99 protein-coding genes (2 of these 99 cut by a window edge) are annotated in these 115,343 nt (G+C 68.5%); 50 read left to right on the plus strand and 49 right to left on the minus strand.

Annotated elements, in window-relative coordinates; genetic code table 11:
• Positions 1-564, plus strand: the 3' portion of a protein-coding gene (locus KHC27_RS13005; RefSeq protein ID WP_213339803.1) for a LysR family transcriptional regulator. 357 nt of this gene lie to the left of the window's left edge; 564 of the gene's 921 nt are visible here — the last part of the coding sequence; the start codon falls outside the window, past its left edge; its stop codon occupies positions 562-564.
• Between the two features lie 60 nt (positions 565-624).
• Here the strand turns inward: KHC27_RS13005 and KHC27_RS13010 are convergent, their stop codons facing one another.
• The 4 genes from KHC27_RS13010 to KHC27_RS13025 form a co-directional block, all read right to left on the minus strand.
• Entirely contained in the window at positions 625-1,560 is a 936-nt protein-coding gene (locus KHC27_RS13010) for a putative B6 ABC transporter permease subunit 1 (protein ID WP_213339804.1), read from the minus strand.
• Positions 1,561-1,571: 11 nt separating this feature from the next.
• Positions 1,572-2,717 carry a putative B6 ABC transporter permease subunit 2 gene (locus KHC27_RS13015; RefSeq protein WP_213339805.1) on the minus strand — a complete coding sequence of 382 codons (1,146 nt, stop codon included), beginning with the start codon at positions 2,715-2,717 and terminating at the stop codon, positions 1,572-1,574.
• Entirely contained in the window at positions 2,714-4,294 is a 1,581-nt protein-coding gene (locus KHC27_RS13020; protein WP_213339806.1) for a putative B6 ABC transporter ATP-binding protein, read from the minus strand. Before KHC27_RS13020 ends, KHC27_RS13015 begins: the two co-directional genes overlap by 4 nt.
• A 100-nt stretch (positions 4,295-4,394) precedes the next feature.
• Positions 4,395-5,423: a putative B6 ABC transporter substrate-binding protein gene (locus KHC27_RS13025; RefSeq protein WP_213339807.1), complete on the minus strand. Its 1,029-nt coding sequence runs from the start codon at positions 5,421-5,423 to the stop codon at positions 4,395-4,397.
• Between the two features lie 91 nt (positions 5,424-5,514).
• Between KHC27_RS13025 and KHC27_RS13030 the strand changes: the two genes are divergently transcribed.
• Entirely contained in the window at positions 5,515-5,979 is a 465-nt protein-coding gene (locus KHC27_RS13030; RefSeq protein WP_213339808.1) for a hypothetical protein, read from the plus strand.
• Positions 5,980-6,139: 160 nt separating this feature from the next.
• On the opposite strand, the gene pcaC is transcribed toward KHC27_RS13030, so the two are convergent.
• The 3 genes from pcaC to KHC27_RS13045 form a co-directional block, all read right to left on the minus strand.
• Positions 6,140-6,538, minus strand: coding sequence for a 4-carboxymuconolactone decarboxylase (gene pcaC / locus KHC27_RS13035; protein WP_213339809.1), 399 nt, complete (start codon positions 6,536-6,538; stop codon positions 6,140-6,142).
• 54 nt (positions 6,539-6,592) lie between these two features.
• Complete coding sequence (locus tag KHC27_RS13040) at positions 6,593-7,363, minus strand: alpha/beta fold hydrolase (RefSeq protein ID WP_213339810.1); 771 nt, start codon at positions 7,361-7,363, stop codon at positions 6,593-6,595.
• A 155-nt stretch (positions 7,364-7,518) separates the two neighbouring features.
• Positions 7,519-8,829: an NtaA/DmoA family FMN-dependent monooxygenase gene (locus KHC27_RS13045; protein WP_246519912.1), complete on the minus strand. Its 1,311-nt coding sequence runs from the start codon at positions 8,827-8,829 to the stop codon at positions 7,519-7,521.
• 377 nt (positions 8,830-9,206) lie between these two features.
• Between KHC27_RS13045 and KHC27_RS13050 the strand changes: the two genes are divergently transcribed.
• Positions 9,207-10,334: an aminomethyltransferase family protein gene (locus KHC27_RS13050; RefSeq protein WP_213339811.1), complete on the plus strand. Its 1,128-nt coding sequence runs from the start codon at positions 9,207-9,209 to the stop codon at positions 10,332-10,334.
• A 96-nt stretch (positions 10,335-10,430) separates the two neighbouring features.
• Here the strand turns inward: KHC27_RS13050 and KHC27_RS13055 are convergent, their stop codons facing one another.
• Together KHC27_RS13055 and KHC27_RS13060 are read right to left on the minus strand one after the other, a co-directional pair.
• On the minus strand, positions 10,431-12,692 hold the full coding sequence (locus tag KHC27_RS13055) for a DUF1989 domain-containing protein (protein WP_213339812.1): 2,262 nt from the start codon (positions 12,690-12,692) through the stop codon (positions 10,431-10,433).
• Between the two features lie 30 nt (positions 12,693-12,722).
• A complete protein-coding gene (locus KHC27_RS13060) occupies positions 12,723-14,081 on the minus strand; it encodes a flavin-containing monooxygenase (RefSeq protein ID WP_213339813.1) in 1,359 nt (452 codons plus the stop codon).
• Positions 14,082-14,381: 300 nt separating this feature from the next.
• Here KHC27_RS13060 and KHC27_RS13065 point away from each other — a divergent pair, with 300 nt between their 5' ends.
• From KHC27_RS13065 to KHC27_RS13095, 7 genes are all read left to right on the plus strand, one after another.
• Positions 14,382-14,984 (plus strand): dimethylamine monooxygenase subunit DmmA family protein, encoded by a 603-nt coding sequence (locus KHC27_RS13065; RefSeq protein ID WP_213339814.1) that lies wholly within the window; start codon positions 14,382-14,384, stop codon positions 14,982-14,984.
• Entirely contained in the window at positions 14,981-15,931 is a 951-nt protein-coding gene (locus KHC27_RS13070; protein ID WP_213339815.1) for a PDR/VanB family oxidoreductase, read from the plus strand. Before KHC27_RS13065 ends, KHC27_RS13070 begins: the two co-directional genes overlap by 4 nt.
• Positions 15,932-15,947: 16 nt before the next feature.
• The gene (locus tag KHC27_RS13075; protein WP_213339816.1) at positions 15,948-17,015 is read left to right on the plus strand and encodes a heme-dependent oxidative N-demethylase family protein; all 1,068 of its coding nucleotides are present in this window, start codon (positions 15,948-15,950) and stop codon (positions 17,013-17,015) included.
• A gap of 125 nt (positions 17,016-17,140) precedes the next feature.
• The gene (locus KHC27_RS13080) at positions 17,141-17,743 is read left to right on the plus strand and encodes a helix-turn-helix domain-containing protein (protein WP_246519913.1); all 603 of its coding nucleotides are present in this window, start codon (positions 17,141-17,143) and stop codon (positions 17,741-17,743) included.
• A gap of 135 nt (positions 17,744-17,878) precedes the next feature.
• The gene (locus tag KHC27_RS13085; RefSeq protein ID WP_425514879.1) at positions 17,879-18,814 is read left to right on the plus strand and encodes an ABC transporter substrate-binding protein; all 936 of its coding nucleotides are present in this window, start codon (positions 17,879-17,881) and stop codon (positions 18,812-18,814) included.
• A gap of 105 nt (positions 18,815-18,919) precedes the next feature.
• Complete coding sequence (locus KHC27_RS13090; protein WP_213339946.1) at positions 18,920-19,999, plus strand: quaternary amine ABC transporter ATP-binding protein; 1,080 nt, start codon at positions 18,920-18,922, stop codon at positions 19,997-19,999.
• The gene (locus KHC27_RS13095) at positions 19,996-21,984 is read left to right on the plus strand and encodes an ABC transporter permease (protein ID WP_213339819.1); all 1,989 of its coding nucleotides are present in this window, start codon (positions 19,996-19,998) and stop codon (positions 21,982-21,984) included. Before KHC27_RS13090 ends, KHC27_RS13095 begins: the two co-directional genes overlap by 4 nt.
• A 55-nt stretch (positions 21,985-22,039) precedes the next feature.
• Here KHC27_RS13095 and KHC27_RS13100 read toward each other — a convergent pair whose 3' ends face one another.
• On the minus strand, positions 22,040-22,840 hold the full coding sequence (locus KHC27_RS13100) for an inositol monophosphatase family protein (protein ID WP_213339820.1): 801 nt from the start codon (positions 22,838-22,840) through the stop codon (positions 22,040-22,042).
• Positions 22,841-23,165: 325 nt separating this feature from the next.
• Here KHC27_RS13100 and KHC27_RS13105 point away from each other — a divergent pair, with 325 nt between their 5' ends.
• From KHC27_RS13105 to mazG, 18 genes are all read left to right on the plus strand, one after another.
• Positions 23,166-24,515 carry an ABC transporter substrate-binding protein gene (locus KHC27_RS13105; RefSeq protein ID WP_213339821.1) on the plus strand — a complete coding sequence of 450 codons (1,350 nt, stop codon included), beginning with the start codon at positions 23,166-23,168 and terminating at the stop codon, positions 24,513-24,515.
• 119 nt (positions 24,516-24,634) lie between these two features.
• The gene (locus tag KHC27_RS13110; protein WP_213339822.1) at positions 24,635-25,189 is read left to right on the plus strand and encodes an SIS domain-containing protein; all 555 of its coding nucleotides are present in this window, start codon (positions 24,635-24,637) and stop codon (positions 25,187-25,189) included.
• Positions 25,190-25,283: 94 nt separating this feature from the next.
• The gene (locus tag KHC27_RS13115) at positions 25,284-26,186 is read left to right on the plus strand and encodes a carbohydrate ABC transporter permease (protein ID WP_213339823.1); all 903 of its coding nucleotides are present in this window, start codon (positions 25,284-25,286) and stop codon (positions 26,184-26,186) included.
• Positions 26,186-27,001, plus strand: coding sequence for a carbohydrate ABC transporter permease (locus KHC27_RS13120; RefSeq protein ID WP_213339824.1), 816 nt, complete (start codon positions 26,186-26,188; stop codon positions 26,999-27,001). The genes KHC27_RS13115 and KHC27_RS13120 overlap by 1 nt, the downstream gene beginning before the upstream one ends.
• The gene (locus KHC27_RS13125; RefSeq protein ID WP_213339825.1) at positions 26,998-27,909 is read left to right on the plus strand and encodes a sugar phosphate isomerase/epimerase family protein; all 912 of its coding nucleotides are present in this window, start codon (positions 26,998-27,000) and stop codon (positions 27,907-27,909) included. Before KHC27_RS13120 ends, KHC27_RS13125 begins: the two co-directional genes overlap by 4 nt.
• 9 nt (positions 27,910-27,918) lie before the next feature.
• A complete protein-coding gene (locus KHC27_RS13130) occupies positions 27,919-28,893 on the plus strand; it encodes a sugar-binding transcriptional regulator (protein ID WP_213339826.1) in 975 nt (324 codons plus the stop codon).
• A 66-nt stretch (positions 28,894-28,959) separates the two neighbouring features.
• Positions 28,960-30,042, plus strand: coding sequence for an ABC transporter ATP-binding protein (locus tag KHC27_RS13135; protein ID WP_213339827.1), 1,083 nt, complete (start codon positions 28,960-28,962; stop codon positions 30,040-30,042).
• A 36-nt stretch (positions 30,043-30,078) separates the two neighbouring features.
• Positions 30,079-31,119 (plus strand): NAD(P)-dependent alcohol dehydrogenase, encoded by a 1,041-nt coding sequence (locus KHC27_RS13140; RefSeq protein ID WP_213339828.1) that lies wholly within the window; start codon positions 30,079-30,081, stop codon positions 31,117-31,119.
• Positions 31,120-31,248: 129 nt separating this feature from the next.
• Complete coding sequence (locus KHC27_RS13145) at positions 31,249-31,977, plus strand: SDR family oxidoreductase (protein WP_213339829.1); 729 nt, start codon at positions 31,249-31,251, stop codon at positions 31,975-31,977.
• A gap of 1 nt (position 31,978) precedes the next feature.
• Complete coding sequence (locus tag KHC27_RS13150) at positions 31,979-33,583, plus strand: FGGY-family carbohydrate kinase (RefSeq protein WP_213339830.1); 1,605 nt, start codon at positions 31,979-31,981, stop codon at positions 33,581-33,583.
• A 280-nt stretch (positions 33,584-33,863) separates the two neighbouring features.
• Positions 33,864-35,165 (plus strand): septal ring lytic transglycosylase RlpA family protein, encoded by a 1,302-nt coding sequence (locus KHC27_RS22125; RefSeq protein WP_213339831.1) that lies wholly within the window; start codon positions 33,864-33,866, stop codon positions 35,163-35,165.
• An 18-nt stretch (positions 35,166-35,183) separates the two neighbouring features.
• Positions 35,184-36,491 (plus strand): D-alanyl-D-alanine carboxypeptidase family protein, encoded by a 1,308-nt coding sequence (locus KHC27_RS13160; protein WP_246519914.1) that lies wholly within the window; start codon positions 35,184-35,186, stop codon positions 36,489-36,491.
• Complete coding sequence (gene tmk, locus KHC27_RS13165; RefSeq protein ID WP_246519915.1) at positions 36,488-37,198, plus strand: dTMP kinase; 711 nt, start codon at positions 36,488-36,490, stop codon at positions 37,196-37,198. The genes KHC27_RS13160 and tmk overlap by 4 nt, the downstream gene beginning before the upstream one ends.
• Positions 37,195-38,232 carry a DNA polymerase III subunit delta' gene (locus KHC27_RS13170; protein ID WP_213339832.1) on the plus strand — a complete coding sequence of 346 codons (1,038 nt, stop codon included), beginning with the start codon at positions 37,195-37,197 and terminating at the stop codon, positions 38,230-38,232. Before tmk ends, KHC27_RS13170 begins: the two co-directional genes overlap by 4 nt.
• A 43-nt stretch (positions 38,233-38,275) precedes the next feature.
• Positions 38,276-39,823 (plus strand): methionine--tRNA ligase, encoded by a 1,548-nt coding sequence (metG, locus tag KHC27_RS13175; RefSeq protein ID WP_213339833.1) that lies wholly within the window; start codon positions 38,276-38,278, stop codon positions 39,821-39,823.
• A 23-nt stretch (positions 39,824-39,846) separates the two neighbouring features.
• The gene (locus KHC27_RS13180; RefSeq protein WP_213339949.1) at positions 39,847-40,620 is read left to right on the plus strand and encodes a TatD family hydrolase; all 774 of its coding nucleotides are present in this window, start codon (positions 39,847-39,849) and stop codon (positions 40,618-40,620) included.
• 11 nt (positions 40,621-40,631) lie between these two features.
• Entirely contained in the window at positions 40,632-41,429 is a 798-nt protein-coding gene (locus KHC27_RS13185) for an MBL fold metallo-hydrolase (RefSeq protein ID WP_213339834.1), read from the plus strand.
• A 125-nt stretch (positions 41,430-41,554) separates the two neighbouring features.
• Positions 41,555-42,376 (plus strand): nucleoside triphosphate pyrophosphohydrolase, encoded by an 822-nt coding sequence (gene mazG / locus KHC27_RS13190; protein WP_213339835.1) that lies wholly within the window; start codon positions 41,555-41,557, stop codon positions 42,374-42,376.
• A 77-nt stretch (positions 42,377-42,453) separates the two neighbouring features.
• Here mazG and hflX read toward each other — a convergent pair whose 3' ends face one another.
• The 8 genes from hflX to KHC27_RS13230 all read right to left on the minus strand — a co-directional run bounded on the left by hflX (position 42,454) and on the right by KHC27_RS13230 (position 51,960).
• Positions 42,454-43,794: a GTPase HflX gene (gene hflX / locus KHC27_RS13195; RefSeq protein ID WP_213339836.1), complete on the minus strand. Its 1,341-nt coding sequence runs from the start codon at positions 43,792-43,794 to the stop codon at positions 42,454-42,456.
• A 67-nt stretch (positions 43,795-43,861) separates the two neighbouring features.
• Positions 43,862-44,116 (minus strand): RNA chaperone Hfq, encoded by a 255-nt coding sequence (gene hfq, locus KHC27_RS13200; RefSeq protein ID WP_213339950.1) that lies wholly within the window; start codon positions 44,114-44,116, stop codon positions 43,862-43,864.
• Positions 44,117-44,277: 161 nt separating this feature from the next.
• The gene (locus tag KHC27_RS13205; RefSeq protein ID WP_213339837.1) at positions 44,278-45,138 is read right to left on the minus strand and encodes a D-amino-acid transaminase; all 861 of its coding nucleotides are present in this window, start codon (positions 45,136-45,138) and stop codon (positions 44,278-44,280) included.
• A gap of 29 nt (positions 45,139-45,167) precedes the next feature.
• Entirely contained in the window at positions 45,168-46,619 is a 1,452-nt protein-coding gene (locus KHC27_RS13210) for a potassium transporter TrkG (RefSeq protein ID WP_213339838.1), read from the minus strand.
• 6 nt (positions 46,620-46,625) lie between these two features.
• Complete coding sequence (gene trkA, locus KHC27_RS13215) at positions 46,626-48,002, minus strand: Trk system potassium transporter TrkA (RefSeq protein ID WP_213339839.1); 1,377 nt, start codon at positions 48,000-48,002, stop codon at positions 46,626-46,628.
• A gap of 178 nt (positions 48,003-48,180) precedes the next feature.
• On the minus strand, positions 48,181-50,427 hold the full coding sequence (locus tag KHC27_RS13220; RefSeq protein WP_213339840.1) for a xanthine dehydrogenase family protein molybdopterin-binding subunit: 2,247 nt from the start codon (positions 50,425-50,427) through the stop codon (positions 48,181-48,183).
• A 10-nt stretch (positions 50,428-50,437) separates the two neighbouring features.
• Entirely contained in the window at positions 50,438-50,884 is a 447-nt protein-coding gene (locus KHC27_RS13225; protein WP_213339841.1) for a (2Fe-2S)-binding protein, read from the minus strand.
• Between the two features lie 122 nt (positions 50,885-51,006).
• Positions 51,007-51,960 carry a GlxA family transcriptional regulator gene (locus KHC27_RS13230; RefSeq protein ID WP_213339842.1) on the minus strand — a complete coding sequence of 318 codons (954 nt, stop codon included), beginning with the start codon at positions 51,958-51,960 and terminating at the stop codon, positions 51,007-51,009.
• 187 nt (positions 51,961-52,147) lie between these two features.
• Here KHC27_RS13230 and bla point away from each other — a divergent pair, with 187 nt between their 5' ends.
• A complete protein-coding gene (gene bla, locus KHC27_RS13235) occupies positions 52,148-53,026 on the plus strand; it encodes a class A beta-lactamase (RefSeq protein ID WP_213339843.1) in 879 nt (292 codons plus the stop codon).
• An 8-nt stretch (positions 53,027-53,034) separates the two neighbouring features.
• Here bla and ntrX read toward each other — a convergent pair whose 3' ends face one another.
• From ntrX to dusB, 5 genes are all read right to left on the minus strand, one after another.
• Positions 53,035-54,402, minus strand: coding sequence for a nitrogen assimilation response regulator NtrX (gene ntrX / locus KHC27_RS13240; protein WP_213339844.1), 1,368 nt, complete (start codon positions 54,400-54,402; stop codon positions 53,035-53,037).
• A gap of 13 nt (positions 54,403-54,415) precedes the next feature.
• On the minus strand, positions 54,416-56,695 hold the full coding sequence (locus tag KHC27_RS13245) for a sensor histidine kinase NtrY-like (RefSeq protein ID WP_213339845.1): 2,280 nt from the start codon (positions 56,693-56,695) through the stop codon (positions 54,416-54,418).
• Between the two features lie 189 nt (positions 56,696-56,884).
• The gene (gene ntrC, locus KHC27_RS13250) at positions 56,885-58,330 is read right to left on the minus strand and encodes a nitrogen regulation protein NR(I) (protein WP_213339846.1); all 1,446 of its coding nucleotides are present in this window, start codon (positions 58,328-58,330) and stop codon (positions 56,885-56,887) included.
• An 8-nt stretch (positions 58,331-58,338) separates the two neighbouring features.
• Positions 58,339-59,466 (minus strand): two-component system sensor histidine kinase NtrB, encoded by a 1,128-nt coding sequence (locus KHC27_RS13255; RefSeq protein ID WP_213339847.1) that lies wholly within the window; start codon positions 59,464-59,466, stop codon positions 58,339-58,341.
• Positions 59,463-60,416 (minus strand): tRNA dihydrouridine synthase DusB, encoded by a 954-nt coding sequence (dusB, locus tag KHC27_RS13260; RefSeq protein WP_246519924.1) that lies wholly within the window; start codon positions 60,414-60,416, stop codon positions 59,463-59,465. Before dusB ends, KHC27_RS13255 begins: the two co-directional genes overlap by 4 nt.
• Positions 60,417-60,721: 305 nt before the next feature.
• On the opposite strand from dusB, the gene KHC27_RS13265 reads away from it, so the two are divergent.
• Together KHC27_RS13265 and KHC27_RS13270 are read left to right on the plus strand one after the other, a co-directional pair.
• Positions 60,722-61,894 (plus strand): bifunctional 2-C-methyl-D-erythritol 4-phosphate cytidylyltransferase/2-C-methyl-D-erythritol 2,4-cyclodiphosphate synthase, encoded by a 1,173-nt coding sequence (locus KHC27_RS13265; protein WP_213339952.1) that lies wholly within the window; start codon positions 60,722-60,724, stop codon positions 61,892-61,894.
• Between the two features lie 30 nt (positions 61,895-61,924).
• On the plus strand, positions 61,925-62,413 hold the full coding sequence (locus tag KHC27_RS13270) for a CinA family protein (protein ID WP_213339848.1): 489 nt from the start codon (positions 61,925-61,927) through the stop codon (positions 62,411-62,413).
• Positions 62,414-62,443: 30 nt separating this feature from the next.
• On the opposite strand, the gene KHC27_RS13275 is transcribed toward KHC27_RS13270, so the two are convergent.
• The 10 genes from KHC27_RS13275 to eno form a co-directional block, all read right to left on the minus strand.
• Positions 62,444-62,914, minus strand: coding sequence for a type II toxin-antitoxin system RatA family toxin (locus KHC27_RS13275; protein ID WP_213339849.1), 471 nt, complete (start codon positions 62,912-62,914; stop codon positions 62,444-62,446).
• A 4-nt stretch (positions 62,915-62,918) separates the two neighbouring features.
• Positions 62,919-63,905 carry a lipoyl synthase gene (gene lipA, locus KHC27_RS13280; RefSeq protein WP_213339850.1) on the minus strand — a complete coding sequence of 329 codons (987 nt, stop codon included), beginning with the start codon at positions 63,903-63,905 and terminating at the stop codon, positions 62,919-62,921.
• A 121-nt stretch (positions 63,906-64,026) separates the two neighbouring features.
• Positions 64,027-64,305, minus strand: a complete 279-nt coding sequence (locus KHC27_RS13285) for a GlsB/YeaQ/YmgE family stress response membrane protein (RefSeq protein ID WP_213339851.1) — start codon at positions 64,303-64,305, stop codon at positions 64,027-64,029.
• 30 nt (positions 64,306-64,335) lie between these two features.
• On the minus strand, positions 64,336-65,757 hold the full coding sequence (gene lpdA / locus KHC27_RS13290; protein ID WP_213339852.1) for a dihydrolipoyl dehydrogenase: 1,422 nt from the start codon (positions 65,755-65,757) through the stop codon (positions 64,336-64,338).
• Positions 65,758-65,862: 105 nt separating this feature from the next.
• Positions 65,863-67,251 carry a pyruvate dehydrogenase complex dihydrolipoamide acetyltransferase gene (locus tag KHC27_RS13295; RefSeq protein WP_213339853.1) on the minus strand — a complete coding sequence of 463 codons (1,389 nt, stop codon included), beginning with the start codon at positions 67,249-67,251 and terminating at the stop codon, positions 65,863-65,865.
• 13 nt (positions 67,252-67,264) lie between these two features.
• Positions 67,265-68,686: a pyruvate dehydrogenase complex E1 component subunit beta gene (locus KHC27_RS13300; RefSeq protein WP_213339854.1), complete on the minus strand. Its 1,422-nt coding sequence runs from the start codon at positions 68,684-68,686 to the stop codon at positions 67,265-67,267.
• 25 nt (positions 68,687-68,711) lie between these two features.
• On the minus strand, positions 68,712-69,020 hold the full coding sequence (locus KHC27_RS13305; RefSeq protein ID WP_213339855.1) for a hypothetical protein: 309 nt from the start codon (positions 69,018-69,020) through the stop codon (positions 68,712-68,714).
• A gap of 20 nt (positions 69,021-69,040) precedes the next feature.
• Entirely contained in the window at positions 69,041-70,111 is a 1,071-nt protein-coding gene (gene pdhA / locus KHC27_RS13310; RefSeq protein ID WP_213339856.1) for a pyruvate dehydrogenase (acetyl-transferring) E1 component subunit alpha, read from the minus strand.
• 212 nt (positions 70,112-70,323) lie between these two features.
• Positions 70,324-70,659, minus strand: a complete 336-nt coding sequence (locus KHC27_RS13315; protein WP_213339857.1) for an FtsB family cell division protein — start codon at positions 70,657-70,659, stop codon at positions 70,324-70,326.
• 281 nt (positions 70,660-70,940) lie between these two features.
• Complete coding sequence (eno, locus tag KHC27_RS13320) at positions 70,941-72,224, minus strand: phosphopyruvate hydratase (RefSeq protein ID WP_213339858.1); 1,284 nt, start codon at positions 72,222-72,224, stop codon at positions 70,941-70,943.
• A gap of 110 nt (positions 72,225-72,334) precedes the next feature.
• On the opposite strand from eno, the gene queF reads away from it, so the two are divergent.
• Both queF and KHC27_RS13330 read left to right on the plus strand, forming a co-directional pair.
• A complete protein-coding gene (gene queF / locus KHC27_RS13325) occupies positions 72,335-72,796 on the plus strand; it encodes a preQ(1) synthase (RefSeq protein WP_213339859.1) in 462 nt (153 codons plus the stop codon).
• A 305-nt stretch (positions 72,797-73,101) separates the two neighbouring features.
• Positions 73,102-74,133, plus strand: coding sequence for a glycosyltransferase family 2 protein (locus KHC27_RS13330; protein ID WP_213339860.1), 1,032 nt, complete (start codon positions 73,102-73,104; stop codon positions 74,131-74,133).
• A gap of 9 nt (positions 74,134-74,142) precedes the next feature.
• On the opposite strand, the gene glmS is transcribed toward KHC27_RS13330, so the two are convergent.
• Both glmS and glmU read right to left on the minus strand, forming a co-directional pair.
• Complete coding sequence (glmS, locus tag KHC27_RS13335) at positions 74,143-75,969, minus strand: glutamine--fructose-6-phosphate transaminase (isomerizing) (RefSeq protein ID WP_213339861.1); 1,827 nt, start codon at positions 75,967-75,969, stop codon at positions 74,143-74,145.
• Between the two features lie 102 nt (positions 75,970-76,071).
• Positions 76,072-77,430, minus strand: a complete 1,359-nt coding sequence (gene glmU, locus KHC27_RS13340) for a bifunctional UDP-N-acetylglucosamine diphosphorylase/glucosamine-1-phosphate N-acetyltransferase GlmU (RefSeq protein WP_213339862.1) — start codon at positions 77,428-77,430, stop codon at positions 76,072-76,074.
• A 238-nt stretch (positions 77,431-77,668) separates the two neighbouring features.
• On the opposite strand from glmU, the gene KHC27_RS13345 reads away from it, so the two are divergent.
• Both KHC27_RS13345 and KHC27_RS13350 read left to right on the plus strand, forming a co-directional pair.
• On the plus strand, positions 77,669-78,673 hold the full coding sequence (locus KHC27_RS13345; RefSeq protein ID WP_213339863.1) for a DMT family transporter: 1,005 nt from the start codon (positions 77,669-77,671) through the stop codon (positions 78,671-78,673).
• 55 nt (positions 78,674-78,728) lie between these two features.
• The gene (locus tag KHC27_RS13350; RefSeq protein WP_213339864.1) at positions 78,729-79,109 is read left to right on the plus strand and encodes a hypothetical protein; all 381 of its coding nucleotides are present in this window, start codon (positions 78,729-78,731) and stop codon (positions 79,107-79,109) included.
• Here the strand turns inward: KHC27_RS13350 and KHC27_RS13355 are convergent.
• A complete protein-coding gene (locus tag KHC27_RS13355; protein WP_213339865.1) occupies positions 79,069-80,682 on the minus strand; it encodes a glycoside hydrolase family 17 protein in 1,614 nt (537 codons plus the stop codon). The two genes, KHC27_RS13350 and KHC27_RS13355, sit on opposite strands and share 41 nt — an antisense overlap.
• 202 nt (positions 80,683-80,884) lie before the next feature.
• Between KHC27_RS13355 and KHC27_RS13360 the strand changes: the two genes are divergently transcribed.
• Both KHC27_RS13360 and KHC27_RS13365 read left to right on the plus strand, forming a co-directional pair.
• Complete coding sequence (locus tag KHC27_RS13360; RefSeq protein ID WP_213339866.1) at positions 80,885-81,367, plus strand: hypothetical protein; 483 nt, start codon at positions 80,885-80,887, stop codon at positions 81,365-81,367.
• A 210-nt stretch (positions 81,368-81,577) separates the two neighbouring features.
• Positions 81,578-84,205 carry a glycosyltransferase gene (locus KHC27_RS13365; protein WP_213339867.1) on the plus strand — a complete coding sequence of 876 codons (2,628 nt, stop codon included), beginning with the start codon at positions 81,578-81,580 and terminating at the stop codon, positions 84,203-84,205.
• Between the two features lie 96 nt (positions 84,206-84,301).
• On the opposite strand, the gene KHC27_RS13370 is transcribed toward KHC27_RS13365, so the two are convergent.
• From KHC27_RS13370 to secG, 3 genes are all read right to left on the minus strand, one after another.
• Positions 84,302-85,177: a VOC family protein gene (locus KHC27_RS13370; RefSeq protein ID WP_213339868.1), complete on the minus strand. Its 876-nt coding sequence runs from the start codon at positions 85,175-85,177 to the stop codon at positions 84,302-84,304.
• A gap of 252 nt (positions 85,178-85,429) precedes the next feature.
• Positions 85,430-87,058, minus strand: coding sequence for a CTP synthase (locus KHC27_RS13375; RefSeq protein WP_213339869.1), 1,629 nt, complete (start codon positions 87,056-87,058; stop codon positions 85,430-85,432).
• Between the two features lie 107 nt (positions 87,059-87,165).
• Positions 87,166-87,549: a preprotein translocase subunit SecG gene (gene secG / locus KHC27_RS13380; protein ID WP_213339870.1), complete on the minus strand. Its 384-nt coding sequence runs from the start codon at positions 87,547-87,549 to the stop codon at positions 87,166-87,168.
• A 188-nt stretch (positions 87,550-87,737) separates the two neighbouring features.
• Here secG and KHC27_RS13385 point away from each other — a divergent pair, with 188 nt between their 5' ends.
• A complete protein-coding gene (locus KHC27_RS13385) occupies positions 87,738-88,010 on the plus strand; it encodes a hypothetical protein (protein ID WP_246519916.1) in 273 nt (90 codons plus the stop codon).
• Between the two features lie 35 nt (positions 88,011-88,045).
• Here KHC27_RS13385 and tpiA read toward each other — a convergent pair whose 3' ends face one another.
• The gene (gene tpiA, locus KHC27_RS13390) at positions 88,046-88,801 is read right to left on the minus strand and encodes a triose-phosphate isomerase (RefSeq protein WP_213339871.1); all 756 of its coding nucleotides are present in this window, start codon (positions 88,799-88,801) and stop codon (positions 88,046-88,048) included.
• A gap of 164 nt (positions 88,802-88,965) precedes the next feature.
• Between tpiA and KHC27_RS13395 the strand changes: the two genes are divergently transcribed.
• The 9 genes from KHC27_RS13395 (at position 88,966) to KHC27_RS13435 (ending at position 98,261) form a co-directional block, all read left to right on the plus strand.
• Complete coding sequence (locus KHC27_RS13395; protein ID WP_213339872.1) at positions 88,966-90,858, plus strand: peptidylprolyl isomerase; 1,893 nt, start codon at positions 88,966-88,968, stop codon at positions 90,856-90,858.
• Between the two features lie 8 nt (positions 90,859-90,866).
• Positions 90,867-92,402: an anthranilate synthase component I gene (trpE, locus tag KHC27_RS13400; protein ID WP_213339873.1), complete on the plus strand. Its 1,536-nt coding sequence runs from the start codon at positions 90,867-90,869 to the stop codon at positions 92,400-92,402.
• Between the two features lie 179 nt (positions 92,403-92,581).
• Complete coding sequence (locus tag KHC27_RS13405) at positions 92,582-93,190, plus strand: anthranilate synthase component II (protein WP_213339874.1); 609 nt, start codon at positions 92,582-92,584, stop codon at positions 93,188-93,190.
• An 18-nt stretch (positions 93,191-93,208) separates the two neighbouring features.
• Entirely contained in the window at positions 93,209-94,222 is a 1,014-nt protein-coding gene (trpD, locus tag KHC27_RS13410; RefSeq protein WP_213339875.1) for an anthranilate phosphoribosyltransferase, read from the plus strand.
• A 49-nt stretch (positions 94,223-94,271) separates the two neighbouring features.
• Positions 94,272-95,090 carry an indole-3-glycerol phosphate synthase TrpC gene (gene trpC, locus KHC27_RS13415; RefSeq protein ID WP_213339876.1) on the plus strand — a complete coding sequence of 273 codons (819 nt, stop codon included), beginning with the start codon at positions 94,272-94,274 and terminating at the stop codon, positions 95,088-95,090.
• A 5-nt stretch (positions 95,091-95,095) separates the two neighbouring features.
• A complete protein-coding gene (gene moaC, locus KHC27_RS13420) occupies positions 95,096-95,623 on the plus strand; it encodes a cyclic pyranopterin monophosphate synthase MoaC (protein ID WP_213339877.1) in 528 nt (175 codons plus the stop codon).
• Between the two features lie 158 nt (positions 95,624-95,781).
• Positions 95,782-96,993, plus strand: a complete 1,212-nt coding sequence (locus tag KHC27_RS13425; RefSeq protein ID WP_213339878.1) for a molybdopterin molybdotransferase MoeA — start codon at positions 95,782-95,784, stop codon at positions 96,991-96,993.
• 54 nt (positions 96,994-97,047) lie between these two features.
• Entirely contained in the window at positions 97,048-97,428 is a 381-nt protein-coding gene (gene hpxZ, locus KHC27_RS13430; protein ID WP_213339879.1) for an oxalurate catabolism protein HpxZ, read from the plus strand.
• 134 nt (positions 97,429-97,562) lie between these two features.
• Positions 97,563-98,261 (plus strand): GntR family transcriptional regulator, encoded by a 699-nt coding sequence (locus KHC27_RS13435; protein ID WP_213339880.1) that lies wholly within the window; start codon positions 97,563-97,565, stop codon positions 98,259-98,261.
• 57 nt (positions 98,262-98,318) lie between these two features.
• On the opposite strand, the gene atzF is transcribed toward KHC27_RS13435, so the two are convergent.
• Positions 98,319-100,136 (minus strand): allophanate hydrolase, encoded by a 1,818-nt coding sequence (atzF, locus tag KHC27_RS13440; protein WP_343210906.1) that lies wholly within the window; start codon positions 100,134-100,136, stop codon positions 98,319-98,321.
• A gap of 221 nt (positions 100,137-100,357) precedes the next feature.
• Between atzF and lexA the strand changes: the two genes are divergently transcribed.
• A complete protein-coding gene (lexA, locus tag KHC27_RS13445) occupies positions 100,358-101,047 on the plus strand; it encodes a transcriptional repressor LexA (protein WP_213339882.1) in 690 nt (229 codons plus the stop codon).
• On the opposite strand, the gene KHC27_RS13450 is transcribed toward lexA, so the two are convergent.
• Complete coding sequence (locus tag KHC27_RS13450) at positions 101,041-104,043, minus strand: ComEC/Rec2 family competence protein (protein WP_343210907.1); 3,003 nt, start codon at positions 104,041-104,043, stop codon at positions 101,041-101,043. The genes lexA and KHC27_RS13450 overlap by 7 nt on opposite strands.
• 140 nt (positions 104,044-104,183) lie before the next feature.
• Between KHC27_RS13450 and gltX the strand changes: the two genes are divergently transcribed.
• The gene (gltX, locus tag KHC27_RS13455; protein ID WP_213339883.1) at positions 104,184-105,620 is read left to right on the plus strand and encodes a glutamate--tRNA ligase; all 1,437 of its coding nucleotides are present in this window, start codon (positions 104,184-104,186) and stop codon (positions 105,618-105,620) included.
• A 324-nt stretch (positions 105,621-105,944) separates the two neighbouring features.
• On the plus strand, positions 105,945-107,255 hold the full coding sequence (gene gltA, locus KHC27_RS13460; protein WP_213339884.1) for a citrate synthase: 1,311 nt from the start codon (positions 105,945-105,947) through the stop codon (positions 107,253-107,255).
• Positions 107,256-107,378: 123 nt separating this feature from the next.
• Here gltA and lpxB read toward each other — a convergent pair whose 3' ends face one another.
• The 7 genes from lpxB to rseP all read right to left on the minus strand — a co-directional run.
• On the minus strand, positions 107,379-108,587 hold the full coding sequence (lpxB, locus tag KHC27_RS13465; protein WP_213339885.1) for a lipid-A-disaccharide synthase: 1,209 nt from the start codon (positions 108,585-108,587) through the stop codon (positions 107,379-107,381).
• Positions 108,584-109,480 (minus strand): LpxI family protein, encoded by an 897-nt coding sequence (locus KHC27_RS13470; RefSeq protein WP_213339886.1) that lies wholly within the window; start codon positions 109,478-109,480, stop codon positions 108,584-108,586. The genes lpxB and KHC27_RS13470 overlap by 4 nt, the downstream gene beginning before the upstream one ends.
• Complete coding sequence (gene lpxA / locus KHC27_RS13475) at positions 109,455-110,285, minus strand: acyl-ACP--UDP-N-acetylglucosamine O-acyltransferase (RefSeq protein ID WP_213339887.1); 831 nt, start codon at positions 110,283-110,285, stop codon at positions 109,455-109,457. The genes KHC27_RS13470 and lpxA overlap by 26 nt, the downstream gene beginning before the upstream one ends.
• 6 nt (positions 110,286-110,291) lie before the next feature.
• Positions 110,292-110,753 (minus strand): 3-hydroxyacyl-ACP dehydratase FabZ, encoded by a 462-nt coding sequence (gene fabZ, locus KHC27_RS13480; protein WP_213339888.1) that lies wholly within the window; start codon positions 110,751-110,753, stop codon positions 110,292-110,294.
• Positions 110,753-111,832 carry a UDP-3-O-(3-hydroxymyristoyl)glucosamine N-acyltransferase gene (lpxD, locus tag KHC27_RS13485; RefSeq protein WP_213339889.1) on the minus strand — a complete coding sequence of 360 codons (1,080 nt, stop codon included), beginning with the start codon at positions 111,830-111,832 and terminating at the stop codon, positions 110,753-110,755. The genes fabZ and lpxD overlap by 1 nt, the downstream gene beginning before the upstream one ends.
• 83 nt (positions 111,833-111,915) lie before the next feature.
• Positions 111,916-114,312, minus strand: coding sequence for an outer membrane protein assembly factor BamA (gene bamA, locus KHC27_RS13490; protein WP_213339890.1), 2,397 nt, complete (start codon positions 114,310-114,312; stop codon positions 111,916-111,918).
• A gap of 215 nt (positions 114,313-114,527) precedes the next feature.
• On the minus strand, positions 114,528-115,343 hold the 3' portion of the coding sequence (gene rseP / locus KHC27_RS13495; RefSeq protein ID WP_213339891.1) for an RIP metalloprotease RseP. Its footprint extends 333 nt past the window's final position; the window shows 816 of its 1,149 coding nt (coding positions 334-1,149); its start codon lies beyond the right edge, outside the window; its stop codon occupies positions 114,528-114,530.

Here is a 115,343-nt window from a genome sequence, read left to right on the forward strand (position 1 = left end):
TTTCGCGCCCTTCACCCCGGGGTGAAGGTTGATCTGAGACTGGACGACCGGTTCATCGACATCATTGGCGACGGCGTGGACATGGCCGTGCGGATCGGGGACCTCGCGGACTCGCAGCTTCTGTCGCGTCGGCTCGCGCCGCATCGCCTGGGCTGCTTCGGCGCACCGTCCTACCTCGCGGCACGAGGCGCGCCCTCGCATCCGGACGAGCTGGTGGGGCACGACACCGTCACCCTCCGCTATCGGAGTTCCGGGCAGCTGCTGCGCTGGCCGCTGCGTGTCGGCGATCGCGAGATCGAGATCGTGCCGCCCTCCGGCATTGTCGTGGACGCCAGCGAGGCGCTGCTGGCCGTGCTGGTGGCGGGCGGCGGCATCGGCCTCAGCGCGGACTTCGTCGCTGCCCCTTATGTGGCGCGCGGCGAACTGGTGCCGGTACTGCCCGACCATGTGGTCGAGCGGCACAACATCACCGCGGTCTGGCCCGAAAGCCGCCGGGCCAACCCGGCGCTGCGCGCCTTCCTCGCCTGCCTGACGGAGAGGCTGCCCGCCTGGCGCGCCACGTGACGCGCCGCCGCAGCCGTCGCTGCGGGAGGATAGGGGAGGGGCGGGCGGCGTGCCGGGCGCTCACCGTCCTCCTCGGACATAATGCACACCGAGCGCCGGCGGCAGGCTCGCCTTGCGGCCCAACAGAACCAGAACCGCGAGGACTGCCACGAAAGGCAGCATCTGGACGACGTCCGTCGGGATGCTGACCCCGGCGACCTGCAGCGCCGTGGCGGCGGAGAGACAGGCCCCGAACAGCAGAGCACCCCAAAGCACGCCGAACGGCCGCCCGCGCGCCTGCATGGCGAGCACGATGCCGATAAATCCCGCGCCGTTGGTCATGAACGGCACGAAAATGCCGGCACCGACTTCCGCCATGAAGGCTCCGCCCACGCCGGCGAGGCATCCCGTCGCCAATACCGCAAGGCTGCGAAGGCGCACGACGTCGACGCCGGCCGCGTCCAGCGCCTCGGGCTTGTCACCCGCAGCCTGCAGCGCGAGGCCGAGATGGGTGGAACGGAACACGTAGGCAGTGAGAAACACCGCGAGGATCGCGAGATAGACGATAGGCGGGCGGTCGAACAGTGCCGGCCCGATCACCGGTATCGCGGAAAGGCCGGGAATCGCCAGCGTCGCCACGGCCGGGAGGCGAGGGTAGCTTTGCGCGAACTGGAAATGGTGGAGAAGCGCGGTCGTCCCCTCCGCCCCGAGCGTCAGGGCCATGCCGATGACGATCTGGCTGAGTCCCAGGCGGATGCAAAGCACCGCCATGGGCGTCGCCACCGCCATGCCGCCCAATGCCCCGCCGAGATAGCCCAGCCAGATTGAACCGGTGTGGTAGGCCACGAGGAAGCCCCCATAGGCTCCGGCCAGCATCATTCCCTCGATGCCGATGTTCAGAACCCCCGCCTTTTCCGAGATTTGCTCGCCGAGCCCCGCCAGCAGCAGCGGGAGCCCGGCGGTGAGTGCGCCAAGGACCAGCGCGGTGAAAAAGGGCTCCGTGAAAAGCGTGGACATCGGTTCCCCTGTCACCGGCGCGCCGTGCGATGGCGCTTGTCGAGATATTCGGCAATGCCGAGCATCACGAGCAGGATTGCCACCACCACGAGGGTGAAGAAGTTCGGCACGCCGGTGCGCCGCGCCGCGCTCTCGCCCCCGATCGACAGCACCGAGAACAGGAAGACGAAGCCGATCGCGGCAAAGCCGTTGAATCGTGCCAGAAACACCAGCGGGATGACGGTGAGGCTGTAGGCCGGATTCCAGTCCGCCCGCACATTGCCCTGCACACCAAGGATCTCTACCGCCCCCGCCAGCCCTGTCAGGGCCGCGGAGATGGCGAAGGCCGCGACCGTGAGCATCGGCACCGGCAGTCCGGCATGGATCGCCGCGCGGGGATTGGCGCCTACGACGCGCAGCTTCAACCCGAAGGCGGTGCGGGTCATGACCAGATGCACCACGATGATGGCCCCGAGGCCCAGCAGCAGGCCGCTCGACACGGTGGTGCCAAACAGGCGCGGCAGCCTGTCCGCCACGGCAAGGGTGCGGGTCTGCGGCACGGTGGTGGCAGGGTCGTGAAAGGCCAGCTTCACAAGGACATTGGCGAGGGAAATGCCGAGAAACGAGGTCATCAGCGTGGTAATGACCTCGTTGATGCCCTGATAGGCCTTGAGCAGTGCCGGCAGCATCGACCACGCCGCCCCGACCGCGGCACCGGCCAGCAGCCCGGCCAGCAGGACCAGCGCGATCGGCAGATGGGGTGTCAGCAGTGGCGCGAGGGCCGCGACGGCCACGGCACTCAGCAAAAATTGGCCGTCACCGCCCAGGTTCCACAGGCCGGCGCGGAACGCGACGATCAGGCCGGCCGCGATCAGCAGAAGGGTGCCCATGCGGGTGAAGGTTGCCTGCAAACCATAGGCGTTGATCAGGCCGCGCTCGAGGACGAAGCCGTAATAGGCGATCGGGTCGACGCCAAGCGCGAGCAGCAGCAGGCCCGACAGCAGGAGCGCGCCCATGACGGGACCGAGCGTCATCAGCGCCAGGCGGGTCCACGCTCGCCCCGTTCCGCGCCGCCCCGGCGGGTTCCCGGCCGCCTGGTCCTCCGAGGCCGGGGTCGTTGTGGGACCCGAAGGAGGCTCGTGGCGCCTTTCATGGTCCGGCCTGCGGATGTCGGTCATGCCGCAACACCGCTCATCAGCGCGCCCAGCCGTGACCGCGCTGCTTCGTCATTGGCGACCATCCCGACGATGCGGCCACGCGACATCACGGCGATGCGGTCGGAGAGTTCCAGCAGCTCATCGAGGTCTGTCGAGAGGAGGATGACCGCACGTCCCTGATTTGCCGTCTCCCGGACGTGCTGCCGGGCGGCGCGCGCGCTTTGGAGGTCGAGGCCATTGGTGGGTTTGGCGAAGATCACCGCCCGCGCCGCCCCGGAGAGCTCGCGCGCCAGCAGCGCCTTCTGGACGTTGCCGCCGGACAGGGTGTCGATAGGCGCCGAGATGCCGGGGGTGCGCACATCGTACGCCTCGACCAGCCGCCGGGCATGGGCGGCGATGGCCTCGGGCCGCTCGAGCCCGCCCTGCCAGAAAGGCGGCTCGCCCACATCCTTCAGCAGGAGGTTGAGGGAGAGAGGGAAGCTGCCGATCGTGCCTTCGCCGAGCCGGTCGTCGGTTACGTAGCGCAGGCCCTGCCGCCGCCGTCCGCCAACATCGAGCCGTTCCAGCGAGGTGCCGCCGAGGGTGATCCGCCCCGCCGCGAGACGCCGCTGACCGGCCACCGCCTCGGCGAACTGCTTCTGGCCGTTCCCGTCCATGCCGGCGATGCCGACGATCTCGCCCGGCGCCACCGCCAGATCGATCCCGGCCAATGGCACCACGGGATCGTCGACGGCGAGCCCTTCGATCACCAGCAGCGGCGGCGGCGCCATCCGGTCGCGGCGCGGCGCGGCGGTGGGCGCAGTGAGGTCATCGGAGCCGAACATCAGCCGGACGATCTCGGTCGTCGCCGCGGCCGGCCCGAGCGAGGCGAGGCGATCCGGCGCGATCTCGCCGACCTTGCGGCCCAGCCTCAGCACCGTGATGCGATGGCCGATGGCGAGTGCCTCGTCCAGCTTGTGCGTGATGAACACGACGGCGATGCCGCGCTTCGCCAGGCGCCCCACCAGCTCGCCGAGCTTGCCGGCACCCTGGGGGGTCAGCATGGCGGTCGCTTCGTCGAGAAGGATCACCCGGCTGCCGCGCAGGAGCGCGCGGACAATCTCGACCTGCTGCCGCTCGCCCAGCGAGAGGGCCCCGACCTTTGCGGCGGGATCGATGGTTATGCCGATCTCGGCGCCGACCAACGCCATGCGACGCGCCAGCCCGGCGCGGTCCGGCCGCGCCCACCAGGCTCCGCCGAGCGCCATGTTGTCGACGACGCTCAGCGACGGCACCAGCATGGAGTGCTGGAAGACGGTGCCGATACCAAGATCGAGCGCCCGGGCGGGCGTGTCGATCCGCACGGCCCGCCCATCGACACGTATGCTCCCCGCATCGGGCTGGTGAAGCCCGGACAACAGGGCGACCAGCGTCGACTTTCCCGCGCCGTTCTCACCCAGCAGAACATGCACCTCGCCGGGCCACAGATCGAACGTCACCCGGTCCAGGGCCAGGGCGCCGGGGAATCTTCTGGTGACGCTGTCGAGCGAGATGACCGGCCGCGGCTCGGAAAGCGGGCTCGCCGGAGGCGGCGGGGAGGCGGCGCGTGGCTGGTTCATGGCGGAGGCTGTCGTGCGATCCCGTCCGGCGGGGCGTCGCCGCGGGTTGGAAGCCTTGCAGCGACGCGGCAGGGCGATGAAGGTTGCAGGTCGGAGCGGTTCAGGGAGCCGCCGGAAGCTGCGTCACCAGCTTGTGCACGGTATCGGCGTCGTAATGCGCCGTGACCTTGATCCTGCCGTCGACGATGTCCTTTTTCAGCGCTTCGATCTGCGCCCACACCTCGTCGGGAATATGCGCGGTCTTCAGCAGCGCGACCGACCCGTCGGCGAGATTGATGTCGTAGTTGCGGCTGCCATAGGTGCCGGCCCTGACGTCGGCGATCATCGCCGAATAGACCGGCGTGAGGTTCCACACCACCGAGGAGAGCAGGTTGCCCCTGTCGATCGCCGTCTTGTCGCCGATCACGTCGATGAAATAGACCTTGCCGCCATTGGTCGCCTTGGCGGTCTCGACCGCCTGCAGCATGCCGAAGCTGGAACCGTTGCCCTGCCCGAAAATGATGTCCGCGCCGGCCGCGATCAGCGCTTCGGTCACCCGCTTGCCGCCCGCGGCATCGGAATAGGCCGCCGGCCCGATGACGGCATAGCGCACGGTGATGCCGGGCTTCTCGGCCCTGGCGCCCTCGGCGAAGGCGGAGGACTGGGCATTCCACGATGGCGGCTCACCCGAGACGACGATCCCCACCGTCCCCGTCGTGCTCATCTTGGCGGCGAGGCGGCCGGCGAGATAGGCGCCCTCATGCCCGCTGGCCGTGTAATCCGCGACGGCACCGGGCTTGCGCGCCGAGGGCATGTCGACGATCGCGACGGGCACCTTCATTTCGGCGCCGATTTCCGGTGCGGCGGTATTGTAGCCGCTGGCGTGTGCGATCAGAAGGCCGGCGCCGTCCTGCGCCAGTTCGCGCAGCGTGGGCCGGACGTCGCCATAGCCCAGATTGTCCGCGATCAGGACTTCGACGCCGGCGGCGGCACCGGCGGCCTTCGCCGCAGCGACGCCCTGCTGGTTCCAGCCATAGTCTGTGCCGGGCTCGGGGGTCAGGATGGCGATGGACTTCAGCTCGGCCGCCTGCGCGAACGAAACCATCCCCAGAACGGCCAGCGCCACACCCCAACGCACGATGTTCCTCATGGAATCCTCTTTATGGTCCCGATCGATTTTCTTATTCGTCCGTCCGGCATCCGGGCCGGGGGCAGGGGCGGCTTATCTGTAGAGGCATGACGTGCCGAAAGTCTTTTATCTGGCCGTGCTGGCATTGTGTACATGGGCGACGGTCAACGCCGCCGTCCGGGCCGACACCCGTGACGCGGTGACGGCGGAGCCCGACCTCGAAGGCCTTGCCGCCGTTCCATTCCGGGTACGGAACGAGACCGGCCGGCCGCTGGTCTGCTCCGCCGTCCTCGCCCACTGGTACTCCGCGCCCATCGGCACCGTGCCGCCGGGGGAACAGCTCGAGGCCCGGCTGTGGTCGAAGCCGGCAAGCGGCGAAGTGTTTCTGCTCAACGTTCGAGACGACCGCATGCCGATCCAGAGTTTGTGGTGCGGTTATCAGGGCGCCGACATAACGACCCGCAGCCTCGTGGTGCTGGACCGCCGCGCCGGCCAGGTGGAGCCGCCCGTGAACATGATCTGCCGGTCGGATGGCGAGACCCATGCGCTGGACTGCCGCCGCAGTACGGCGGAATGACCGGCCGGGGTTTGGTGCCACGCTCTGCATGCCGCCTCTCCCCGCCATATCGGCCGCGCTCGCGTGATCACACGTTCAGAACCCTCTCCTGCGGTCAAGCAGCCGGCGCGACGTCCGTTTGGCCTAGCGGCAGGAGCCCGACTTCCGCCGGCCCTCCCGATCACGCTCCGGTGGACGCCGCCTTCGCGTCCTCCTCGGCAAACACCTCTCGGGCGATGCGGAAACTGTCCAGCGACGCGGGTACGCCGCAATAGATCGCCACCTGAAGAAGGGCCTCCCGGATTTCATCGCGGGTCAGCCCGTTGTTGAGGGCGCCGCGCACGTGGAGCTTCAGTTCGTGAGGCCGGTTCAACGCCGCGATCATCCCGAGATTGAGGAGGGAGCGGTCGCGCCGCGCCAGCCCCTCGCGGCCCCACACCTCGCCCCAGCAGTATTTCGTCACCAGTTCCTGAAGCGGTCGGGAGAAATCGTCGGCTTCGGCCAGCGACTTGTCGACATAGGCGCTGCCGACAACGGCGCGGCGGATGGACAATCCCTTCTCGAAGAGGTCGTCGGTCATGGATGGGGTCTCCGGCGGGTTGAAGGGTAAGGGCGCCGCGCGAGCGCAGCCGGTTCATCGGCTGCGCAGAAAGGGATCGACCGCGGCGTGAAAGCCATCCGGCCGGTCGAGATTGGCGAGATGGCGAGCACCCTCGATCTCGACGTAGTCGGCGCCCGGAATCAATGCCGCGATCTCCTGCGACAACCGCGGCGGGGTGCGGTTGTCGCGCGTGCCGACCACCACCCGGGTGGGCACTCTCACGGCGCGGTAGAGCTCGGTCACATTGGCGGTGAAAACCGACTGTGCCGCCTCGACATAGGCCGCCGGCGCCATGCCGGCGAGACTGGCGACCAGCTCCTCCACATGGGTCGGGTCATCCTCCACCAGCGTGTCGGCGGCGTAGGCGCGGGCATAGGTTTCCATGGAACCGGCGGCAAGGGTGCTGGCAATGCCGGCGGCACGCGCAGCCCCCGCCTCGCCCTGATTGGCGAAGCTGTCGGCGATGACGAGGCGCTCGACCAGCGCCGGCGCGAGATCGACGAGGTGGGCGGCGATCGGCCCGCCCATGGAGATCGCCACCACGCGAGCGGGGGTCCCGCCGAACGCCGTCAGCACCGCAGCCAGATCGGCCGCGACATTCCTCACGGTGAAGCCGCCGCGCCGGGTGGAGCGGCCATGGCCGCGGGCGTCCACCGCGATCACATCGAAATCGGGCGACCAGCGGCAGATCTGCTCGCGCCACAGCCAGGCGGCCGTGCCCAGGCTGTGGATCAGCAGGAGCGGGGGGCCGCTCCCGGCACGCTCATAGAACAGGCTTTCGCTATTGAGGTCGATCAGGGGCACGGTTGCGTCTCCAAAAGCGGCGGCAGGCGGGGGGCGCCCGGGTCCGGCACTGTCATACGACAGGACTGGACCCGGCGGGATGAGGCCATGAGGTGGGACGAACCGTCCCGCTCTCGCCGGCCCCAGACCCCTCCACATCCCGCGCAGGCTCTCCTTCAGAAGGCGAGGAGATTGTCGCGCAGATGCACGTGCTCATAGGCCTTGCGCATCAGGCCGCGGCGCTGCAGCGCGGGCACGAGGCCGTCGGTGATGGTCGCGATCGAGCGGCGGCTGACGTCCGGCAGCACGATGAGGAAGCCGTCGCCGCCGACCTCCTCCATGATCTCGCCCATCTGCGCCGCCGCGCTTTCCGGCGTGCCGACGACATCGACGCAATAGCCCGAGCCATAATGGGCGACGATCGCCTCCCGCAGGGTGCGCTGGCCGGCGCGCACGAGGAAGGCCTGAAGCGTCGACTGCGTGCCGTTGGTGGTGAGTTCGCCCACGGGCGCGTCGAGGTCGAAGACGGAGAAGTCGATGTTGGTGGCCCAACCCAGCCGCGCCAGCCGCGCGTCGATGTTCGCCGCCGTCTGGTTCTTGCGCTCGTCGGCAAACCAGCGGGCCTGTTCGGCCGTCTCGGCGACGATGGGCGACAGAAGGAACAGCAGCTTGCAGCTGTCGGGATCGCGCCCCATCGCCGCCATCTGCGCCCGGACCTCTTCGCGATAGCGCTTCATCGCCGGAATGCCGGTCGGGGCGGCGACGATGGTGTCGGCGTGGGTGGCGGCAAAGGCCCGGCCGGTTGAGGAGCCGCCGGCCTGGGCGATGATCGGCCGGCCCTGAGGGCAGGGGCCGGAATTCAGCGGCCCGCGCGAGCTGTAGTATCGCCCGGCCACGTCGATGGTGTGCACCTTGGACGGGTCGATCAGCACGCCGTTCTCGACATCGTCGAGGATGGCGCCGGGCTCCCAGGAATCCCACAGCTTCTTGACGATGTTGGCGTATTCCTCGGCCATGACGTAGCGCTCGTCATGGTCGGCCATTCCCTCGAGTCCGAAGTTCTGGGCCGCCAGATCGTTGAAGCCCGTCACCAGGTTCCAGCCGGCACGGCCGCCCGAAATCTGGTCGAGCGAGCCGATGATGCGGGCGGTGAGATAGGGATGGTAGGCAAAGGTGGAGAGCGTCGGGACGATGCCGACCCGCCGGGTGGCCGCGGCGAGGAGGGTCGCCACCACGGAGGGTTCCTGCCGCGGCACGCAGATGCCGTTCTTCAGGAACATGTTGCGGGAGGCCTGCCAGTTCTCGCCGATGAAGATGGAATCCTCAATCAGAAGATAATCGAAGCACGCCCGCTCGATGGCCCGGGCAAGGTCTACGAAGAGATCGGCGGTCATCCACTCGCGGCCGATGTTTCCCGTCCAGGGCTCGCCCCAGGCCTGCGCGCTCGACCCCTGAAGAAACCAGGACATATGGAACGGCGACGCCATCGTGCTCTCCCTGAACCCAGCCGAGGGACGCGCCTGCACGCCGAACCCTGGCACAACCTTTCCGCTAGCGCGTTCTGGATCGAACGCATACAGAGCAACGCTTAGCCCCGCTCTGCACGGCGAAAATGCAAGCAAAATACATGCCGATGCGGGAGCGGCAGCTTTGTCGCCGGCGCGCCGAAAGCCGCAGGTACTTCATGGAAGGGAAAGTTGGTTTCTCTTCAAGAAATTTCGTTGACACGAGTTCGGGCGGATGCAAGCATTTGACGCATCATTCGACGTCTGCGGCCGATTATGACCCGCCCGTGAGACGTTACGTCCAGTGATATTCCACCCTTTGTTCGCCGCGCTCCTCGTAAAACGAAGGTTCAGCCGACATGAACGCCGCAGTCACGCGCAATTCCATTCTCAACGAACGACATGTCCAGCTCGGCACCAAGTTCGAATCTTCCTGGAACGGCATGCCCCTGCCGCAATTCTACGCAACTGACCCATATGACGAGGTTGCGGCGGTGCGCACGCGGGCCGGGCTTATCGACGTCTCCTCGCTGAACCTCGTCAATGTCCGCGGCCCCGAGGCGTTGGCCCTGCTGAACGAGGTGCTCACCTCGGATGTCGAGAAGCTGAAGCCGGGCCAGTCTGCCATCAGCAACATCGTCGATGACGAGGGATCGCTGATCGACGACGTGCTTGTCTACCGCAATGCGGCTCACGATTTCCGCCTCTCGCATGGCTCGGGCAAGCTGGAGGACGTGCTTGCCGAATTCGCCGCCGGCCGCGACGTGGTCGTCGAGGACGACACCGACACCCACGTGCTCTCCCTGCAGGGGCCGGCCGCACTCGCCATTCTCAGCCCCCACGCCTCCATCGACCTCGGCTCCCTCCGCTATTTCGAACATGCCCCGGCGCTGCTGTTCGGTCGTCCGGTGACGCTGGCGCGGGGCGGCTATTCCGCCGAGCGTGGCTACGAGGTGTTCTGCACCGCGGCTGACGCTGTGTTCCTGTGGGACTCCATCCTTGAGGTTGGCCAGCCCTTCGGAGCCATGGCGGTGTCGTGGCAGAGTCTCGACATCGTTCGGGTCGAGGGCGGCCTCCTGTTCTTCCCCTTCGACATGCCGAAAGGCGACGAGACGCCGTGGGAAGTCGGCGCCGAGTGGACCGTGGACCTCGACAAGCCGGCCTTCCGGGGCAAGGACGCGCTGGTCCGCCGCAAGGAGGAGGTGCGCGTCGTCCAGCGCGGCATGGAGATCGATCACCACGAGCAGATCGAACCCGGCGCGCGGCTGTTCAAGGAAGGCAAGGACGTCGGCTCGCTCAACTCCTCGATCTATAGCCGCCATCTCATGCGCTCGATCGCCCTGGTTCACGTGCTTCCCGAACTCGGCGCCTTCGGCACCGAATTCGAGGTGGTGGGGCCGCAGGGCCGGTTCATTGGTCGGCTGGTGAAGACCCCGTTCTACGACCCGCTGCGCCTGCGCACCCATCCGCTCGAAGAGCGCGGCTGACCGCCGCGCCGGAGGGCAGGGGCCCTGTGACGAAAAGGCCGGAGCGCAAGCCCCGGCCTTTTCGCATTCGGGTCTAGGGGTAGGACGGGCGGGGCCTCAGGCCCGCACCCGGCTCTTGGTCGGGTCGTAATGCGGGAAAGCGGCGATGCTGGCCGCGATCCGTTTGGCGTGTCCGTCAAGCTTGCCGATCTCGACCGTGGCGCCCATGGCCGCCGTGCTGACGTCCAGTCGCGCCAGCGCCACGATCCCGCCGAGCGAGGGGGAGCGGGTGGCGCTGGTGACGACGCCGATCTGCGCCCGGCCGCTGTAGATCGGGTCGCCGTGATGGACCGGCTCGTTACCCTCCACCACCAGCCCCACCAGCTTGCGCGCGGGATGGGCGCGGCGGCGGGTGAGAGCCTCCCGACCGACAAAATCGTCCTGCTTGCTCTCCGGCACGGTGAAGCCGATCCCGGCCTCGAAAGGATCAGTCTGGTCGCAAAATTCGTAGCCGGCAAAGGCGAGGCCGGCCTCGATCCGCACCATGTCGAGCGCCAGCAGCCCGAGGGGCTGCAGCCCGTGCGCAGCGCCCGCGACAAACACGGCGTCCCACAGCTCGACGGCCCGGTCCGGATGACACCAGATCTCATAGCCGAGCTCGCCGGTATAGCCGGTGCGCGACACCATCACCGGAATGCCCGCAATCCGCCCTATGGTGAAGCGGAACCACTTCAGTTCGTCGGCGCTGGGTTGATGGGCCGGGGTGACGAGCACCTCGCGCAGGATGTCGCGCGACTTCGGACCCTGAAGCGCCAGATTGTGAAGCTGATCGGTGGAGGACTTCACGAAGGCGTGGAGGCCGTGCTCCGCCGCCAGCTGGCGCAGCCAGACGCCACAATAGTCGTCGCCGCAGACGAGGCGGAAATTGTTCTCGCCCAGCCGGAACACCGTGCCGTCGTCGAGCATGCCGCCATGGGGGTAGCACAGCGCGGTGTAGACCACCTGCCCAACGCTGAGCTTGCGGATGTCGCGCGTGACGGCGAGCTGCACCAGCTTTTCCGCATCCGGCCCCAGCACCTCGAACTTGCGGAGCGCGGACAGGTCCATCACCACCGCGCGCTCGCGGCAGGCCCAGTATTCCTCGATAGGCCCGGCGGCGGAGAAGCATTCCGGCAGCCAGAAGCCGCGATAATCCACGAAGCTGCGGGTGAGCGCCGAGGTGCGGGCGTGGAACCCGGTTTCCCGCGTCAGCCGCGGGGCGGAATCGGGCGTCATGCGGTGGGCGATCCCTCTGGAAAACTGGTTGGCGCCGTCATAGACGCGGACATGGATGTCGGTGGGATGCCAGGCGTTCGAGGCATCGATGTCGTCGGCACACGAGGAGGAGGCGCAGAGCAGGTCGGTCAGCGCCCGCAGCAGGACATAATCGCCGGGGCGCGACCACGGCTCGTCCATGCCGATGCGGTCGCCCGGTGAAACGAAGGTGTTGTAGAAGAAATTCACCGCCGGCCAGCCCATCCGCGGCGCGATGCCATGGGGAGCGAGCGCCCGGTTGAAATTGTCCGAGCAGTTGTCGTGCCCGGGATAACCCATGTCCTCGTAGAACTTGGCGGTACAGGCGAGCATGAAGGTGTCGTGACGGCCGACCGTGTCACGGATCACCTCGACCAGCGCGGTCTGGTCCTCGTCAAAATATTTCGAGTGCAGGCCGGGTCCGGGATTGGCGGACCCCATCAGCGTCCGGGTGGTGGTGGGGTCCAGCCCCTTCTCGCGGCCGGCCCGGAGCTTGGCGGCGTCGAAGGCGAGGAAATCCGAGCATTGCTGCCCGTCCACGTCGATGATCTGGATGTAGTCGCCGGCCTTGACCTCATAGGCCGCCGCTGTCGCGGCGCGAATGCGCAGATCGAGCTTGGGCGGCGCCAAAGGTGCCGGCACGGTCCCGCTGGAAGGCAGCGCCGGCACGATCTCGACGATCAGGTCCGTCGGGGCATCCTGCGAGCCGGGGTCCATGGGGCCGCCCGGCGCCGTCAGCACGCAGCGCAGATGGTCCGGCGCGGTGAAGGAGACGCTGGCGCCAGGGCCGCCTTCCGTGCCGAAGAGGCTCACGGCCTCCGCTTCCCCGCCCAGGAAGGCGGACGCCGCAGGAGGCAGCGGCGCCGTGGCGGGCAGGGCGCCCGGCACCAGCCCGTCCGCGGCGGCCGAGAGGCCCACGACAAACAGGGCGCCGGGCTGGCCGCCTTCGGGGTCGACCACATGGGCGGTGTCGCCCGGCCGCATCTCGAAGCCGACCCAGCCGCCGCCCGGCGCGACATGGCGCAGCCGTGCCGGGTGCAGCCGTCTTGCGGCCGTGGAAGCGACGGTGCCGAGCTGGACGTTCATGGCGCTTGTCCCCGTAGTGCCCGTAGCCGCCTATTCGGCGGCCACCGCCGGCGGATTGATGAAGGCGTCGAAGGAATCGTCGAGCGCTTCCAGCCACTTCGTGTGGTGAGGCGGCGCCTGGTTGCCGGTCATGATCGAGGTATAGGAATTGTCGCGATACCCCATGATGTCGCGCTCCTTGTCGTGCTCCCACACCTTAAACAGGGCGGCCACGGCGTCGAGATCGAACATGGGGTAGTCGGTCGCCGGGATCAGTTCCTTCATGTAGTCGGTCTGGAAGTCGATGGCGTCGAACGCCGTCTCGATGGCGCCCTCCTTCTCCAGCCAGCGCGCGATGTCGGCGGCGATGGCCTCGTCCGACGGAAGCGCGATGCGGCCGAGGATGATGTCGCGGACGTACCAGGCCTGCGCATCGAACATGTTGAAGGTGTAATACTGGTCCTGCATGCCGAGATAGAACAGCTTGTGGTTCTTTTCCCACATCACGCCCTTGTAGAGATCGGGCGGGTTCATCCGGTTGGCGCTCTTCAGGCGCATGTGGTCCGGCAGGAACGGGTAATGGTGGAGATAGCCGGTGCACAGGATGACGGCATCCACTTCCGTCGCCGTGCCGTCGACGAAATGGGCGACGCGCCCGTCCAGTTTCTCCAGAAGGGGCTTCTCGGTGAAGCAGCTCGGCCACTTGAAGTTGGAGCGGCGGGTACGGTAGCTGAAGGTGATCGACTTGGCGCCATACTTGTAGCACTGGCTGGCGATATCCTCGGCCGAATAGGACGAGCCGACGATCAGAAGGTCCTTGCCGACGAACTCGTCGGCAGCGCGGAAGTCATGGGCATGCATGACCCGGCCCGGGAACATCTCGATGCCTGGGAAATAAGGTACGTTCGGCGTCGAGAAGTGACCGGTGGCCACCACCACATAGTCGAACACTTCGGAATAAAGCTGGTCCTTGACCAGGTCCTTTACCGTGACGGTGAAAGTGCCGGTTTCCTCGGAATACTCCACCCAGCGGACCGGCGAATTGAAGCGAACGCTCGGTTTCAGACCGGCCTTTTCGACGCGCCCCATGATGTAGTCGTGCAGCACGGCGCGCGGGGGATAGGACGGGATCGGCCGGCCGAAATGCTCCTCGAAGGTGTAGTCGGAGAACTCGAGGCACTCCTTCGGTCCGTTGGACCAGAGATAGCGGTACATGGAGCCGTGGACCGGCTCGCCATACTGGTCGAGACCGGTCCGCCATGTATAGTTCCAGATGCCGCCCCAGTCAGACTGCTTCTCGAAGCAGACGAATTCCGGGACCTCGGCCCCTTTCTTCTGAGCCGACTGGAAGGCTCGCAGCATGGCCATGCCCGACGGGCCAGCCCCGATGATGGCGACGCGGATGCTCATGTGAGTGGTCCCGTGTTCCCAATGGAAAGATGGCCGGCTTACCCCCGATCCTATGAGGAGCGATTGTCCGGTCTTGGGGAAAGCCTCGACGATATTTCTTAATTGTCAAGTTAGTTTCCCGATGAGAACTCGCTCGCTTGGGATGCCGGCTTTGGCGGCGCGCACAAATAATGGGCAGGGCGGCCTCTTGACGGCTTAAGTTTCCTGCTGGACACTTCAATTTATCAAGAAGAAAGTCGCCGCCGCCGGGCCCCTTCGCCCGGCCCACGCTTCCTGCAAAGCATCTGCACGGACTTTGCCATGCTGGTCTCGGACATCAAGAGCCGACCTGTCTATGAGCGTCTGCGCCTCGACCGTGCCGCCCGGCGGCATCTCGTCATTGCCGACATGTCCCGGCCGCTGGACGAGGTGATCGACGGCTTGGGGACGGCGACGGCTCCCATCGACCATTGGGTGGTTGCCGCCACCAGCGCCGTCGACGCACGGCCGGCTGTCGAGCGTGCCGACAGCGGCAGCCGTGTCGAGAAGCGGGCCTTCCGGGCGTCGGCACACCTGCTTGACCGGCTGTCCCATCGTCTGGCGCGCGAGACCATCGGCTTGCGGCTCTATGCGGTGGGGGAGGAGGGCTTCATCTGGAACGTGGCGCGCCTCGCCCGCGAGGCCGGGATGGAGGCCGCGGAGTGCCAGACCGCCCATGCCGGGTCGCTGCGGCGCGACGTCTTCTGCGTTCACTGCAAGACGATCACGCCCGGTGTGACCACCAGCATCGCCGCCTGCTCAGGCTGCGGCGCCCATCTCGTTGTACGCGATCATTTTTCCCGAACCCACGCCGCGTTCATGGGCGTGCAGGCCGATGCCGAGGCGCCGGGCGAATACGCGCCGGCGGAGGAGATTTTCCCATGACCGGCTCCGCTCTCGCCCTGCGGGTCGTCGCGGCGGTGCCGCTGTCGCCGACCCTCAAGGCCTTCACCTTCGAGGCGGCCGACGGCGGGCTGGTGCCGCCGTCCGGCCCCGGCGCGCATGTCCGGCTGTTCCTGCGGCGGGGCGCCTGGTCCCGGAAGAATGCCTATTCGCTGGTCTCCAACCCGGAGGATCGCAGCCACCTTTCCGTCATCGTCCGGCGTGTCGCGCAGTCGAAAGGCGGCTCCGCCTTCCTGCACGAAGAGGTGTCGGAAGGCGACGTCATCGAGGCCGGACTGCCGGCCAACCTCTTTCCCGTGGTGCGTACCGCCCGGCGCCACCTCATGGTGAGCGGCGGCATCGGGCTCACGCCTTTCCTCGCCTATATCGCCGCCTTCGAAGCCGAAGGCACGCCGTGGGAGCTGCACCATTTCTGCCGGGCCGACGAGCGCGGCGCGTTCGCGGCGCTTCTCGCCCGCTACCCCGCGTCGCGCGTGCACATTCATTGCGATGCCGATCTTGCCGGTCTCGCGCAGGCGTTGGCGTGCCAGCCGCTCGGCACGCATTTCTATACCTGCGGCCCCGCCTTGCTGATGGAAGCGGCGAAGGATCTGGCCCTGGCGACGGGATGGCCCCCGGTGCGGCTCCATGCCGAATCCTTCGGGGCGGCGGCAGAGGGTGGCGAGGCGTTCGTCGCGGTTCTGCAGCGCTCGGGCATCGAGGTGATGGTTGGACCGGAGACGAGCCTGCTCGACGCGATCGAAGCCGCCGGTGTGGAGGCTCCGTGCCTGTGCCGTGGCGGGGCTTGCGGGCAGTGCGTGACCTCCGTTCAGGACGGCATTCCCGAGCATCGCGATCACTTCCTCGACGCCGAGGAGCGCGCGTCCAACCGCCTCATCATGACCTGCGTGTCGCGCGCGCAGACCCCTCGCCTCGTACTCGACCTCTGACCGGACGGAGCCTGCCGTGACCATCCAGTTCAAGCCGGAAGAGACGTTCCGCGACGATTTCAGCTACGCCAATTCCGACGCGGCGGTGCTGCGCTTTCCGTTTCCCTTCCCGGAAGACACCTACATGTACTCGGTGAACATCGAGCCGCATGTGCCTGGCGGGCCGAGCCCGGCCTATGACAATCCGTTCGACGTCGACGAGCACTACGTCGCCGAATGCGCCGAGCGCGCCCGGGTGCTGGAGCAGGACCCCAGCCGCTGCAAGATACTGCCCCACATGATGGCGGCGCAGTGGGACACGCTCGAGCTGATCATGGAGAGCTTTGCGACGTCCTACCCCGAGCTGTTCAGCCTGACCCGCGAGGGCACACGATGGACATGGGAGAACCGTCCGCTCGGCATTCGCGACAGCTTCACCTTCGGCGACGCCTCCACCCTGCCGCTGCCGCCTTTCGAATACATCACCCGGCAGGCCCAAGGCGACTTCACCCTGCAGGACCAGCGCGAGGACAACCTCTTCATCGATGGCGGCATGGTCACGACCCAGGCCGACTGGTCACTCGACTTCGATGTCGGCATGACCTTCCACCAGTGGCACGGCCCCGTGCCGCTGGCCCACCAGAAGGGCGTGTTCGACCGTGCGCTGAAATTCCTGCTGCGCCTGCAGTTCGGCCAGCCGGTCCGGCGGCTGAACTGGACGATGACGATCAACCCCCGTCTGGACACCAGCCCGGAGAATTATCCGCAATGGGGGCCTGACCGCACCACGGTGACGGCAGAAAATGTCGGGCGGAAAGTACATTTGCGGGTCGAACTGCAGAGTCTGTTCCGTCTGCCCCGCTCGAATGCCATTCTTTTCGGCATACGTTGCTACCTCTGCAGTATCGAGGACCTTGCCCGGGTCGAGATCTGGGGCAAGCGGCTCCACCGCGTGCTGCGCGACCTGCACCCGGACATCGCCGACTACAAGGGCTTGACCCGCTATCGCGAGCTCGCCGTTGCCTACCTCTCCGCCTTCGACGATGGTGCGGCACTGCCCACGGGCACGGCGCCCCGCCAGTCCATCCTTCCGGCGAAGGGCTGAGGACCCGCATGCGCCTGCCTCTGCGCACCCTGAACCGTCCGGCGGCCGTCGCCGACGCCGGAGAGCGGTCGGATCGTTCGCCCGCGCCCGAACCGGCCCGCGCTTCGCCCGGCGCGGACGATCCGATGTCGACCGGCTCGAATGCGCCCCGTATCGCCAGCCCGACCATCGAACAGGCGATCGGCGCCCAGATTCGGCAGCACCGCAAGAAACTCGACATCACCAGCGCCGAGCTGGCGGCGACCGCGAAGATTTCGCCCGGCATGGTCTCCAAGATCGAGAACGGCCAGATTTCCTCGTCGCTGGCGACGTTGACGGCGCTCGCCTCGGCGTTGAACGTGCCGATCTCCTCGCTCTTCGCCGGCTATGACGACCGGCGCGACTGCTCCTTCGTCAAGGCGGGGCAGGGGGTCGTCATCGAGCGCCGGGGCACCAAATCCGGCCATCTCTACGAATTGCTGGGACATTCGCTCAATGCGGATGTCGCCATCGAGCCGTTCCTCATCACGCTCGCCGCCGACGCGGTGCCCTACTCGGCGTTCTGTCATGCCGGAGTCGAGCTGATCTACATGCTGACCGGTTCGGTCGGCTATCGCCACGCCGACAAGGTCTACCATCTCGAGCCTGGCGATACGCTGTTCTTCGATGCCTCGGCCCAGCACGGGCCGGAGGAACTGATCAGCGTGCCCATGACCTACCTGTCGATCATCGCCTACCCCCGGGACTGACGACTCCCGTCGCCTCCGGATGATCGGCAGACCGTTGCCTTGGCCTATAATTTGCCTGTGAAGAAAGAGATGTTCCTCAAAGGACACTCACCCGCGACGCGTGCCTCCAGAGAACCATCCGAGGGAAACGACATGATGCGCGTTCAACATTTCATCAAAACTCTTGCCGTGTGCGGCATGCTCGGCGCACTGCCGATAGCCGGCGCACAGGCCCAGGAATCCAAGGAGCCGATCATCATCGCGCTCCACGACTGGACCGGGCAGCACATCACCTCGCACATCGCGGGCGAGTTGCTGAAGCAGAAGGGCTACAAGGTCGAGTACGTCACGATCGATTACCTCACCGGCCTTACCGCCATGGAGAATGGCGACGTCACCTTCATGTCGGAGCTGTGGGCCACCACGGCGGGCGACGCGATGAAGGCCTCGGACGCCACCGGCAAGACCGAGAATCTCGGCCCGCTCGGCCCTGCCGCCAAGGAGGAGTGGTGGTATCCGCTCTATATGAAGGAGAAGTGCCCGGGCCTGCCGGACTGGCACGCGCTGCTGAAGTGCGGCGAGGCCTTCTCCGCGCCCGAGACCGCGCCCAAGGGCCGCTATCTCGGTATGGAAGCGACCTGGGGCGGGCATGACCCCGAGCGTATCGAGGCGCTGGGTCTGCCGTTCGTCGCGGTCGACGCCGGGACGGAGTCGGCGATGTTCGCCGAACTGAAGTCCGCCTATGAGCGCAAGGCGCCAATCATGCTGTGGGTCTATTCCCCGCACTGGGTGCCCTCGGTCTTCCAGGGCGAATGGGTCCAGTTCCCGGAATATGAGCCGGCCTGCTACACCGATCCCAAGTGGGGTGTGAACCCCGACAAGGCCTATGACTGCGGCAAGCCGCACGGCGAAATCTTCAAGTACACCTCGGCCGATACCAAGAAAAAGTGGCCGGCCGCTTATGAGGTGCTGAAGAAGTTCAAGGTCGACGGCGGTGAACTGAACCTGATGGTGAAGGACGTCGACGTGGACGGCAAGAACCTCGACGAGGTCGTCGCGACCTATGTCGAGAAGCACAAGGGCGAGTACTGAGCCCCTAACGCCGATCGGCGCAACCGCGCCGGACCGATGCCGCCGCCCTCGGGCGGCGGCATCCCTCCCCAAGGCAACGAGAGATGAAGGGGCCGCCGCATGGCCATGGCTTCGCTTGCGCCCGTATCGCCGACCGTTCCGCCCGCGAAGGTGCGTGCCGCCAGCGACGCGCCGCCGGCCCTGATCTGCCGCAACCTCTGGAAGGTGTACGGCGCCAATGCCGACGCCTTCCTCCGGGAGAACCCGGAGCCGACGCCGGCCGACATCCATGCCGCCGGGCTGTTCGCCGCGGTACGCGATGCGACGCTGGAAATCCGGCAGGGCGAGATCTTCATCATCATGGGCCTCTCCGGCTCCGGGAAGTCGACGCTGGTGCGCTGTCTTTCCCGGCTGGTGGAGCCGACCGCCGGCTCGGTGTTCTATGAGCACCAGAACCTGCTTCGCATGACACCCGGCGAGCTGATCCAGCTGCGCCGCCACAAGATGGGCATGGTGTTCCAGAACTTCGCGCTGCTGCCGCACCGCACCGTGCTCGGCAATGTCGCCTTTCCTCTGGAGGTGCAGGGCCTGCCCAAGGAGGAGAGGGAGGCGCGCGCCCGCAAGGTGATCGAGCTTGTCGGCCTTGGCGAGCGGGCGGGGCATTACCCGCGCGAGCTTTCCGGCGGCCAGCAGCAGCGGGTCGGCATCGCCCGCTCGCTGGCGGTCGAACCGGCGCTCTGGTTCCTCGACGAGCCGTTCTCCGCGCTGGACCCGCTCATCCGCCACGAGATGCAGAACGAGTTCCTGCGTCTTCAGCGCATGCTCTCCAAGACCATTGTCTTCATCACCCATGATTTCGACGAGGCGATCCGTCTTGGCGACCGCATCGCGATCATGAAGGACGGCGTCATCATCCAGGTCGGCACCGCGGAGGAACTGGTGCTCACCCCGGCGTCGGACTACGTGTCGGCCTTCACCGGCCATGTCTCCCGCGCCAAGGTGCTGTCGGCGGGCGGGGTCTGCGTTCCGGCCGTGCCCGGCGAGGCCCTCGGCCCGGTCGTCGCCGCCCGCGCCCTGGTGGCCGAGGTGGCGGAAGCCGTGCTCGGATCGGAGCTGCCCGCCGCGGTGGTGGATGCCGAAGGCACCCTCGTCGGCAAGCTCGACAGGGCGACGGTCATCGCCAATCTGGTCGGGGGCGGCCAGTGAGCGAGATCGCGTTGCAGCAAAGCCGGCCGGGCCTGCGCGTGCCGGCCGGCTGGATCGTGACCGGGCTGGTGGCGCTGGCCATTCTGGTGCCCTATGCCGCTCCGGAGACCTTCGGCTGGGCCAAGACCTACCCGGCCCGGTGGATCGTGCCGATCAGCGACTGGCTGAAGGCATTTCTCTACTGGCTGGCCCGCGACCTTTCCTTCGGGCTGTTCACTTTCAAGGATATGACGCGCTTCGTCTCCGGCCTGTTCGGCTATGCGCTGGACGTGCCGAAGGCGCTGTTTTCCTCCGGCATCACCTTCGGCGACGAACCCGGCGCCTTTCACATTCCCCGGCTCTCCTGGGCCGGCATCATCGCCGCCGTGACGATCTGGAGCTACATGCTGGGCGGGCTGCGCCTTGCGGTGCTCGGCTTTGTCGGCTTCGGCTACATCCTCGTCTTTGGCCAGTGGGACAGCGCGATGGTCACGCTGTCCCAGGTGATCCTTGCCGTGCTGACCGGCGTGGGCGGGGGCATCGCGCTCGGCATCCTCGCCTTTCGCCTGCCGCGCCTCGAAGGCGCGGTGGTGGCGGCGCTCGATTTCATGCAGACCATCCCCACCTTCGCCTATCTGGTGCCGCTGGTCTTCCTCGTTGGCGTCGGCCCGGTCTCCGGCATGCTGGCCACGATTCTCTACGCCATGCCGCCAATGGTCCGCGTCACCATGATGGCGCTGAAGCGGGTGCCGCCGGAACTGGACGAGCTCGCACGCATGACGGGCTGCATCCCCCGTCAGACGCTGTGGAAGGTGCTCATCCCCTCGGCGCGCGACGATCTTCTGGTGGGCGTCAACCAGGTGATCATGCTGACCCTCAACATGATCATCATCGCCGCCATGATCGGCGCCGGCGGCCTCGGCTTCGACGTGCTGAACGCCCTGCGCCAGGCCAATGGCCTCGGCAAGGGCCTCGAGGCGGGACTTGCCGTGGTCGCGCTGGCCATTGTGCTCGACCGGATGAGCCGTGCCATGGTCGAGCTGCGGCCGGTCCATGGCGCCGAGGCCCGCCGACGGCGGTATCTGGTGGGCGCCGGCTTCGCGCTGCTGATCGGCTTCACCCTGCTGTCCTTCGCCATCCCCGCGCTGGAACAACTGCCTGCCGAGTTGCGCATTTCCACGGGCAACATGTGGTCGGACGTGGTGAGCTGGGTCAACATCCACCTCTTCTCCACCGCCGACGCACTGCGGACCTTCCTGCTGATCTACATCCTCGTTCCGATGAAGACCTTCATGGTCGGCTTTCCCTGGGTCGGGCTGCTCGCGCTGGTGTGGGGCGGCGCCTGGTCGCTGGGCGGCTGGCGCTTCGCCACCGGCATGACCGCGCTGATGGCGTTCATTCCGGTGGCGGGGCTTTGGGAGCGCGGCATGACCACGGTCTATCTGTGCTCGATCTCCGTTGTCATCGCCACGCTGATCGGCCTGCCGCTCGGCTTCCTCGGCAGCCGTTCCGAGCGCATGCACAACGCGCTCGGCGCGATGTGCGACACGCTCCAGACCCTGCCATCCTTCGTCTATCTCCTGCCCGTGGTGATGCTGTTCCGCATCGGCGACGTCTCGGCGCTGGTCGCCATCGTGCTCTATGCCATGGTCCCGGCGATCCGTTACACCGACCACGGCCTGAGACGCGTGCCGCCGAGCCTGCAGGAGGCCGGAACGATGGCGGGCTGCACCGGCACGCAGAGGCTCGCCAAGGTCGAATTGCCCTACGCGATGCCGGAAATCATGCTTGGCGTGAACCAGGTGATCATGATGGCGCTGTCGATGCTGGTGGTCTCGTCCTTCGTCGGCACCAACGATCTCGGCAAGCAGATTCAGGTGGCCATCTCCCAGGCGGACCCCGGCAAGGGCCTGTCAGCCGGACTTGCGATCGCCTTTCTCGGCATTCTCGCGGACCGGATGATCGGCCGCTGGGTCGCCGCACGGCGCACGCGCATGGGGCTTTGACGAAAGGGGCAGGGGTGTCGCCGCCCTTCCGAGGGCGGCCGGCACAAACTCGGTCTTAGGTGCTGGCGGCGCTCAGCCGCCGCAGATCGGCGTGAACCCGTGCGTTCCCGGCCCAGATTGCGCCGGGGCGGGCAAGGTCACCGTCAAAGGTCACCTCGCCTCCCGCCTCCCGAATCAGGACGATTCCGGCCCAGCAGTCCCAGCAACACAGCATGGGGTCGTAGTAGCCCGCCAGCCGGTTGGAGGCGACATAGGCGAGCATCAGTGCCCCTGAGCCGACGCGGAACAGCACGCCACCCTCCCGGTACAGCGCTTCGACGAAGGCGCCGACCTCCCGCGCTCCGGCCTTCTGAGTCGCGCCAAAGCCGACGGTTGTGGAATCGATACCCCAGTCCTGATTTACGGCGAGGGCGCGGCCGTTCAGCGAGGCGCCGCCACCGTGGCGGGCGCTGTAGAGTTCCCGCAGGACCGGCGCGTAAATCGCTCCGACGACCGGCTCCCCCCGATAGGCGAGGCCGATCGAGACCGTCCAGTTCGGCTGCCCGACGAGAAACGGCATCGTGCCGTCGATCGGATCGACCACCCAGTCGAAACCCGAGCGCCCCTGCACCGTCGCGTCCTCCTCCCCGACGATTCCGTCGTCAGGGAAGGCACGGAGAATCTGCCGGCGCAGCCACGCCTCCACCGTCCGGTCCGCCTCGCTGACCAGGTCCTGCGACGAGGATTTCAGCTCGGTGGTGAGGGAATCACGGCGGAGGAAGAAGGAGCGGGCCTTGTTGCCCGCCGATTTCGCCAGCTTTTCCGCGAAGGCCTGACGCTCGCCCAGCGCATTCGCATCGGCTGACTCTGTGGCCATCGGCCTTTCCTCCCTCACAACGTTCACACAAAGAAACCACATGTTTGACGGGCATGCTATTGCATATTCGGAATTACAAATGTATCGCTTTCTCCCGTGACGCGACGGACGCGTTCTCCAACTCATTGATCGGGCTTCCTTTTGGAAGTTCGCCGACGCCTTGGGTTTGCCCTGCGGCGAAGGTGCGCTGCTGCCACGGCGGGGAGCGCGGTCGGTCTGTAGGTGCGGTCCAACCGCCAATTGCGAGAAGACGGCCAGCTGAGCCGTCCAGATGACGGCCTCGCCCGAGCACAGGGGCGCTGCGCCATTCCCAAGGAGGAATGAAATGAAGCGTGCATTGAGAATCTGCGCCAGCGTCGCCGCCATCGCGGTCGCGACCGCGGCCATGCCCGTGGCGGCCTTCGCGGATTGGCTGGAGACCGCCGCCAAGCCGCTTAAGGGCACCGAGATCAGTGGCATCTTCCTTGATCGCCCCGGCTACCGCGCGATCATCAAGCTGCTGCCCGAGTTCGAGAAAAAGACCGGGATCAAGGTCAATTACGAGATCGTTCCCTATGAGAACGCCCGTGAGAAGGAAGTGCTGAACTTCACCTCGCGCGGCGACCTCACCATGGCGCTGGTCGATCTGGTGTGGATCGGCGAGTTCGCCGAGAACGGCTGGCTGGTTCCCGTCGACGAACTCGCCAAGGACAAGGCCGTCACCGACCCGAACCTGAAGCTCGACGGGTTCTTCCCGCTGCTGCTCAAGGCGTTCGGCTCGTGGGGCGGCACCACCTACGGACTGCCTTTCGACAACTATTCCGGCCTGCTGTTCTATAATTCCTGCAAGCTGAAGGAAGCCGGCTTCGACAAGCCGCCTGCGACCTGGGCCGAGCTGAAGGACGTCTACGGACCCAAGCTCACCGACGCTTCCAAGAACCAGTTCGCCTATGCCCTCCAGTCCCGCCGTGGCGAGACCCAGTCGGCCGACAGCTTCATGCGCTTCCTGTGGCCGTTCGGTGGCTCCCTGCTCAACAAGGACTTCAAGTCCAACCTGATGAGCGAGGGCAGCCAGACGGGCCTGAACTTCCGTCAGGATCTCATGAAGTACATGCCGCCCGGCGATGTCAGCTTCGACCACGCCGAGGCCGTCAACGCCCTGGCGCAGGGCCAGGTGGCGATGATCACCGAGTGGTCTGCCTTCTACGGCACCCTTGCCGATCCCGCGACCTCCAAGCTCGGCGACTGCCTTGCCGTGGCGCCGGAACCGGCCGGTCCGGCCGGCCGCCTGCCGGCGCTCGGCGGCTTCTCGCTCGCCGTCGCCTCGCAGGCCTCGCCCGAGCAGCAGAAGGCCACCTGGCTCTTCATCCAGTGGGCGACGTCGGAAGAGATCGCGAAGTCCTATGTCGAGGCCGGCGGCGTCTCCGGCCGCATGGCGGTGTATAACGACCCGGCGATCCGCGCGAAGTACAAGTTCGTCGAGCCGATGGTCGCCTCCTGGCAGGCCGGCGTGCCGGAATATCGTCCGCGCTTCCCGGCGTGGCCGGCCATTTCCGAGATCGTCGCCGAATGGGGCTCCAAGATGATGCTCGGCGAAGTCTCCGTCGAGGCCGGCTCCAAGGAGATCGGCACCCGCATGGAGCAGATCCTCGGCAAGGAAGGCTATTACGACGGCAAGAAGAAGCTCCTCCAGTGAGTTGATGCCGGCTCTCCCGCATCTCGGTGCGGAGGGGCCGGCTTCCGGCGGGCGCCGGATCTCCCACGCGCCGGCGCCCGCCCCCGTTTCTCTCGTTCCGCTTATCCGGGTCCACCGACATGTCCCTTCTCTTCGGCCAGGCTCTGGACGAGATTCGGCGCTGCCTCGATCAGGTTGATGCCGCCCAGTTCGCGGGTGCGGTCGAGGCCATAGCCTCGGCACGTCGCATCGCGCTTTATGGCGTCGGCCGCGAAGGGCTCCAGATCAAGGGGCTGGCGATGCGGCTGTACCATCTCGGCCTGCAGGCCGCCGTGGTCGGCGACATGACCACGCCGCCGGTGGGCGAGGGTGACCTTCTCGTCGTTTCCGCCGGGCCGGGCGATTTCTCCACCGTCTCCGCCCTCATGGGCGAGGCGCGGCGGGCCGGGGCGCGCACGTTGCTGGTGACCGCGGAGCCCACGGGCGCCGCCGCACGGCTGGCCGACAGCGTCCTCGTGGTTCCCGCGCAGACCATGGCACGCGACCAGGGCGATGCCGCGACCTCGGTGCTGCCGATGGGCTCGCTCTATGAAGGGGCGCTTTATGTCCTGTTCGAGGTGCTGATCCTGGCGCTGCGCGACAGGCTGGCGGTCACGCCGGCCGCGATGCGCGCCAACCACACCAATCTCGAATAGCCGGCGGCGCCATGACGCGCCGTACCGCCGCAGCCCGCGGGGATCGGCGGTACCCAAGCCGCCTTCCCACGTTTCAACGCCAGGACGCATGCCCATGAGCGCATCCCCCGCGAAACCCAATCGAGGCTACGGCCGCTGGACGCCGGCGTGGTTCCTGGCACCTGCCGTCCTGACGCTTTTCCTGATCGGCATCTATCCCACGCTTTTCGCGCTCGTCACGTCCTTCCGGCGCTACAACATCACGCGTCCCCGCGACGGCTTTCCCTTCGTCGGCCTCGAGAACTATGTGACGGTGCTGACCGACAGCACCTTCTGGTCGTCGCTTTTCCTGACCGCCCAGTTCTATCTCAGCGTCCTGCCGATCCAGATCGTCCTCGGCCTCGCCATCGCGCTGCTGCTGCACAAGCCGGGCATGGGCATGCTCAAGTCGCTGGCGCGGGTCACGCTGGTCGTGCCGCTCGCGACCACCTATGCCGTGGTCGGGCTCATCGGCCGCCTGATCTTCAACCGCGAGTTCGGTGTCGCCAACCAGTTCCTCGACCTCATGGGCATTGCCCCGATCGACTGGCTCGGCACGCCCGCCGGAGCCTTCGCCGCCATCGTCATCATGGATGTGTGGCAGTGGACGCCGTTCTGCGCCCTCATTTTCCTCGCCGGGCTGTCGATGGTGCCGGGTGAGATCGAGGAAGCCGCGCGGCTGGAAACGTCCTCGAAGCTGGCCCTGCTGCGCTACGTCCAGCTCCCCTACCTCATGCCGGGGCTCACCTCGATCATGATCCTGCGTTCGGCCGACGTGCTGAAGCTGTTCGACATGGTGTTCGTGATGACCCGGGGCGGGCCCGGCTCGGCGACGGACCTCATCTCGATCTACATCCAGCGTGTCGGCTTCCGCATCTTCGACCTCGGCACCGCCTCGGCGCAGGCGCTGCTGCTGCTCGTCATCACCATCATCATCAGCCGGCTCTACATCCGCCTGCTCTACCGGGAGGTCCACTGATGCGCGTCTCCGGCAAGCTGTTCCACGCCCTCGGCCTCGCCGTGGTGGTCGTCTTCACGCTGTTCCCGTTCTTCTGGATGGTCGCGGCGAGCTTCAAGACGCAGGCGGATATCCTCGCCACGCCGCCAGTGTGGTTCTTCACCCCGACCTTGCAGAACTATCAGGAAATCTTCGCGGATTCGAAGGTCATCGGCGCCATCGGCAATTCGCTGCTGATCGCGACGGCGACGACCGCACTGGCGGTGCTGCTCGGTGCCCCGGCAGCCTTCGCGCTGGCGCGCTATGAGTTCCGCGGCAAGTCCGACCTCTGGTTCTGGTTCATCTCCAACCGGATGACGAGCCCGATCGTGCTGGCGCTGCCGGTCTATCTGCTGGCGATGCAGGCGAACCTGCTCGACACCCATATCGTGCTGATCCTGATCTACCTCACCTTCAACCTGCCCATTGTGGTGTGGATCTGCACCGATCAGTTCAAGTCCATTCCCGCTGACCTCGAGCAGGCCGCCCGGCTGGACGGCGCCGACCAGTTCACCATCTTCCGCAAGATCTACCTGCCGCTCGCCGCGCCGGGTATCGCTGTGTCCGCGATCTTCTCCTTCATCTTTTCCTGGAACGAACTGCTCTATGCCCTTGTCCTGACGCGGCGAGCCGCGCAGACCGCCCCGGTCGTCGCCACCAGCTTCATGTCGGGCTATGAGCTGCCCTGGGGCAAGATCATGGCTGCGGGCACCGTCATCGTTCTGCCGGTCACGATCTTCGCGCTGCTGGTCTCCCGGCATATGGTGCGCGGCCTGACGATGGGGGCGACGAAATGAGCGCGCCCGTCGCCATTCCGCTCGGCATCAATCTCGGCTTCTGCACGAAACGCTGGGTGACGCCCGAGCTCTGGGCACCGCTGGTCCGCGAGCGGCTGGGGCTCGATCTCGTCCAGTTCTCGCTGGACCTCGTCGATCCGATGTGGCCGGATGCCGTCGTGGAGCGCCACGCCGCTGTCATCCGCCGGCAGGCGGCTGCCCACGGCATCGCCATTCACAGCGCCTTCATCGGGCTGGCGCATTACACCTTTAACCAGCTTCTGCATCCCGATCCCGCCGTGCGTGACTATGCCGAGAACTGGCTGGTCCGGGCCTATCGCTTTGCCGCCGCGGCGGGCATCACCCGCGTCGGCGGTCCGCTGGGCGCCGTGGCGGCGCGCGCCGACGGGTCGGAGGCCGATGCGCTTGACGAAGCCGACTATGAGGAGCTGGTCGGCCGGATGTTGCGGCTGGCGGAGCAGGCGAGGGGGCTCGGGCTGAGCGAGCTCTATGTCGAGCCTACGCCGCTTCGGCGGGAATGGCCGTGGACGATCCCGCAGGCCCGGCGGATGATGGCGGACCTCGGCGGCAGCGCGGTGCCGTGGCGGCTGTGCGTCGACTGGGGCCACGGTACCTTCCGGCCGCTCTACCCGGAGCCGGAAGCGGAGATGGAACGCTGGCTGGTCGAGCTGGCGGACGTGATCACCGCCGTCCACATCCAGCAGACCGACTTCGCCCTCGACCGGCACTGGGACTTCACGGTTCCCGGCGCGGTCGATCCCGTCGCGGCGGCGGCCCTTCTGCGCCGCAGCGGTGTGGCACCCTCGCCGGTCTTTCTTGAAGTGTTTTATCCCTTCGAACACGACAGTGCGTCGATCCTGAAGGCGCTGGAGGATTCCATGAATACCCTCCGGCGGGCCTTCGGTTAGGGGAACAGCATGAACATGGCCGGACGCGATACGGGCAGGCTGTCGTCACCTCAGGAAATCGAGGCGGCGCAGACGCGCGCACGGGTTGCGTGGCTGTATTTCGTCGGCGGCCTCACCCAGCAGGACATCGCCGACCAGCTCGGGCTGACCCGGCTGCGCATCAACAAGATCCTAGGCCAGGTCCGTGCGGATGGCTCGGTCGTGATCGACATCCGGCTGCCGATGGCCGATTGCGTCGATCTGGAGCAGCGGCTGACGGCGCGATATGGGCTGGAGGAGGCCTGCGTCGTGCCGAGCCTGGCGGATGAAACCGACCAGCAGCGCGTGATCGGAGACGCCGCCGGCGCCATGCTGGAGCGGCTGCTCGAGAACGGCATGGGCATCGGAGTGGGCTGGGGCAAGACACTGACGGCGGGGCTGAAGCGGATCACGCCGCGGCCGCTTTCGGATTGCTGGGTCACCTCGGTGATGGGCGGACTTACCCGTGGGTCGGGTTCCAGCACCTTCGAGGTTGCGACCGGCTACGCCCGGGCGCTCTCGGCCGAGTGCTACTATCTCGCCGCGCCGCTCTACCTGCCGACGCCAGAGGGCCTTGCGCTGATGCTGTCCCACCATGGCATCGGCGAGACGATGCGCCGGGCGCGCGCCGTCGATGTGGCGCTGGTGTCCTGCGGCGACATGACGAACCGCTCGCTGCTGGTGCAGACCCAGACCGTGTCCGAGAACATCGACGGGCTGCGCGCGGCGGGAGCGGTCGGCGACCTCCTCGGCGTCTTCCTGAATGCGGAAGGCGCGCCGGTGGACCACCCTCTCAACGAGCGCGTGCTGTCGCTGGCGCCGCATGAGCTGAAGTCCGTTCGTTTTCCCATCCTCGCTTCCGGCGGTCTGCACAAAGTGCCGATCGTCGGAGCGATCCTTCAGGCTGGCTATGCCAAGCGCCTCGTGACCGATGAAACCTGCGCCGCGGCCCTGCTGGCGCGATGATGACCAATGCGACCCCGCGCGGGCAGGCCCGGACCATCGGGCCGCTGACTTCTGGAGTTTGAGCCGATGACCTTTCTGCGCCTGGACAGCATCAAGAAGAACTTCGGTGACGTCTCCGTCATCAAGGGCGTGACCTTCTCGGCCGCGAAGGGCGAGTTTGTCGTGTTCGTCGGCCCCTCCGGCTGCGGCAAGTCCACCCTGCTTCGGATGATCGCGGGGCTGGAAGACGTCAGCGAAGGGCAGCTGCGCATCGACGACAAGGACGTGACCTACGAGGAGCCGGCCAAGCGCGAGGTCTCGATGGTCTTCCAGTCCTATGCGCTCTACCCCCACATGAGCGTGTTCGAGAACATGGCCTTCGGCCTGCGTATGGCGAAGATGCCGGAGAACGAGATCCGCACCCGGGTGGCCGAAGCGGCCCGCATCCTGCAGCTGGAGCCCCTGCTCGAGCGCAAGCCGCGTGCGCTTTCCGGTGGCCAGCGCCAGCGTGTCGCCATCGGTCGCTCCATCGTCCGGCACCCCAAGATCTTCCTGTTCGACGAGCCGCTGTCCAACCTCGACGCCGAGCTTCGCTCCCAGATGCGGGTCGAGATCGCGAAGCTGCACCGCAGCCTCGGCGCCACCATGGTCTACGTGACCCATGACCAGGTGGAAGCGATGACCCTGGCGGACCGTATCGTGGTGCTGCGGGCCGGCCTTGTGGAGCAGATCGGCTCGCCGACCGAGCTCTACGACCGTCCGGCCAACACCTTCGTCGCCGGCTTCATCGGCTCGCCGAAGATGAACTTCATCAACGCCACCGTGAGTGCCGCCGGCCCCGGCTCGCTGGTGCTGGATCATGTGACGTTCGTCGGCGGCCGGCTGGTGGTCGATACCCCGTCGGCCGGGAAGGTGAAGGTCGGCGACACCGTCATCGTCGGCCTCCGCCCCGAGCATCTCGAGATCGGGTCGAGCGCGCCGGTGCTGTCGCTGACGCTCGACTTCGCGGAGAATCTCGGCGGCTCCACCCAGCTTTACGCCCGCGGTGAGGGCGAGCCCGTCATCATCGTCACGCCGGGGCGTCCGGCCCTCGATGCGGGTGACACCGTGAAAGCCGGCATCTCTCCCAAGCACATCTACCTCTTCGACGCCGCCGGCATCGCCCTCTGAGCGAAGCCGGGAACCGCAGTTCAACAGGACATCGCCATGGTTCAAGCCCTCGTGCTCGAGAAAAAGGGCGAACTCGCCCTAAGGGACATCGATCTTCCGCTGGAGGTCGGCCCCGATGACGTTAAGATCGCCATCCATACGGTGGGCGTCTGCGGCAGCGACGTCCATTACTACACCCATGGCGCCATCGGTTCCTTCGTGGTGCGCGAGCCGATGGTGCTGGGCCATGAGGCCGCCGGCACGGTCGTCGCGGTGGGATCGCAGGTGAAGAGCCTCGCCGTGGGAGACCGGGTTTGCATGGAGCCGGGCGTTCCCAACATGAACTCGCGCGCCACCAAGCTCGGCATCTACAATGTCGATCCCGACGTCCGGTTCTGGGCGACGCCGCCGGTGCACGGCGTTCTGACCCCCGAAGTCGTCCATCCCGCGGCGTTCACCTACAAGATCCCCGACAACGTCTCCTTCGCCGAAGGCGCGATGGTGGAGCCCTTCGCTGTGGGCCTCCAGGCCGCGACCCGGGCGCGGATCACGCCCGGCGATGTGGCGGTGGTGATCGGCTGCGGCCCGATCGGCATCATGACCGCGCTGGCCGCCCTCGCGGGTGGCTGCGCCCGGGTCTACATCTCGGACCTCAGCGCCCCCAAGCTCGCCATTGCGGGCCAGTACCCGGGCATCCACCCGGTGAACATCACCCAGCAGCCGCTGGCCGAGGTCATCTCCCGGGAAACCGACGGCTGGGGCGCGGACGTGATCTTCGAGGCGAGCGGCAGCCCGCGCGCCTATGACGGGCTTTTCGATCTGATGCGGCCGGGCGGCACGCTGGTTCTGGTCGGACTTCCCGTCGAGCGGGTGAATTTCGACGTGCCGGCCTCGATCATCAAGGAGGCCCGCATCGAGACCGTGTTCCGCTACGCCAATAATTTCGACCGGGCGGTCAATCTGATCGCCTCCGGCAAGGTCGACCTGAAGCCGCTCATCTCCGGCACCTTCGACTTTGCCGAGAGCATCGCCGCGTTCGATCGGGCCGCCAAGGGCCTGCCCGACGACGTCAAGCTGCAGATCCGCCTGCGCGACTGAGGTCGCCCAGCCGACGACATCCCCGGCCCGCCCTTCGGCGGGCCGCCCTTGGGATTCGGGACAGGGACCTTGATCCCGAATGACGGTGGCCCCGCCGGGCGCCCTTGAAACAATCTATCGAGGACTGAGATGGAAAGCAGGCTCGCAGGGAAGGTGGCCGCTGTTACCGGTGCGGCGTCGGGCATTGGTCTCGAATGCGCCCGTGCGATGATCGGCGAAGGCGCCCGTGTGGTGCTGGTCGACCGAGCGGCGGACACGCTGGAGACGATCTGCAGGGAGCTCGGCGAGCGTGCCGTGCCGCTGGTGATCGACCTCGCCGATCCGGCCAGCGTCGCCACCATGGTGCCGTCGATCCTGTCGCGCTGCGGCCAGCTCGACATCTTCCACGCCAATGCCGGCGCCTATATCGGCGGCGATGTCCTCACCGCCGATCCCGACGTCTGGGACCGGGTTCTCAACCTCAACGTCAACGCGGCGTTCCGCACCGTGCAGGCGGTCCTGCCGCACATGGTGGAACGCGGCACCGGCGACGTCATCTTCACCAGCTCGATCGCCGGTGTCGTGCCGGTGGTGTGGGAGCCGGTCTACACTGCCTCCAAATTCGCAGTGCAGGCCTTCGTCCATACTGTTCGTCGACAGGTGGCCAAGCATGGCGTGCGGGTCGGGGCGGTGCTGCCCGGTCCCGTCGTCACCGCGCTCATCAAGGACTGGCCGCAGGCGAAGCTCGACGAGGCGCTGGCGGCCGGCGCCCTGATGGAGCCGAAGGAGGTTGCGGACTCCGTCATCTTCATGCTTACCCGTCCCCGTAATGTGACCATCCGCGATCTCGTGATCCTGCCGAACGGAACGGACCTCTGACATGACCGAGTGCTTTGCCGGAATCGACGTCGGGACAGGCAGCGTGCGCGCCGGCATCTTCGACGCCGCCGGCAATCTGCTCGCTGCTGCCAAGCGCGACATACGGATGTGGAAGGAGCCGGGCGACATCGCCGAGCAGTCCAGCGCCGACATCTGGTCTGCCGTCTGCGCCAGCCTGCGCGAGGCAACCGCACGGGCTGGGGTGGCGCCATCGGACATTGCCGGCATCGGCTTCGACGCGACGTGTTCGCTGGTCGTTTGCGGGGAGGGGGGCGAGACTCTGCCGGTCGGCCGGCACGGCGACCCACAACGCGACGTCATCGTGTGGATGGACCACCGCGCCACCGGCCAGGCCGATCGCATCAACCGTCTCGGCAGCCCGGTGCTGGATTATGTCGGCGGCATCATCTCGCCCGAGATGGAGACGCCCAAGCTGCTCTGGCTCAGCGAGGAACTGCCCGAGACGTTCGGGAAGGCCTGGCAGTTCTTTGATCTCGCCGACTTCCTGACCTGGAAGGCGACCGGCAGCCTCGCGCGCTCGGTCTGCACGGTGACCTGCAAATGGACCTATCTCGCCCATGAGAAGCGGTGGGATGAGGCCTATTTCCGCGCGATCGGCCTCGGCGCTCTGGCTGACGAGCAGTTCCGTCGGATCGGCACGGAGATCGTTGCCGCCGGCACGCCCTTGGGGCAGGGGCTGTCGGAAGGTGCGGCCGCCGAACTGGGTCTGGTCGCCGGCACGCCGGTCGCTGCCGGTCTCATCGACGCGCATGCGGGCGGAATTGGAACGGTCGGGGCGCGGGGCGGGGAGGGCGGCGCGCTCAACCGCATGGCCTATGTGTTCGGCACCTCCGCCTGCACGCTGCTGACGACGGCAGACCCCGCGTTCATCCCGGGCGTGTGGGGACCCTATTTCTCGGCCATGGTGCCGGGCCTCTGGCTGAATGAAGGAGGCCAGTCCGCAGCGGGCGCCGCCATCGACCGTCTCGTGCGCCTCCATCCTGCCGCCCATAAGGCTGGCGAGATGGCGCGCGAGGCCGGCCAGAACCTCAGCATGTGGCTCGCCGAACGTGCCGAGCAGGCGGGCGGCGCGGCGGCCATCGCCAATCTGGTCGGCACGCTGCACGTGGTCCCCGAATTCCTCGGCAACCGCGCTCCCTTCGCCGATCACAATGCCCGCGGCATTGTGGCGGGCCTCGGCATGGATGAGGGTGTCGACAGCCTCGTCGGTCTCTACATGGCCGGTCTTGCGGGCATCGGCTACGGTCTCCGGCAGATCCTTGAAGCTCAGCATGCCAAGGGTGCGAAGACCGATACCATCATCGTCAGCGGCGGGGCGGGACAGAGCCCGCTGGTGCGGCAGGTGCTCGCCGACGCCGCAGGCGTCACCGTCGCCGCGACGACGTCGCCTGAGCCGGTGCTGCTGGGTTCCGCCGTGCTCGGTGCCGTGGCGGCCGGACGCTTCGCCGGCTTCGAGGAGGCCATGTCCGCCATGTCCGAGATCGAAGTCACCTATGTCGCCAACGACGCCACGCGTGGCTGGCACGAGCGACGGTTCAAGGCGTTCGAAACGCTGCAGGCCGCGTATCGCGACCTCCGCGGCTGAGGTGAATTGCGGGAATTGCGCGCGGCGCGAAGGCGGCGCCGTCGACGATCCATGCCGATTGACCTAGGTTCGGCCTCCACCCCCGAGCGCGCATGACGTAACGTCGGCAAGGCCGCGTTAACCATGAATGGCATGTGCCGTACTTTCGCCCCACATCGCCAGCCTTTTGTGTCATAAAGGGCACGCCGCGCGAGCGGTCTTGTTGGGTATGCGATCCTGCTCTCCCAAGCGTCGGCAAACAGGCGCCGGGCATCGGATCGCAAAACATGGTTGGGGGAGCATGGGGCAGCATCGGGCTCGGCAGATTGAGCGCAGCGCACCCGGCACACGTGCCGCCGAAGGCGGTGCTGTTGTCGAAACCTCGTTCCCGAAGGGCAATCGCCCCGCCTGCCTGTCCCGCGCCGTCCGCCTCGCGCTTGTCGTGGGGGTCGGCCTGATGGCTGCCAACTGCACCACGAACAACAAATTCGCCAGCATCATCGACCCGAAATGGGGCGTCTCCGCCAGCCCGCGCGTGGTGAAGCCGGGTGACCCGATTCCGAAGGGTGGTGGAGCCTATCGCGTCGGAAAGCCCTATCAGATCGCCGGCAAGACCTACGTCCCGCAGGAAAATCCGAAGAATTACAAAGCCGTCGGCCTCGCCTCCTGGTATGGCGACGACTTTCACGGACGCCTGACCGCCAATGGCGAGGTGTTCGACATGGACTCCATCGCCGCGGCGCACCCGACGCTGCCGATGCCGTCCTATGTCCGCATCACCAACCTCGACAACCGTCGCTCGATCATCGCCCGCGTGAATGATCGCGGACCCTATCACCCCAACCGCGTGCTCGATGTTTCCCGTCGCACCGCCGAGCTCCTTGCATTCCGCAACAAGGGCACGGCACGAGTGAAGGTCGAGTATGTCGGCCTCGCCCCGCTTGATGGGTCGGACGATCGCAAGCTGGTGGCGACGCTCCGTGAAGGCGGCGATGCGCCGATGCCGTCGGATTCCGCGGTTATGGTCGCATCGGCCGACGCCGCCATGCCCGTCCGCCCGTCGACCATGCGCGTGCCCTCCATCGCCCCGCCGCCGCCGGATAGGCCGTTTGACATTGGTGGGCCGGAACTGGCCGATGCCGCGCCCCAGACGGCTCTGCCGCGCCAGACCTATATCCCCGTGGCCCCGCCCGCCCAGCCTGTCCAGCGTATCGCCATGGTGCAGCGGGTCGACGAGGTCGAGCCTCAGGCCAGCGTTCCCGAGCCGCTTCCGGCGCCACGCGCCGTCTCGGCACCCGTGGTCTCCACGCCCAAGCCTGCAGCCGCCGCGGCAAAGCCGGTCATCCGTCCCACCGGCGGGCCGGCCCTGGCGAGTCTGGCCCCCGTGCCACGCCCTGCGCCCGTAGCGGCGAAGCCGGTCGCCGCCGTGGCGGCCGCCAAGCCGGCGGCTAAGCCCGCGCCGAGGACGGCAGGCCCATCGGCCGTGCCCGGTCCGTCCTCCATTGCCGCCTCCGGTTGGGTTGTCGGCCCGCAGCCCGTTGCCGGCTATGCCCCGGCGTCGGGCGTTCTGACACCGGCCGGCTCGGGTTCCGGGCTGTATTGAGGCGGATGCCGCGCTAGCATGAAGCCAGCGGAAGGCGGGACCATCTCGCTTCCGCTTTATGTCCCAGCAAGGCTGCATGCTATGGCGTCTTCTCGAAGGACCGCACCACTTCCGGCGGAAACGGCACCGCGCCCGGCCACATGGATCGTGGCCGGATGCCTTATCCTTCTCGGCATCTGTCTTGCCCCGCAGGCTTTCGCACAGGTCGCGGCCCCGGCCATCGCTTCGCCGCAGGCGCTTCTGATGGATTTCGACAGCGGCACCGTGCTGTTCGAGCGTGATGCCGACACCCAGGTGGCGCCGGCGAACCTCACCAAGCTGATGACGATGGCGCTGGTTTTTCGCACCATCGAGACCGGCAAGATCACTCCCGATGACGCCCTGACCGTCAGCGAATATGCCTGGCGCAAAGGTGGCGCCCCTTCCGGCAGCACCGCGATGTTCGCCGCGCTCAACAGCCGGATCAAGGTGTCGGACCTGATGCGGGGCGTCATGGTCCAGTCAGGCAACGATGCCGCGCTCGTGCTGGCCGAAGGCATCGCCGGCAACGAACTGGCCTTTGCCGGTCGGATGAACGACGAGGCGAAGAGGCTCGGGCTCACCGGCTCCACCTTCCGCAACGCGACGGGGCTGGCCGATCCGGGCCAGGTCACCACCGCGCGCGACATGGCCCGGCTGGCGACGCATGTCATCCGCACCTATCCGCAGGACTATGCGATCTATTCCGAGAAGGAATTCACCTGGAACAAGATACGCCAGCTGAACCGCAACCCGCTGCTCGGCATGAGCCTCGGCGCGGATGGACTGGTGACGGGATACTTAAAAGATGCCGGCTTCAATGTCGTCGGCTCCGCCGTTCAGAACGGGCAACGCCTCATCGTCGTCATCCTCGGTGCCAAATCGGACAAGGAGCGAGCGGAGGACGCCCGCAAGCTGCTGGAATGGGGCTTCCGCTCCTTTGAGCAGCGTGTCCTGTTCACCGACGGACAGGTGGTCGGCGATGCCGCGATGTATGGCGGCACCCTGGGCAATGCCCCCCTCGTCGGCGTCGGCGCCATCCGGCTGCTGGTGCCTCGGGACGGCACCGAACGTATCACCGCGCGTATCCAGTATGTCGGGCCGATCCCCGCTCCGGTTGAGAAGGGCCAGGAGCTGGCCCGTCTGCGGATCTTTCGCGGCGAGCAAATGGCGCTGGACGTGCCGCTTGTTGCTGCGGAGGCGGTGCCTCGCGGCCCGCTCTGGCGGCGTGCACTGGACGGTGCCTATGAGCTGGTGGTGACGCTGGCCCGGCAGGGGTACGACAAGCTGAAGAGCCGCCTGGGATGAACCCGCTGCCACGCCAGATGACCGGCGTCACTTCCCCCCTCGCGACGTCGCGGGGGCGTTTCATCACGCTTGAAGGCGGGGAAGGGGCCGGCAAGTCGACCCAGGCACGGCGTCTCGCCGAGCGGCTGCGTGGCGCTGGCTACGAGGTCGTCACAACCCGCGAGCCCGGCGGGTCGCCCGGTGCTGAAGCGATCCGCCACGTGCTGTTGTCGGGTGCGGCCAAGCCGCTCGGCGCCGAGGCCGAGACCATGCTGTTCGCCGCGGCGCGGGCCGACCACCTGGCCACAACCATACGGCCCGCGCTCGAACGGGGCGCGTGGGTCATCTGCGACCGCTTCGCCGACTCGACCCGAGTTTATCAGGGCTCCGCCGGCCATGTGGGGCAGGGCCTCATCGCTGCACTGGAGAGCGTGACGGTCGGAGACACCCGACCGGACCTCACCCTGGTTCTCGATCTTCCCGTTGAGGAAGGACTTGCGCGTGCCGCCCGGCGCAGCGCCGGTGGAAAGACGGACCGCTTCGAAAGCGAGACACTCGATTTCCACCGCCGCCTGCGCGAAGGGTTCCGTGCACTGGTCGCCGCCGAGCCCCGCCGCTGCGCGCTGATAGACGCGGGCCGCGATCCGTTGACGGTGTCCAATGCGATATGGGATGTCGTGACCGACCGCCTTCCCCCGCACCGGAACGGATCGACCGACATCCCATGAGCGCCGAGGCTCCCGTCGAAGCCGACCGCCTCGAGGGTGCGCCGCATCCCCGCCAGCGCACGCATCTCGTCGGCCATGACGACGCACAGATGATGGTGCGCGAGGCGTGGGACGCCGGGCGCCTGCCGCATGCGCTGCTGCTGGGCGGAACTGAAGGCATCGGCAAGGCCACTCTGGCCTATCGAATTGCCCGTTTCGTGCTCTCGGGTGGCGCCGCGCCTGCCGGTTCGCTGGAGGTGGCCGCCGATCACCCAGCGGCGCGCCAGGTGCAGGCACTCTCACATCCCGATCTTCTGGTCCTGCGGCGGATCGCCGGGGACAACGGCAAGTTGCCCTCCTTCATACCGGCCGAGCAGGTGCGGCGACTGAAGTCCTTTTTCGGCTCGACCGCCGCCCTCGGCGGATGGCGCGTCTGCATCGTCGACACGCTGGACGAGATGAACGCGCAGGGCGCCAACGCACTGCTCAAGACGCTCGAAGAGCCACCGGCCCGGGCGCTGTTCCTTCTGGTGAGCCATGCTCCCGGCCGGCTGCTGCCGACCATCCGCTCGCGCTGCCGGGCGGTGTCGCTGAGGCCGCTGCGCGACAGTGAGGTGATCGGCGCGCTTGACCAGCTCGGCGAGGAGATGGGCGGTCTCGACCCCGGCCGCTTCGAGGCCGCCGCCACCGCGGCCGAAGGTAGCGTCAGGGAAGCCCTGAGGCTGCTCTTGGGGGAGGGGCTGGCGATCCGCACCGCGACCGAGGAACTGCTGGACAGCCTGCCCGATGCCGACGGCCGGGCGCTTCACGCCCTTGGCGACCGGCTCCAGGGCGACCGCGCCGGCGGACTGGAGAGCTTCGTCGCCACCATCGAAGCCTGGGTGAGCGACCACGCGACCGGGCGCCGGCAAAGACCCGGCCTTCGCCTTGCACGGTTGCCGGAGGTGTGGGAGAAGGTTCGCCGCGCTGCGGTCGACGCCGACACCTTCAATCTCGACCGCAAGACACTCGTCTTCCGGATCTTCGCGTCGATCGAGGAGGCAATCACCCGCTAGGGTGAGGAATCCCGGCGGCGGCTCGCCAACGGGACATGCCCGCGTGACTTCGACCTTCTACATCACCACCGCGATCGACTACCCCAACGGCTCGCCCCATATCGGGCACGCCTATGAGAAGATCGCGGCTGACGCGATCGCCCGGTTCCGCCGCCTCGAGGGCGACCGTGTGCGCTTCCTTACCGGCACTGACGAGCACGGGCTGAAGATGATGCAGACGGCCCAGAAGCAGGGCCTGACGCCGCTCGAATGGGCGACGAAAAATGCGACCCGCTTCCAGCAGATGGACGCACTGCTGGGTGTCTCCTACGACCGCTTCATCCGCACCACGGACGCCGACCACATCGCGTCCAGCCAGGCCATCTGGCGCAAAATGCTGGCAAAGGGCGACATCTACCTCAGCGCCTATTCCGGCTGGTACTCGGTCCGCGACGAGGCCTATTACGCCGAGGACGAGACCACGGTGACGCCCGATGGCGTGCGGCTCGGCCCGCAGGGCACGCCGGTGGAGTGGACCGAGGAGAAGAGCTATTTCTTCCGCCTCTCGGCCTATCAGCAGCCGCTCCTCGACTATTACGCCGCCCATCCCGATTTCATCCAGCCGGAGAGCCGCCGCAACGAGGTGCTGAGCTTCGTGAAGGGCGGGCTGCAGGACCTCTCCATCAGCCGCACCACCTTCTCCTGGGGCGTGCCGGTACCGGACGATCCCGAGCACGTGATGTATGTGTGGGTCGACGCCCTCACCAACTACATCACGGGCTGCGGCTATCCCGATGAAGATGGCGAGGCCTTCCGCACCTGGTGGCCGGCGGCGCTCCATGTCATCGGCAAGGACATCATCCGCTTCCACGCCGTCTATTGGCCGGCCTTCCTCATGTCGGCCGGGATAGCGCCGCCCCATGCCGTCTTTGCCCACGGTTTCATCCACAATCGCGGGGAGAAGATGTCGAAGTCGGTCGGCAACGTGATCGACCCGTTCGACCTCGCCGCCGCCTATGGCGTTGATGCGCTGCGCTATTTCCTGCTGCGGGAGATTCCCTTCGGCCAGGACGGCAGCTACAGCCACGAGGCCATCGTCGCCCGCACCAATGCCGATCTCGCGAACGACCTCGGCAATCTCGCCCAGCGCTCGCTCTCCATGGTCGCGAAAAACCTCGGCGGCGTGCTGCCCGTACCCGGGGCGCTCTCGGAAGAGGATGCCGCCATCCTCGCCAGCGCCGATGCCATGCTGGAGAAGGTCCGCGAGGCTATGCGGGGCTGGCAGATACACCAGGCGATCGGCGCGATCTGGGCCGTCGTGGCCGATGCCAACCGCTACTTTGCCGCGGCCGCTCCGTGGGAGTTGCGCAAATCGGATCCGGAGCGCTTCGGCACCGTGCTTTGGACCACCGCCGAGGTGATCCGGCAGGTGTCCATCCTCGCCCAGCCCATCATCCCATCCAGCGCCGCCAAGCTGCTGGACCTGCTGGCGGTGCCGGAGCCGGCCCGCACCTTCGCCGCGCTCGGCGGGGCAGGGCGCCTCGCAGGCGGCACCGCCCTCCCTGCCCCGGTCGCGGTGTTCCCGCGCTATGTCGAGGCGGAAGCGTCCTGATGGCCCTGGAACGCCCTGCCGGCATGATGGTCGACAGCCATTGCCACCTCGACTTTCCGGACTTCGCCGCCGAACTCGATGCGGTCGTCGAACGCGCACGTGCGGCCGGCGTGGGACGGCTGGTGACGATCGGCACCCGGGTGCGCCGCTCGGCCGAGGTGCGTGCCATCGCCGAGCGTTTCGAGCACGTCTATTGCTCGGTGGGGACGCATCCCCACAATGCCGGCGAGGAAGCTGATGTCACCCTTGATGAACTGCTGGGTGAGGCCGACCATCCCAAGGTCGTCGCCATCGGGGAAGCGGGGCTCGACTATCACTACGACACTGCGCCGCGCGATGCGCAGGCCGCCGGATTTCGCCGCCACATCGAGGCGGCGCGGCGCACCGGCCTGCCGCTCGTCATCCATGCCCGCGACGCCGATGAGGATGTCGCGGCGATCCTGGAAGACGAGACGGGGAAGGGCGCTTTCGGCTTCGTCCTGCACTGCTTCACCGCGGGAGAGGCTCTCGCGCGACGCGCCGTTGCACTTGGTGGCTACGTCTCCTTCTCCGGCATCCTGACCTTCAAATCCGGGGCGCCGCTGCGGGAGATCGCGGCCGCCCTGCCGGCCGACCGCCTGCTGGTGGAGACCGACGCCCCCTATCTCGCGCCCAATTCGAAGCGGGGAAAGCGGAACGAGCCCTCCTTCGTGGTCGAGACCGCTGCCGTGCTGGCGCAGGCACGAGGGATTTCGCCCGAGGCGCTGGCGGACCTGACGACGGCCAATTTCTTTCGGCTCTTCTCGCGCGCGCTCTGAGGAACCACGCCATGGCACTGAGCTTCACCGTTCTGGGATGTGGCTCATCGGGTGGCGTGCCACGCGTGGGGCAGGGTTGGGGGGCCTGCGATCCCGCGGAACCGCGTAACCGGCGCCGGCGCTGTTCCATGCTTGCGGAACGCCGGGGAGCGGATGGCGCACGGACCACGGTGCTCATCGATACATCGCCGGACCTGCGCGAGCAGCTGCTTAGTGCCGACGTCCGGCGGCTGGATGGCGTTCTGATCACCCATGAGCACGCTGACCACACCCACGGCATCGACGATGTGCGCCCGCTCACCATCCTGCAGCGCCGGCGCATCGATACCTGGATGGATGCGGAGACCTCGGCCGTCGTGCGGCAGCGCTTCGGCTACTGCTTCGAGACACCGCCGGGCAGCGACTATCCCCCGATCCTCAACGAGCACCGCTACCGGCACGGCGAACCGGTCCGGGTGCCAGGTCCGGGCGGCGAGGTGGAGGCGATGCCATTCCGGCAGTACCACGGCAAGATCATCGCCTTCGGCTTTCGCATCGGCGGCCTGGCCTATTCCAGCGACCTCCACGACATACCGGAAGAGAGCCTCCCTTTTCTCGAAGGGCTGGATGTGTGGATCGTCGACGCACTGCGTCCCACACCGCATCCCAGCCATTTTTCGCTCTCGGACGCATTGGCCTGGATTGAACGTCTCCGCCCGAAACGGGCCATTCTCACCAACCTGCACACGGACCTCGATTACGGCACGCTTCGGCGCGAGCTGCCGCCGGGCGTCGAGCCGGCCCATGACGGCATGATCGTCGAGCTTTGACGCATACAACCGGCAGCCCGATATCTCGCCTCAGCTACAGCATGATCTATTTTCCATAATATGTCTTCTGCGACTCTGAGGTCATGGATTGCCGGAGACAGATGGAAGCGACACGGAGGCCCGGCATGACCCCTTCCCGCGAGATCGAGCGGCTGCTCGCCATCATGGCGGCGCTGCGCGCACCGGCTACCGGGTGCCCATGGGATCTGGAGCAGGATTTCCGCTCCATCGCGCCCTACACGATCGAGGAAGCCTATGAGGTTGCCGACGCCATTGAGCGCGACGACATGGACGACCTCTGCGACGAACTGGGCGATCTGCTGCTTCAGGTGGTGTTCCACGCACGGATGGCGCAGGAAATTGGCGCGTTCGATTTTGGGGACGTGGTGATGGCGGTGACGTCCAAGATGGTCCGCCGCCATCCCCATGTGTTCGGCGATGCCGCGGGGCGTGACGTCGCCGCGGTGAACGCCGCGTGGGACGCCATCAAGGCGGAGGAGAAGCGCGCGCGGGCCGAACGCCGCGCCCGGCGCAACCTCCCGCCCGAGGGCAGGGCGCGAACGCTGGGCGATGTTCCCGCCAATGCCCCTGCCCTCACCCGCGCCGTCAAGCTTCAGGACAAGGCGGCTAAAGTCGGGTTCGACTGGCCGGGCGTCGAACCCGTCATCGACAAGATTCGGGAAGAGATCGCCGAAGTCGAAGCGGAAATCGCGTCGGGAGATCGGGAAGCCGCGGCCGGCGAAGTGGGCGACCTGTTGTTTGCCCTCGCCAATCTCGCCCGCCATCTCGATGTCGACCCCGAGGCGGCGCTGCGTCGGACCAACACGAAGTTCGTGCGCCGTTTCGGCAGCATCGAGGATGCGCTGGAGCGGGAGGGCCGGACGCCGGCGGCGGCGACGCTGGAGGAGATGGAAGCCCTGTGGCAGGCCGCCAAGGCGGAGGAATAGCGGGCCGGGTGCCCGCCATTGGCCGCTCCACCCGTCATACCGCGCCACCGTCGAAGGCCAGACGGCCCTGCGTCCGGTTAATGGCGGGGCACGCCGGTGCGCCGGGCGCCAAACCGTCGCTCCAGATGCTCCACCCGGTCGGGATCGACCCTCACCGCGAGATGCAGCCGGCCGCTTTCGGCGACGCGACGTTCCAAAACCTCGCTGTGGCGATAGAGCCAGCTCAGGCCTTCGCCGTCGGCCGGATCAAGGTCGAGCGCCAGGGTGATCCTCTCGCGCCCGAGCCGCTGCTGGATGGCGCGGGTGAGATCCTCGAGCCCCTCACCGGTGAGCGCGGAAACCGGGATCGGGTGCTCGTCGCCCTGCCGCCGCTCGGCGACGTTGAAGAGGCGCGTGCGATCTTCCACGTCCAGCTTGTCGATCTTGTTCCAGACCTCGACCAGCCGGCCGTGATCGGCGGGATCGATGCCGAGATCGGCGAGGACGTCGTCGACGTCATGGGCCTGCGCGTCGGCGTCTTCGTGCGAGAGGTCACGGACATGAAGGATGATGTCCGCCTCGATGACCTCTTCCAGGGTGGCGCGGAACGCCGCGACCAGCTGCGTCGGCAGCTCGGAGATGAAGCCGACGGTGTCGGACAGGATGATGCGCTCGCCGCTCGGCAGCTCGACGGCCCTGAGGGTAGGGTCGAGCGTCGCGAAGAGCAGGTCCTGCGCCCGAACCTGCGCCCGCGTCAGACGGTTGAACAGGGTGGACTTGCCGGCATTGGTGTAACCCACCAAGGCCACCACGGGATAGGGCACCTTCTTGCGGCTCGCGCGATGCAGAGCCCGGGTCCGCTTCACCTGCTCGAGCTCCCGCTCGATCTTGGTGATGCGCTCGCCGATGATGCGCCGGTCCGCTTCGATCTGGGTCTCACCGGGACCGCCGAGAAAGCCGAAGCCGCCCCGTTGGCGTTCCAGATGGGTCCAGGAGCGTACCAGCCGGCTTTTCTGGTAGCTGAGATGCGCCAGCTCCACTTGAAGCACGCCTTCACGCGTGCGGGCACGCTGGCCGAAGATCTCGAGGATCAGCGCCGTACGGTCGATGACTTTCGCCGACCATGCCTTTTCGAGATTGCGCTGCTGAACCGGGCTGAGCGGAGCATCAACGAAAACCAGCCCTGCCCCACCCTCGCGCACCCGCTCGGCGATCTCCTCGACCTTGCCCGTGCCGAGATAAGTCGCCGGGCGCACCGTGGAAAGCCCCACGATGGCCTGACCAACCACATCGAGATCGATCGCGAGGGCAAGGCCGACAGCCTCATCGAGGCGCGCCTCGGGCGTACGCCGCGGAGGCTCGCCCTCCCCGGGCCTGAAACGCGTCAGGTTCGGCTCGATGACCACAACGCGGGTCGCGTCCGCCGGCGTGTCCGTCACGCCCGCGACGGTCGAAGCGGTTGCGGCTTTGGCGAGCCGGCGACCGGCGGCACTCTTGAGGTCCAAATCAGCCCTTTTCTCCGGCCTCGTCCGCCGCGTCGAACAGCTGGACAGGGTGACCCGGCATGATCGTCGAGATTGCGTGCTTATAGACCAGTTGCGAGTGCCCGTCTCGCCGCAGGAGCACGCAGAAATTGTCGAACCATGTCACGACTCCCTGCAGCTTCACGCCGTTGACGAGAAATATCGTGAGAGGCGTCTTGTTCTTGCGGACGTGGTTGAGAAAGGTGTCCTGGAGGTTCTGGGAACGATCCGCGGCCATGTTTTTTTGGTCCGTTTGTGATGTTGCGCCGGCGCGGGCGCCGCCCCGTGCGGTGCGATCCTGTCCGTGGACCGGCCGCTTCGGGACGAGCGTGCGTTGCAAGCATGGCACAGCACGTGTGTCGCGCAAGACTATTTCGTCTCGTATCCCCCAGACCCAAGCTATTCCGCCACCTCGGCATGGTGATGAAAGCGGGCGCGGAGGGCCCGTGCGACCGGGCCGGGGCAACCTAGCCCTATCGGGAGACCATCGATTCGCACCACGGGCATCACAATGGTGCTGGCTGCAGTGATGAAGGCTTCCTGCGCAGCCAGCGCCTCGTCGACCGTGAAGGCGCTTTCCTCCACCCGGAATCCAAGCTCGGCAGCCACTTCCAGCACCACGGTTCGGGTGATGCCACGCAGGATGCCGAAGGCGGCCGGGCGGGTCCGTATGACACCCTCGGCCGTCACGATCCAAGCATTGGTCGATCCACCCTCGGTCACGTAGCCATCGGCGTCGACGAACCATGCTTCGCGGGCTCCGGCGGCGCGTGCCGTCTCCTTGGCCAGCACGTTGGGCAGCAGGCCCACGGTTTTGATGTCGACGCGCTCCCAGCGATTGTCGGGAAGGGTGATGACGGCGACGCCCTCCTCCGCCTGACGGTCACCCTTCGCCCGATCGCCGGTCCGGGCCGTCACCACCACCGAGGGTGGTGTAGAGGGGGCGGGAAACACATGATCGCGGCGGGCGACGCCGCGCGTCACCTGAAGATACACGATGCCGTCCGTCACCCGGTTCCGCCGGATGGTCTCGCGCAGCACCACTCCGAGCGCCGACAGCGGCATCGGCAGGCGGATGCGCAGTTCATCGAGCGAGCGCACCAGCCGCTGCATATGCCGGCGCTCATCGATCATCCGGCCGGCCCGGACCTCGCAGACCTCGTAGACGCCGTCCGCGAACTGGTAGCCGCGATCCTCGACGTGGACAGCCGCCGAACCATGGGGAACGTAACGGCCGTTGACAAAGGCGATGCGGGACATGGGAAGCAAGACTCCTGCGGTAGGGACGTTCAGCGCCGCCAGAAGGCGAAATGGGCAAGCCCGACCACCGCCATGATCTCGAGGCGCCCCAGGATCATGGTCGCTCCCAACAGGATCTTGGCATAGGCGGGAAGTTCAGCCCACGCCGGCCAGAGAACGTCCGGCTGCCAGTGCACCAGATAGACCGGACCGGCGTTGCTCAGCGCGCAGATGGCTGCCACATAGGCCGCGTCGAAGCTGGGCATCGCCGGCGACACCGCGATGGCGACGCCCGCGACGGTCGCTGCCGCGACGATAAAGCAGAGCCATACCGCCTTCATCGCCTGCGGCGTAACCGTCTGCCGGCCGAGTTGCCGCGGCCTCACCGCATGGGGCATGACCAGACGGTTCAGCTCCATCAGGCTCTGCAGGCACATGGCGCCGACGCGGTGCAGCTTGATGCCGCCGCTGGTCGAGAAAGTGGCCCCGCCGACGAACAGCAGCAGCAGAACGAGGCTGAGCGGAAGCGAGACGAAGTCGCCGGCGTGGAGCTGGATGCCGGAGGTGGTGATCAGCGACGTGGCCGTGAAGATGCCGTCCTCGATCGCCATCGCGAGGGAGACTGTTCCCATCGGGTTATTGTAGCGCGCGGCAGCGATCAGAATTCCTACAATGATGACAAGCATCAAGACAGAAATGTTCTCGCGTTGCGTGAACGCCAGCCGGAAACGGCGGGTGACGATCATGCGGTGCCACAGCACGCTGGTGCCACCCATCAGCATGAAGAGGATCATCACCAGCTTGACAGGAAAAGTGCCATAGGCCGCCATGCCATCGGCGTCCGGCAGGATGCTCCCGGTCGAGACGGCCGCGGTGGCAAGACCGAAGGCGTCGAAGCCGCGCAGCCCGACGCTGAACAGCGCCAGCATGCACAGCACGGTGGCGCCGGCATAGAGCGGCACGACCGTCTCGATGGCGTCGTCGAAGGTGACGCCGCGATCGGCATGCGCCTGTTCCGGAGCGATCGCGGTCCGGTCCGGCAACCCTCCGACGCCCGCCGGGGCAAGGACGGCAACCGCCCCCAGCAATGTGAGCAGCCCACCCAGCCATTGCAGCGACAACAGCCACACCAGCGTCGAGCGGGGAAGGTCCGCCAGTTCATGGAGCTGGCCGCCGCCCGTGGTCGTCAGGGCGCTCACCGCCTCGAACCAGGCATCGAGCAAGCCGAGCGAAGTGCTGCCCGCCACCGGCAGCGCGGCGATGAGCGACGACACGACCCAGAACAGCGCAATCAACACATAGGACTGAAGCCGCCCCAGTTTTACCTGCCGGTTGCGGGTGGCGAGATACACGGCTCCAGCGGCGAAGATGGTGAGGAGGGCTGTGAGCAGGAACGCAATGGCGGCTTCTTCCCGCCGCGCCAGCGCCACGGCAGCCGCAAACAGCAGGAACAGCGCCAAGCCGCCCGCCGCCACCGCACCTTTCTGGGCAACCGCAATCATGAAGGCTCAGAAGAATTCGAGGCTGACGCGGAAGAGCTGCTCGACCCGCTTCACCTTCTCCGCGAGCGCAAACAGGACGATACGGTCGCGCGGCTGGATCACGGTGTCCCCGCGCGGCAGCATGACTTTTCCCGCCCGGATCACCGCGCCGATCCGCATGCCATCGAAAAAGTCCAGATTCTTCAGCGGTCGTCCCACGAGGGGAGAGGTTTCGAGGGCCTCGGCCTCGATCACCTCCCCTGCCCCGTTCAGCAGCGAATGCACGCCGCGGATACGGCCTTTCCGCACGTGCTGAAGGATCTTGGAGACGGTGATCTGACGTGGGTTCACATAGGCATCGATGCCCAGCCCGCGGGCAAAGGCGGGATAGTTCGGGTCGTTGAGCAGCGAGAGCATGCGCCGCGCGCCCAGCTCCTTGGACAACAGGCAGGAGAGGATGTTGACCCGGTCGTCATTGGTCACCGCGATCATGGTGTCGGCATCGCCGACCGAGGCCTCCTCCAGCACCACCCGATCGAGCGCGCTGCCGTGGAGCACGACGATGCGGTCCAGATCCTGCGCGATCGCCTCGGCTCGGGCGGCGTTATCCTCGATGATCTTGACGCGCGCCTTGGGATTGCGCCGCTCCAGCTCCCGCGCCACGTAGAAGCCGATATTGCCGCCGCCACCGATCACCACCCGCTGGGCCGGCACCTCGTCATGGCCGAAGATCGACAGGGTTCGCACCACCTGATCGGCCTGCGCCGAGAAATACGCAACGTCTCCGGCAAGAAGCGTGTCCGTGCTCCGGGGCACGAAGACACGGCCCTTGCGGTTGACGGCGATGACGACCGCGCGAAGATCAGGAAACAGGTCCGTGAGCTGGCGCAGCGGGGTGTCCAGAACCGGACAGTCCTCCTCGCAGCGCACGCCGGCGACGACCACCTGGCCATCGGCGAAGTTCACCGTGTCGATGGCCCCGGGCAGCGAGAGCCGCCGCAGCACCATCTCCCCCACCTCGATCTCGGGCGAGATGACGACGTCGATCGGCAGATGATCGCGCGAGAACAGGTCGCGCCAGTGGCCCTGCAGGTAGCTCTGCGCGCGCACCCGGGCAATCTTGGTGGGGACGTCGAACAGCGCATGACCGACCTGGCAGGCGATCATGTTGACCTCGTCGTGCAGCGTGACCGCGATCAGCATGTCAGCGGCGTCGAGCCCGGCGCGGGCCAGCACGTCCGGGTGGGAGCCGTGGCCGACAAAGCCGCGGACATCCAGTGTGTCCGTGATCGCCTGGATCAGCCGCGGCGACGTGTCGATGATCGAGACGTCGTTCTGCTCGGCGGCCAGCCGCTCGGCGATGCCGAACCCGACCTGTCCCGCGCCGCAAATCACGACCTTCATCCTGCCCTCACCCGAACCGGGGCGGAACGGACCGCCGCCCGCCCCCCGTCTTCGATTCACTCTATAGCAGTTTCATCGCCGCACAGGTCAGTTCCGGCGACGATCGTGGGTAAGGGGCGACGTTCAGATGACGGGAACAGAGAGCGGCGGGTGCAGGTAGCCCACCGCTCTCCGCGGTTCAGGCGTTGAACTTCGTGCGGGAGAGCGGCAGCGTCCTGATGTGCCTGCCCGTCAGGGCCGCTACGGCGTTCACCACCGCGGCCACCACGCCGGGAAGGCCCGGCTCGCCGACACCGCCCATGGGCTCCCCGCTTTCCACGATCTCCACATGAATCCTCGGCATGTGGTCGCGACCGAGGATGGTGTAGCCGTCGAAGTTCGAGGCCTGCCGCACCCCGTCGGCATAGACCATCTCTTCGAACAGCGCGGTCGAGACGCCGAGCGCTGCCGCCGATTCTACCTGCGAGCGGATGATGCCGGGATTGACGATGCTGCCCGGATCGAACGCGATCCAGATATCGTGCACCCTCACCTGCCCGTCGGCCAGCGAGACCTCGGCGATGGTCGCGGTCTCCGAGCCGAAGGGCGAGGCCATTGCGACACCGCGGGCGCGACGGCCGCCCTCCGCGTCGAACGGGCCGCGCTTCCAGCCGCCAGAGAGGTCGGCCACGGTCTGAAGCAGCTTGAGATGGCGGCGCCGGTCCTTCAGCAGGTCGAGCCGGAGCTGGAAAGGATCGTGCCCGCCGGCATCGGCCACCTCGTCGAAGAAGCCTTCGTAGAAATAGTCGTTCATCGAATGGCCCACCGAGCGCCAGAAGGCGATGGTGACGGGGTGGAGCAGCTTCACGTAATCCAATGAGCGATCGGCGATGGCGTAGGGTTTCTCGACCAGCCCCTCCACGGCGGAGCCATCCACCGGACCGCCGAACAGCGCGCCGAAGTAACGGCCGGTGGGTCCCTCGCCCACCGTGCGCGCCTCAAGCGCCGCCGGGCGCCCATCCGCCCCCAGTGCCGCCCGGAACCGGGTGAAGCTCAGCGGACGCAGCGCGTCCATGCGGAACTCCTCCTCGCGCGACCACAGCACCTTGACCGGACGCCCCGTCTCCTTGGCGAGCAGGATCGCCTGCGGGAATGGCGATGCCGCGCCGTAGAAGAAATGCCGGCCAAAGAAGCCACCGAGGATCGGCGAGTGCAGGATCACCTTCTCCGGCGAGAGGCCCGCGGTCTTGGCTGCAATCGACTGGAACAGCTCGGGCATCTGGTTCGGCGTCCACAGCTCCAGCGTCCCATCCGGGTTGAACCGGGCCATGGCCGAAGGCGGCTCGAGCTGGGCATGGGCGAGATAGGGCGCGGCATACTCCGCCTCGACAATCCTGGTCGCAGCCGCAAATACGGCAGCGGCATCTCCGGCCTTTTCCGCCGACACCGCGGCGGCCTTCGATTCCTTCAGCGCCGCCAGCATGGCTTCGGAGGAATAATCGGCCGCGACGGTCTTGAGGCCGGTCGCCTCCGGCCGGGTCCAGGTGACGTCGAGTGTCTCCACTGCCTTGCGCGCGCGGAACCAGCTATCGGCCGTAACCGCCACGGCGCCCGGCAGCCGATGCACGCCGTGGACGCCCGGCATGGCCCGAACCGCCGCCTCATTGGCGAACGAGACGGGCTCGGTGCCGAGGTGCGGGGCGTGCTGCACGGCGGCATAGAGCATGCCATCCAGCTTCTGGTCGATGGCGTAGACCGCCTTGCCGGTCGACTTGTCACGGGCGTCGAGGCGGGGCAGCGGCTGGCGGATATAGCGGAAGGTCTTGGGGTCGCGAAGCGGCACGTTCTCGGCCGGCGTCAGCGCCAGCGCGGCCTCGGCGACCTCGCCATAGGGCACATGTCGGCCGCTGGCGGCATGGATCACCACGCCATTCTCAGTCGTCAGTTCACTTGCCGGTACATCCAGCCTGGCGGCGGCGGCGCGCAGGAACATCTCGCGTGCCGTCGCACCGAGCCGGCGCATCACCTCATAGCTCGACCGGGTCGAGAAGCTGCCGCCGGTCAGCCGCAGGCCGCCGATCACCGCATAGTCCGGGCCGGGAGGCGCGCATTCGACGACAAAGCGGCTGGGCTCGACATCGAGCTCTTCGCCAACCATCTGGGCCTGCCCGGTGCTGACCCCCTGCCCTCCCTCGACGAAGGGACTGAGCAGCTTGAAGCTGTTGTCGCGGCCGACGATCAGGAAGGCGGGGATGCGGGTCCCCGGCTTCACCGTGTTGGCGGTCGCCTGGGCCAAGGCCCTATGCGGCAGGGCGGGCAACAGAGCGCCGAGAACCAGCGCGCCGGCACCGGCGCCAAGGAACCGGCGCCGGGAAAGATTCGTGATTCCCTCGGATTTCAGCGGCAGGGCCGACTGGGAGGGAGAAGGACGCAGCAGCATGTTCATGATGTGCTCCTCAGGCCGCGGCGTGGTGGATCGCGGCGGCGATCCGGTTGTAGGTCCCGCACCGGCACAGATTGGTCATGGCGTCGGCTATGTCGGCATCCGTGGGGTGGGGGTTCTGGCTCAGCAGCGCCGCCGCAGCCATGATCTGGCCGGACTGGCAGTAGCCGCACTGAGGCACCTGCACCTCGACCCAGGCTTCGACCAGCTTGCGGCCAACCTCGTCCTGCTCGATCGCCTCGATGGTCCGGATATGCGCAGAGCCGACATTTTCAAGCGCAAGCTGGCATGACCGGGTCGCCTCGCCGTCGACCAGTACGGTGCAGGCACCGCATTGGGCGATGCCGCAGCCATATTTGGTACCGGTGAGGCCCAGCGTGTCCCGCAGGACCCAGAGCAGGGGAGTGTCCGGCTCGGCCGCGACGTCATAGTCACGACCATTGATGTTGATGCGGATCATGGCACGCTCCTGCGCAAGGAAATGTGGGCGCAGGCTAGAGCCGTTCCAGATGGGGACGTAGGACGTCCTCGCAACGATTTCGGCCATCGTTGCGGCTCGGCACGGCGTCGAGCGCCGACGCCTCAGGCCGAGCGGGCGAAGCGTTCCAGACTGGTCGCACGGCGAAAGGCCTGTGGTGGCTGGCCGAAGTTGCGGACGAAGGCACGGCGCATCCGCTCACGGTCGCCGAACCCGGCCTCCCGCGCGATCTCGTCAAGCGACAGCCTCCCCTCCTCCAGCAGCGAACGCGCGAGTTCGAGCCGAAGCGCTTCAACCACCTTGGCCGGCGACTGCCCGGTCTCCTCCCGGAACAGCCGGCTGAACTGGCGGGTGCTAAGGTTGGCGGCGGCGGCCAGATCCTCCACGGAGAGCTCGCTGGCAAGATTCTCGCGGGCATAGACCAGTGTGCGGCGGATGCGGTCGGATTTCGGTTCCGTCTCGAGCAGGGTCGAGAATTGGGACTGGCCGCCGGGCCGGCGCAGATAGACCACAAGACGGCGGGCCACCGCGCGGGCCACCTCCACACCGTGGTCATCCTCGACCATCGCGAGCGCGAGATCGATGCCTGCCGACATACCGGCTGAGGTCCAGACATTGCCGTCGACGCTGAAGATGCGATCCTCCGTCACTTCGACGGAGGGATAGAGCTCGCGCAGCCGTCGGGCATGGGCCCAGTGCGTGGTGGCGCGGCGACCGTCGAGCAAGCCAGCCTCCGCCAGTACGAAGGCGCCTGTGCAGATGCCGGCAATGCGACGCGAGGCCTTCGCCGCCGACCGGAGGTGATCAAGAAAGGCCGGAGAGGAAGGCCGGACGATCAGGGAGCCAATGGTGATGGTGGTGTCGTGACCCGGCGCGCCGAACGGCTCGGTGTCGATCGCGAACCCGATCGAGTTACGTACCGGCCCCCCGGTCTCGGAAAGGACCTGCACCTGGTAGGCGCTGTGGTCGAGCACCCTGTTGGCCATCTCGAAGGCGGACAATGCGGCGAGGCCCATGATCTGGAAGTCCTCGAAGACCAGCAATCCGATGCTGCGCATCCTTTCCTCCAACGCTGTTCCGGTTCGGCTTCGGCTGCTTCTACATAGGCCGCGATGACCGAAACGGTAGTCTCTTGACGAATCAGGCCATTGGCATGCCGCTGTCTCACGCGCGGCCGCCTTCTTCCAGCCGCGACGTCCTTCTAGCAGAGCTGCCGCAGGGCCATGCACAGCGAAGGACCACGACATGACCACACGGCGCAGCCTCATCCGCGGCGCGGCGGGCTTCGCCGCCATGGCGTTCCAGCCGCGGATCGCATCGGCCGCCGAGCCCGATGACGTCGCGGCCCGCCTCGCCCACATTGAAGCGCGCCTCGGGGGCCGGCTCGGCGTCTGCCTCATCGACACCGCGACGGGAACGGTCGCGGGCCGGCGGCTGGACGAGCGCTTCCCAATGTGCAGCACCTTCAAGATGCTGGCAGCGGCGGCCATCCTCGCCCGGGTCGATGCCGGGCTGGAGAGGCTCGACACCCACGTCGCATATTCGCCCGACGAGCTGCCCGACGGCTCACCGGTAACGCGGGAACAGCTTGGTAAGGGGCTTTCGGTGGAGGTCCTCTGCGAGGCAGCGGTAACGCGCAGTGACAATGGCGCCGCCAACCTCCTGCTGGCACGGCTGGGTGGCCCCAGCGGCCTCACCGGCTATCTCCGCACCCTCGGCGACGCCGTGACGCGGCTCGACCGCACTGAGCCCACGCTCAACGAATCCCGCCCCGGCGATGCGCGCGACACGACCACCCCGCGGGCGATGGCCGACGACATCCGCAGGCTGGTTGTCGGCACCGCATTGTCGGCGCCGTCCCGAGCCCGCATCAGCGGCTGGCTGGTCGGCAACCGCACCGGCGACCAGCGCTTGCGCGCCGGGCTGCCGTCGGGCTGGATGGCGGGCGAGAAAACCGGGACTGGGCCCAACGGCACCAATAACGATGTCGGCATCGCCTGGCCGCCCGGCCATGCCCCGCTGATCCTCGCCTCTTTCATCACCGGCGCCTACGCCGGGCGGGACGCGCAGGACGCCGCCCACGCCAACGTGGCCCGGCTCGCGGCCAGCCGATTCACTGGCTGAGCGACGGCTCAGCCGATGCCGAGCGCCTTGAGCTTGCGGTGGAGCGCGGACCGTTCCATTCCCACGAACTCGGCGGTACGGGAGATGTTGCCGCCGAAGCGGCTGATCTGCGCGACGAGATACTCCCGCTCGAACACCTCGCGCGCCTCGCGCAGCGGCAACCCCATCAGATGCTCGCCGCCATGGCCGTTGGGCAGGCTCGGCACCAGCGAGCCGACATCCGGCGGCAGCATGCTTGCCGTGACGGCGGCATCGGCTTCGCCGGTTGCCAGGATCAGCAGCCGCTCGATATTGTTGCGGAGCTGACGCACGTTGCCCGGCCAGTCGTGGGACTGCAGCACGGCAAGCGCGTCGTCAGCGATCCGCCGGCGGGGAAGTCCGGTGCTCTGCGATATCTGCTCGAGGAAGTAATCCACCAGCTCCGGCACGTCTTCCCGGCGTTCCGCAAGCGGCGGCACCCGGATCGGGACGACGCCGAGCCGATGATAAAGGTCCTCGCGGAAGCGGCCTTCGGCAATCTCGTTCTCGAGGTTGCGGGCCGTGGAGGAGATGATGCGGACATCGACCGACACCCGCGTCGTGCCCCCCACCCGCAGGAAGTTCTGGTCGACCAGCACCCGGAGGATGCGGTTCTGGGTCTCCCGCGGCATGTCGGCGACTTCATCGATGAACAGTGTGCCGCCGTGGGCCTCTTCCAGCGCGCCGACATGGCGCCCCTGCCCGTCCACACCTTCTGTGCCGAAAAGCTCCACCTCCATCCGCTCCGGGGTGATGGCCGCGGCGTTGATGACGATGAAGGGGCCGGAAGCCCGCGCCGATGAGGCATGGATGATGCGGGCGGCGAGTTCCTTGCCGGAGCCGGAGGGGCCGACGATCATGATGCGGCTGTTGGTGGGCGCCACTTTCTCGACGGTCTGGCGGAGCTGGTTCATCACCGTGGAGCGCCCGACCAGCGCCTGCGCGATGGGCGCGCGCTGCTTGAGGTCCCGCACCTCCCGCTTCAGCCGGAGGGTCTCCAGCGCGCGGTTGGCGACATGGATCAGCCGGTCGGAATTGAACGGCTTCTCGATGAAGTCGTAGGCGCCCTGCTTGATCGCGGCGACAGCCGTCTCGATCGTGCCATGGCCGGATATCATCACCACCGGAACCTCGGGGTGATCGCGCTTGATCGCCTCCAGCAGCTGCAGCCCGTCGAGGCGGGAGCGCTCCAGCCAGATGTCGAGGAAGATGAGGTTGGGCCGGCGGGACTCGATGGCCCCGAGCGCCTCGTCGCTGTCCTTGGCGGTGCGGGCGCCGTAGCCCTCGTCCTCGAGGATGCCGGCCACCAGCCCGCGAATATCGGCTTCGTCGTCGACGATGAGGATATCGGTCGCCATGTGTCCGTCTCTCCTATCCGACCCGGGCCGGCTGTGGGCCGCGGTCGCCTGTCGTTGTCACTGCCGAGGGCCCGCCGTCGAGCGCCATCCGCAATCGAATCCACGCACCGCGGCCTTCGGGGGAATCGTCGAGATCGATCCCGCCGCCGTGCTCTTCCATGATCTTTCCCACGATCGCGAGTCCAAGGCCGGTGCCCTTCTCCCGCGTCGTCACATAGGGTTCGAGCAGCCGGGCCCGGTTTTCGGCCGGTAGTCCCTTGCCGTTGTCGATGATGTCGATGGTCGCGGTGCCGCCCAGCAGCGGCTCGCCCTGGGCATGGGTACGCACGAGGATGCGTGGCGGACCCGTCTGCTCCTCCGGCGGCACCGCGGCGATCGCCTCGGTCGCGTTCTTGATGATGTTGGTCAACGCCTGCGAGATCAGGCGGCGGTCGAATTTCGCCTCGATAGGATGGTCCGGCAGCTCACAGTCGATGGTGATTTCCGGGTTGCCGACGCGCATGAGGAACACCACCTGCCGCACCGTCTCGCCGAGGTCCTGCAGTTCGGCCACGGGCTTCGGCATGCGGGCGAAGGAGGAGAACTCGTCCACCATGCGGCCGATATCGCCGACCTGACGGATGATCGTGCTGGTGCACTGGTCGAACACCTCGCGGTCCTCGCCGATCACCTTGCCGTAACGCCGCCGCAGCCGCTCCGCCGAAAGCTGGATCGGAGTAAGCGGGTTCTTGATCTCATGAGCAATGCGCCGGGCCACGTCAGCCCAGGCCGAAGAGCGCTGCGCCATGACGAGTTCGGTGATGTCGTCGAGGGTGACGACCCACCCGCTGTCACCCTCGCGCGACTGCTCGGTGGTGAAGCGTACCGCCAGCATGCGGTCGCGGCCGTGCCGGTTGACGGTGACGTTTCCCTGGGGGGAACGCTGGCCGTTCTGCTTCGCCTCGGCGATCATCGGCGCGATCTCCGGGATGACGCTGCCGAGTTCCTTGCCGAGCGCGTCGCTCTCCTGCAGACCGAGGAGCTTTTCCGCCGGGCGATTGATGATGGAGATGCAGCCGCCGGCGTCGAGGCCGATCACCCCCGCGCCGACGCCCGAAAGCACCGCCTCGGTGAAACGGCGGCGGCTGTCGATCTGGTCGCGCGCCTTGACGATGTCGTCGCGCTGGGTGCGCAACTCCTGGGTCATCTTGTTGAAGGTTTCCGCAAGGCTCGACAGATCGCCCTCCGACCTCCGGACCGGCACCTCGACATAGAGATTGCCGGCAGCGACCAGGTCCGCCGCGCCGATGAGCCGACGGATCGGCGCCACCAGCCGGTTGGCGAAGTGAATGCCGAGCCACACCGCCGACAGCAGCACCGTCAGCGAAATGACCGCGTAGAGCAGCGCGAACGCCACCTGTACGCCGATGCGGCGCTGCTCGAGGCTACGGTAGTCCGCCACGGCGGCACGGGTTTCCGTGAGGTACTGGATCACCTTAGGGTCGATGGGGCGGGCGACGTAGAGAAAGAGGTTGTCGAAGTCCTTCAGCGGAATCACCGCCCCGACGAAATCCGCTTCGTTGGGCAGGTAGATCAGCGGTTGATCCTCGGTCGCGTCCTTGACCGCGAGGTTGGCCGGCACCACGAACTCGCGGCCGACCCGTATGGTCGCGCGGTCCACCACGGTGAGGTCGCGCTGAATGACCATGGCGGCCGGCAGGCCGCGCAGCGCCGCCTGAGCCGTCAGCGCCTGGCGGAAGCGGCTGCGGTCCTGGTCCCACAGTGGGCGAATGCGCTGCAGATCGCGCGCCATGCCCAGAATGTCGCCGCGGATGGAATAGGCATGCTCGCGCACATAGGTCTGCGCGACCGACACGGCATTGTCGACGATGGCGCGGGTGCGCACCGAGAACCATCGGTCGAGGCCGCGGTCGAGCGTCACGCTCGCCAATAGCGCCACCAGGATCGCCGGCACGACCGCGACGACCCCGAACAGGGCCACCACGCGCACATGCAGCCGCGCCGCCGCCCTGCCCCGTCGCCGCGCCTTCACGATGCGGAAGATCTCGCGCCCGATGATGGCGATCAACAGCAGCGACATCGCGCCGTTGATGCACAGCACGGTGACCACGACTTCCTGCGACGGCACGAGCGGCGTGATGCCGATCAGCACGATGAAGCTGACGAGCGCGACAATGAGGGCGAGCAGAACCGCGAAGGGAGCGAGCATGCCCCACGCCGAGAAGCGGAAGCCGGACATCCCGAAATCCAGGGCGTCGCGGTCAAATTTTTCCGGGGTTTCGGCCTCGGCCATGCAGCACCCTGTGTCGGGACGAATCGAAAGGAAGCGTCCGGCACTGATGCAGTGCGACGACACTGGTGCAAAAATGTGACATGGATGCGAACCGGCAGCCAATTTCTGGGGACGCCGGGAGCTGGCAGATCGATCGCACGACCTTGTGAAGCGAGCGGCCCCGCTTCACAAGGTCCACGGGAAAGCCGCTCAGCGGCTCGTGCGGATTATCTGGATGTCGAGATCGCGGATCTTCTTGCGCAGCGTGTTGCGGTTGAGGCCGAGCAGTTCGGCGGCCTTGATCTGGTTGCCGCGCGTCGCGGCCAGGGCGGCCGAGAGAAGCGGGTACTCGACGTCCTTCAGGATGCGGTGATAGAGGCCCGGCGGCGGCAGCAGCTCGCCAAAGCCGCCGAAATAGGTGTTGAGATGGCGCTCGACCGACGAGGCCAGGGTCTCGTCGCCCGCCACTTCCTCCGGCGCCGCGGTGTTCACCGGCGTGGCAAGCTCCGCCTCAATGATCGACGCGGTGATGATTTCCTGCGGGTAGAGCGCGGCAAGGCGGCGGATCAGGTTCTCCAGCTCGCGCACATTGCCCGGCCAGCGGTAGCGCTTGAGCCGGTCCAGCGCCGCGGCGTCGATCTGCTTGCGCGGCAGGCCCTCCCGCTCAGCCTGCAGGAAGAAGTGGCGCACGAGGTCCGGCACGTCCTCTGTGCGCTCGCGCAGCGGCGGCAGCCGGAGCGGCACCACATTGAGCCGGAAGAACAGATCCTCGCGGAAGAGCCCCTGCTGGATGAGGATTCGCAGGTCCTTGTTGGTGGCGGCGACGATGCGCACGTCGGTCTTGATCGCGGTGCGGCCGCCTACCGTGGTGTATTCGCCCTGCTGCAGCACGCGCAGCAGGCGGGTCTGCGCCTCCATCGGCATGTCGCCGATTTCGTCGAGGAACAGCGTACCGCTTTCGGCCTGCTCGAACCGGCCGGCGCTGCGGGAATTGGCGCCGGTGAAGGCCCCCTTCTCGTGGCCGAACAGCTCGGACTCGATGAGGTCACGCGGAATCGCGGCCATGTTGATGGCGACGAAGGGTCCGTTGCGGCGTTTGCCATAGTCGTGCAGCGCCCGGGCGACCAGCTCCTTGCCGGTGCCGGACTCGCCGGTGATCATCACCGTGAGGTCGGTCTGCATCAGCCGGGCAAGCACCCGGTAGATGTCCTGCATGGCCGGGGAGCGGCCCACCAGCGGGATGGCGTCTGCCTCATCCCCCTGGCTCCTCAGCGCCGCCTCCGGCTTTTTCGGCTCGGAAAGCGCGCGCCCGACGATGGCGATCAGCTCCTTCAGGTCGAAGGGCTTGGGCAGATACTCATAGGCTCCGCGTTCGGAGGCGCGGATCGCCGTCATGAAGGTATTCTGCGCGCTCATGACGATGACCGGCAGGTCGGGGCGCACCTTCTTGATGCGCGGCAGCAGGTCGAAGGCGTTCTCATCGGGCATCACCACATCGGTGATGACGAGGTCGCCGTCGCCCTGGCTCACCCACCGCCAGAGCGTCGCGGCGTTGCCGCAGGAGCGCACCTCGTAGCCCGCGCGGGAAAGGGCCTGATTGAGGACGGTGCGGATGGCCGCGTCGTCGTCGGCAACAAGAATGGATCCCGTCGGCATGGCGGCTCTCAGTTGTGCTCGGCGTCGCGGGCGCCGCGATACATGGGCATGAGGACACGGAAGGTGGTGCGGCGGGGTTGGCTGTCGCACTCGATGATGCCGCCATGGTCGCCGACGATCTTGGCGACGAGGGCGAGGCCGAGGCCGGTGCCGGTCGGCTTGGTGGTGACGAAGGGGTCGAACAGATGGGGCATGAGGTCCTCGGGCACGCCGGGGCCGTTGTCCTTCACGCAGAATTCCAGCGGCAGGCTCACCCGGGTGGTCGAGCCGGGCACGGTGAGGCGCACGCCGGGCCGGAAAGCCGTGGTGAGCTGGATTTCGCCGTCCGGCGCATCGCCCACGGCCTCGGCGGCGTTCTTGACCAGGTTGAGGAAGACCTGGACGAGCTGGTCGCGGTTGGCGAGGACTGGCGGCAGCGAGGGATCATACTCCTCGACGAAGCGGATGTGCCGGGCAAAGCCGGACGAGGCCAGCGTGCGCACATGCTCCAGCACGGCGTGGATATTGACCGGCGCCCGGTCAACCGGGCGCTCGTCGGAGAACACCTCCATCCGGTCGACCAGCTTCACGATGCGGTCGGCCTCGTCGGTGATGAGCCGGGTCAGGGAGCGGTCGTCGTCGCTGGCGGACAGCTCCAGAAGCTGCGCCGCGCCGCGGATGCCCGAAAGCGGGTTCTTGATTTCGTGGGCCAGCATGGAAGCGAGCGCCGTGACCGAACGCGCCGCGCCGCGATGGGTCAGCTGCCGGTCCATCTTGTCGGCGATCGTGCGCTCCTGGAGCATGATGACGACATGTCCCGGCGACTCCGACAACGGCGCGACATGGATGTCGACGATCCGCTCGCCGCCGTTGCGCGGCGTGCCAAGGTCGACACGATATTCGTTGACGGCGGCGCCGCGCGCCCGCACCTGCTCGACCAGCGGCAGCAGCGGACTGCCGAAGGGCACGAATTCGTGCAGCCTGTGCCGCGCCAGCACCGCAAGGCTCACCTCGAAGAAGGCCTCGGCGGCGACATTGGCATCGACGATACGGTCGTCTGCCGCCACCGTGACCACCGGATGGGGCAGCGCGTTCATGATCGCGTCCGAAAGAGCGGCGCGTTCCGGTGTCGGTCGATCGGGTTTCGCCGACCTCATGCTGCGTATCTCCATGACAGATCGTCGAAGGCCTCGCGGATGCCAGCCTTCACGCCAGTGGGGTCGTCGAGAACCAGAAGCCGGGAGCGCCAGCGCCGGGCATCCTCGCCCGGCCGACCGGCGGAGACCGCCGCCGCCTCGAGCGCCCAACCGATGTGCTTGCGGGCCGTGCGCGCCCCGAGGTCGCGGCCGTAATGGCCGAGCCAACCCTCGTAGAGCTCCAGCAGAACGTCGCGCTGGGTGGCAAGATCGGGGTCGGCCGGGAGGGTTCCGTGCGCGAGGCGGGCGGCGACCTGGCCCGGAAACCAGGGCCGCCCCTGCGCGCCGCGGCCGATCATCACCCCGGCCGCTCCGGAGGCCGCCAGCATGGCAGGCGCGTCCTCGGCGCGGACCAGATCGCCATTGGCGATCACCGGGATCGAGACGGCGTCGCTGACGGCGCGGATCGCCTCCCAGTCGGCGTGGCCGGTATAGAACTGGCAGCGGGTGCGCCCATGGATCGTCACCAGCCGCACCCCGATATCCTCGGCGCGGCGCGCCAGCTCCGGGGCGACCATGGCGGTGCCATCCCAACCGAGCCGGGTCTTCAGTGTGACCGGAACCGAGACGGCGCCGACCACCGCGGCGATGATGCGGGTGGCGAGGTCGAGGTCGCGCAGCAGGGCCGAGCCGGCGAGACCCGTGGTCACCCGCTTGGCGGGGCACCCCATGTTGATGTCGATGAGGCCGGCGCCGGCGGCTTCCACGAGGCGGGCCGCCTCCGCCATGGCGGCGGGCTCGTTGCCGGCGAGCTGAATGGCGTGGAAGTCCAGCCCGGCCCCCTCCGCCCGCACCACGGTCTCGGCGTGGCCACGGAGCAGGGCGTCGCCGGCGACCATTTCGGAAACCACCATCCCCGCGCCGAACCGCGCCGCCATGCGGCGGAGCGGCGCGTCCGTTATGCCCGCCATCGGCGCGAGCACGACCGGGTTCGGCAGCCGGACGGCGCCGAGGTCAAGGTGGCGATGGACGTCAGCGCGGATCAAGCGGTGATCACTCGGTGCACAACAAATAAGCCAAGGCGGCTGTGCCCATATAATAGCCAGATCAATCCCGCATCAAGCCCTGTTTAGGTCGAATGCAAAACTTGCATATACAGACCGCTTTTGCGCTAAACGAAGCGTCAGGGCAAGCGATACGGGCACCCGGCATGGCCGCCGGGCGCATATCGGCCACATCGGCAGCCCGTTGGATACAGCGTGATGACCGGCAGGGCATGAGCATCATTACCGACGTGGTCGTCGTCGCGGCGGGGCGTGGCACCCGCGCCGGCGGCGACGTACCCAAGCAGCTACGGGCGATCGGCGGGGTGCCGATGCTCCGTCGCACCCTGGAGCGCTTCGTGCAGGCACCTCGCCTGCGCCGCGTACAGCTCGTCATCCATCCCGACGATGCCGAAGCCTGCCGCCGGGCCTGTGCCGGCCTGCCCCGCCTCGCTCCACCCGTCGCCGGTGGAGCGACCCGGCAGGCCTCGGTGCGCGCGGGTCTCGAAGCGCTCGCCGCCGATCCGCCGGATGTGGTGCTGATCCATGACGCCGCCCGCCCATTCGTCTCGATCGCACTGATCGGACGGGCGATCGACGCCGCCCTCGCCCACGGCGCGGCCATCCCCACGCTGATCGTCACGGACACGATGAAGACCTTCGGGCCGGACGGCGCGCTGGGTGCCGGTCCGGATCGGGCCCGGCTGCGGCGGGTACAGACGCCGCAGTCCTTCCGCTTTCCCCTTATCCTCGACGCGCACCGCGCCTGCGCCGACACGGATCTCACCGATGATGCCGCCGTGGCCGAGGCGGCCGGGCACGCGGTGTTCGGATTCGATGGCGACGCCGCCAACATCAAGCTGACCACCCCGGAGGATTTCGTGGAGGCCGAACGCCAGATCGCCCTCACCCTGGCCGACATCCGCTCCGCCACGGGGTATGACGTCCACGCCTTTGCTCCGGGGGACCATGTGATGCTGGGCGGCATCGCCATTCCCCACGGCTTCGGGCTATCCGGCCACTCCGACGCCGACGTCGTGCTGCATGCGCTGACCGACGCCCTCCTCGGCACGATCGGTGCTGCCGACATCGGCAAGCACTTCCCGCCGTCCGATCCGCAGTGGAAGGGGGCGGCATCCGATCGCTTCCTCGCCCATGCGGTCGGACTGGTGCGGGCCGAAGATGGCGTCATTGCCCATCTCGACACGACCATCGTGTGCGAGGCACCCAAGATCGGACCCCATCGCGAGGCCATGCGCGCGCGGATTGCCGAGATCGCGGGCGTGCCGGTGACGCGGGTCAGCGTCAAGGCCACGACCAGCGAACAGCTTGGCTTCACCGGGCGGCGCGAGGGCATCGCCGCCCTCGCCACTGCCACGGTGCGCCTGCCCTGGCGCGATGCCTGACGCCACGACGCTTGCAGGATGGAGGCTTGCATGGATGAGGAGATCGACGCCGCCGCCACCCGCGTTCTCGCGCTGTGCCGTGGGCGGGGCTGGACCGTGGCGACCGCGGAATCCTGCACCGGGGGGCTGGTGAGCGGCGCCCTCACCGGAATCGCGGGCTCGTCCGACGTGGTCGACCGCGCCTTCGTCACCTATTCCAACGCCGCCAAGATGGCCGTGCTCGGGGTGAGCGCCGCGACCCTGGAGGCGCATGGCGCGGTGAGCGCGGAAACCGCGCGGGAGATGGTGGCGGGCCTCCTGAGGGCTGCGGGCACCAACCTCGGCGTCTCGATCACCGGCATCGCCGGCCCCGGCGGAGGCTCCGCGGAAAAGCCGGTCGGGCTGGTGCATTTCGCCGCGGCGACGCGGGACGGCAGGCTGATCGAGCGGCGGGAGGTGTTCGCCGGCGAGGACCGCGCCGGGGTGCGGCGGCTCTCGGTGCTGGCGGCGCTGGCAATGCTGGAACAGCTCGCCCGCTGACGCCACCCTCCGCTCTGCCGGAAGGGCGCATCAGCTCGCCGGCGCGCCCTTCCGGCCATACACCTCGTCCGCCCGCCGCTCGAACGCCTCGGCAAAGCGGCGGAAGGCGGCATCGAACATCGCGCCCATCAGCATGCCGAGCGTACGCGAGCGAAATTCGTAGGAGATGTAGAACTCGACCTCGCAGCCGCCATCCGGCAGGTCCTTGAACGACCAGCGGTTTTCGAGCCGGCTGAAGGGCCCGTCGAGATACTCCACCACGATGACACGGCGTGGCCGGTCCAGCGTCACCCGGCTGGTGAACGATTCGCGGAACACCTTGTAGGCCACCGTCATGTCGGCGACGAGAATATCGACGCCCTCCCCGCTCGCCACCCGGCGGCGGACGTGAAGCTGCTCGCACAGCGGCACGAATTCCGGGTAGCGCTCCACATCGGCTACGAGGTCGAACATGTCGCCCGGCGAATGGCGGACGCGCCGGCTGTTACGAAAGGAGGGCATGAGGTCAGGCCGGCTGCACCGAGATCGTGGAGACGCCGCGCCGGGCTTCCCGGGCCGCCCGAAGCCGCGCAAAGTCTTCACCCGCATGGTGCGAGGAGCGTGTCAGCGGGCTCGACGACACCATCAGAAAGCCTTTGGCATAGGCGATGGCCTCATAGGATTTGAACGCATCCGGCGTCACGAAGGCCTTCACCTCGTGATGCTTGCGGGTCGGCTGGAGATACTGGCCGATGGTCATGAAGTCGACCTCGGCGGAGCGCAGGTCGTCCATCAGCTGCAGCACCTCGTTCCGCTCCTCGCCGAGCCCGACCATGATGCCGGACTTGGTGAAGATCGAGCCGTCCAGCTCCTTCACCCGCTGCAGCAGCCGCAGCGAATGAAAATAGCGCGCCCCGGGCCGCACCGTGAGATAGAGCGAGGGCACGCATTCGAGATTGTGGTTGAACACGTCCGGCCGCGCCGCAACGACGCGCTCCAGCGCCCCGTCCTTGCGCAGGAAATCCGGCGTCAGCACCTCGATCGTGGTGCCGGGGGTCGCGGCGCGGATGGCGCGGATGGTGCGGGCGAAGTGCTCGGCGCCACCGTCGGCCAGGTCGTCGCGATCGACCGACGTCACCACGACATGCTCCAGCCCGAGCTTCGCCACCGCGTCCGCCACCTTCTGCGGCTCGTCCTGGTCGAGCGGCCCCGGCATGCCGGTGCGCACGTTGCAGAAGGAGCAGGCGCGCGTGCAGGTGTCGCCCATGATCATGAAGGTGGCGTGCTTCTTCTGCCAGCACTCGCCGATATTGGGGCAGCTCGCCTCTTCGCACACGGTGACGAGGCCGTTGGCGCGCACGATTTCCGCGGTTTCCGCCCAGCCGGGCGTGCCGGGCGCGCGCACGCGGATCCAGTCCGGCTTCTTCAGCACCGGGGTCTCGACGCGCTTGGCCTTTTCGGGGTGGCGCGGCTTTTCGAGTGCGCGGTTGAGGGTGTTGACGACGACGACCATTCGCTTTCCGCTCGCTGCACGAGGCGCGGGCCCGGCCCGGATCGCCTGTAATTAACCCTCGCTAGGCCGCAACGGAAGCCTCGAACCGTCGCAGGAGATGCGTATGGGGCGCATGCCGGGTCTACCGGCCGCGGATCTTCCGCCACAGGAACAGCACGATGATGGCGCCGATCGTGGCGGCGATCAGGGTGCGGAAGAAGCCGAAAATCGGAACCGATGCCATCTCGGCGAGATATTTGCCGAGAAACGCCCCGATCAGTCCGAAAAAGAGGTTGGCGAAGAGTCCATGCTGGCTCTCCGTCACCTTTTCCGCCAGCCAGCCGGCGATGAGGCCGATGATGATCATCGACAGCCAGCCGACGCCGGGCTGGTTCAGGGCTGCGTAGGTCTCGCCTTCCATGGCCGATCCTGCCTAGCGGGGCATGCCCGGTCACATGTGGATGGCGCGCCCATAGGCGGCGAGCACGCTCTCGTGCATCGTTTCAGAAACGGTGGGGTGCGGGAAGACCGCGTTGATGAGGTCTTCCTCGGTGGTCTCGAGATTCATCGCCAGAACGAAGCCCTGGATCAGCTCGGTGACCTCGGCGCCGATGAGATGGGCACCGAGAAGCTGCCCGGTCTTGGCGTCGAAGATGGTCTTGACCAGCCCGTCCGCCTCGCCGAGCGCGACCGCCTTGCCATTGCCGATAAAGGGGAATCGGCCAACCTTGATGTCGTAGCCGGCTTCCCGCGCCCTCTTCTCGGTGAGCCCGACCGAGGCGACCTGCGGCATGCAGTAGGTGCAGCCGGGGATTTTCAGCTTGTCCATCGGGTGGGCGTGCAGGCCGGCGATGCCTTCGATGCAGATGACGCCTTCATGCTCGGCCTTGTGGGCCAGCATGGGGGGGCCGGCGACGTCGCCAATGGCGTAGATGCCCGGCACATTGGTGCGGCACAGCCCATCCACCACCACGCAGCCGCGGTCGGTCTTCACGCCGAGCGCTTCGAGGCCGAGATTCTCGATGTTGCCGACCACGCCCACGGCGGCGATCAGCCGGTCGGCGGTGATGGACTGGCTCTTGCCGTCCGCGGTCTCGACCGTGGCGGTGACATTGTCCGCGCCCTTGGTCACTTTCGCCACCTTGGCGCCGGTGAGGATGCGGATTCCCTGCTTTTCAAAGCGCTTACGGGCGAGACCGGCGATCTCCTCGTCCTCGACGGGGAGGATCTGCGGCAGCAGCTCGACGATGGTGACGTCGGAACCCATCGCCTTGTAGAACGAGGCGAATTCGACCCCGATCGCGCCCGATCCCATGATCAGCAGCGATTTCGGCACGTTTGCCGGCGCCAGCGCCTCGAAATAGGTCCAGATCAGCTTCTTGTCCGGCTCGATGCCGGGCAGCACGCGGGGCCGGGCGCCGGTGGCGACGATGATGCTTTTCGCCGAATACTCGCCCGGCGGCAGCGCCCCCTTGGGGCCCGGCTCCACCGGCGCGGTGACCGAGACCTTGCCGGGGGCGGTGATCGTCGCCTGCCCCCAGATCACGTCTACCTTGTTCTTTTTCAACAGGAATCCGACGCCGTTGCTCATCTGCGCGGCGATCCCGCGCGAGCGCTTCACCACCCCGGCAATGTCGACGCCGAACTTTTCCGCGACCAGGCCGTAATCGCGGGCATGTTCGATGTAATGGAAGATTTCCGCCGAGCGGAGCAGCGCTTTCGCCGGGATGCAGCCCCAGTTCGGGCAGATTCCACCCATGTACTGGCGCTCGACGACGCCGACTTTCAGCCCGAGCTGGGCGGCACGGATCGCGGCGACATAGCCGCCGGGGCCCGAACCGATGATGAGGACGTCATAGGAGGTGTCGGCCATGGCGCGGTTCCGTCGTTGCGGAGCGGTGCGGCCGGGCGCTCGGCGTCCGGCCAGTCGGTGCGGTGAGGTGGACGATGTGTCCGATTCCGGCCGGAAACCGGCCGGTCAGACCAGCATCGACATCGGCTTCTCGACGATGCTCTTGAAGGCGCTCAGAAGCTGCGCGCCGAGCGCGCCGTCGAGCACGCGGTGGTCGCAGGACAGCGTCACCGTCATCTGGGTGGCGACGGCGAGCTGGCCGCCCTTCACCACCGCCCGCTGCTCGCTGGCGCCGACGGCCAGGATGGTGGCGTGGGGCGGGTTGATGATGGCGGTGAAGTCCTTCATCCCGAACATGCCGAGATTGGAGATCGCCGAGGAGCCGCCCTGGTATTCGTTCGGCGCCAGCTTCTTGTTGCGGGCGCGCAGCGCGAGGTCGCGGGTCTCGTTGGAGATCGCCGACAGGGTCTTGGTCTCGGCCTTGCGGATGATGGGCGTCAGCAGGCCCTTGCCGCCGTCGATCGCCACCGCGACGCCGATGTCGGAGTGCTTCAGCTTGAGGTAGCGGTCGCCGCCCCACACCATGTTGGCATCCGGCACCGCCTGGAAGGCGAGCGCATAGGCCTTGATGACGAAGTCGTTGACCGAAAGCTTGTAGGCGGGCTTGCCGTCGCGCTCGGGGGCCGACCTGTTCAGCTCCTCGCGCAGCTTCAGCAGCGCGTCGACGTCGCAGTCGACGGTGAGGTAGAAGGTCGGCACGGTCTGCCGGGCCTCGGTCATGCGCTGGGCGATGACGCGGCGCATGGCGTCGAGCGGCACCTCGGTGTAGGTGCCGGCGTCGTAATAGGCCTTGGCCTGCTCCAGCACCGCGCTGGCGGAAGGCGCGGGGGCGGGCGCCGGTGCCGGCTTGGGAGCGGCGGCCGGAGCCGAAGCCGCTGGCGCGGCGGCCGTCGCGGGCTTCGCCGCGCCCGGGGTGGCGGCGGCGATATCGGCGGCGACGATGCGGCCATGCGGGCCGGAGCCCTTCACGCCCGAGAGGTCGACGCCCTTGTCCCTGGCGAGGCGGCGGGCGAGCGGCGAGGCGAAGACCCGGGCGCCGTTCGCGGCGGGAGCCGGAGCCGCGGCGGGAGACGCCGGCGCGGGGGCGGCAGGCGCGGCAGGGGTCGGCTCCGCTTTCGGCGCTTCGGCCTTGGGAGCCTCGGCCTTGGGCGCCTCGACAGCGGGTGCGGCCTTGGCGGCGCCGCCGCCGGAGGCGACCGCGCCGACATCCTCGCCATCGGCGGCGAGCACGGCGATGAGCTGGTTCACCGGCACATCCGCCGTGCCTTCCGGCACCAGGATCTTCGCCAGCGTCCCCTCGTCGATCGCCTCGACCTCCATGGTCGCCTTGTCGGTCTCGATCTCGGCGATCACGTCACCGGGGGCGACCTTGTCGCCTTCCTTCTTCAGCCATTTGGCGAGGTTGCCCTTCTCCATGGTCGGAGACAGGGCCGGCATCAGGATCTCGATGGGCATGGCGATCTCCCGCTCAGCGATAGGTGACCGCCCGCGCCGCGTCCACGACTTCCTGGACGTTGGGCAGCGCGAGCTTTTCGAGATTGGCGGCGTAGGGCATCGGCACGTCCTTGCCGGTGACGCGCAGCACCGGGGCGTCGAGATAGTCGAACGCCTTCTCCACGAGCTGGGCGACGATCTCGGCGCCGACACCGGACTGCGGCCAGCCCTCTTCCACCGTCACGCAGCGCCCGGTCTTCTTCACCGAGGCGATGACGGTGTCGATGTCGAGCGGGCGGATGGTGCGCAGGTCGATGACCTCCGCCTCGATGCCCTTCTTCGACAGCTCCTCCGCCGCCTTCAGCGCGTAGCTCATGCCGATCGACCACGCCACCAGGGTGACGTCGGCGCCGGGCCGCGCGATCTTCGCCTTGCCGAGCGGGACGATGAAGTCGTCGAGCTTCGGCACCGGCGAGGAGTGCCCGTAGAGAATCTCGTTTTCGAGGAAGATCACCGGGTTGGGGTCGCGGATCGCGGCCTTGAGCAGGCCCTTCGCGTCCGCCGCGGTGTAGGGCGCCACCACCTTGAGCCCGGGGATGTGGCTGTACCAGGCGGTATAATCCTGGCTGTGCTGGGCGGCGACGCGGGCGGCGGCGCCGTTCGGGCCACGGAACACGATGGAACAGCCGATCTGGCCGCCCGACATGTAGTGGGTCTTGGCCGCCGAGTTGATGATCTGGTCGATCGCCTGCATGGCGAAGTTGAAGGTCATGAACTCGACGATCGGCTTCAGCCCCGCCATGGCGGCACCGACGCCGACGCCGGCGAAGCCGTGCTCGGTGATCGGGGTGTCGATGACGCGGCGGGCGCCGAATTCCTGCAGCAGGCCCTGGGTGATTTTGTAGGCGCCCTGATATTCGGCGACCTCCTCGCCCATGATGAAGACGTCGCCGTCGCGGCGCATCTCCTCGGCCATGGCGTCGCGCAGCGCCTCGCGCATGGTCTGGGTGACCATCTCGGTGCCTTCCGGGACGTCGGGCTCCGGCAGGGCCGCCGGCTGGGGCGGGCTGGCGACGGCGGAATTCACCACCGCCGGGGCGGCCGGCGCGCTGGCGGCGACCGGCGAGGGCTCCAGCGGCGCCGCCGCGACCGGCGGGGCCGATTCCGCCGCCTTGGCGGAGGCGGCGGGGTCGGCGATGGCGCCCGCGCTCTCGCCATCGGCGAGGATCACCGCGATGGGGGTGTTCACCGCCACATCCTGGGTGCCCTCGGGCACGAGGATCTTGCCGAGCGTGCCCTCGTCGACCGCCTCCACCTCCATGGTGGCCTTGTCGGTCTCGATCTCGGCGATGACGTCGCCGGACTTCACGGCGTCGCCTTCCTTCTTGATCCACTTGGCAAGATTGCCCTTCTCCATGGTCGGAGACAGGGCGGGCATGAGAATTTCGACCGGCATGGCGGCGTTCCCTCGAGATCGCGCGTCACTGATGCGTTTGTGCCGGCGGCACGAACGTCAGATTGCTGTAAACGGCCGCCGAAGAGGCGGTGATGAGAAAGGCGGCGAAAAGTGCGACGAGCATCTTGTTGAACCACCCGGCCTTCGGTTCCGCATTGGGAAGGCCGGACAGCGCAAAGGGAAAGAAGGGCACCAGAAGCCAGCGCCCGGGGCGGCGCTCGGCGGGCGGGGCGGCGCGCAGCAGCGCAAGCCCCTCGCGGGCGGCGAGCACCCACAGCACCGCCATCGCGGAGCCGCCCGCCACCAGCAACACCCAGAACAGCCCCGCCAGCATGGCCCGCCCCTGCCCGCGCGTCAGCGCAGGATGTCGGTGTAGAGCTCGGAGACGTCGGGCTCGGGGTCGCTGCTGGCGAAGTCGGCGGCGGCGTTCATGGTCTCGCGGATCTCGGCGTCGATCGCCTTGAGGTCGTCCTCGGTGGCCCAGCCCTTTTCGAGGAGACGGTTGCGCACCTGCTCGATCGGGTCGTGCTCGGTGCGCATCTTCTGCACCTCTTCCTTGGAGCGGTACTTCGCCGGGTCCGACATGGAGTGACCGCGGTAGCGATAGGTCAGCATCTCAAGGATGTAGGGGCCCTTGCCGGAACGGGCGAATTCCACCGCCCGCTCGCCCGCCGCCTTCACCGCGCGCACATCCATGCCGTCGACCTGCTCGCCGGGAATGTTGAAGGAGGCGCCGCGGCGGGAGAAATCGGTCTGGGCCGAGGCGCGGCTGACCGCGGTGCCCATGGCGTATTTGTTGTTCTCGATGATGTAGACCACGGGGAGCTTCCACAGCTCCGCCATGTTGAAGCTCTCGTAGACCTGACCCTGATTGGCGGCGCCGTCGCCGAAATAGGTGAGGCATACATTGCCGTTCTGGCGGTAGGCGTCGGCGAAGGCGAGGCCGGTGCCGAGCGATACCTGGGCGCCGACGATGCCGTGGCCGCCGAAGAAGCCCTTCTCGACGCTGAACATGTGCATCGAGCCGCCCTTGCCCTTGGAATAGCCGCCACGGCGGCCGGTGAGCTCGGCCATGACGCCCTTGGGGTCCATGCCGCAGGCCAGCATGTGGCCGTGGTCGCGGTAGCCGGTGATGACCTGATCGCCCGGCTGCAGCGCCAGCTGCATGCCGACCACCACGGCCTCCTGGCCGATATAGAGGTGGCAGAAGCCGCCGATGAGGCCCATGCCGTACATCTGGCCGGCCTTCTCCTCGAAGCGGCGGATCGCCAGCATCTCGCGATAGGCGGCAAGCTCCTCGGCTTTGCTGAACTCAGCGATGGTCTTGGCGCCGGCCTTCTCGGAACGGCGCGCCAGCGCCTTCTGAGCGGCGGGCTTTCCGGCGGCGATAGTGCCGGCGGCAGGCTTCTTCGCGGCGAGAGCCATACGGAGCGTCCCCACATCGTGTGCCGATTTCGCAGCGTTCTAGCGCAATTCAGCGCCCTGCGCTACGCCCGGAACGCAATGCTGCACCGCACAACATGCTGCGGACGCAATGGTTTTTGTCCGTGAACTCGATTTCAGTTAAATGTCAGAATGAACTCGATACAAGTTAACTCATTGTGACAACGACGGTTCCTCGCCACCACGCCGCCGCCTCATTGCAGCCGGCTCTTGGTGTCGTGCGGGCGGATATAGACGAGGTCCTTGGGGTTCACGAGGTTGAGCAGCAGCCGCGCCTCCTCGTCGAGCATGTCGGGGTCGATCCGCTCGGATTCCAGCAGGTCCACCTTGAAGGCGAGCGCGCGGCTCTGCGCCTTCAGGCCGGCAAGCTCCTGAGAGAGCTTGGCATATTGCTGTTCCAGGTCGCGCTTGGCGGCAAGGCCGTACTGGCCGCCATAGCCTTGCAGGGCGAAATAGCCGATGAGCGACGCCGCCCCCAGGTGGAGGGTGAGCGTCTGCAGGATGGAGCGCCAGCGTGTGCGTACGATCATGGGCAGAGCCTAGGCCGGCGCCGGTTGAGGCTCCGTTAACCCCGCGCGTTAACCCCGTTGGCCGGTGACGTCGAGGGACGGTTTTTTGGATGTCGGCCGCCCCGAAATGCCCGCCCGCGTTGCGTCTGGTAGTCGTCAACTCTTCGCAGGTGCAAAACCGGGTAATGAGCCCTGCGCCGGGCGGGTAGCTCTGCGCTGCGCGCATGGAAAAGGCGCCGGGAGGGTTTCCCGGCGCCTCGTGGTCGAATCGGGCGGCCGCCGCAGCGGCCGGCGGCAGCGGATCAGCCCAGCGCCTTCAGCGCGGCCCGGCCGGCATAGATCGCCTGGCTGCCGAGTTCCTGCTCGATGCGCAGGAGCTGGTTGTACTTCGCGGTCCGGTCCGAGCGGGCCAGCGAGCCGGTCTTGATCTGCCCGCAATTGGTGGCCACGGCGAGGTCGGCGATGGTGGAATCCTCGGTCTCGCCGGAGCGGTGCGACATCACCGCGGTGTAGCCGGCCTTGTGGGCCATCTCGACCGCGTTCAGCGTCTCGGTGAGCGAGCCGATCTGGTTCACCTTCACCAGGATCGAGTTGGCGACGCCCTGCTTGATGCCGGCGGAGAGGCGGGTGACGTTGGTGACGAACAGGTCGTCGCCGACGAGCTGGCACTTCGAGCCGATGGTGTCGGTGAGGAGCTTCCAGCCCTCCCAGTCGTCCTCGGCCATGCCATCCTCGATGGTGACGATGGGGTAGCGGGCGACGAGGTCGGCGAGGTACTTCACCTGGGCCTCGATGTCGCGCACCGCGCCCTCGCCCTCATAGTCGTACTTGCCGTGCTTGAAGAACTCGGTCGAGGCGCAGTCGAGGCCGATATAGACGTCCTCGCCCGGCACATAGCCGGCGGTCTCGATGGCCTTCACCACGAAGGCGAGCGCGGCGTCGGCGGAGGGCAGGTTGGGGGCGAAGCCGCCCTCGTCGCCGACATTGGTGTTGTGGCCGGCGTCCTTCAGGGCCTTCTTCAGCGTGTGGAAGATCTCCGCGCCGGTGCGCAGGGCTTCCGCGAAGCTCGGCGCGCCCGCCGGCAGGATCATGAACTCCTGGAAGTCGATCGGGTTGTCGGCGTGGGCGCCGCCATTGATGATGTTCATCATCGGCACCGGCAGGGTGCGGGCGTTGACGCCGCCGACATAGCGGTAGAGCGGCAGGTCGCGGGCGTCGGCCGCCGCCTTGGCGATGGCGAGCGAGACGCCGAGGATGGCGTTGGCGCCGAGGCGGGCCTTGTTGGGCGTGCCGTCCAGCTCGATCAGGATGCTGTCGAGCGCGACCTGGTCCTCGGCGTCCATGCCGCCGATGGCGTCGAAGATCTCGCCGTTCACCGCCGCGACGGCCTTTTCCACGCCCTTGCCGAGATAGCGCGACTTGTCGCCGTCACGCAGCTCGACCGCCTCGTGGGCGCCGGTCGAGGCCCCCGAGGGAACGGCGGCGCGGCCCTGGGAGCCGTCCTCCAGCACGACATCGACCTCGACGGTCGGATTGCCGCGGCTGTCCAGAATTTCACGCGCAACGATATCGACAATGGCAGTCATCTGCTTCGGCTCCCTGAATGGCCCGACCTGCATCCGGACGCGCTTCTATCCGACCGGCATGACATGCGAAAGAGGTGCCATGGTCTATCGCGGCCTTCGGAGGAAACGAAATGGCTTTCCCAGACGACAGCACCCTGCAGCTCGGCACCGCCGTCGCCCTTCCCGCCTCGCCCGAGGCGGCGGTGCTGGACCGGGTGCCGAACCCCCATCCCGACACGCTCTATGTCGCCCGCTTCACCTGCCCGGAATTCACCTCGCTCTGCCCGGTGACGGGGCAGCCGGACTTCGCCCATCTCGTCATCGACTATGTGCCGAAGGGCTGGCTGGTCGAGTCGAAGTCGCTGAAGCTCTATCTCGGCAGCTTCCGCAACCACGGCGCCTTCCACGAGGACTGCACCGTGGCGGTGGGCCGCCGCCTCGCCGGGCTGCTGGAGCCGGAATATCTGCGGATCGGCGGCTACTGGTACCCGCGCGGCGGCATCCCCATCGACGTGTTCTGGCAGAGCGGGCCGGTGCCGGCGGGCGTCTGGCTGCCGGATCAGGGCGTGCCGCCCTATCGCGGCCGGGGCTGAGCGTCTGTGATTTGCCGGCTCATAATCTCGGCCGACAGAAAGACGTCAGCTTATGAGAAAATCCATACAAGATATTGAGAGTATTATATTTAGTTCGAGATTTCCGGGTTAGATAGCCGGCTTTTAACCTTTCGTTAACCTTCTCGGGCCGAGGGGCATCACAGCCTCACCCCTCGGCCTACTCGACGGCGCGGCGGCTTCCCGGCATGCTGGATTGACCGCCGGGGGACGCGGGACCGGCGGCATGGCGGCGGAATTCGGGGCGTTCCGCCCGCCGGACGCGTCTCCCGCACGAGAAAAGGCCGATGTCGCTGCGTTTTTCCGTCGTCATGACCAGCTATAATTACCGCCAATTCATCGCGGAGGCGGTGGACAGCGCGCTGGGGCAGACCCGCCCGCCACACCAGATCGTCATCATCGACGACGGCTCCACCGACGGGACGTCGGATTTCCTCGCCGAGCGCTACGGCGGGGACAGCCGGGTCGAGGTGGTGGCACAGCCGAACCAGGGCCATCTCGGCGCCATGGCCGCCGGGATGCGGCGGACCACCGGCGACATCGTCTGCCTGCTCGATGCCGACGATTACTGGGACCCGGATTATCTCGAGACGATCGGCCGGCTCTATGACGCGCGGCCCGATATCGACCTCGTCTTCACCGATCTCCACCGCTTTGGCGCCGACGGCGGTTCCGAGATCTACGGCGTGGAGACCTTTGCCGAGGCCGAGGAAGATTACGGCTACACCGCCATCGTCACCTATTTCACCGACCACAAATACGGCACCGCCGCCTCGGCGCTCTCGATGCGGCGTTCATGGGCGCTGCGCAGCACGGATTTTCCCCCGCATTTCCTGCGGATGTGGCGCACCTGCGCGGATGCCTGCCTGCTGCACGCCGCCAGCATCTACGGCGCCCGCAAATACTTCCTGCCGACCGGCCGGGTGCACTACCGGGTGCACGGCAACAACCTGTGGTACAATAAGTGGAACCGGGTGACCGATTACAAGAACCCGCTGCACAAGCGGATGGTGCGGAACTACTGCGCCAGCGTGATCGGCATGGAGGCGAACTGCGCCTATCTCGCCCCGCTGGAATTCGCCACCAAGCCCGCCCCCTCGGCGGCGGAACGGGCGCGCTACGCCACGCTCCTGCCGCCGCCGGCCGAACCCGCGCCCGAACCTGTCCGTGAAGAGCCCGCAGCCGCCGAGCCGGCGCCACCTGCACCACAACCCGCCGGGGCGGGCAGCTTCACCGTGCGGCTGCGCCGGCCCTGGCGCCACCCGCGCCGCTATCTGCGCGACGTCGCCCGGGTGGTGCTGCAGAAGCCCAACCTGTGAGCGCCGCCCTCACTCCACCGTGACGGATTTGGCGAGGTTGCGCGGCTGGTCGACATCCGTGCCCATGTGCACCGCGGTGTGGTAGGCCAGCATCTGGATCGGCAGGGCATAGACCAGCGGCGTGATCGCCGGGTGCATGTCCGGCAGCACCAGCGTCGCCTCGGTGGTGAGCGAGGCCTGCCGCGCGCCGGTGGTGTCGGTCAGCAGCACGATGCGGCCGCCGCGGGCGGCCACCTCCTGCATGTTCGACATGGTCTTGTCGAACACCGCGTCGTGCGGGGCGATGACCACGACCGGCATGTTCTCGTCGATCAGCGCGATCGGGCCGTGCTTCAGCTCGCCGGCGGCGTAGCCCTCGGCGTGGATATAGGAGATTTCCTTCAGCTTCAGCGCGCCTTCCATCGCCAGCGGGAAGGAGGTGCCGCGGCCGAGATAGAGCACGTCCCGGGTCTTGGCGAAGGTGCGGGCCAGCGCCTCGATCTGCGGGCCGAGGCCGAGCACCTCGTTCATCAGCCGCGGCACCTCGACCAGCGCGTGGACCAGCTCGCGCTCCTCGCTGGCGGAGAGCACGCCGCGGGCCCGCCCGGCCGCCACCGCGATCGCCGCCAGCGTCGCGAGCTGGCAGGTGAAAGCCTTGGTGGAGGCAACGCCGATCTCGGGGCCGGCCAGCGTCGGCATCACCGTGTCGCTTTCGCGGGCGATGGTGGAGCTCGCGACGTTCACCACCGCCAGCAGGCTCTGCCCCTCGTCGCGGGCATAGCGCAGCGAGGCCAGCGTGTCGGCGGTCTCGCCGGACTGCGAGATGACGATGGTGAGCCCGTTCTTCGCCAGCGGCGCCTCGCGGTAGCGGAATTCGGAGGCGACGTCGATCTCGACCGGCAGGCGGGCATAGCGCTCGAACCAGTATTTGGCGATCAGCCCGGCGTAATAGGCGGTGCCGCAGGCGGCGATGGAGACCCGCTCCAGCGTGTTGAAATCGAACGGCAGCGGTCCGGGAAGCTGCACCGTCTCGCTCGCCATGTCGAGATAATGGCCGAGCGTGTGGGCCACGACCTCCGGCTGCTCGTGGATCTCCTTCGCCATGAAGTGGCGATGATTGCCCTTCTCGATCAGGAAGGCGGTGGTGGCGGTCTTCTGCACCGGGCGGCGCACCAGCCGGTTGGCGGCGTTGCGGATTTCGGCGCGCTCATGGGTCAGCACCGCCCAGTCGCCATCCTCGAGATAGGCGATGCGGCTGGTGAAGGGCGCCAGCGCGATGGCGTCGGAGCCGAGATACATCTCGCCGTCGCCATAGCCGAGCGCCAGCGGGCTGCCCTTGCGGGCGCCGATCAGCAGGTTCTCGTCGCCGTCGAACAGAAAGCCGAGGGCGAAGGCCCCCTTCAGCCGCGGCAGCGTCGCCGCCACCGCCTCGGCCGGGGCGCGGCCGGCCCGCAGCTCGCGGGTGACGAGATGGGCGACCACCTCGGTGTCGGTCTCGCTCTCGAAATTGCAGCCCTCGACCCGCAATTCGTCGCGCAGCTCGCGGAAATTCTCGATGATGCCGTTATGCACCACGGCGACGCCGGTGGTGGCGTGGGGGTGGGCGTTGGCGACGCTGGGCCGGCCATGGGTGGCCCAGCGGGTGTGGCCGATGCCGATCCGCCCGGTCAGCGGGGCCTCGCGCAGCACCGCCTCGAGATTGCGCAGCTTGCCCTCGGCGCGCCGCCGGGTGAGCTGCCCGCCTTCGAGCGTCGCGATCCCGGCGGAATCATAGCCGCGATATTCGAGCCGCTTGAGGGAATCGACCAGACGGTCGGCGACGGGCGCGTCGCCCACGATGCCGATGATGCCACACATCTTCGCGTGCCAGCTCCTGACAGAATCCGATGAAGTTACGCCGTCAGGATTTAACCGAACGTCACCCCACATCCGAAATCACTTCGGATGTCGGTTCATGTCTTACTTCTTTGGCGAAAGTCCGGCGGAAAGGCGGGCGCGGAGACGACTTGCGAAACCTTCCTTGTTCACCTGCCGGGCGCGGGCCACCGCCAGGGCGTCGGCCGGCACGTCGTCGGTGATGACGCCCCCCGTGGCGGTGTAGGCGCCGTCACCCACGCGCACCGGGGCGACCAGCAGGGTGTTGGTGCCGATGAACACATCGGCGCCGATCACCGTGCGGTGCTTGCGGAAGCCGTCGTAATTGCAGGTGATGGAGCCCGCGCCGATATTCGTGTTCGCGCCGACGCTGGAATCGCCGACATAGGAGAGGTGGTTCACCTTCACCCCGGCCGCGAGGTCGGAGGCCTTGATCTCCACGAAATTGCCGATGTGGACCCCCTCCCCCAGCGCCGCGCCCGGGCGCAGCCGGGCGAACGGGCCGACGATGGCGCCGCGCCCGACATGGGCGCCCTCGATATGGCTGAAGGCGCGGATGGTGACGTCGTCCTCGACGCTGACGCCGGGGCCGAACACCACGTTCGGCTCCACCACCACATCGCGGCCGAGCCGGGTATCGGGGGAGAAGAACACCGTCTCCGGCGCGATGAGGGTGGCGCCGCCGGCCATGGCGGCGGCGCGCAGCCGCTGCTGCAGCAGCGATTCGGCCTCAGCGAGCTGGGCGCGGGTGTTCACCCCCGCCACCTCGGCGACCTCCGCTTCCACCACCGCGGCGGCGCGGCCGAGCCCGCGCGCCACCTCCACCGCGTCGGTGAGGTAGTACTCGCCCTTGGCGTTGGCATTGCCGATGCGCTCCAGCAGCGCCAGCGCCACGGCGCCGTCGAAGGCCATCAGCCCGGCATTGCAGAGCCCAACCTGCCGCTCCTCGGGGCTGGCGTCCTTCTCCTCGCGGATGGCGACGAGGTCGCCGTCCCGGGTGAGCAGGCGGCCATAGCCGGTGGGATAGGCCGGGCGGAAGCCGAGCACGCTCACCGCCGCGCCGGCCGCGAGCGGGGCACGCAGCGCGGCGATGGTCTCCGGCCGCACCAGCGGGGTGTCGCCATACATCACGACGACATCGTCCACCGGCCCGGACAGCGCCGCGCGGGCGGCGAGAACGGCGTGGGCGGTGCCGAGCCGCTCCGCCTGCACGAACACCTCGACGCCGACGCCGGCAGGAGCGGCGGCGCGGGCGGCGGCGGCGACGTCCTCGCGCCCCGGCCCCACCACCACGGCGAGCCGCGCGGCGCCGGCCCGGCCGGCGGCCTCCACCACATGTCCGACCATGCTGCGGCCCGCCACCTTGTGCAGCACCTTGGGAAGGCGGGAGGCCATGCGGGTGCCCTCCCCCGCGGCGAGGACCACGACCAGCAATGAACGCATCGGCGACGTCTCCGGGGTCACGCGGCGCCAGACCAGCGGCGCCGGTTCAGGCGGCTATGTAGCCTGCACCGCCGCGCGGCGGAAGGGCGTGCGGCGGTCCTGCCGGGTCGGGACGTACCGCCCTCACCCTCGCTCGCTCCGGCGTGCCGGAGGGCGGCGAATGCCCATTCTCGCGCCGCCCGGATTTTCGCATCAAATCGGGGCAGACGCGGCGGCGGCGAGGCTGTATGGCAGCGCCATGAACGCGCACTCGCCCGCCCCGCCCTCCGCTTCGCCCGCCCCGCCTTCGGCCGCGGCCGGCGCCGCACCCGCCCCGGCCGTCTCGCTGCTGCGCCGGCCGGTGCTGCTGGCGGCGCTGCTGGCCATGCCGCTGTTCTTCACCAGCAACCTCATCGTCGGGCGGGCGGTGGTCGGCGTGGTCTCGCCCTGGCAGCTCGCCTTCTGGCGCTGGCTGTTCGCGCTGCTGCTCCTGCTGCCCATCGCGCTGCCGGAGCTGCTGCGGCACCGCCACCTGCTGCTGAGCCAGTGGAAGCCCATCCTGGTGATGGGAGCGATCGTGATGGTGATCTGTGGCGGCAACACCTATTTCGCGCTCGGCCATTCCACCGCCACCAACGCCACGCTGATCTACGCCACCTCCAACATCATGGTGGTGGTGCTGGAGGCGATGCTGCTGCGGCAGCGCCTGCCGCCGCTGCGCATCCTCGGCGCCTGCGCCGGCTTCTTCGGCATCGTGCTCATCACGCTGGAAGGCGATCTCGGGCGGCTGCTGGGGCTGTCCTTCAACATCGGCGACCTGCTGTTCCTGCTCGCCGCGGTGTCGTGGGCGGTCTACGCCCTGATGCTGCGCAGCGGGCCGCTGGTGCAGATCGGCACGGTGCCGACCTTCGCCGCCATCAACATCGCCGGCGTGCTGCTGCTGGGGCCGGCGGCGCTGCTCGAATCGTGGATGGGCGCGCCGGGGCCGGTGGGCATGACGGCGTGGGGGGCAATCCTCTTCCTCTCCACCATTCCCTCCGCGGTGGTGTTCCTGATGTTCCAGTACTGCACCCGGGAGGCCGGCCCTTCCATCACCGCCATGTTCGGCTATCTCATGCCGGTCTACGGGGTGATGCTGTCGGTGCTGCTGCTGGACGAGCACCTGCACCTGTTCCACGCGGTGGGCTTCGTGCTGATCCTGGGGGGCGTCATCCTCGCCACCCGTGGCCCGGCGCCGGCCGGGGATGCCGGGCGGGAACGTTGATCGCCGGGCGGCGTCATGCCATCGAAGAGACGAGACACGCTTGAGGAGAACCGCCGTGAGCGCACCCACCTTCCTGCCCGGGCCCCGCATCTCCAATCTGGTCGTCGCCTGCGGCATGGGCACGCTGGCCTGGGCGTTCTGGCTGCGTTACGCCGTGCTGGAACAGTCCGCGGTGGGGCAGGCCTGCGCCTCTGTCGTCACCGGCACCTGCGTGGTGCGGGCGACGACGCTCTCGCTGATCGAATATTCCGCCTTCGGCATCGCCGCGCTGGTGCTGGCGGCGATCCAGCTCGTGCGGCCTTCGGTGGCGGTGTTCACCCTGGCCCTGATGGCCAGCGCGGCGGGCGTCGTCTTCTACAACGCCAACACCGCCGCACTGGCCGCGGGGCTGCTGCTCATCTCGTTCGCCCGGCCGTGGCGAGGCGCCAGAAGCTGAGCGCGAACAGCACCAGCAGCGCGCCGGTCCACAGCGCCTGCCAGTTCGACAGCCGCTCATTGAGGATGATGAACAGGCCCGACAGCAGGAACACCCCGGCGGCGATCGCCTCGGCGTGGCGCTCGCCTGCCGCCGGGCGTGGCGCGGCGAGCAGGGCATAGGCCGCCAGCGCGGTGAGGATCGGGGTAAGCCCGGCGAACTGGAAGTCGCGGTAGCGCGGGTCGAACACCAGCCCGAAGGCGATCTGCACCGCCAGCACCGCCGCCAGCACCAGCACCACGCCAACCAGCTTCTCCAGCCCGGTCGCGGCCCGCCGGGTCTCCGGCTCCAGCACGGTGGCAAAGCCGACCTGACGGGTTCCCGCCGCCAGCGCATAGGCGGTGAGCGGCGGCGCCACCAGGCCCAGCGCGATCATGACCACGGCGCGGACCCAGCCGCCGGCGTCGCGGCTCTCCACCGGCACCGCCGCGATCGCCCAGCCGATCGCGATGCCCGAGGCCAGCGCCACCGCGGCGATGCCGAGCCAGCGCCCGGCCGACAGTTCCGCCCCCCGCCGCGCCGCGCCCTTCAGGCCGGCGGCGAAGATGGCCAGCGCGAAGGCGACGCCGCCGAGGCCCTGCCACAGCCAGCCCGGATGGTCCGACACCGCCTCGCCCCAGCCGAACTTGAAGTCGCGGCTATAGGCGTCGAGAAAGCCCCAGTGGCCGCCGACCGTGCCCTCCAGCGCGCGCTTCCACGGCTGGTCGAACGCCTCGATGACGTTGACGCGGTAATTCTTCTCCTTGGCGAGGGCCAGCAGCTCCTGGATGACCTTGGCCTGATTGGAGGGCGAGGGCTCCGCCCCCTCGCGCATGCGCCCCGCGCTCGGCCAGCCGGTCTCGCCGATGAGGATGTCGTGCCCCGCGAACACCTTGCCCACATGGTCGCGAATCTCCCCGATATGGGCCACCGCCTTGTCGGCGGAGACCGGCAGGTCCTCCCAGAACGGCAGGATGTGGACGGTGACGAAGTCGACCGAATTGGCGAGGTCGCGGTTGCGCTCCCAGAACTCCCAGACATCGGCATAGGTGACGGGAACGCCGGCGCTCTGCTTCACCGCGCGGATGGTCTGGGCGAGGTCGGTGGCGGAGAGCTCGCCGCGCAGCAGCACCTCGTTGCCGACGATGAGGCCCTTCACTACGTCGGGATTTTGCTGCGCCGCCTTGATGCCGTTGGTGATCTCGACCTGGTTCTTGTCCTTCTCCCGCCCGAGCCAGATGCCCTGCAGCATGGTCAGCCCGTGCTTGCGGGCGAGCGCGGGAGCGGCGTCCAGCCCCATCTCGGTGGAATAGGTACGCACGCAGTGGGTGATCTTGGCGAGACGGGCGAAATCGTCGTCGATCTGCTCCGGCGGGATCACCAGCCCGGCCATGAAGGGCGACTGCCCCGGCCGGAACGGGGCGTAGGACACGCAGGGCAGCTTTTCGCCGGAGGCCAGCGGCGAGGGCGGCGCGGGTACCGGCGCCCCGAGCCAGGCCCATGCGGCGAGGATCGCCGCGGAAACGACGGCGGCGAGCACGAATGGCAGGCGCATGCGGTGGGACTCCCCTCGAGGTCGTCAGCGTGGTCGCTGCCGCATAGCCGCGCAAGAGGGCGCTGTGAAGAGCGCCGTGCGGCAGGAACAGCACAACCCGCGGGCGCTTCCCGTTCCGGCCGCGCCGTCATGCTGACAAATTCAACCGCTTCACCTACTGTCCCGCCGTCGTTATCACCTCCTGCGCGTGATGAAATTTCCCATGGCCTCTTCCCTACGCGTCCTGTCCGCCCTTTTTGTAAGCGGCGCCCTCCTCGCGGCCGCCGGCACCTTCCCCGCGGCTGCCCAGTCCACCAGCGAAGAGCCGAAGTCCACCGCGCAGCAGACGCCCGAGCAGCAGGCCAAGGAGGCCCAGCGCCGCTCCGTGGAGGAATATGCCGAGGCGGCCAAGCTGCCGGGCAATGCCGGGCTGCCCGAATGCGTGTGGAGCGGGCGGCGCATCGCCATGCTGCTGTGGCGCGACGACGTCGACACCGCCCGCCGCCACATGGAGCTGTATGAGCGCTTCGGCTGCCCGACCGAGCACCTGAAGATCGCCTTCCGCTGCCTCGTGCGGCAGGGCAACATCGACTCGAAGTCGCCCGAGCGGCTGTCCGAGCGGGTCCACGCCTGCTGGGTCAATCCGGAATCCAACCCCTCCGCGCCAGACGCCGCCGCGCCGGCCGCTCCTCCCGCAGCGCAGTGAGGGCACGGTGATTTCATGACGCAGCCTCCGGCGCGTCATGACCTCGCCACAAGCCCGGAACAAATAGAGCCATACGAACGTTCTGTGGGGCGACAGGGCGTCATGGTACCGCGGGAAAGACGGTAACCCAGACCCTCGAATTTGCTGCAAGTGCGTTCGATCTGGATTATATATTGAACCGTCTTCCTCTCTCCATTCGTGGGTAAATCCATGCGCCCCGCTGTTCGTGTCGCGGCCGCTGTCATCGCGGTGGTCACGTCCGTGCATGCCTTCATGTGGCTTGCCCTGCGCCCGGAAGCGCAGGCGCCGTCCGTGCCGGACCGCTTCGTCAGCATGTCGTTCGCGCCCTATGGCCGCGATGCCAATCCCGACAAGGGCCAGGGCACGACCGAGGCGCAGATCCGCCATGACGTCGAGGCCGTGGCGCCCTACACCCGGGCCGTGCGCACCTACGCCGCGACCGGCGGGCTGGAGCTGGTTCCGCGCATCGCCGCCGAAAAGGGCCTGAAGGTCACCGTCGGCGCCTGGCTGGACGAAGACGAGACCCGCAACGAGCACGAGATCACCAACGCGATCGACGCCGCGCGGAAGAATTCCAACGTCATCGGCATCGTGGTCGGCAACGAGTCGATCCTGCGCGCCGAGCGCACGCCCGAGCAGCTCATCAACACCATCCGCCGGGTGAAGCGCGAGACCAACGTACCGGTAACCACCGGCGAAACCTGGGACGTATGGCTCGATCATCCCGAGCTGGTCTCCGCGGTCGATTATATCGCCGCCCACATCCTGCCCTACTGGGAAGGCGTTCCGGCCAGCCAGGTCGTCGAGCGCTCCATCGAGATCTATGACCGGCTCCGCGCCGCCTATCCCGGCAAGCGCATCGTGATCGCCGAGTTCGGCTGGCCGAGCGCGGGCTACAACCGCGACGCCGCCGTGCCGGGCGCCACCCTCCAGGCCGAGGTCATCCGCACCTTCGCCTCCCGCGCCGACGCGCTGGGCATCGACTACAACCTGATCGAGGCGTTCGACGCGCCGTGGAAGAGCTTCGAGGGCAGCGTCGGCCAGTACTGGGGCGTGCTCGACGCCGACCGCCACATCAAGTTCCCGCTCTCCGGCCCCATCACCCCGGAAACCTACAGCGCCACCGCGGCCATCGCGCTGCTGCTCGGCGTCGCCTTCTCGCTGCCGCTGTTCCGCTTCGGCCGGCTCACCGTGCCGCAGGCGACCGTCATGGCGGCCGCCGCCAACCTCGTCGGCTACTGGATCGCGACCGTCACCGACCACTGGCTGACCCATTACGTGGTCGGCGGCAACAAGGTGACCTTCGTCATCTCGCTGGTGCTGCTGGTGCCGCTCGTCGTGGTGATGCTCTACCGGGTCGAGGAGCTGGCGACCATCGCCTTCGGCCAGTCGCCCCGGCGCCTGCTGCGCGGCTCCAACCCGATGCCGGCCCGCACCCCCAAGGTGTCGATCCACATCCCGGCCTATAAGGAGCCGCCGGAGATGCTGAAGCAGACGCTGGACAGCGTCGCCCGGCTCGACTGGCCCAACCTCGAATGCATCGTGGCGATCAACAACACGCCCGACCCCGCCTTCTGGGCGCCGATCGAGGAGCACTGCAAGCTGCTCGGCGACCGCTTCAAGTTCCTCAACCTGCCGAAGATCGAGGGCTTCAAGGCCGGCGCGCTGCGCATCGCCATGCAGCACACCGCGCCCGACGCCGAGATCATCGGCATCATCGACGCCGACTATGTGGTGAGCCAGGACTGGCTGCGCGACCTCGTGCCGGTGTTCGAGGACCCGACCGTCGGCATCGTGCAGGCGCCGCAGGACCACCGCGACGCCGGCCGCAGCCTCATGCATGAGGCGATGAACACCGAATATGCCGGCTTCTTCGACATCGGCATGGTCCAGCGCAACGAGCACGACGCCATCGTCGTGCACGGCACCATGTGCCTGATGCGCCGCGCCGCCATGGTCGAGGCCGGCGACTGGTCGAGCGACACCATCTGCGAGGACACCGATCTCGGCCTGTCCATCATCGAGCTCGGCTGGAAGAGCCACTACACCAACAAGCGCTATGGCTGGGGCCTGCTGCCGGACGACTTCGCCTCCTTCAAGAAGCAGCGCCACCGCTGGGCCTATGGCGGCATGCAGATCGTGAAGAAGCACTGGACGCGGCTGCTGCCGGGCCGCTCGCGGCTCACCACGGCCCAGCGGCGCGAATTCGCCATCGGCTGGGTCAGCTGGCTCGGCTCCGAGAGCGTCGGCGCGCTGGTGGCCGTGCTGTCCCTGCTGTGGGTGCCCTTCGTGCTCGGCCTCGGCATCGCGGTGCCGCAGCACATCCTCACCGTGCCGATCATCTTCTGCTTCGGCGTCTATGTCCTGCATTTCTGCGCGCTGTACCGGCTGCGTGTCGCCACCACCCCGGGCCGGATGATCGGCGCGGCGGTCGCCGCGATGGCGGTGCAGTTCACCGTCGCCAAGGCGGTGTATGACGGGTTCCGCTACAAGGACCTCGCCTTCGCCCGCACCGCGAAGGGCAGCTGGCTCGCCAACGCCGCCCGCGCCTTCCCGGCCCTGCCCGAGGCCATCATCGGCGGCGGGCTGATGGTGTCGGCGATCGGCCTGCGGCTGACCAACTGGCACGCGGTGACGGAGATCAATCTCTTCGCCTTCGCGCTGGCGATCCAGTCGCTGCCCTTCCTCGCCGCGGCGGTGATCGGCTGGCTGGAAGGATCCAGCCTCAACGAGGTGACGACCTGGAAGGCGCTGCGCAGCCGCGCCGCCGCCCTGCTGCCGCTGCGCGGCAGCCGCGCCCCGGCGATCACGGAGTAGACGGCTCCGTTCAGGGCCGTTCAACCCTCCACGAATAAAAAGGCCCGGGATCGCTCCCGGGCTTTTTCATGAGCGGCGGTGGACGTGTCCGCGGGTTCAGGCGGTCTCGGCCGGCTCGAACACCAGCGTCGCGCCGAGCGCCGATTTCGGGCCCACCACGATCAGCCCCTCGATCTCCTCCGCCGACATCCGGCTCGAGGACAGCCGCTTGCGGGCGGTCTCGATGTTCTTCACGGCAAAGCGCACCGCGGCCAGACGCAGCCCGGCATCCGCCGCCGGTGCCGGACCGAACCGCTCGGCGAAGAGGTCGCGCGTCATCACCTCGATGGTTCCGCGCGGGGTCCTGCCGATATGCCAGCCCTCTATCGCGCGGCGGAAGTCGGTCCCGGCGAAGGTGGCGAGGAAGGGCACGTGGGCGGCGGGTTCATCGGCGACGAAGACCACGCCCCCGACCCCGACCGTGCCGTTCATGTGCCGCTGCATGTCCGCCGACCAGAAGTTCTCGGGAAACTTCTGCCGGCAGGTGAAGAAGCCGGCATGAGGCGAGGCGGGGTCACGGGCGAAGGCGAGCGAAAACGCCACCTCGACGTCGCTGCCATCCGGCAGGCGGCCGATCCGCTGGAAGTCGAACAGGTCATAGCCGCCGAAGCCGGCGGCATCGAACTCCGCCTTCTCCGCCGCCGGGTCCTTACCTTCCAGCACCAGCATCGAGAGTCCGGCGCCGACAGTGCCGATATAGTCGCGGTTGAAGGCGCCGAAGGAGAAGGTGGTCTCGGTCGGCTCGGGGATCGCATGAGGGTCCGCGACCTCCAGCAGCTCCATGAAGAAGCCCGGCGTCTGCACGATGCGGTTATGGGTGCCCCAGGGGTGGCGGTTGCGGCTGCCCACGGTGAAGCCGAGAAGATCGTACAGTTCGCCCGCCGCTTCGAGATCGCGAACGACGTGCACCACATGGTCGAGGCCGCGGGCCATAAGGTCATCTCCTCGTTCTGGCGACATCGCGCCGGCTTGGTCGAGGCGACTCGCGGGTCGAGCCGGCCATCCGACCATGGATACGACAGACATGCTGCCGGCGGGCACCCCGGCACGGGAGCGATCCACATCGCCGCGCCGCCGTGGCCGTTGCACCACAGTGCGGAGGAAGGCTAGCCGCCCGTCGCCCATACGCAAAGGCCGGGAACGTGTCCCGGCCTTCATGCTTTCGTTGCGAGGGGCTGGTGGCGGCTAGACCAGCCGGCTTTGCACCACGGCGGCACCGATGAAGGAGGCGAACAGCGGGTGGGGCTCGAACGGCCGCGACTTCAGCTCGGGGTGGAACTGCACGCCGATGAACCAGGGATGGTCGGGATATTCGATGATCTCCGGCAGCAGCCCGTCCGGCGACAGGCCGGAGAACCGCATGCCGCAGGCCTCCAGCCGCTCGCGGTAGCGCAGATTGACCTCGTAGCGGTGGCGGTGGCGCTCGAAGATATCGTTGACGCCATAGACCTCCGCGACGCGGCTGCCCTCGGCGAGCCGCGCGGGATAGGCGCCGAGCCGCATCGTGCCGCCGAGATCGCCGTCGAGGCCGCGCTTCTCCAGCTCGTTGCCGCGCAGCCACTCCGTGAGCAGCCCGACCACGGGCTCCTCCGTGGGGCCGAACTCGGTGGAATTGGCCGCCTCGATCCCGGCGAGGTGCCGGGTCGCCTCGATCACCGCCATCTGCATGCCGAAGCAGATGCCGAGATAGGGCACGTGCCGCTCGCGGGCGAACTGCGCCGCGCGGATCTTTCCCTCCGCGCCACGCTGGCCGAAGCCGCCGGGCACGAGGATGCCGTGGACATGCTCGAGGAAGGGGGCGGGGTCCTCGCGCTCGAAGATCTCGCTCTCGATCCAGTCGAGATTGACGTGCACGCCATTGGCGAGGCCGCCATGGGCCAGCGCCTCGATCAGCGACTTGTAGGCGTCCTTCAGCCCGGTGTACTTGCCGACCACCGCGATGGTGACGGTGCCTTCGGGGTTGCGGATGCCGGCCTCGATCTTGCGCCAGCGCGACAGCTCCGGCGCCGGCGCCGGCTCGATCCCGAACGCCGCCAGCACTTCGCCGTCCAGACCCGCCTCGTGATAGGCGGAGGGCACGGCATAGATATTGTCGGCGTCGCGCGCCTCGATCACCGCGCTCTCGCGCACATTGCAGAACAGGCCGAGCTTGCGGCGCTCCTCGCGCGGAATCTCGCGGTCGGTCCGGCAGAGCAGGATATCCGGCGAGATGCCGAGCGCCCGCAGTTCCTTCACCGAATGCTGGGTCGGCTTGGTCTTCAGCTCGCCCGCCGAGGGAATGTAGGGCAGCAGGGTGAGGTGGATGTAGATGCAGTGCTTGCGCGGCAGCTCGTGGCCGATCTGGCGGATCGCCTCCAGAAAGGGCATCGCCTCGATGTCGCCCACCGTGCCGCCGATCTCCACCAGCACGAAGTCATACCCCTCATTGCCGGAGAGGACGAATTCCTTGATGGCGTTGGTGACGTGCGGAATCACCTGGACGGTGGCGCCGAGATAGTCGCCACGCCGCTCCTTCGAGAGGATGTCCTGATAGATGCGGCCGGTGGTGATGTTGTCGGAACGGGTCGCCGGACGCCCGGTGAAGCGCTCGTAATGGCCGAGATCGAGGTCGGTCTCGGCGCCGTCGTCGGTGACGAAGACCTCGCCATGCTGATACGGGCTCATGGTGCCCGGATCGACGTTCAGATAGGGGTCGAGCTTGCGCAGCCTGGTCTTGTAACCGCGGGCCTGGAGCAATGCGCCGAGAGCGGCGGATGCGAGGCCCTTGCCGAGCGAGGACACGACGCCGCCGGTGATGAAAATATAGCGCGCCATGGAATCCGGTTTCTAGCTACAAAAACGCGATTCGACGAGAGGCAGCGCGACCTGCGTCGCCTCTCGTCCATGGAATTCGTCGTGGCGACGCGCGAGGCGCGCCGAACTCACTGCGACTGGGGAACCTGCGGCGAGGAGGGCGCCGGCTGGATACCCTTGAGCTGGTCGAGAACCGTGCCGCCGGGCGCGGGAGCGGCACCCGGCGCCTGCGGGGCGCCCGGTGCCACCGCCGGCGCGTTGAAGATGGTGGCGGGGCCGCGACCCCAGCCCGCGAGCATCGTCAGGGCAATGCTGGTGATGAAGAACAGCGCCGCGAGGATCGCCGTCGCCCGGGTGAGCACATTGGCGGTCCCGCGGGCGGAGAAGAAGCCGCCGCCGCCACCGCCGCCACCACCGATTCCGAGGCCACCGCCTTCGGAGCGCTGGATCAGCACGACGCCGATCAGGGCGAGCACCACCATCAGGTGGATGACGATCACTACGGTCTGCATCTTCTGCCTTATACATCTCGCGACACGGCGGCCCTCGGCAGGGCTGCGCCGGAACTTTGGCGCGGTTCCTACACGATCCCGCCCGGCATTTCCAGTTGATCAGCCGTCTCCCGGCCGGCTGGCGCCATCGGCTGTGGAACCGCCCGACCCGCCGCGACGTTGCCCCGGCAGATCAATGGGAGAGCCGCATGGACGAGATCGTGCTGACCGCGACGGAAATGGCGAGTGCCCAGCCTGTCCGCAAGGCCAACGCCACGCAGACCGAGATGTTCAGCGTCGTGGCCCATGGCGATCACTGGCATGTGCTGCACGACGGCCAGCGCAACGCGCCTCTTTCCAGCCGCCGCGCCGCCTTCGAGGCCGCGGTCGCCGCCGCCCTGCCCGCGCTCGAGGCCGGGCACGACGTCACGCTGCGCACCAGCCCGGCGGGGACGGACGGCGGCGACGCGTTCGAGAGCTGAAAGGCAGGGCGCTGGACGCCCGGATTCAGTCCCGCTCACACATAGGCGGCGGCAATAGCGAGGAAGTCGGCCGCCTTCAGGCTGGCGCCGCCCACCAGCGCCCCGTCGACATCGGTGAGGGTGAGCAGCGTGCGGGCGTTGTCCGGCTTCACCGAGCCGCCATACAGCAGGCGAATCGCGTCCGCCTCCCCGCCGAAGCGCTGGCGCAGCAGCGCGCGCATGGCCGCGTGCATCTCCAGAATGTCGGCGGCGGTGGGGACATGGCCGGTGCCGATCGCCCAGACCGGCTCATAGGCGATCACGAGATCATAGCCCGTCGCCCCGTCGGGCACCGAGCCCTCGAGCTGGCGGGCGACCACCGCCACAGCGCGGCCGGCCGCGCGCTCCGCGAGGGTCTCGCCGACACACACCACCCGCACCAGCCCGGCCCTGTGCGCGGCCTCGGCCTTGGCCCGCACCACGGCATCGGTCTCGCCATGGTCGGTGCGGCGCTCGGAATGACCCAGAATCACCGCATGCGCACCGGCATCGGCCAGCATCTCGGCGGCGATGTCGCCGGTATGGGCGCCGGAGGGACGCGCGTGGCAGTCCTGGCCACCGATGCTGATCGGGGTGCCGGCGGCGCGTGCCGCCAGCCGGGCGATCAGGGTCGCCGGGGGAAAGATCATCAGTTCGACGCCGGCCGATGCCACCGGGCCGGCCGCGTCGATCATCCGCTCCAGCTCGGCCGCCGAGGTGGAAAGGCCGTTCATCTTCCAGTTGCCGGCGACGAGGGGACGACGAGCGGTCATGCGATATTCCTGTGGCTGCGGGTTCCACCCGAGTTAACAAAGCCCGGTGAGCTGCGCAAATGCCGGTATCTGCGACGTTGCGGCCCATAAGGTCGGTCCCTATTATGCGCGCCTTTCACGGGCGGGGTCGTTCCGGGCCGCCCCACAGATAACGAGAAACTCGTATGCTGCAGACGCTGCGCAAGGGCGCATCCGGCCTCGTCGCCAAAATTCTGATGGGCCTGCTCATCCTCAGCTTCGGCATCTGGGGCATCGCCGACGTGTTTCGCAACTTCGGCAGCCACACGCTCGCCAGCATCGGTTCGAGCGAGGTGACGGTGCCGGAGTTCCGCCAGCTCTACCAGCAACGGCTCCAGCAGATCAGCCAGCAGATCAAGCGCGGCCTGACGCCGGATCAGGCCCGCGCCATCGGCATTCCCGACCAGGTGCTCAATGAGCGCCTCGCCGAGGCCGCGCTCGACGACCGCGTCGGCCATCTCGGCCTCGCCCTCTCCAACGACGAGATGGTGAAGCGGATTTCGGAGAATCCCGCCTTCCGTGGTCCCAGCGGCAGCTTCGACCCGAATTACTTCAACCAGGTGCTGCGCTCGAACGGCTTCACCGAGGCCCGCTTCGTCGAGGCCGAGCGCCGCCTGGCGCTGCGCCAGCAGTTCCTCGATTCGCTGGCCGGCGGCATCGAGGTGCCGCAGGTGCTGCGCGACGCCTTCAAGCGCTACGAAACCGAGGAACGCAGCGTCAGCTACGTGCTGATCGAGCCGCCGGCGCTCGACACCATCGCCGCCCCCTCCGATGAGGTGCTGAAGGCCTTCTTCGAGGCCCGCAAGGCGGCGTTCCGCGCGCCGGAATACCGCAACGTCGCGGTGCTGGCCCTCACCCCCGCCGCTCTCGCCGCCACGGTGCAGGTGTCGGACGAGGACCTGAAGGCCGCCTACGAGGCCAACATCGCCCGCTTCGGCACGCCGGAAACCCGCGTGGTGCAGCAGATCGTGTTCCCCAATGCCGAGGAAGCCAAGGCGGCGGCGGACAAGATCGCGGCCGGCACGCCCTTCGCCGACATCGTGACCGAGCGCAAGCTGACGCCGGGCGACGTCAATCTCGGCAATGTCCCGCGCAGCGCCATCTTCGACAAGGCGGTGGCGGATGCCGCCTTCGGCCTGCCGCAGGGCGGCACCAGCGGGGTGGTCAACGGCCGGTTCGGTCCCGTCATCATCCATGTCGAGGCCATCACGCCGGGCGTCACCAAGCCTCTCGCCGAGGTCGCCACCGAGCTGCGCGCCGACCTGCAGGCCCAGCGTGCCCAGCGCGCGGTCGGCGACAGGCGCGACCAGATCGAGGACGAGCTTGCCAGCGGCGCCAAGCTCACCGAGGTCGCAACCAAGCTCGGCCTCGCGCTGCAGCAGATCAACACCGATATTTCCGGCAAGACCCCGGACGGAGCCTCCATCGGCGATGTCCCCGGCCGTACCGAGGTTCTGCGCGGTGCCTTCGCCGCCGATGTCGGTGCCGCGACCGACCCCGTCACCCTGCCGCAGAACGCCGGCTATGTCTGGTACGAGGTCGAAAGCGTCACCCCGGGCCGCGACCGCAGCTTCGAGGAGGCCCGCGCGCAGGCGCTCGACCGCTGGCGCCAGGACGAGGCGGCCAAGACGCTCGATGCCGAGGTCGAGGCGCTGAAGAAGAAGGTCGTCGACGGCACGCCCTTCGACAAGGCGGCGGCCGAGGCCGGCCTCGCGGTGAAGACCGCCGCCGGCATCCGGCGCGGCCGCGCCGCCGAGGGCATCCCGCAGGGCGCCATCAATGCCCTGTTCGCCACCCAGCAGGGCCAGGTCGGCTCGGCGCCGGTCGATCTCGGCGACGGCCGCCTCGTCTTCGTCGTCACCGGCGTCGGCGTGCCCGCCAGCATGGGTGAGGACAAGCAGGTGCTGGCCACCACCAGCCAGCGCATGCAGGAAGACCTGATGACGGAATATCTCGTGCGCCTGCAGGCCGACCTCGGCGTGAAGGTCAACCGCGCCGCGCTCGACGCCATTGTCGGCGGCGACACCCGCACCAATTGAGACCGGCCATGAGCAGCACCGCCACCGCCGGGCGTCCCCGCCTCGCCGACACCAGCTTCGCCGCCGCCTATGGCCGCGGGGAAGCGCAGGTCGTGACCCAGAAGCTGGTCGCTGACCTCGAAACCCCGGTCTCCGCCTTCCTGAAGATCGCCGCCGAGCGGCCCAACAGCTTCCTGCTGGAATCGGTGGAAGGCGGCGACACCCGCGGCCGCTATTCCATGATCGGCATCGAGCCGGACCTGATCTGGCGCTGCCGCGGCGACCGGGCGGAGATCAACCGGCAGGCCCAGATCGACCCGAACGCCTTCGAGCCCTGCGCCGAAGCCCCGCTGCTGGCGCTGCGCGCGCTGGTGGCGGAATCGCGCATCGCGCTCCCCGTCGGCTCGCCGCCGATGTCGGCGGGCATCTTCGGCTATCTCGGCTACGACATGGTGCGGCAGATGGAGCGGCTGCCGGCGCCGAAACCCGATATTCTCGGCGTGCCGGACGCGATCTTCATCCGCCCCACCGTGATGGTGGTGTTCGATTCCGCCCGCGACGAGATCACCGTCGTCACACCGGTACGGCCTCTCCCCGGGGTCTCCGCCGAGCTGGCCCATGAGCGGGCGCAGGAGCGCATCGAGGCGGTGGTGCGGGCGCTCGACGGCGCGCTGCCCAACACACCGGCGCAGGCGCCGTTCCACCAGGAGGTGGCGCCGGTCTCCAACACCCCGCCGGAGGCCTATCTCGACATGGTCGAGCGGGCGAAGGAATACATCCGCGCCGGCGACATCTTCCAGGTGGTGCTGTCGCAGCGCTTCGAGGCGCCCTTCACCCTGCCGCCGTTCGCGCTCTACCGCGCGCTGCGGCGGGTCAACCCCGCGCCGTTCCTCGTCTATTTCAACTTCGGCGATTTCGCGCTGGTGTGCTCCAGCCCGGAGATCCTGGTGCGGCTGCGCGACGACACCGTCACCATCCGCCCCATCGCCGGCACCCGCCGGCGCGGCGCCACCCCGCACGAGGACAAGGCGCTGGAGGAGGAGCTGCTTGCCGACCCCAAGGAGCGGGCCGAGCATCTGATGCTGCTCGACCTCGGCCGCAACGATGTCGGCCGCGTCGCCCGCATTGGCACCGTGCGGGTGACCGACAGCTTCTTCATCGAGCGCTACAGCCAGGTGATGCACATCGTCTCGAATGTCGAGGGCACGCTCGACCCCAGCCACGACGTGCTCGACGCGCTGGCCGCCGGCTTTCCCGCCGGCACCGTCTCGGGCGCGCCCAAGGTGCGGGCGATGGAGATCATCGACGAGCTGGAGCGCGACAAGCGCGGCATCTATGCCGGGGCTATCGGCTATTTCGGCGCCGATGGCGAGATGGATACCTGCATCGTGCTGCGCACCGCCGTGGTGAAGGACGGGCGGATGCATGTGCAGGCCGGCGCCGGGATCGTGTATGATTCCGTCCCGGAAAGCGAACAGCAGGAATGCGTCAACAAGGCGCGCGCGCTGTTCCGCGCCGGGGAGGAGGCGGTGCGCTTCGCGGCGCGCGCCGGCCGCGGCCAGTGAGGGTTCGCGCCGCGATGAGGACGGGAAGGCCGATGAGGATGATGGGGTGGACGATGAGGCCGACGACGCGCCGATGGCGGGGCGGGCGCGCGCTTCCCCGGCCGCCCGCCGCTTGACCCGGCGCGGGCTCTCCCCCTAGACCTTTTGCAACCGGCTTTCCGCCGGCGGACGGACCCGCGATGATCCTCCTCGTCGACAATTACGACAGCTTCACCTGGAACCTCGTGCACTATCTCGGCGGCCTCGGCGCCGAGGTGGAGGTGCGGCGCAACGACACCCTCTCCGTTGACGAGGCGCTGGCGCTTGAGCCCGAGGCGATCGTCATCTCCCCCGGCCCCGCCACCCCGAACGAGGCCGGCATCTGCCTGGAGCTGATCGCCCGCGCCGCCGACGAGGGGGTGCCGGTGTTCGGCGTCTGCCTCGGCCATCAGGCGATCGGGCAGGTGTTCGGCGGCGACGTGGTGCGCGCGCCGGTGCCGATGCACGGCAAGATGAGCGAGATGCACCACCAGGGCGAGAGCGTGTTCCGCGGCATCAACGGCCCCTTCAAGGCGACGCGCTACCACTCGCTGCTGGTGAAGCGCGACACCCTGCCCGCCGATCTCGCGGTGACGGCGGAAACCGATGACGGGCTGATCATGGGCCTGTCGCACCGCGACCTGCCGGTGCACGGCGTGCAGTTCCATCCCGAGAGCATCGCCTCCGAGCACGGCCACACCATACTGAAGAACTTCCTCGACCTCGCCCGGGCCTGGAACGCCGGCCCCCGCCGCTCACGCGCCGCCTGAACCGAACGAGCCAACCCCATGGAAAACCTCAAGGCTCTCATCGGCAAGGTCGCGACCGGCACCGCCCTGACCCGGGCGGAATCGGCCCATGCCTTCGACGTCATGATGTCGGGCGAGGCCACCCCCTCGCAGATCGGCGCGCTGCTGATGGGGCTGCGGGTGCGCGGCGAGACGGTGGACGAGATCGCCGGCGCGGTCGCGACCATGCGCTCCAAGATGCTCTCCGTGAAGGCCCCGGCCGGCGCGGTGGACGTGGTTGGCACCGGGGGCGACGCCTCCGGCTCCTACAACATCTCGACCTGCGCCTCCTTCATCGTCGCGGGGGCGGGGGTGCCGGTGGCCAAGCACGGCAACCGGGCGCTGTCCTCCAGGTCCGGCGCTGCCGACGTGCTGATGGGGCTGGGGGTGAAGATCGACCTCTCGCCGGAGCAGATCGGCACCTGCATCGCCGAGGCCGGCATCGGCTTCATGTTCGCCCCGGCCCACCACCCCGCCATGAAGCATGTCGGCCCGACCCGGGTGGAGATGGGCACCCGCACCATCTTCAACCTGCTGGGGCCGCTGTCCAACCCCGCCGGGGTCACCCGGCAGATGGTCGGCGTGTTCTCGCGCAGCTGGGTCGAGCCGCTGGCGGAGGTGCTGCGCACGCTGGGCTCGGAACGGGCCTGGGTGGTGCACGGTTCGGATGGGCTCGACGAGATCACCACCACCGGGCCGACCGCGGTGGCGGAGCTGAAGGACGGCGCGATCCGCCGCTTCGAGATCACGCCGGAGGAATTCGGCATCGCCCGGGCGACGCCGGAGGCGCTGAAGGGCGGCGACGGCGTCGCCAATGCCCGGGCGCTGCGCGCGGTGCTGGCCGGCGAGCCGGGCGCCTATGCCGATATCGCCGTCATGAACGCCGCCGCGGCGCTGCTGGTCGCCGGCGCGGTGGAGGATTTCGCCGGGGGGCTGGAGCGGGCCCGCCACAGCCTTTCCAGCGGCCGGGCGCTGGCCGCGCTTGACCGGCTCATCGCCGTCTCGAACGCCTGAGCGCCGCCCCGTCCGGCAGAAGGGCGCCCGCCCGAAGGAGACAGCCGCCATGGTCGACATTCTCGAAAAGATCGGCGCCTACAAGCGCGAGGAGATCGCCGCCGCCAAGCGCGTCCGCCCGCTGGAGCAGGTGCGCGCCCGCGCCGAGGCGCAGCCGGCGCCGCGCGGTTTTCTCGCCGCCATCGAGGCCCGGATCGCCGCGGGCGGCACCGCGCTGATCGCCGAGATCAAGAAGGGGAGCCCTTCCAAGGGCCTGATCCGGCCGGACTTCGATCCCCCGGCGCTGGCCCGCGCCTATGAGGCGGGCGGGGCGACCTGCCTGTCGGTGCTGACCGACACCCCCTCCTTCCAGGGCGCGCCGGAATTCCTGGTCGCCGCGCGCGAGGCGGCGCCCTCCCTGCCGGCGCTGCGCAAGGATTTCCTCTACGACACCTACCAGGTGTTCGAGGCGCGGAGCTGGGGGGCGGACTGCATCCTCGTCATCCTCGCCTCCACCGACGACGCCCTCGCCCGCGACCTGATCGAGACCGCCCACGGCCTCGGCATGGACGCGCTGATCGAGGTGCATGACGACGCCGAGCTGGACCGGGCGCTCGCCCTGCCCTCGCGCCTCGTCGGCATCAACAACCGCAACCTGCGCACCTTCGACGTCGGGCTGGAAACCTCCGAGCGGCTGGCCCCCCGGGTGCCGAAGGACCGGGTGCTGGTCGGCGAAAGCGGCATCTTCACCCCCGCCGACGTCGCCCGGCTGGCCCGCGTCGACATCCGCACCATCCTCGTCGGCGAAAGCCTGATGCGGCAGGACGACGTCGCCGCCGCCACCCGCGCCCTGCTCGCCCCGGCCGCGCCGCTGCGCGCCGCCGGCTGACCGCCATGAGCGCACAGGACAAGGCGGCGGGCGGGGACGCCGAAGCCGGGGACGGCGCCCCGCGCCTCAGCCATATCGACGCCAGCGGCGCCGCCAACATGGTCGATGTCGCCGACAAGGCGGTGACCGACCGCATCGCCCGGGCCGAAGGCCGCGTCGCGATGGAGCCGGCGACGCTGGACCTGATCCTCGCCGGCAATGCGAAGAAGGGCGACGTCATCGGCACCGCCCGCCTCGCCGGCATCATGGCGGCCAAGCGCACCCATGAGCTGATCCCGCTCTGCCACGCGCTGCAGCTCTCCAGGGTTGCGGTCGACATCAGCCCGGACCACGCCCTGCCGGGGCTGCGGGTCGAGGCCAGCGTGCGTACCGCCGGCCAGACCGGGGTGGAGATGGAGGCGCTCACCGCCGTCACCGTCGCCTGCCTCACCATCTACGACATGGCCAAGGCGGTCGACCGCGGCATGCGGATCGAGGGCGTGCGGCTGCTGGAAAAGGCCGGCGGCCGGTCCGGCCACTGGCAGGCCGGCTAAAGCACGCCCCGGCCGGGGGATGGCGGTTCGCGGGCCGAACCGCTGCGGCCGGACGCCGACGACGGGAGAGCCGCGCCGGGCTTCGGCGCGGCCGGCACGAACCTCACGGCGCCGGGCGGCGGACGCCACGGAACGCCCAACCGACCCAGGAGCAGGCCATGGCGCTGATGCCGGTTCACGATGCCCTTGCCGAGGTTCTCGCCGAGGCCGCCGCGCTCGGCGCCGAGACCGAGCCGCTCGACAGCGCCCATGGCCGGGTGCTCGCCGCCCCGGTGGTCGCGGCGCGCAGCACCCCGGCCGCCGACGTCTCCGCCATGGACGGCTATGCGGTGCGGGCGCAGGACGCCGCCGCTGGCGCCGCGCTGGCGGTGGCGGGCGAATCCGCCGCCGGCACCCCCTTTCCCCGCCGCCTCGGCGCGGGCGAGGCGGTGCGCATCTTCACCGGCGCGGTGATGCCGGCCGGGGCCGACGCGGTGGTGATCCAGGAAGACACCCGGCGCGAAGGCGACCGGGTCACGGTGCTGGAAGCCGCGACCGAGGGCCGGCATATCCGCCGGGCGGGCGGGGATTTCGCCGCCGGCGCCATCGTGCTGCCGGCGGGGCGCCGTCTCACCGCGCGCGACCTCGCGCTGGCCGCCGCCGCCGATCGGGCGGAGCTGGAGGTGGTGCGCCGGCCGGTGGTCGGCCTGCTCTCCACCGGCGACGAGCTGGTGCGCCCCGGCGCCGGGGCGGGGCCGCATCAGGTCATCCTCTCCAATGTCTATTCGGTCGGCGCCCTCGCCCGCGCCACCGGGGCGGAGGTGCGCGACCTCGGCACCCTGCCGGACGAGCGGGCGGCGACGGAACAGGCCTTGCGCGCCGCGCTGGACGCCGAGATCGACATCCTCGTGACCACGGGCGGCGCCTCGGTCGGCGACCACGACCTCGTCGCCCCGGCGCTGCTGGCGCTGGGGGTGCGGCTGGCGGTGCACAAGGTGGCGCTGCGGCCGGGCAAGCCGCTGATGTTCGGCCGCTTCGGGGCGAGCCACGTGCTGGGCCTGCCGGGCAACCCGGTTTCGGCGCATGTGTGCGCCCTGCTGTTCCTGCGCCCGCTGATCCGCCGGCTGGCCGGGCTGCCGGCGGCCGAGGCCCTGCCGCTGCGCCCCGCCCGCCTCGCCGCCGACCTCAAGGCCAACGACCAGCGCATGGATTTCCTGCGCGCCGAGATCGTCGGCACGGCGGAGGGGCTGCCGCTGGTGCGCCCGCTGCCGGTGCAGGACAGCTCGATGCTCAGCGTGCTGGCGCGGGCGGACTGCCTGCTGGTGCGCCCGCCCTTCGCCCCGGCGGCCATGGCGGGCGAGCCTTGCGAGATCCTTCCGCTCGACGATTGAGCGTCGCGGCCCCATCCATGCATGGTCGGCGCCGTCCCGCTTCACAGGTGCCGCATGCAGATCAACCTTCCCGAGATCCACGCCGAGGTCGAAGCCGCCTTCGCCCGCTATGAAACCGCCCTGGTGTCGAACGATGTCGCGGCGCTGGACGCGCTGTTCTGGGACGATCCCCTCACCATCCGGTACGGCATCACCGAGAATCTCTACGGCATCGACGCCATCCGCGCCTTCCGCGCCGCCCGCTCCCCGGCGGGGCTGGCGCGCACCATCTCCCGGACCGTGATCACCACCTACGGCACCGACATGGCCACCGCCTCCACCCTGTTCCACCGGCCCTCGGTGCCGGGCAAGGTCGGCCGGCAGATGCAGACCTGGATGCGCACGCCGGCCGGCTGGAAGGTGGTCGCCGCCCATGTCAGCCTGATCGACGAATGAGCACCCGCCGGCTCCGGCGGCGCGGTGACGCTCGCCCGCCGAGTCGCTATGGTGCCGCTCGATCCTGGGCCGGCGCGACGAATCGTCGGGCGGGCCGGGATCGCCCCAGTCGCCGCCGGGATTGAATGCCGTCCATGCCCGCCTCCCCGTCGACCCGGAAAGACCCGCTCCACGCCGACGCGTCTCCGCGGCAGCGGCCGACGCGCGCCGAGGAACTGCGCTTCCAGGTCGCCGACGAAATCACCCGCGGCCTGCTTCCCCCCGGCACGACGCTGGACGAGACCGCGCTGGCGGCACGGTTCGGCGTCTCCCGCACGCCGGTGCGCGAGGCCATCCGCGAGCTCGCCGCCTCCGGCCTCGTCGACACCCGGCCCCACCGCGGCGCGGTGGTGGCGCGGCCCAGCGTCGAGCGGCTGCAGTCGATGTTCGACGTCATGGCCGAGCTGGAGGCGCTCTGCGCCGGGCTCTGCGCCGTCAAGATCACCCCGGCCGAGCGGCGGGCGCTGGAGGCGCTCCACGCCGAGATGGGCGACCTGATGCGGCAGGGCGACTTCCTCGGCTATCGCGAGGCCAACGAGACCTTCCACACCTCGATCTATGCCGGCTCGCACAACGACTATCTCGCCGAGCTGACGCTGAGCACCCGGCGGCGGCTCTCGCCGTTCCGCCGCGCCCAGTTCCGCGCGCTCGGCCGGCTGGCGCTGTCGCACACCGAGCATGAGCGGGTGCTCACCGCGGTGATGCGCGGCGACCGCGAGGCCGCCGCCAGCGCCATGCGCCACCACATCGCCATCGTGCACGACGCCTATGAGGCCTACGCCCAGAGCCTGTGAGGCGCGGTGAAAAATGATTTATTGCAATAGCTTATCATAACAGTCGCAACCTTCGCATCAGGATGCCGTCAGCCCCGCCGCCTCGTTCTCCGCGGTGAGGAAGCCGCGCCAGCCGCCATAGCCGGTGATATCCCGCGCCTGGGTGACGGCGGCGGCCTCGGCGAGGAAGCCCTTCACCTGGCTGCCATCCTCCAGCGCCACCGTGCCAACGCCGAGCGGCGCGGGTATGCGGGCGATGAAACGGCCGAAGCTTTCCAGCGGCAGCGACCACACCTCGCAGGCGACCGGCGCGCCGGAGCCGATCCGCCCGCGCACCAGCCCCGGGCGCCGCACCCGCCCATCCGGGAGCAGATACAGCCGGTAATCCGCCGTGGTGCGCGCCGCGCGCACGAAGCTGCCGCCGAGATCGGTGAGTTCCCCGTTGAGCGGCAGGCCGGAGAGATGGGCGCCGAACACCGCGATCTCCATCCGGTTCGGCGCCGCTTCCGGCGCGAAGTCCACCTCCGCCGGCACCTGCCGGGCGGTGGCGCCCATCGGCAGGGCACTGGCCGCGTGCAGGGCCGCGCCGAGCCCGGCGAGATGGGCGTCGCGCCCCGCCGGGGCCAGCAGCGTCACCCCGAACGGCGCGGCGTCCGGCCGGATCTCGGCGGGAACGGCAAGGCCGCAGAGGTCGAGCAGATTGACGAAATTGGTGTAGAGCCCGAGCTGGCTGTTGAGCCGGACCGGATCGGCGTCGATCTGGGCCAGGGTGTAGACGGTCGGCATGGTCGGCACCATCAGCGCGTCGAGCCCCGCCAGCGCCGCCCGCGCCTCCATCTTCAGCTCGGCGAGGCGGTATTGGCCGCGGAAGGCGTCGACCGCGCTGGGCTCGCGGCCGCGCTCGATGATGCCGCGCACCACCGGGTGGACCGAAGTCGGCCGGGCATCGAGAAAGCCGCCGACCGCGGCGAAGCGCTCCGCCACCCAGGGGCCGTCATAGAGCAGCCGGGCGGTCTCGTAGAACGGCTCCATGTCCAGCTCGACGATGGCGGCGCCGAGCGCCCGCGCCCGCGCCACGGCGCGCAGGAAGGCGGGATCGGTGAGGAGATCGCCGAAGCTGTGGCGGTCCACGGCGCGGGGAATACCGATCCGCACCCCGGGCGGCCAGGCGCCCGGCCGGCCGAGCGGCAGCTCCCGCGAGAAGGGGTCGCCGGCATCCGGCCCGGCCATCACCGCCAGCGCCGACCACGCCTCGGCGACCGTGCGGGCGAACACCGAGACGCAGTCGATGGACCGGCAGGCCGGCACCACGCCGCGGGTCGAGACGAGGCCGACGCTCGGCTTCAGGCCCACGATGTTGGTGAGCCCGGCGGGAATGCGGCCGGACCCCGCCGTGTCCGTGCCCAGCGCGAAGGGCACCAGCCCGGCCGAGACCGCGACGCCGGAACCCGAGCTCGACCCGCCGGGCACGAGATCGGCGCGGATCGGGTTGCGCGGGGTGCCGTAGGGCGAGCGCCGCCCGACCAGGCCGGTGGCGAACTGGTCGAGATTGGTCTTGCCGATGACGATGGCCCCGGCCCGGCGCAGCCGCGCCACCGACGCCGCGTCGCGGGTGGCGACATAGGCGAAGTCCGGGCAGGCGCAGGTGGTGGGAAGACCGGCGACGTCGATATTGTCCTTCACCGCGAACGGCACGCCGTAGAGCGGCAGCCGCGCGGGGTCGATGCCGTCCAGCGCGCGAATCGCGGCGGCGAGCATGGCGTCGTCGGCGAGGGTGGTGAACACCGCGGGGTCGCCATGCGCCTCGATGCGGGCGCGGCACGCCGCCACGGTCGCGGCGACCGAAGCCGCTCCCTCCCGGTGCGCCGCCACGATTTCGGCAAGGGTCTGCGTCACGATCGTCTCCGCCCGATGAGTCTGCCGCCCGACGAGGCAAAGAACGGGCCATTGCATACAAGACCCGTGCGTGCCCGTCCGCAACGACCGCGATGGACGATCGGCTCTTTGCAAGAAATTCACCTAAACGATTCATCCTTGAAGAACACAAAACGAACAGTTAGTGTTTGTTCGTGATTTGTTTCCGTTACGCGTAGCCCGCGCCCCGGCAAGGAGCCCCGATGCTCACCCGCAAACAGCATGATCTGCTGCGCTTCATCCACGAGCGCCTGAAGGAAACGGGGGTTCCCCCCTCCTTCGAGGAGATGAAGGAGGCGCTGGACCTGCGCTCCAAATCCGGCATCCATCGGCTGATCACGGCACTGGAGGAGCGCGGCTTCATCCGCCGCCTGCCGAACCGCGCCCGCGCGCTGGAGGTGGTGAAGCTGCCGGAGAGCGTGCAGCCGGCGCGGCCGGCCCGCGCCTTCTCGCCCAACGTGATCGAAGGCAGCCTCGGCCGCCGCCCCGCCGGCGAGGAGGACATGGGTCGTCCCGTTCCGGTGCCGGTGATGGGCCGCATCGCGGCGGGCTCACCGATTTCCGCGATCCAGGCCCGCAGCCACACCGTCGCCATGCCGCCCGACATGCTGGGCAGCGGCGAGCACTACGCGCTGGAGGTGCGGGGCGATTCGATGATCGAGGCCGGCATCCTCGACGGCGACCTCGCCCTCATCCGCAAATGCGAAAGCGCCGACACCGGCGAGATCGTGGTGGCGCTGATCGACGACGAGGAAGCCACGCTGAAGCGGCTGCGCAAGAAGGGCGCCTCGATTGCCCTCGAAGCGGCCAACCCTGCCTATGAGACGCGCATCTTCGGCCCCGACCGGGTGCGCATCCAGGGCCGGCTGGTCGGGCTGTTCCGCCGCTACTGATCGGCGCCCAGGGCGGCCGCATCATCCGCCGGCTCCGGCGGGCGTGCTGCCGGAGCGCCGTTCTCCGGCCGCGGGCGGGACGGGTGCGGGGACGCGCGCGCCGGCTGCGACGCGCCGGAGCGGCCGGACCGGGCCTTTTCCGGCGCGCCACCTGCCGGGGTCGCACGCCCCTGAGCGACACCTTCCGGCGGGCTATCTTCCTGCGCGACGCGCGTGGGCGGCTCCCGTGGCGGCGGCAGCCACGGGCGGCGCTGCGCGGGGTCGCGCGCGTACACCACGGTGAAGGTCGCCTCGTCCCTCAGGGGCGAAGCGGCCGATGCGCCGAAAGCGGGCGCGCTTGAGAGAGGCCGATTCGAAGCGGATCGGCCGGCGACAGAATTGCCCGTGAAATGGTTACCCGGCGCGGATCGGCCGGGGGCAGAGTCGATCAGAACCGAGTCGGGCGAGGCGGGCACGGCCATGGCCGGCGGGACCTCGCCGGAGCCGGATGCATGCGCATCCCTGCCGGCGCGGGCGGCACCCCTCCAGCCGGTTGCGGCGGCATCGCCGGGGGCGGCGGGTTGACCGGCTTCTCCCCTGCCCACCCCTCGCGTTGCCGTATCCCGTGTTACCGGGTGTCCTGTCCCGACGTCCCCCGTTGCCGCATCCCGCCCGCCCAGATCTCCTGTCGCCACCTCCCGTGTCACGACGTCCCCTGTCGCCACCACTTCCTCCGCCCCGGCCGCGATGAGGCCGGGCTCAGGCGCGCTGGCTGCGTCGAGGCGGGGCGGCGCCTCAGCCGGGGCGGCGTGCGCCGTGGGAGCGATGTAGACGGCGATCGCCCCGGCCAGTCCGTCGGGATCGGTGCGGATCACCCGGGCGGCGCAATCCGGCGGCGGCGCGAAGCGCGTCACCACCAGCCGGGCCAGCCGGCAGTCGTCGGCAAGGCTGTTGCGGCTGCGGGAATAGGCGACCAGCCCGCCCTCCGGCAGCGGCAGCGTGCACCCTAGCGGGTCGCAGCGCGGCGCGGTGGCCTCGGGCGGCAGCGCGGACGCGGCGCCGGAGGTGGTCGCGGCGGTCGCCGCCGGCCGCTCCCCCTCGGCAGCGCGCCATTGCTGCACGGCGAAGCGGGAGGCCAGCGCTGGCCCGTCGCGATCCCCCATCAGCGCCAGCCGGCCGCCGGCGTCGCGCACCGCGACGGTGCGGCCCTGCGTGTCGATCAGGATCGCCGGCTGCGGCGCCGCCCGCGTCACCAGCGCCGCGGCGGCGGCCAGCGGCACTGCCAGCAGGGCCAGCCGGCTGCGCAGCAGGCACAGCGCCACCAGCGCCAGCGACACCAGCACCAGCGCCGCCAGCGGAAAGGCCCGCATCCCACGGTCCGCCCCCGGCATGGCCGCGACCCACTCCGCGATGGCGATCATGGCGTCGATGCCCCAGCCCATCGCCCGCCACGCCGGGCCGTCCCAGCCGAAGGGAATGAGCAGCGCCCCCAGCATTCCCGCCGGCATCACCACGAAGGAAATGACCGGCGCCGCCGCGAGATTGGCAATCAGGCTGAGCGGCGCCATGCGGTGAAAATGGTAGGCGGCGAAGGGCGCCGTCGCCAGCGCCGCGACCAGCGAGGAAAGCAGCACCGCGACGCCCCAGCGCAGCGCCCGCCCACCCCCGCCGGGGCCTCCCAGCCGGCGGATATGGCCGGCGAAACGCTCATGCCCGGCGACCAGCGCCAGCGTCGCGGCGAAGGACATCTGCGTGCCGGGGTCCACCAGCGCCGCCGGGGAGAGCGCGAGCACCGCCAGCGCCGCCAGCGCCAGCGTGCGCAGCGTGACCGCCGGCCGGTTCAGCGCCACCCCGGCCAGCACCACCATCGCCATCAGCCACGAGCGCTGGGTCGCCACCTCGGCGCCGGAGAGCAGGAGATAGAAGGTGGCCCCGGCCGCCGCCGGCACCGCGGCCCAGGCCTTGATCGGCCGGTGCAGCGCAAGGCCGGGCACCGCCGCCAGCCCGGCCCGGGCGGCGAGGAACAGCGCCGCCACCACCAGCGCCATGTGCAGGCCGGAGATCGACAGCACGTGGTAGAGGCCGGAAATCCGCATGGTCTCGTCGACGCTCTCCGGCACCGCGTCGCGCGAGCCGGTGACCAGCGCGGAGGCGATCGCCCCCGTCCCGCCCGGCAGCGCAGCGGCGATGCGCGCATCCATCGCCTGCCGCACCTCGTCGAGCGCGATGCGCAGCCTCAGCCCCAGCGAGGGCGGCGCCGGCGGCGGGGTGACACGCGGCCGGCCGACCGCAAAGCCGGTGGCGCCGATGCCCTCGAACCACGCGTCCTCACCGAAATCATAGCCGCCGGGAAAGGCCGGCCCGGCCGGCGGCCCCAGCGTCGCCCGCAGGGTGAGATGGCTGCCCACCGCCGGCGGCGCGGCGCCCCCGAGCACGAGGCGCACCCGTTCCGGCGCCACCGGCGCCCGCGCCAGCGCGGTGACGCGCAGCACGATCCGCGCCCCGCCGGGGCGCCGCCCGGTCTGCTCGACGAAGCCGGACAGCTCCACCGCCGTCAGCGGCCGGTCGAGCACCGGGTGGGCCATCGCGGCGACGCGCAGGGTGGCGGCGCCGAACCCGGCCGCCACCGCCGCGAGCCCCGCCAGCGCGAAGAACAGCGCCGGCCGCTCCCGCGCGGCGCGGGCGAGAAGGGCGAGCAGCCCGAACAGAACCGCTCCCGCCCCCAGCCACGGCTCGCGCCCGGCGCCGAGATAGAGCCCCACGCCGGCCGCGAAGGCGACGGGCACGAAGAGAAAGCCCCGCCGCCCCTCGAATTCCCGAGCGATATCCCCGGCGAGGCCCCGGCGCAGCCGCCCCGCCCACAGCCCGAGCGCGTCGAGGCCCCATGCCGGCGCGGCCGGACGCGGCACCGCGCCGGCCACGGCGATGGCCCGGGCGCCCGGACGCGGCGGCGTCTGCCCGCCCCTACCCGCGCCCGCCGCGCCGTCGCCGCGTTCCCGATCGGCCGCCCCCGCCACGAATGGCTCCCCGGCGGGGCGTCAGCGGCCCCGGCCCGTGTTTTCCCCTGCCCGCACCTATGCTACACGCTCCGCTCCCGCTCACCAGCCTCGGCCCTTCGGCCCGCCCGGCGCCTGCCGGGCCCGTGAGAACCGCATCCATGTCCGATCACGTCGTCACCCGCTTCGCCCCCTCGCCCACCGGCTTCCTGCATATTGGCGGGGCCCGGACCGCGCTGTTCAACTGGCTCTATGCCCGGGCGAAGGGCGGCCGGATGCTGCTGCGGATCGAGGACACCGACCGCCAGCGCTCCACCGAGGCGGCGATCGAGGCGATCATCGACGGGCTGAAGTGGCTCGGCATCGACTGGTCCGGCGACGTGGTCTACCAGTTCGCCCGCGCCGCGCGTCACCGCGAGGCGGTGGAGCAGATGATCGCGGCCGGCCGGGCCTATCCCTGCTACGCCACCGCCGAAGAACTGGAGGAGATGCGCGAGACCGCCCGCCGCGAGGGCCGCGCCCCGCGCTATGACGGGCGCTGGCGCGACCGCGACCCCGCCGAGGCCCCGGCCGGCCGCAAGCCGGCGATCCGGCTGCGCGCCCCGACCGAGGGCGAGACCGTGATCGAGGATCTGGTGCAGGGCCGCGTGGTCTTCGCCAACAAGGACCTCGACGACCTCGTGCTGCTGCGCTCCGACGGCAACCCCACCTATATGCTCTCCGTGGTGGTGGACGACCACGACATGGGCGTAACCCACATCATCCGCGGCGACGACCACCTCACCAATGCCGCCCGGCAGGCGCAGATCTACGCCGCGCTCGGCTGGTCGGTGCCGACCATGGCGCATATCCCGCTGATCCACGGGCCGGACGGGGCCAAGCTCTCCAAGCGGCACGGCGCGCTGGGGGTCGATGCCTACCGCGCCATGGGCTATCTGCCGGCGGCGCTGCGCAACTATCTCGTCCGGCTCGGCTGGAGCCATGGCGACCAGGAGATCTTCTCCACCGAGGAGATGAGCCGGCTGTTCGACCTCGACCGGGTCGGGCGCTCCGCCGCGCGGTTCGACTTCGCCAAGCTGGAAAATCTCAACGGCATCTATATGCGGCAGACCCCGGACGCCGAGCTGATGGCGGCGGTGGAGGACCTGCTGCCGCATCTGGAGAACGGCGCCGCCGTCGCCCGGAAGCTGACGCCCGCCCGCAAGGCGCAGATGCTGGCGGCCATGCCGGGGCTGAAGGAGCGCGCCAAGACGCTGGTCGAGCTGATCGACAGCGCCGGCTACATCCTCGAGGAGCGGCCGCTGCCGATCGACGAGAAGGCGCGCGCCCTGCTCACGCCGGAGGCCCGCCGCCTGCTCGGCCTCGCCGCACAGGCGCTGGCCGCCCTCGACGAGTGGTCGGCCGCCACCACCGAGGCCGCGGTGCGGCAGGTGGCGGAAAGCGCGGGCGTGAAGCTCGGCGCGCTCGCCCAGCCGCTGCGCGCCGCCATGACCGGGCGCACCACCTCCCCCGGTATCTTCGACGTGCTGGCGGTGCTGGGCCGCGAGGAGAGCCTTGCCCGACTCACCGACCAGGCCGGTACCGCCGCCGCGGCCTGACCTCGTCCATTCCCGCCGGCCCCGCCGGGGGCCGGCCGCGCCACGCGCCGCAGCGCGCGCGGCTATTCGACTTTGTGCGACTGCGAAGGCGGCAGCGCGGCCGGCGCCATGCCGCCAACCGTTGCGGCGCAACGATTTTCCCGTGAACGCGGTACCCGTGTGCGCTGCGCTTGCGAGCAGGGAACTAAAGGGATACGACTCTGGGAACGAGGTGCCACGGCCACACCGCGGCCGCCCGAACCCGGGCATGACGGGCCGCCCGGCCCGTCGCATGGGCGCAATGACGCACCTCTACAGTCGATTTGCTGGTTTGGGAGATCCCGCATGGACGCCGTTTCCAAGACATCGCCGACAACTGCCACCCTGAAAGTCGGCGACGACAGCTGGGAACTGCCCATCCTGTCCGGCACGATCGGCCCGGATGTCGTCGACATCGGCAAGCTCTACGGCCAGACCGGGATGTTCACCTACGATCCCGGCTTCACCTCCACCGCGAGCTGCGAAAGCCAGATCACCTATATCGACGGCGATGCCGGCGTCCTGCTCTATCGCGGCTACCCCATCGAACAGCTCGCCGAGAACGGCGACTTCCTCGAGACCTGCTACCTCCTGCTCTACGGGGAGCTGCCCACCGCGGCGCAGAAGGCCGATTTCGACTATCGCGTGACGCGCCACACCATGGTGCACGAGCAGATGAGCCGGTTCTTCCACGGCTTCCGCCGCGACGCCCACCCGATGGCGGTGCTGGTGGCCTCGGTCGGCGCCATGTCGGCCTTCTATCACGACAGCACCGACATCTCCGACCCGCAGCAGCGGATGATCGCCTCGATCCGCATGATCGCGAAGATGCCGACGCTGGCGGCGATGGCCTATAAATACTCCATCGGCCAGCCCTTCGTGTACCCGAAGAACGACCTCGACTACGCCTCGAACTTCCTGCGCATGTGCTTCTCGGTGCCCTGCGAGGAGTACAAGGCCAATCCGGTGCTCTCCCGCGCCATCGACCGCATCTTCATCCTGCACGCCGACCACGAGCAGAACGCCTCGACCTCGACCGTGCGCCTCGCCGGCTCCTCCGGCGCCAACCCCTTCGCCTGTATCGCCGCCGGCATCGCCTGCCTGTGGGGGCCCGCCCATGGCGGCGCCAACGAGGCGGCGCTGAAGATGCTCGGCGAAATCGGCTCGGTCGACCGCATCCCGGAATACATCAAGCGCGCCAAGGACAAGAACGATCCGTTCCGCCTGATGGGCTTTGGCCACCGCGTCTACAAGAACTACGATCCCCGCGCCAAGATCATGCAGAAGACCTGCCATGAGGTGCTGGGCGAACTCGGCATCAAGGACGACCCGCTGCTCGACATCGCGGTGGAGCTGGAGCGCATCGCGCTGCAGGACGAGTATTTCGTCGAGCGCAAGCTCTACCCGAACATCGATTTCTACTCCGGCATCACGCTGCGCGCGCTGGGCTTCCCCACTGCCATGTTCACCGTGCTGTTCGCCCTCGCCCGCACCGTGGGCTGGATCGGCCAGTGGAAGGAGATGATCGAGGATCCCGGCCAGCGCATCGGCCGCCCGCGCCAGCTCTACACCGGCGCCGTCCAGCGCGACTACACCTCGATCGCCCGCCGCAAGTGAGGCCGCGCGGCCGACGCCGCGCCCCTGTCACCCCGAGCACCCCGGCGCCGCAGCGCCGGGGTGTTTCCGTTTCGGGGCCGGCGTTTTGAACAGGCGTTCCGGGGCCGGCGGCGTGTGGGCCGTTCAGCGTGCGGCGAGTTCGAGCACCGCCCGCGCCGCGCGCCGGCTCGGCGGCTCGGCGCCGAGGCCCATCACCGCGTCGAGCCGGGCGAAGGCGGCGAGCTGGGCCTCGCGGGCCGGCCCGCCGCGCACCAGCTCGGCCAGATGGCGCGCCATGGCGGGCGGGTCGATGTGCCACTGCAGGAATTCCGGCACCGCCTTCTCGCGCAGGATCAGGTTGGGCAGAATCGCGGTGGTGACCTTCAATATGTAAGGCGCGATCCATCCCTCCAGGCGTGGCACGCGGTAGGCCGCGACCATCGGCACCCCCGCCAGCGCCAGCTCCAGCGTCACCGTGCCGGAGGCGGCAAGGGCGGCGCGGGCGACACGGAAAGCGGCGCGCTTTTCCGCTTCGTCCTCGACGATCCGCGGTGCCACCGGCCAGTTTGCCACCATCCGCTCAACCTGCGCCCGCCGGCGCGGCAGGGTCGGCAGCACGAGATCGAACGGACCGACCTCACCGCGCAGCCGGCCGAGCACCTCGCCGAAGGTCGCCCCGAGCCGCGCCACCTCGCTGCCGCGGCTGCCGGGCAGCACCAGCACCACCGGCGGGGAGGCCGCCCGCCGTGCCGCTTCCTCTGCCGAAGGCCGCAGTTCCGCCAGCTCGCCCAACAGGGGATGGCCGACATAGGTCGTCGGCGGGCCGCCCAGCCGCGCCATCACCTCCGGCTCGAAGGGCAGCACCGCAAGCACCCGGTCGATGTGCGGGCGCATGGCCGGCGCCCGCCCCTCGCGCCACACCCAGACTGTGGGCGCGACATATTTCACGATCGGCAGATGCGGCAGCCGCGCCCGCACCCGGCGGGCGACGCGGTGGTTGAAATCCGGCAGGTCGACCAGAACCAGCACATCCGGCGGCGCGGCGACGATGGCGGCCACCACCTCGCGCATCCGCCTCAGGATGCCCGGCAGGCCCGCCGCGACCTGGGCAAAGCCCATGGCGGTGAGATCGTCCATCGGAAACAGCGAGACCAGCCCCTGCGCCTGCATCCGCGTGCCGCCGACGCCGCGAAAGCGCGCCGCCGGCACCAGCGCCGCCAGCTCGCGCAGCAGGCCGGCGCCGAGCACATCCCCGGACTCCTCGCCGGCGACGACGAAGACGTCGAGCCCCGCGCCCGAGATGGCGTCGGCGCTCGCGGCGGCGCCTGTCGCGGCACGGCCGGCGGCGCTCATGGCGCCGCGTCCCCGGCGGCCACCCCGAGCAGGAACAGGCCGGCGGCGTCGGCCCGGCGGACCAGCTCCTCGACGTCGCTGACGATGACGCCGCCCGCCTCCACCGCGATGCCGGCGATGCCCGCGCGCACCGCGCCCTCCACGGTGAGCGGGCCGAGCGAGGGCAGGTCGAGCCGGCGGTCCTGCCCCGCCTTGGGCCGCTTCACCAGAACGCCACAGGGCGACGGCGCCTTGATGCGCCCGCGCGCGCGCAGATCGGCGCAGCGCTCCAGCATCAGGTCGGTGCCCTCCGCCGCCTCCACGGCGACGACATGGCCGTTCATCACCACCAGCCCCTGGCCGATGTCGAGCGGCCCGAGCACCTCAAGCGCCCGGAAGCCGGTGGCGATGTCGGCCTGTACCTCCCGCGACGGGCGGACGGCGCCGAGCACCCCCTCGGGCGCGAGAATGCCGGGCGCCACCTCATGGGCGCCAAGCAGGCGGAACCCCGCCTCCTCGAAGATGCGGGCGACGCCCGAGAGCAGGTGATCGTCGCCGCCGCGCATCAGGGCGATGACCCGCGGCATGCGCCGCAGCGTCGCCCAGTCCAGCCGGATGTCGCGGATGCGGGGGCGCAGCACCGTGCCGATCATCACCACGTCCCGGCAGCCATGGCGCTTCAGCTCCGTCTGAAGCATCCCGAACCGGCCCATGGGGATCCACACATGGGGAAAGGCCTCGACCTCCGCCGAGGCCGAACCGCGCAACGCGAACAGGACGACCCGGCGCCCGGCCGCCTGCGCCGCACGGGCGACCGCCAGCGGGAATGCCCCGCCGCCGCAGATGATGCCGAGCGCACCCTCCCCCGGCGCGGAACCCGGCGCGGCCTCAGGCGGCTTCGCGGTCGCCGCCATCGTCGACATCATGGGGCACGGTGAGCCGGCGCTTGCCGGCCGAACGGATGAAGTCGAGCACGATGGTGACATAGGGCTGGCCGGCGAACAGCTCGGCGGTGCGCGCGGTGCGCTCGACCAGCGTGCCGCGCCCATAGAACAGCTCGCGATAGGCCGCGCGCAGGGCATGGATGTCCGCCCTGGTGGCGCCGCGACGCTTCAGGCCGATGATGTTGAGCCCGCCCAGCCCCGGGCGGCCCTCGACCATCGCCCCGAACGGGATGATGTCGTGCCGCGCGCCGCACATGCCGCCGATGATGGCGCCCTCGCCCACCCGGGCGAACTGGTGCACCGCGGTGAGGCCGCCAAGGAACACATTGTCGCCGACGGTGACATGGCCGGCCAGCGTCGCGTTGTTGGCGAAGATCACGTTGTTGCCGACCACGCAGTCATGGGCGACATGGCTCGCCGCCATGAACATGCCGTTGTCGCCGACCCGCGTCTCCATGTGACCGCCCGCGGTGCCGATGTTCATCGTCACATGCTCGCGCACGATGCAGTTGCGCCCGACCACCAGCCGGCTCGGCTCGCCCTTGTAGTGCAGCGACTGCGGCGGCGTGCCGAGCACCGCGAAGGGATACACCGCGGTGCCGGCGCCGAGCGTGGTGTGTCCTTCCACCACGACATGGGACAGCAGGCGAACGCCGTCGCCCAGCTCGACATCGGGACCCACCGTGCAGAACGGACCGATCTCAACATTCTCGCCGAGGCGCGCACCCTGCGCGACGCGCGCCGTGGGGTCGATCCGGGCCGTGGTGGAACTCATCAACAGCTACTCCTGTGCGATCATGGCGCCGACTTCGGCCTCGGCCACGAGCTGGCCGGCGACCTTCGCCTCGCCGCGGAACCACCACATGTTCCGCCTCTTGGCGAGGCGCGTCATGTGATATTCCAGCACGTCGCCCGGCACCACCGGCTTGCGGAACTTGGCCTTGTCGATGGTCATGAAATAGACGAGCTGCGGCTTGCCCCCGCCGCCGCCGAGCAGGCAGATCGTGCCCGCGGTCTGTGCCATGCCCTCGAGGATGAGCACGCCCGGCATCACCGGGCGATCCGGGAAATGGCCCTGGAAGTGCGGCTCGTTGGCCGAGACGTTCTTGATGCCGACCGCGCTGAGATCGCCGTCGATGTCGACGATGCGGTCGATCATCAGGAAGGGGTAGCGATGCGGCAACGCCGCAAGGATCTGCTGGATGTCGGCGGCCCCAAGGACCTTATTTTCCTCGCCACTCATCAAACGCCCCGTTGTCCTTCATCCCCGCGCGATCCGTCCGGCCGCTCCCCGCGGCCGAGACGCTGCACCGCCATCACCTCGCGGAACCAGTCGCGCATCGGCTTGGCCGGCGATCCGCCCCATTGCGCCCCGGCCGGCACGTCGTCCTTCACGTTGCTGCTGGCCGCGATCTGCGCCCCGTCGCCGATGTGGACATGGCCGATGACCCCGACCTGGCCGCCGAGCATCACGAAATCGCCGAGCGTCGCGCTGCCGGCAATGCCGGTTTGCGAGACCACCACACAGTGCCGGCCGATGACGACGTTGTGGGCGATCTGCACCAGATTGTCGATCTTGGTGCCCTCGCCGATCACCGTGTCGCGCACCCCGCCGCGGTCGATCGCGGTGTTGGCGCCGATCTCGACATCGTCCTGAAGGATGACCCGGCCGAACTGGGGAATCTTGGCGTGGCCGCGGGCGCCCCCGAGATAGCCGAAGCCGTCCTGGCCGATTCGCGCGCCGGGGTGGATGATGACCCGGTCGCCGACCAGCGCATGGATCAGCGACACGCCGATGCCGATGTGGCAGTTGCGCCCGATCCGCACCCCGGGGCCCACCACCGCGCCGGCGGCGATGACGCTGCCGGCGCCGATTTCGGCCCCCGGCCCGACCACCGCGCCGGGATCGACCGTGACCGCGTCCTCGAGCCGGGCCTGCGGATGGACGATGGCGCCGGCGGCGACGCCGTGATGGCCGAACACCGAGGCCGGCCGCAGCAAATCGGCATGGACATGCCGCGCCAGCGCGACGAAGGCGTGGTGCGGGCGCGCCACCACCAGCGCCTGCGTGCCCGCCGGCACCCGCTCCAGCAGGCGCTCGGGGACGAAGCAGGCGCCCGCGCGCGTGGCCGCGAGCTGCGGCACGAAACGCGCCGCGTCGATGAAGCTGACGTCGCCCGGCTGGGCGCGGTCAAGCGCGGCAAGGCCGGTGATGACCGGCGCGGGGGACACGAGCGGCCCGGCGGCCCGCGCACCGGTGATGGCGCACAGCTCCTCTAGCGAGAGCGGCGCACGCGGCGCGAAGAAGACGGGATCACTCATGGCGGGAACCGGACGGCGCTCTCAAACAGACAGGCGGCCCGGAAGACCGGGCCGCCATGACCTTATACACGGATGGCCGGAGATCAGAACTTGGTGCCGCCGGAGAAGCGGAAGGCCTGGGTCTGATCGTAGCTTTCCTTGGTGAGCGCCCACGCATAGTCGAAGCGCAGCGGACCGAAGGGCGACTTCCAGATCAGGCTCATACCCACCGAGGAGCGAACCATGTCGCTGTCGGCGACGCAGACATTCGCCCAGCCCTGGGTCTTGGAGCCGGAGATCTGCGAGCAGTCCGTCAGGTTGTTTTCCCAGCCCGACACATTCTGGAAGGTGGTGTTGCCCTGGTAGTCCCACAGCGAACCGGCGTCGGCGAACACCGCGAACTTCAGGCCCGCTTCCTTGGGCAGGAAGGAGAGCGGGAACTGCAGTTCCGCCGTCGTGCCCCAGTAGAGCGTGCCGCCGAGCGCGGTCGGGTCGGTGCCGTCGCCGCCCGAGGCAAGGTCGCGCGGGCCGATGCCGTTCGAGGCGAAGCCGCGGACCAGATCGGGGCCCTTGAAGAAGTTGTCGAGGATGCGCAGCTGCTCGCCGCCCCACGAGGAGACGTTACCCGCCTGACCGCGCAGCATCAGCACGAAATCGCCGAACAGCGGGTAATAGGCGCGGGCGTCGAAGGTGGAGCGGATGTAGTCGACATCGCCGCCGAGGCCGGCGAGATCCTGCTTGAACTCGATCAGGTAACCCGAGGTGGGATCGAGGTTATTGTCGAGCATGTTGTAGGAGAGGGTGTAGCCGATGGCCGAGGTGAGGGCCGGATCGCCGTCCACCTCGAGAATCGCCCACGAGACATTGTAGTTGTAGTCGCTGCTGACCGTGACTTCCTTGGTCGACAGCGTGTAGCGCAAGCCCAGCGTCAGCTCGTCGGTCAGCGGCAGGCCGAGGCGCAGCGTACCACCGGCGGTGTTGGTGTCGTACGGGCTGGTGCTGGTCGCCGAGGTATCCTTGTAGAACAGGTCGAAACCGGCGGCGACGCGATAGTCGAGGAAGTAGGGCTCGGTGAAGTTGAACTCCACGCCCTGCGTGTTCTCGCCCAGCGTGCCCGACAGGCGGACATACTGGCCGCGGCCGAGGAAGTTCTTCTCGGTGATCGCGACTTCGCCGATGAAGCCGTCGCTGGTGGAGTAGCCGCCCGAAACGGCGAACTCGCCGGTCGGCTGATCCTCGACATCCACCACGAGGATCACGCGATCCGGGGCCGAGCCCGGCTCGTTGGTGATCTTGACGGTCTTGAAGAAGCCGAGATTGCGCAGCCGGCGCTCGGCGCGGTCGACCAGAACGCGGTTATAGGCGTCGCCTTCGCCGAGATCGAACTCGCGGCGCACCACCCAGTCACGGGTACGGGTGTTGCCCCGCACCTCGATGCGCTCGATATAGACGCGCGGCCCCTCTTCCACGGTGAAGACGAGCGAGATGGTGCGGGCCTCGAAGTTGCGGTCGCCGCGCGGGCGGACCTGCGCGAAGGCATAGCCGCTCTTCGACACCTCGATGGTGGCGTTCTCGACCGACTTCTCGACCAGCTCAGCGTTATAGACCTGGCCCTGCTGGACGCGGAGCGCGGAACGGATCGAAGCCGGGTCGACGTCCTTGATGTTGGAGACGACGTCGATCGTGCCGAAGCGGTACTGCTGACCCTCGTCGAGCACATAGGTCAGGATGAAGCCGCCGGTCTTGCGGTCGAGGTCGGCCGACACCGACACGATGCGGAAATCGGCATAGCCGTTCTTCAGGTAGAAGCGGCGCAGCAGCTCCTGGTCGGCATTGATGCGGTCGACGTCATAGACGTCGGTGTTCTTCAGCCAGGACAGCCAGTTCGACTCGGTGGTCGTCAGCTCGTCCTTGAGCTTGTATTCGGAGAAGGCCTTGTTGCCGACGAAGACGATCTTGGAGATGCCGAGCTTCTCGCCCTCGTTGATCTCGAACACCAGATCGACCCGGCCCTCGCCGCGGTCGATGGTCTTCGGCTCGACGCGGACGTCGTAGCGGCCGGCGCGGCGATAGAGCTCGATGATGCGCTGGGTGTCGGCCTGGACGGTGGCCTTGTTGAACGGGCTGCGCGGCTTCGACTGCACCTCGGAGGCGAGCTGCTCGTCCTTGATCTTCTTGTTGCCCTCAAAGGCGACGCGGTTGATCACCTCGTTCTCGACCACGGTGACGACCATGCGGCCGCCCCGGTTGCTGATGCGCACGTCGGAGAACAGGCCGGTCGCGTAAAGGCTCTTCAACGCCTCGTCGATGCGGGCGGCGTCCAGCTTCTGGCCGGCCGGGGGCGTGAAATAGGCGCGGATGGTGTCGGCATCCACCCGCTTGTTGCCCTCGACGATGATGGAGCTGGCGCTCTGGGCAAAGGCGCTCTGCGGCGGAAGGGCGATGGATCCGGCGACCCCAGTGACCGCCGTGGCGAGGCACACGCCACTCACGGACACCATCTTACTCACAAACCGGACACGAGCAGCCATGTGGTGCGCAACCTTACCGTTGTTCTGGTATCGGCACAGCTTCGCACAAGCGAAAAGCTGCACGGACTCTCACCCTGCGGACTTGTTTGTACAGACTTTTGCTGCACCTGCAAACCGAGCCGCCCCTCGGTCCGCGCCTTTTCCGGGTGGCGTTGCCTCCGGGCAACGCCACCCGCTCTCGCCCCTCAAGATTTTGAAATGTTGAGGATATCGTTGAATGTCGCAAACAGCATGAGCATCAGCACCAAAGCGAGACCGATGCGGAAACCGACCTCCTGCGCGCGCTCGCTCAAGGGCCGGCCCCGCAGCGCCTCGACCGCGTAGAAGGCCAGGTGACCACCGTCGAGCAAGGGTATCGGGAAGAGGTTAAGAAGTCCGATCGAAACCGACAGCACCGCCGCGAGCTGCAGCAGCGCGGCGAAGCCGAACGTCGCCACCTGCCCCGACACCTGGGCGATGCGAATCGGGCCGCCGAGCTGGTCCGGCGATTCCCGTCCCGACACCACCCCGCCGAGATAGCTGAAGGTGCGGTCGACCACGAACCACACTTCCTTCACCGCCATGCCGACCGCCGTCACCGGGCCATAGGTCTGCGTCACCGCCCCGCCATTCTCGGCGGAACGGGAAATGCCGAGAATGCCGATATTGTGGACATTGCCGAAGCTGTCCTTGATCTCGCGGCGGTCGGGCACCGCGGTCAGGGTCACCTCGCCCTCCCCCTCGCGACGCACGACGACGCTGAGCTGCTGCCCGGCGCTGGCGCTGACGACGCGCTGCATGTCGCTGAAGGATTCGATCGGCGTGCCGTCGATGCTGAGGATGAGGTCGTGGGGCTGGAAGCCCGCGCGCTCGGCGGCGCTGCCGGTCTGCACCGCGTCCACCACCGGCGTCATCACCTGCCGGCCCACCGTCATGAACAGGCCGGCGAAAATCGCGATGGCGAGCAGGAAATTGGCGATCGGCCCCGCGGCCACGATGGCGGCGCGCGCACCGACGGACTT

The organism is Ancylobacter lacus (assembly GCF_018390635.1).
Lineage (GTDB): Bacteria > Pseudomonadota > Alphaproteobacteria > Rhizobiales > Xanthobacteraceae > Ancylobacter > Ancylobacter lacus.

Bases quoted from the DNA above. Each gene is read 5' to 3' on its own strand.
- glmS (WP_213339861.1), bottom strand. From the start codon at position 75,969: ATGTGTGGCATCATCGGCATCGTGGGCGACGCGCCCGTCGCCGACCGT.
- KHC27_RS13245 (WP_213339845.1), bottom strand. From the start codon at position 56,695: ATGGCCGAGGCCGAAACCCCGGAAAAATTTGACCGCGACGCCCTGGAT.
- KHC27_RS13065 (WP_213339814.1), top strand. From the start codon at position 14,382: ATGCTGGTCTCGGACATCAAGAGCCGACCTGTCTATGAGCGTCTGCGC.
- KHC27_RS13255 (WP_213339847.1), bottom strand. From the start codon at position 59,466: ATGAGGTCGGCGAAACCCGATCGACCGACACCGGAACGCGCCGCTCTT.
- KHC27_RS13345 (WP_213339863.1), top strand. From the start codon at position 77,669: ATGAACGCGCACTCGCCCGCCCCGCCCTCCGCTTCGCCCGCCCCGCCT.
- KHC27_RS13120 (WP_213339824.1), top strand. From the start codon at position 26,186: ATGCGCGTCTCCGGCAAGCTGTTCCACGCCCTCGGCCTCGCCGTGGTG.
- KHC27_RS13115 (WP_213339823.1), top strand. From the start codon at position 25,284: ATGAGCGCATCCCCCGCGAAACCCAATCGAGGCTACGGCCGCTGGACG.
- KHC27_RS13170 (WP_213339832.1), top strand. From the start codon at position 37,195: ATGAGCGCCGAGGCTCCCGTCGAAGCCGACCGCCTCGAGGGTGCGCCG.
- mazG (WP_213339835.1), top strand. From the start codon at position 41,555: ATGACCCCTTCCCGCGAGATCGAGCGGCTGCTCGCCATCATGGCGGCG.
- bamA (WP_213339890.1), bottom strand. From the start codon at position 114,312: ATGGTGTCCGTGAGTGGCGTGTGCCTCGCCACGGCGGTCACTGGGGTC.
- trpD (WP_213339875.1), top strand. From the start codon at position 93,209: ATGGAAAACCTCAAGGCTCTCATCGGCAAGGTCGCGACCGGCACCGCC.
- tpiA (WP_213339871.1), bottom strand. From the start codon at position 88,801: ATGACCGCTCGTCGTCCCCTCGTCGCCGGCAACTGGAAGATGAACGGC.
- KHC27_RS13270 (WP_213339848.1), top strand. From the start codon at position 61,925: ATGGATGAGGAGATCGACGCCGCCGCCACCCGCGTTCTCGCGCTGTGC.
- KHC27_RS13110 (WP_213339822.1), top strand. From the start codon at position 24,635: ATGTCCCTTCTCTTCGGCCAGGCTCTGGACGAGATTCGGCGCTGCCTC.
- lpxB (WP_213339885.1), bottom strand. From the start codon at position 108,587: ATGAGCGCCGCCGGCCGTGCCGCGACAGGCGCCGCCGCGAGCGCCGAC.
- KHC27_RS13145 (WP_213339829.1), top strand. From the start codon at position 31,249: ATGGAAAGCAGGCTCGCAGGGAAGGTGGCCGCTGTTACCGGTGCGGCG.
- KHC27_RS13425 (WP_213339878.1), top strand. From the start codon at position 95,782: ATGGCGCTGATGCCGGTTCACGATGCCCTTGCCGAGGTTCTCGCCGAG.
- KHC27_RS13070 (WP_213339815.1), top strand. From the start codon at position 14,981: ATGACCGGCTCCGCTCTCGCCCTGCGGGTCGTCGCGGCGGTGCCGCTG.
- KHC27_RS13140 (WP_213339828.1), top strand. From the start codon at position 30,079: ATGGTTCAAGCCCTCGTGCTCGAGAAAAAGGGCGAACTCGCCCTAAGG.
- KHC27_RS13375 (WP_213339869.1), bottom strand. From the start codon at position 87,058: ATGGCGCGCTATATTTTCATCACCGGCGGCGTCGTGTCCTCGCTCGGC.
- gltX (WP_213339883.1), top strand. From the start codon at position 104,184: ATGTCCGATCACGTCGTCACCCGCTTCGCCCCCTCGCCCACCGGCTTC.
- KHC27_RS13020 (WP_213339806.1), bottom strand. From the start codon at position 4,294: ATGAACCAGCCACGCGCCGCCTCCCCGCCGCCTCCGGCGAGCCCGCTT.
- hfq (WP_213339950.1), bottom strand. From the start codon at position 44,116: ATGGCCGCGGATCGTTCCCAGAACCTCCAGGACACCTTTCTCAACCAC.
- KHC27_RS13305 (WP_213339855.1), bottom strand. From the start codon at position 69,020: ATGCTGGCGGGGCTGTTCTGGGTGTTGCTGGTGGCGGGCGGCTCCGCG.
- moaC (WP_213339877.1), top strand. From the start codon at position 95,096: ATGAGCGCACAGGACAAGGCGGCGGGCGGGGACGCCGAAGCCGGGGAC.
- KHC27_RS13055 (WP_213339812.1), bottom strand. From the start codon at position 12,692: ATGAACGTCCAGCTCGGCACCGTCGCTTCCACGGCCGCAAGACGGCTG.
- KHC27_RS13265 (WP_213339952.1), top strand. From the start codon at position 60,722: ATGAGCATCATTACCGACGTGGTCGTCGTCGCGGCGGGGCGTGGCACC.
- KHC27_RS13225 (WP_213339841.1), bottom strand. From the start codon at position 50,884: ATGATCCGCATCAACATCAATGGTCGTGACTATGACGTCGCGGCCGAG.
- pcaC (WP_213339809.1), bottom strand. From the start codon at position 6,538: ATGACCGACGACCTCTTCGAGAAGGGATTGTCCATCCGCCGCGCCGTT.
- trpE (WP_213339873.1), top strand. From the start codon at position 90,867: ATGAGCAGCACCGCCACCGCCGGGCGTCCCCGCCTCGCCGACACCAGC.
- queF (WP_213339859.1), top strand. From the start codon at position 72,335: ATGGCTTTCCCAGACGACAGCACCCTGCAGCTCGGCACCGCCGTCGCC.
- KHC27_RS13130 (WP_213339826.1), top strand. From the start codon at position 27,919: ATGAACATGGCCGGACGCGATACGGGCAGGCTGTCGTCACCTCAGGAA.
- KHC27_RS13025 (WP_213339807.1), bottom strand. From the start codon at position 5,423: ATGAGGAACATCGTGCGTTGGGGTGTGGCGCTGGCCGTTCTGGGGATG.
- KHC27_RS13045 (WP_246519912.1), bottom strand. From the start codon at position 8,829: ATGGCGTCGCCGTTCCATATGTCCTGGTTTCTTCAGGGGTCGAGCGCG.
- trkA (WP_213339839.1), bottom strand. From the start codon at position 48,002: ATGAAGGTCGTGATTTGCGGCGCGGGACAGGTCGGGTTCGGCATCGCC.
- dusB (WP_246519924.1), bottom strand. From the start codon at position 60,416: ATGGCGGGCATAACGGACGCGCCGCTCCGCCGCATGGCGGCGCGGTTC.
- secG (WP_213339870.1), bottom strand. From the start codon at position 87,549: ATGCAGACCGTAGTGATCGTCATCCACCTGATGGTGGTGCTCGCCCTG.
- lpxA (WP_213339887.1), bottom strand. From the start codon at position 110,285: ATGAGTTCCACCACGGCCCGGATCGACCCCACGGCGCGCGTCGCGCAG.
- KHC27_RS13405 (WP_213339874.1), top strand. From the start codon at position 92,582: ATGATCCTCCTCGTCGACAATTACGACAGCTTCACCTGGAACCTCGTG.
- KHC27_RS13205 (WP_213339837.1), bottom strand. From the start codon at position 45,138: ATGTCCCGCATCGCCTTTGTCAACGGCCGTTACGTTCCCCATGGTTCG.
- KHC27_RS13105 (WP_213339821.1), top strand. From the start codon at position 23,166: ATGAAGCGTGCATTGAGAATCTGCGCCAGCGTCGCCGCCATCGCGGTC.
- KHC27_RS13315 (WP_213339857.1), bottom strand. From the start codon at position 70,659: ATGATCGTACGCACACGCTGGCGCTCCATCCTGCAGACGCTCACCCTC.
- KHC27_RS13355 (WP_213339865.1), bottom strand. From the start codon at position 80,682: ATGCGCCTGCCATTCGTGCTCGCCGCCGTCGTTTCCGCGGCGATCCTC.
- KHC27_RS13185 (WP_213339834.1), top strand. From the start codon at position 40,632: ATGGCACTGAGCTTCACCGTTCTGGGATGTGGCTCATCGGGTGGCGTG.
- bla (WP_213339843.1), top strand. From the start codon at position 52,148: ATGACCACACGGCGCAGCCTCATCCGCGGCGCGGCGGGCTTCGCCGCC.
- glmU (WP_213339862.1), bottom strand. From the start codon at position 77,430: ATGCGTTCATTGCTGGTCGTGGTCCTCGCCGCGGGGGAGGGCACCCGC.
- KHC27_RS13300 (WP_213339854.1), bottom strand. From the start codon at position 68,686: ATGCCGGTCGAAATTCTCATGCCCGCCCTGTCTCCGACCATGGAGAAG.
- KHC27_RS13285 (WP_213339851.1), bottom strand. From the start codon at position 64,305: ATGGAAGGCGAGACCTACGCAGCCCTGAACCAGCCCGGCGTCGGCTGG.
- KHC27_RS13330 (WP_213339860.1), top strand. From the start codon at position 73,102: ATGTCGCTGCGTTTTTCCGTCGTCATGACCAGCTATAATTACCGCCAA.
- KHC27_RS13080 (WP_246519913.1), top strand. From the start codon at position 17,141: ATGTCGACCGGCTCGAATGCGCCCCGTATCGCCAGCCCGACCATCGAA.
- KHC27_RS13435 (WP_213339880.1), top strand. From the start codon at position 97,563: ATGCCCGCCTCCCCGTCGACCCGGAAAGACCCGCTCCACGCCGACGCG.
- KHC27_RS13230 (WP_213339842.1), bottom strand. From the start codon at position 51,960: ATGCGCAGCATCGGATTGCTGGTCTTCGAGGACTTCCAGATCATGGGC.
- lpxD (WP_213339889.1), bottom strand. From the start codon at position 111,832: ATGAGTGATCCCGTCTTCTTCGCGCCGCGTGCGCCGCTCTCGCTAGAG.
- KHC27_RS13275 (WP_213339849.1), bottom strand. From the start codon at position 62,914: ATGCCCTCCTTTCGTAACAGCCGGCGCGTCCGCCATTCGCCGGGCGAC.
- KHC27_RS13050 (WP_213339811.1), top strand. From the start codon at position 9,207: ATGAACGCCGCAGTCACGCGCAATTCCATTCTCAACGAACGACATGTC.
- fabZ (WP_213339888.1), bottom strand. From the start codon at position 110,753: ATGAGTGGCGAGGAAAATAAGGTCCTTGGGGCCGCCGACATCCAGCAG.
- ntrC (WP_213339846.1), bottom strand. From the start codon at position 58,330: ATGCCGACGGGATCCATTCTTGTTGCCGACGACGACGCGGCCATCCGC.
- KHC27_RS13220 (WP_213339840.1), bottom strand. From the start codon at position 50,427: ATGAACATGCTGCTGCGTCCTTCTCCCTCCCAGTCGGCCCTGCCGCTG.
- hpxZ (WP_213339879.1), top strand. From the start codon at position 97,048: ATGCAGATCAACCTTCCCGAGATCCACGCCGAGGTCGAAGCCGCCTTC.
- trpC (WP_213339876.1), top strand. From the start codon at position 94,272: ATGGTCGACATTCTCGAAAAGATCGGCGCCTACAAGCGCGAGGAGATC.
- KHC27_RS13295 (WP_213339853.1), bottom strand. From the start codon at position 67,251: ATGCCCATCGAGATCCTGATGCCGGCCCTGTCTCCGACCATGGAGAAG.
- ntrX (WP_213339844.1), bottom strand. From the start codon at position 54,402: ATGGCGACCGATATCCTCATCGTCGACGACGAAGCCGATATTCGCGGG.
- KHC27_RS13100 (WP_213339820.1), bottom strand. From the start codon at position 22,840: ATGGCCACAGAGTCAGCCGATGCGAATGCGCTGGGCGAGCGTCAGGCC.
- KHC27_RS13180 (WP_213339949.1), top strand. From the start codon at position 39,847: ATGATGGTCGACAGCCATTGCCACCTCGACTTTCCGGACTTCGCCGCC.
- KHC27_RS13210 (WP_213339838.1), bottom strand. From the start codon at position 46,619: ATGATTGCGGTTGCCCAGAAAGGTGCGGTGGCGGCGGGCGGCTTGGCG.
- KHC27_RS13135 (WP_213339827.1), top strand. From the start codon at position 28,960: ATGACCTTTCTGCGCCTGGACAGCATCAAGAAGAACTTCGGTGACGTC.
- gltA (WP_213339884.1), top strand. From the start codon at position 105,945: ATGGACGCCGTTTCCAAGACATCGCCGACAACTGCCACCCTGAAAGTC.
- eno (WP_213339858.1), bottom strand. From the start codon at position 72,224: ATGACTGCCATTGTCGATATCGTTGCGCGTGAAATTCTGGACAGCCGC.
- KHC27_RS13395 (WP_213339872.1), top strand. From the start codon at position 88,966: ATGCTGCAGACGCTGCGCAAGGGCGCATCCGGCCTCGTCGCCAAAATT.
- pdhA (WP_213339856.1), bottom strand. From the start codon at position 70,111: ATGGCTCTCGCCGCGAAGAAGCCTGCCGCCGGCACTATCGCCGCCGGA.
- KHC27_RS13090 (WP_213339946.1), top strand. From the start codon at position 18,920: ATGGCTTCGCTTGCGCCCGTATCGCCGACCGTTCCGCCCGCGAAGGTG.
- KHC27_RS13160 (WP_246519914.1), top strand. From the start codon at position 35,184: ATGAAGCCAGCGGAAGGCGGGACCATCTCGCTTCCGCTTTATGTCCCA.
- KHC27_RS13365 (WP_213339867.1), top strand. From the start codon at position 81,578: ATGCGCCCCGCTGTTCGTGTCGCGGCCGCTGTCATCGCGGTGGTCACG.
- KHC27_RS13125 (WP_213339825.1), top strand. From the start codon at position 26,998: ATGAGCGCGCCCGTCGCCATTCCGCTCGGCATCAATCTCGGCTTCTGC.
- KHC27_RS13085 (WP_425514879.1), top strand. From the start codon at position 17,879: ATGCGCGTTCAACATTTCATCAAAACTCTTGCCGTGTGCGGCATGCTC.
- KHC27_RS13060 (WP_213339813.1), bottom strand. From the start codon at position 14,081: ATGAGCATCCGCGTCGCCATCATCGGGGCTGGCCCGTCGGGCATGGCC.
- KHC27_RS13010 (WP_213339804.1), bottom strand. From the start codon at position 1,560: ATGTCCACGCTTTTCACGGAGCCCTTTTTCACCGCGCTGGTCCTTGGC.
- KHC27_RS13150 (WP_213339830.1), top strand. From the start codon at position 31,979: ATGACCGAGTGCTTTGCCGGAATCGACGTCGGGACAGGCAGCGTGCGC.
- lipA (WP_213339850.1), bottom strand. From the start codon at position 63,905: ATGGTCGTCGTCGTCAACACCCTCAACCGCGCACTCGAAAAGCCGCGC.
- lexA (WP_213339882.1), top strand. From the start codon at position 100,358: ATGCTCACCCGCAAACAGCATGATCTGCTGCGCTTCATCCACGAGCGC.
- tmk (WP_246519915.1), top strand. From the start codon at position 36,488: ATGAACCCGCTGCCACGCCAGATGACCGGCGTCACTTCCCCCCTCGCG.
- KHC27_RS13015 (WP_213339805.1), bottom strand. From the start codon at position 2,717: ATGACCGACATCCGCAGGCCGGACCATGAAAGGCGCCACGAGCCTCCT.
- KHC27_RS13470 (WP_213339886.1), bottom strand. From the start codon at position 109,480: ATGGCGGCGACCGCGAAGCCGCCTGAGGCCGCGCCGGGTTCCGCGCCG.
- KHC27_RS13360 (WP_213339866.1), top strand. From the start codon at position 80,885: ATGGCCTCTTCCCTACGCGTCCTGTCCGCCCTTTTTGTAAGCGGCGCC.
- KHC27_RS13370 (WP_213339868.1), bottom strand. From the start codon at position 85,177: ATGGCCCGCGGCCTCGACCATGTGGTGCACGTCGTTCGCGATCTCGAA.
- KHC27_RS22125 (WP_213339831.1), top strand. From the start codon at position 33,864: ATGGGGCAGCATCGGGCTCGGCAGATTGAGCGCAGCGCACCCGGCACA.
- KHC27_RS13385 (WP_246519916.1), top strand. From the start codon at position 87,738: ATGGACGAGATCGTGCTGACCGCGACGGAAATGGCGAGTGCCCAGCCT.
- lpdA (WP_213339852.1), bottom strand. From the start codon at position 65,757: ATGGCCGACACCTCCTATGACGTCCTCATCATCGGTTCGGGCCCCGGC.